This window comes from Rhodoglobus aureus (genome assembly GCF_039527955.1).
GTDB lineage: Bacteria > Actinomycetota > Actinomycetes > Actinomycetales > Microbacteriaceae > Rhodoglobus > Rhodoglobus aureus.
In genome coordinates this window covers 1-108773 of sequence record NZ_BAAAKW010000032.1, presented here as the reverse complement: position 1 = coordinate 108773, position 108773 = coordinate 1, and the positions used below count along the sequence as shown (strand labels likewise).

At 60.4% G+C, this 108773-nt stretch carries 96 protein-coding genes, 4 tRNA genes and 2 pseudogenes; 25 read left to right on the top strand and 77 right to left on the bottom strand.

What is annotated here, in order from left to right; all coding sequences use genetic code 11:
* Positions 1–102: 102 nt before the first annotated feature.
* Together ABD112_RS09780 and ABD112_RS14630 are read right to left on the bottom strand one after the other, a co-directional pair.
* Positions 103–623: pseudogene (locus tag ABD112_RS09780) on the bottom strand (IS3 family transposase); the annotation flags it as partial.
* Between the two features lie 15 nt (positions 624–638).
* Positions 639–821 (bottom strand): annotated as a pseudogene (locus tag ABD112_RS14630) (transposase); the annotation flags it as partial.
* Positions 822–1152: 331 nt separating this feature from the next.
* On the opposite strand from ABD112_RS14630, the gene ABD112_RS09775 reads away from it, so the two are divergent.
* On the top strand, positions 1153–2352 hold the full coding sequence (locus ABD112_RS09775) for an IS110 family RNA-guided transposase (RefSeq protein ID WP_343925407.1): 1200 nt from the start codon (positions 1153–1155) through the stop codon (positions 2350–2352).
* Between the two features lie 58 nt (positions 2353–2410).
* On the top strand, positions 2411–2818 hold the full coding sequence (locus ABD112_RS09770; protein WP_343925405.1) for a hypothetical protein: 408 nt from the start codon (positions 2411–2413) through the stop codon (positions 2816–2818).
* A 127-nt stretch (positions 2819–2945) separates the two neighbouring features.
* Here the strand turns inward: ABD112_RS09770 and iolC are convergent, their stop codons facing one another.
* From iolC to ABD112_RS09725, 8 genes are all read right to left on the bottom strand, one after another.
* The gene (iolC, locus tag ABD112_RS09765) at positions 2946–3926 is read right to left on the bottom strand and encodes a 5-dehydro-2-deoxygluconokinase (protein WP_343925403.1); all 981 of its coding nucleotides are present in this window, start codon (positions 3924–3926) and stop codon (positions 2946–2948) included.
* Positions 3927–4218: 292 nt separating this feature from the next.
* The gene (locus tag ABD112_RS09760; protein WP_343925401.1) at positions 4219–5397 is read right to left on the bottom strand and encodes an MFS transporter; all 1179 of its coding nucleotides are present in this window, start codon (positions 5395–5397) and stop codon (positions 4219–4221) included.
* Positions 5398–5512: 115 nt separating this feature from the next.
* Complete coding sequence (locus ABD112_RS14625; RefSeq protein ID WP_425563820.1) at positions 5513–6586, bottom strand: lactonase family protein; 1074 nt, start codon at positions 6584–6586, stop codon at positions 5513–5515.
* A gap of 9 nt (positions 6587–6595) precedes the next feature.
* Positions 6596–7384 (bottom strand): SDR family NAD(P)-dependent oxidoreductase, encoded by a 789-nt coding sequence (locus ABD112_RS09745; RefSeq protein ID WP_343925396.1) that lies wholly within the window; start codon positions 7382–7384, stop codon positions 6596–6598.
* The gene (locus tag ABD112_RS09740; protein ID WP_343925395.1) at positions 7385–8548 is read right to left on the bottom strand and encodes a Gfo/Idh/MocA family protein; all 1164 of its coding nucleotides are present in this window, start codon (positions 8546–8548) and stop codon (positions 7385–7387) included.
* 48 nt (positions 8549–8596) lie between these two features.
* Entirely contained in the window at positions 8597–9448 is an 852-nt protein-coding gene (locus ABD112_RS09735; protein ID WP_343925416.1) for a sugar phosphate isomerase/epimerase family protein, read from the bottom strand.
* Between the two features lie 32 nt (positions 9449–9480).
* Positions 9481–10527, bottom strand: coding sequence for an alcohol dehydrogenase catalytic domain-containing protein (locus tag ABD112_RS09730; RefSeq protein ID WP_343925394.1), 1047 nt, complete (start codon positions 10525–10527; stop codon positions 9481–9483).
* A 182-nt stretch (positions 10528–10709) separates the two neighbouring features.
* Positions 10710–11537, bottom strand: a complete 828-nt coding sequence (locus tag ABD112_RS09725; RefSeq protein ID WP_343925392.1) for an SDR family NAD(P)-dependent oxidoreductase — start codon at positions 11535–11537, stop codon at positions 10710–10712.
* Between the two features lie 673 nt (positions 11538–12210).
* Between ABD112_RS09725 and ABD112_RS09720 the strand changes: the two genes are divergently transcribed.
* From ABD112_RS09720 to ABD112_RS09710, 3 genes are all read left to right on the top strand, one after another.
* Complete coding sequence (locus ABD112_RS09720; protein WP_343925391.1) at positions 12211–12993, top strand: GntR family transcriptional regulator; 783 nt, start codon at positions 12211–12213, stop codon at positions 12991–12993.
* A gap of 509 nt (positions 12994–13502) precedes the next feature.
* Positions 13503–14636 (top strand): Gfo/Idh/MocA family protein, encoded by a 1134-nt coding sequence (locus ABD112_RS09715; RefSeq protein WP_343925389.1) that lies wholly within the window; start codon positions 13503–13505, stop codon positions 14634–14636.
* Between the two features lie 30 nt (positions 14637–14666).
* Entirely contained in the window at positions 14667–15704 is a 1038-nt protein-coding gene (locus tag ABD112_RS09710) for a Gfo/Idh/MocA family protein (protein WP_343925388.1), read from the top strand.
* 420 nt (positions 15705–16124) lie between these two features.
* On the opposite strand, the gene istB is transcribed toward ABD112_RS09710, so the two are convergent.
* A complete protein-coding gene (gene istB, locus ABD112_RS09705; protein WP_343925386.1) occupies positions 16125–16859 on the bottom strand; it encodes an IS21-like element helper ATPase IstB in 735 nt (244 codons plus the stop codon).
* A 157-nt stretch (positions 16860–17016) separates the two neighbouring features.
* Here istB and ABD112_RS09700 point away from each other — a divergent pair, with 157 nt between their 5' ends.
* Positions 17017–18207 carry an integrase core domain-containing protein gene (locus tag ABD112_RS09700; RefSeq protein WP_343925384.1) on the top strand — a complete coding sequence of 397 codons (1191 nt, stop codon included), beginning with the start codon at positions 17017–17019 and terminating at the stop codon, positions 18205–18207.
* Positions 18208–18263: 56 nt separating this feature from the next.
* On the opposite strand, the gene ABD112_RS09695 is transcribed toward ABD112_RS09700, so the two are convergent.
* Together ABD112_RS09695 and ABD112_RS09690 are read right to left on the bottom strand one after the other, a co-directional pair.
* Positions 18264–18350: transfer RNA gene (locus ABD112_RS09695), tRNA-Ser, on the bottom strand.
* A 36-nt stretch (positions 18351–18386) separates the two neighbouring features.
* Positions 18387–18794 carry a hypothetical protein gene (locus ABD112_RS09690; RefSeq protein WP_343925383.1) on the bottom strand — a complete coding sequence of 136 codons (408 nt, stop codon included), beginning with the start codon at positions 18792–18794 and terminating at the stop codon, positions 18387–18389.
* Between the two features lie 130 nt (positions 18795–18924).
* On the opposite strand from ABD112_RS09690, the gene ABD112_RS09685 reads away from it, so the two are divergent.
* From ABD112_RS09685 to radA, 4 genes are all read left to right on the top strand, one after another.
* The gene (locus tag ABD112_RS09685) at positions 18925–20583 is read left to right on the top strand and encodes an FAD-dependent oxidoreductase (protein ID WP_343925381.1); all 1659 of its coding nucleotides are present in this window, start codon (positions 18925–18927) and stop codon (positions 20581–20583) included.
* Positions 20584–20656: 73 nt separating this feature from the next.
* On the top strand, positions 20657–20959 hold the full coding sequence (locus tag ABD112_RS09680) for a rhodanese-like domain-containing protein (RefSeq protein WP_343925379.1): 303 nt from the start codon (positions 20657–20659) through the stop codon (positions 20957–20959).
* Between the two features lie 2 nt (positions 20960–20961).
* Positions 20962–21270, top strand: coding sequence for a metal-sensitive transcriptional regulator (locus tag ABD112_RS09675; protein ID WP_141990675.1), 309 nt, complete (start codon positions 20962–20964; stop codon positions 21268–21270).
* 54 nt (positions 21271–21324) lie between these two features.
* On the top strand, positions 21325–22680 hold the full coding sequence (radA, locus tag ABD112_RS09670; RefSeq protein WP_343925375.1) for a DNA repair protein RadA: 1356 nt from the start codon (positions 21325–21327) through the stop codon (positions 22678–22680).
* 30 nt (positions 22681–22710) lie between these two features.
* Here radA and ABD112_RS09665 read toward each other — a convergent pair whose 3' ends face one another.
* The 10 genes from ABD112_RS09665 to ABD112_RS09620 all read right to left on the bottom strand — a co-directional run bounded on the left by ABD112_RS09665 (position 22711) and on the right by ABD112_RS09620 (position 35850).
* On the bottom strand, positions 22711–23808 hold the full coding sequence (locus ABD112_RS09665) for a DUF2510 domain-containing protein (RefSeq protein WP_343925373.1): 1098 nt from the start codon (positions 23806–23808) through the stop codon (positions 22711–22713).
* A gap of 205 nt (positions 23809–24013) precedes the next feature.
* Entirely contained in the window at positions 24014–24418 is a 405-nt protein-coding gene (locus ABD112_RS09660; protein WP_343925372.1) for an SseB family protein, read from the bottom strand.
* A gap of 12 nt (positions 24419–24430) precedes the next feature.
* The gene (locus ABD112_RS09655; RefSeq protein WP_343925371.1) at positions 24431–25045 is read right to left on the bottom strand and encodes a hypothetical protein; all 615 of its coding nucleotides are present in this window, start codon (positions 25043–25045) and stop codon (positions 24431–24433) included.
* Between the two features lie 26 nt (positions 25046–25071).
* Positions 25072–25575 (bottom strand): amino-acid N-acetyltransferase, encoded by a 504-nt coding sequence (locus ABD112_RS09650; protein ID WP_343925370.1) that lies wholly within the window; start codon positions 25573–25575, stop codon positions 25072–25074.
* Between the two features lie 95 nt (positions 25576–25670).
* On the bottom strand, positions 25671–28148 hold the full coding sequence (locus ABD112_RS09645) for an ATP-dependent Clp protease ATP-binding subunit (RefSeq protein WP_343925369.1): 2478 nt from the start codon (positions 28146–28148) through the stop codon (positions 25671–25673).
* Positions 28149–28351: 203 nt separating this feature from the next.
* Positions 28352–30643 carry an alpha-galactosidase gene (locus tag ABD112_RS09640; RefSeq protein ID WP_343925368.1) on the bottom strand — a complete coding sequence of 764 codons (2292 nt, stop codon included), beginning with the start codon at positions 30641–30643 and terminating at the stop codon, positions 28352–28354.
* Positions 30627–31958, bottom strand: coding sequence for an ABC transporter substrate-binding protein (locus ABD112_RS09635; protein ID WP_343925367.1), 1332 nt, complete (start codon positions 31956–31958; stop codon positions 30627–30629). Before ABD112_RS09635 ends, ABD112_RS09640 begins: the two co-directional genes overlap by 17 nt.
* Positions 31959–32030: 72 nt before the next feature.
* Positions 32031–32912: a carbohydrate ABC transporter permease gene (locus tag ABD112_RS09630; RefSeq protein ID WP_343925365.1), complete on the bottom strand. Its 882-nt coding sequence runs from the start codon at positions 32910–32912 to the stop codon at positions 32031–32033.
* A complete protein-coding gene (locus ABD112_RS09625) occupies positions 32912–33814 on the bottom strand; it encodes a carbohydrate ABC transporter permease (protein WP_343925364.1) in 903 nt (300 codons plus the stop codon). The genes ABD112_RS09630 and ABD112_RS09625 overlap by 1 nt, the downstream gene beginning before the upstream one ends.
* Entirely contained in the window at positions 33811–35850 is a 2040-nt protein-coding gene (locus ABD112_RS09620) for a beta-galactosidase (RefSeq protein ID WP_343925362.1), read from the bottom strand. Before ABD112_RS09620 ends, ABD112_RS09625 begins: the two co-directional genes overlap by 4 nt.
* A 236-nt stretch (positions 35851–36086) precedes the next feature.
* On the opposite strand from ABD112_RS09620, the gene ABD112_RS09615 reads away from it, so the two are divergent.
* Positions 36087–37109: a LacI family DNA-binding transcriptional regulator gene (locus ABD112_RS09615; RefSeq protein ID WP_343925360.1), complete on the top strand. Its 1023-nt coding sequence runs from the start codon at positions 36087–36089 to the stop codon at positions 37107–37109.
* Here the strand turns inward: ABD112_RS09615 and ABD112_RS09610 are convergent.
* The 16 genes from ABD112_RS09610 to tilS form a co-directional block, all read right to left on the bottom strand.
* Positions 37106–37294 (bottom strand): hypothetical protein, encoded by a 189-nt coding sequence (locus tag ABD112_RS09610; protein ID WP_343925358.1) that lies wholly within the window; start codon positions 37292–37294, stop codon positions 37106–37108. The two genes, ABD112_RS09615 and ABD112_RS09610, sit on opposite strands and share 4 nt — an antisense overlap.
* Before the next feature lie 98 nt (positions 37295–37392).
* Entirely contained in the window at positions 37393–37560 is a 168-nt protein-coding gene (locus tag ABD112_RS09605) for a hypothetical protein (protein WP_343925356.1), read from the bottom strand.
* 5 nt (positions 37561–37565) lie between these two features.
* Positions 37566–39065: a lysine--tRNA ligase gene (gene lysS / locus ABD112_RS09600; protein WP_343925354.1), complete on the bottom strand. Its 1500-nt coding sequence runs from the start codon at positions 39063–39065 to the stop codon at positions 37566–37568.
* A 69-nt stretch (positions 39066–39134) separates the two neighbouring features.
* The gene (gene panC, locus ABD112_RS09595) at positions 39135–39998 is read right to left on the bottom strand and encodes a pantoate--beta-alanine ligase (RefSeq protein WP_343925352.1); all 864 of its coding nucleotides are present in this window, start codon (positions 39996–39998) and stop codon (positions 39135–39137) included.
* A complete protein-coding gene (locus ABD112_RS09590) occupies positions 39995–40759 on the bottom strand; it encodes a DUF2520 domain-containing protein (RefSeq protein ID WP_343925350.1) in 765 nt (254 codons plus the stop codon). Before ABD112_RS09590 ends, panC begins: the two co-directional genes overlap by 4 nt.
* The gene (locus ABD112_RS09585; RefSeq protein WP_343925349.1) at positions 40759–42528 is read right to left on the bottom strand and encodes a PH domain-containing protein; all 1770 of its coding nucleotides are present in this window, start codon (positions 42526–42528) and stop codon (positions 40759–40761) included. The genes ABD112_RS09590 and ABD112_RS09585 overlap by 1 nt, the downstream gene beginning before the upstream one ends.
* The gene (locus tag ABD112_RS09580) at positions 42525–43010 is read right to left on the bottom strand and encodes a PH domain-containing protein (RefSeq protein WP_343925347.1); all 486 of its coding nucleotides are present in this window, start codon (positions 43008–43010) and stop codon (positions 42525–42527) included. Before ABD112_RS09580 ends, ABD112_RS09585 begins: the two co-directional genes overlap by 4 nt.
* Positions 43007–43495, bottom strand: coding sequence for a DUF3180 domain-containing protein (locus ABD112_RS09575; protein WP_343925345.1), 489 nt, complete (start codon positions 43493–43495; stop codon positions 43007–43009). Before ABD112_RS09575 ends, ABD112_RS09580 begins: the two co-directional genes overlap by 4 nt.
* Complete coding sequence (folK, locus tag ABD112_RS09570; RefSeq protein ID WP_343925344.1) at positions 43489–44019, bottom strand: 2-amino-4-hydroxy-6-hydroxymethyldihydropteridine diphosphokinase; 531 nt, start codon at positions 44017–44019, stop codon at positions 43489–43491. Before folK ends, ABD112_RS09575 begins: the two co-directional genes overlap by 7 nt.
* Positions 44016–44435, bottom strand: coding sequence for a dihydroneopterin aldolase (gene folB, locus ABD112_RS09565; RefSeq protein WP_343925342.1), 420 nt, complete (start codon positions 44433–44435; stop codon positions 44016–44018). The genes folK and folB overlap by 4 nt, the downstream gene beginning before the upstream one ends.
* Positions 44432–45223, bottom strand: a complete 792-nt coding sequence (folP, locus tag ABD112_RS09560) for a dihydropteroate synthase (RefSeq protein WP_343925415.1) — start codon at positions 45221–45223, stop codon at positions 44432–44434. Before folP ends, folB begins: the two co-directional genes overlap by 4 nt.
* A gap of 28 nt (positions 45224–45251) precedes the next feature.
* Positions 45252–45839: a GTP cyclohydrolase I FolE gene (gene folE, locus ABD112_RS09555; RefSeq protein ID WP_343925340.1), complete on the bottom strand. Its 588-nt coding sequence runs from the start codon at positions 45837–45839 to the stop codon at positions 45252–45254.
* 6 nt (positions 45840–45845) lie between these two features.
* A complete protein-coding gene (gene ftsH, locus ABD112_RS09550) occupies positions 45846–47846 on the bottom strand; it encodes an ATP-dependent zinc metalloprotease FtsH (RefSeq protein ID WP_343925338.1) in 2001 nt (666 codons plus the stop codon).
* 182 nt (positions 47847–48028) lie between these two features.
* Entirely contained in the window at positions 48029–49462 is a 1434-nt protein-coding gene (locus ABD112_RS09545) for a serine hydrolase domain-containing protein (protein ID WP_343925336.1), read from the bottom strand.
* Between the two features lie 10 nt (positions 49463–49472).
* A complete protein-coding gene (hpt, locus tag ABD112_RS09540; RefSeq protein WP_343925334.1) occupies positions 49473–50024 on the bottom strand; it encodes a hypoxanthine phosphoribosyltransferase in 552 nt (183 codons plus the stop codon).
* Entirely contained in the window at positions 50014–51135 is a 1122-nt protein-coding gene (gene tilS, locus ABD112_RS09535; protein WP_343925332.1) for a tRNA lysidine(34) synthetase TilS, read from the bottom strand. The genes hpt and tilS overlap by 11 nt, the downstream gene beginning before the upstream one ends.
* Positions 51136–51183: 48 nt before the next feature.
* On the opposite strand from tilS, the gene ABD112_RS09530 reads away from it, so the two are divergent.
* Entirely contained in the window at positions 51184–51675 is a 492-nt protein-coding gene (locus ABD112_RS09530; protein ID WP_343925330.1) for an inorganic diphosphatase, read from the top strand.
* 140 nt (positions 51676–51815) lie between these two features.
* Here ABD112_RS09530 and ABD112_RS09525 read toward each other — a convergent pair whose 3' ends face one another.
* Positions 51816–53153 carry a peptidoglycan DD-metalloendopeptidase family protein gene (locus ABD112_RS09525; RefSeq protein ID WP_343925328.1) on the bottom strand — a complete coding sequence of 446 codons (1338 nt, stop codon included), beginning with the start codon at positions 53151–53153 and terminating at the stop codon, positions 51816–51818.
* A gap of 193 nt (positions 53154–53346) precedes the next feature.
* Positions 53347–54633, bottom strand: a complete 1287-nt coding sequence (locus ABD112_RS09520; RefSeq protein WP_343925326.1) for a peptidoglycan DD-metalloendopeptidase family protein — start codon at positions 54631–54633, stop codon at positions 53347–53349.
* Positions 54634–54890: 257 nt separating this feature from the next.
* On the opposite strand from ABD112_RS09520, the gene ABD112_RS09515 reads away from it, so the two are divergent.
* The 3 genes from ABD112_RS09515 (at position 54891) to ABD112_RS09505 (ending at position 55216) form a co-directional block, all read left to right on the top strand.
* Positions 54891–54966: transfer RNA gene (locus ABD112_RS09515), tRNA-Glu, on the top strand.
* A 25-nt stretch (positions 54967–54991) separates the two neighbouring features.
* A tRNA-Asp gene (locus ABD112_RS09510) sits at positions 54992–55065 on the top strand.
* A 78-nt stretch (positions 55066–55143) separates the two neighbouring features.
* Positions 55144–55216: transfer RNA gene (locus ABD112_RS09505), tRNA-Phe, on the top strand.
* A 371-nt stretch (positions 55217–55587) separates the two neighbouring features.
* On the opposite strand, the gene ABD112_RS09500 is transcribed toward ABD112_RS09505, so the two are convergent.
* The 8 genes from ABD112_RS09500 to ypfJ all read right to left on the bottom strand — a co-directional run bounded on the left by ABD112_RS09500 (position 55588) and on the right by ypfJ (position 65173).
* Positions 55588–56055 (bottom strand): methyltransferase family protein, encoded by a 468-nt coding sequence (locus ABD112_RS09500; protein WP_343925324.1) that lies wholly within the window; start codon positions 56053–56055, stop codon positions 55588–55590.
* A gap of 645 nt (positions 56056–56700) precedes the next feature.
* Complete coding sequence (locus tag ABD112_RS09495) at positions 56701–57918, bottom strand: ROK family transcriptional regulator (protein WP_343925322.1); 1218 nt, start codon at positions 57916–57918, stop codon at positions 56701–56703.
* 11 nt (positions 57919–57929) lie between these two features.
* Complete coding sequence (locus ABD112_RS09490) at positions 57930–59486, bottom strand: glycoside hydrolase family 5 protein (RefSeq protein ID WP_343925320.1); 1557 nt, start codon at positions 59484–59486, stop codon at positions 57930–57932.
* Between the two features lie 12 nt (positions 59487–59498).
* A complete protein-coding gene (locus ABD112_RS09485; protein WP_343925318.1) occupies positions 59499–60338 on the bottom strand; it encodes a carbohydrate ABC transporter permease in 840 nt (279 codons plus the stop codon).
* Positions 60328–61206 (bottom strand): carbohydrate ABC transporter permease, encoded by an 879-nt coding sequence (locus ABD112_RS09480; protein WP_343925316.1) that lies wholly within the window; start codon positions 61204–61206, stop codon positions 60328–60330. The genes ABD112_RS09485 and ABD112_RS09480 overlap by 11 nt, the downstream gene beginning before the upstream one ends.
* A 63-nt stretch (positions 61207–61269) precedes the next feature.
* Positions 61270–62511 (bottom strand): extracellular solute-binding protein, encoded by a 1242-nt coding sequence (locus ABD112_RS09475; RefSeq protein ID WP_343925314.1) that lies wholly within the window; start codon positions 62509–62511, stop codon positions 61270–61272.
* Between the two features lie 76 nt (positions 62512–62587).
* Positions 62588–63994, bottom strand: a complete 1407-nt coding sequence (locus tag ABD112_RS09470; protein WP_343925312.1) for a GH1 family beta-glucosidase — start codon at positions 63992–63994, stop codon at positions 62588–62590.
* A 297-nt stretch (positions 63995–64291) separates the two neighbouring features.
* Entirely contained in the window at positions 64292–65173 is an 882-nt protein-coding gene (ypfJ, locus tag ABD112_RS09465; RefSeq protein ID WP_343925310.1) for a KPN_02809 family neutral zinc metallopeptidase, read from the bottom strand.
* Between the two features lie 62 nt (positions 65174–65235).
* Between ypfJ and ABD112_RS09460 the strand changes: the two genes are divergently transcribed.
* Both ABD112_RS09460 and ABD112_RS09455 read left to right on the top strand, forming a co-directional pair.
* Positions 65236–65370, top strand: coding sequence for a hypothetical protein (locus ABD112_RS09460; RefSeq protein WP_343925308.1), 135 nt, complete (start codon positions 65236–65238; stop codon positions 65368–65370).
* A 177-nt stretch (positions 65371–65547) separates the two neighbouring features.
* A complete protein-coding gene (locus ABD112_RS09455; protein WP_343925307.1) occupies positions 65548–66345 on the top strand; it encodes a TspO/MBR family protein in 798 nt (265 codons plus the stop codon).
* Positions 66346–66425: 80 nt separating this feature from the next.
* On the opposite strand, the gene ABD112_RS09450 is transcribed toward ABD112_RS09455, so the two are convergent.
* Positions 66426–68540 carry an acyl-CoA dehydrogenase family protein gene (locus ABD112_RS09450; protein ID WP_343925414.1) on the bottom strand — a complete coding sequence of 705 codons (2115 nt, stop codon included), beginning with the start codon at positions 68538–68540 and terminating at the stop codon, positions 66426–66428.
* Positions 68541–68771: 231 nt separating this feature from the next.
* Between ABD112_RS09450 and trxA the strand changes: the two genes are divergently transcribed.
* Positions 68772–69173 carry a thioredoxin gene (trxA, locus tag ABD112_RS09445; protein ID WP_343925305.1) on the top strand — a complete coding sequence of 134 codons (402 nt, stop codon included), beginning with the start codon at positions 68772–68774 and terminating at the stop codon, positions 69171–69173.
* Between the two features lie 86 nt (positions 69174–69259).
* Here the strand turns inward: trxA and ABD112_RS09440 are convergent, their stop codons facing one another.
* From ABD112_RS09440 to ABD112_RS09415, 6 genes are all read right to left on the bottom strand, one after another.
* Positions 69260–70273 (bottom strand): iron-siderophore ABC transporter substrate-binding protein, encoded by a 1014-nt coding sequence (locus tag ABD112_RS09440; RefSeq protein WP_343925304.1) that lies wholly within the window; start codon positions 70271–70273, stop codon positions 69260–69262.
* A gap of 100 nt (positions 70274–70373) precedes the next feature.
* Positions 70374–71165, bottom strand: a complete 792-nt coding sequence (locus ABD112_RS09435; RefSeq protein ID WP_343925412.1) for an ABC transporter ATP-binding protein — start codon at positions 71163–71165, stop codon at positions 70374–70376.
* 11 nt (positions 71166–71176) lie between these two features.
* Entirely contained in the window at positions 71177–72262 is a 1086-nt protein-coding gene (locus ABD112_RS09430) for a FecCD family ABC transporter permease (RefSeq protein ID WP_343925410.1), read from the bottom strand.
* 5 nt (positions 72263–72267) lie between these two features.
* Positions 72268–73305 (bottom strand): FecCD family ABC transporter permease, encoded by a 1038-nt coding sequence (locus ABD112_RS09425; protein WP_343925303.1) that lies wholly within the window; start codon positions 73303–73305, stop codon positions 72268–72270.
* A gap of 20 nt (positions 73306–73325) precedes the next feature.
* Positions 73326–74279, bottom strand: a complete 954-nt coding sequence (locus ABD112_RS09420; protein ID WP_343925302.1) for a siderophore-interacting protein — start codon at positions 74277–74279, stop codon at positions 73326–73328.
* A gap of 242 nt (positions 74280–74521) precedes the next feature.
* Positions 74522–75097: a hypothetical protein gene (locus tag ABD112_RS09415; RefSeq protein WP_343925301.1), complete on the bottom strand. Its 576-nt coding sequence runs from the start codon at positions 75095–75097 to the stop codon at positions 74522–74524.
* 393 nt (positions 75098–75490) lie between these two features.
* Between ABD112_RS09415 and ABD112_RS09410 the strand changes: the two genes are divergently transcribed.
* From ABD112_RS09410 to ABD112_RS09400, 3 genes are all read left to right on the top strand, one after another.
* Complete coding sequence (locus ABD112_RS09410; protein WP_343925299.1) at positions 75491–75931, top strand: hypothetical protein; 441 nt, start codon at positions 75491–75493, stop codon at positions 75929–75931.
* Positions 75932–76077: 146 nt separating this feature from the next.
* Positions 76078–76692 carry a nucleotidyltransferase domain-containing protein gene (locus ABD112_RS09405; protein WP_343925297.1) on the top strand — a complete coding sequence of 205 codons (615 nt, stop codon included), beginning with the start codon at positions 76078–76080 and terminating at the stop codon, positions 76690–76692.
* Between the two features lie 17 nt (positions 76693–76709).
* Positions 76710–77096, top strand: a complete 387-nt coding sequence (locus ABD112_RS09400; protein ID WP_343925295.1) for a hypothetical protein — start codon at positions 76710–76712, stop codon at positions 77094–77096.
* A gap of 9 nt (positions 77097–77105) precedes the next feature.
* Here the strand turns inward: ABD112_RS09400 and recQ are convergent, their stop codons facing one another.
* The 4 genes from recQ to ABD112_RS09380 all read right to left on the bottom strand — a co-directional run bounded on the left by recQ (position 77106) and on the right by ABD112_RS09380 (position 82819).
* Positions 77106–79160 (bottom strand): DNA helicase RecQ, encoded by a 2055-nt coding sequence (gene recQ, locus ABD112_RS09395; RefSeq protein WP_343925293.1) that lies wholly within the window; start codon positions 79158–79160, stop codon positions 77106–77108.
* A gap of 72 nt (positions 79161–79232) precedes the next feature.
* Positions 79233–80201 carry a carbohydrate ABC transporter permease gene (locus ABD112_RS09390; protein ID WP_343925291.1) on the bottom strand — a complete coding sequence of 323 codons (969 nt, stop codon included), beginning with the start codon at positions 80199–80201 and terminating at the stop codon, positions 79233–79235.
* Entirely contained in the window at positions 80198–81331 is a 1134-nt protein-coding gene (locus ABD112_RS09385; protein ID WP_343925289.1) for a carbohydrate ABC transporter permease, read from the bottom strand. The genes ABD112_RS09390 and ABD112_RS09385 overlap by 4 nt, the downstream gene beginning before the upstream one ends.
* 156 nt (positions 81332–81487) lie before the next feature.
* Entirely contained in the window at positions 81488–82819 is a 1332-nt protein-coding gene (locus tag ABD112_RS09380; RefSeq protein WP_343925287.1) for an ABC transporter substrate-binding protein, read from the bottom strand.
* A 269-nt stretch (positions 82820–83088) separates the two neighbouring features.
* Between ABD112_RS09380 and ABD112_RS09375 the strand changes: the two genes are divergently transcribed.
* On the top strand, positions 83089–83802 hold the full coding sequence (locus tag ABD112_RS09375) for a DUF981 domain-containing protein (RefSeq protein ID WP_343925285.1): 714 nt from the start codon (positions 83089–83091) through the stop codon (positions 83800–83802).
* A 66-nt stretch (positions 83803–83868) separates the two neighbouring features.
* Here the strand turns inward: ABD112_RS09375 and ABD112_RS09370 are convergent, their stop codons facing one another.
* The 14 genes from ABD112_RS09370 to yczR all read right to left on the bottom strand — a co-directional run bounded on the left by ABD112_RS09370 (position 83869) and on the right by yczR (position 105006).
* Positions 83869–84921: an ABC transporter permease gene (locus ABD112_RS09370; RefSeq protein ID WP_343925284.1), complete on the bottom strand. Its 1053-nt coding sequence runs from the start codon at positions 84919–84921 to the stop codon at positions 83869–83871.
* Positions 84918–85904, bottom strand: coding sequence for an ABC transporter ATP-binding protein (locus tag ABD112_RS09365; RefSeq protein ID WP_343925282.1), 987 nt, complete (start codon positions 85902–85904; stop codon positions 84918–84920). Before ABD112_RS09365 ends, ABD112_RS09370 begins: the two co-directional genes overlap by 4 nt.
* A 61-nt stretch (positions 85905–85965) precedes the next feature.
* Positions 85966–86535, bottom strand: coding sequence for a serine O-acetyltransferase (gene cysE / locus ABD112_RS09360; RefSeq protein WP_343925281.1), 570 nt, complete (start codon positions 86533–86535; stop codon positions 85966–85968).
* A 65-nt stretch (positions 86536–86600) separates the two neighbouring features.
* Positions 86601–87539, bottom strand: a complete 939-nt coding sequence (gene cysK / locus ABD112_RS09355) for a cysteine synthase A (protein WP_343925279.1) — start codon at positions 87537–87539, stop codon at positions 86601–86603.
* Between the two features lie 165 nt (positions 87540–87704).
* Positions 87705–91949: an ExeM/NucH family extracellular endonuclease gene (locus ABD112_RS09350; RefSeq protein WP_343925278.1), complete on the bottom strand. Its 4245-nt coding sequence runs from the start codon at positions 91947–91949 to the stop codon at positions 87705–87707.
* Between the two features lie 220 nt (positions 91950–92169).
* Positions 92170–92988 (bottom strand): PaaX family transcriptional regulator, encoded by an 819-nt coding sequence (locus tag ABD112_RS09345; protein ID WP_343925276.1) that lies wholly within the window; start codon positions 92986–92988, stop codon positions 92170–92172.
* A 6-nt stretch (positions 92989–92994) separates the two neighbouring features.
* The gene (locus ABD112_RS09340; protein WP_343925274.1) at positions 92995–94206 is read right to left on the bottom strand and encodes a kynureninase; all 1212 of its coding nucleotides are present in this window, start codon (positions 94204–94206) and stop codon (positions 92995–92997) included.
* Complete coding sequence (locus ABD112_RS09335) at positions 94203–95297, bottom strand: amidohydrolase family protein (RefSeq protein ID WP_343925272.1); 1095 nt, start codon at positions 95295–95297, stop codon at positions 94203–94205. The genes ABD112_RS09340 and ABD112_RS09335 overlap by 4 nt, the downstream gene beginning before the upstream one ends.
* A complete protein-coding gene (gene kynA, locus ABD112_RS09330; protein WP_343925270.1) occupies positions 95294–96151 on the bottom strand; it encodes a tryptophan 2,3-dioxygenase in 858 nt (285 codons plus the stop codon). Before kynA ends, ABD112_RS09335 begins: the two co-directional genes overlap by 4 nt.
* Positions 96152–96329: 178 nt before the next feature.
* The gene (locus tag ABD112_RS09325; RefSeq protein WP_343925268.1) at positions 96330–98534 is read right to left on the bottom strand and encodes a DEAD/DEAH box helicase; all 2205 of its coding nucleotides are present in this window, start codon (positions 98532–98534) and stop codon (positions 96330–96332) included.
* Between the two features lie 341 nt (positions 98535–98875).
* The gene (locus ABD112_RS09320; RefSeq protein WP_343925266.1) at positions 98876–99085 is read right to left on the bottom strand and encodes a hypothetical protein; all 210 of its coding nucleotides are present in this window, start codon (positions 99083–99085) and stop codon (positions 98876–98878) included.
* Positions 99086–99098: 13 nt separating this feature from the next.
* Complete coding sequence (locus tag ABD112_RS09315) at positions 99099–100247, bottom strand: MATE family efflux transporter (RefSeq protein WP_343925264.1); 1149 nt, start codon at positions 100245–100247, stop codon at positions 99099–99101.
* 66 nt (positions 100248–100313) lie between these two features.
* A complete protein-coding gene (locus ABD112_RS09310) occupies positions 100314–103469 on the bottom strand; it encodes an efflux RND transporter permease subunit (RefSeq protein WP_343925409.1) in 3156 nt (1051 codons plus the stop codon).
* 115 nt (positions 103470–103584) lie between these two features.
* On the bottom strand, positions 103585–105006 hold the full coding sequence (gene yczR, locus ABD112_RS09305; RefSeq protein WP_343925262.1) for a MocR-like transcription factor YczR: 1422 nt from the start codon (positions 105004–105006) through the stop codon (positions 103585–103587).
* A gap of 61 nt (positions 105007–105067) precedes the next feature.
* Here yczR and yczE point away from each other — a divergent pair, with 61 nt between their 5' ends.
* Entirely contained in the window at positions 105068–105739 is a 672-nt protein-coding gene (gene yczE / locus ABD112_RS09300) for a membrane protein YczE (RefSeq protein WP_343925260.1), read from the top strand.
* Here yczE and ABD112_RS09295 read toward each other — a convergent pair.
* Positions 105729–106370 carry a hypothetical protein gene (locus tag ABD112_RS09295; protein ID WP_343925258.1) on the bottom strand — a complete coding sequence of 214 codons (642 nt, stop codon included), beginning with the start codon at positions 106368–106370 and terminating at the stop codon, positions 105729–105731. The genes yczE and ABD112_RS09295 overlap by 11 nt on opposite strands.
* 98 nt (positions 106371–106468) lie before the next feature.
* On the opposite strand from ABD112_RS09295, the gene ABD112_RS09290 reads away from it, so the two are divergent.
* Together ABD112_RS09290 and ABD112_RS09285 are read left to right on the top strand one after the other, a co-directional pair.
* Positions 106469–106906 carry a fluoride efflux transporter FluC gene (locus tag ABD112_RS09290; protein ID WP_343925256.1) on the top strand — a complete coding sequence of 146 codons (438 nt, stop codon included), beginning with the start codon at positions 106469–106471 and terminating at the stop codon, positions 106904–106906.
* A complete protein-coding gene (locus tag ABD112_RS09285; protein ID WP_343925254.1) occupies positions 106903–107280 on the top strand; it encodes a fluoride efflux transporter FluC in 378 nt (125 codons plus the stop codon). The genes ABD112_RS09290 and ABD112_RS09285 overlap by 4 nt, the downstream gene beginning before the upstream one ends.
* A gap of 47 nt (positions 107281–107327) precedes the next feature.
* Here the strand turns inward: ABD112_RS09285 and ABD112_RS09280 are convergent, their stop codons facing one another.
* A complete protein-coding gene (locus ABD112_RS09280) occupies positions 107328–107945 on the bottom strand; it encodes a phosphoribosylanthranilate isomerase (RefSeq protein ID WP_343925253.1) in 618 nt (205 codons plus the stop codon).
* A complete protein-coding gene (locus ABD112_RS09275) occupies positions 107942–108709 on the bottom strand; it encodes a carbohydrate kinase family protein (protein ID WP_343925408.1) in 768 nt (255 codons plus the stop codon). The genes ABD112_RS09280 and ABD112_RS09275 overlap by 4 nt, the downstream gene beginning before the upstream one ends.
* Positions 108710–108773 lie beyond the last annotated feature (64 nt).

Below are 108773 nucleotides of genomic sequence, written 5' to 3'. Positions count from 1 at the left end.
GCTCCTTCGCCTTGTACTGCACATTCTCTCTACCCCTCGATCGTCCGACCACAACACACGCCCTCACATTCAGGGTGTTGCAACGATCACTGGAATCCAAGTCGTTTTGTGTTCCGTGATGTCGGTGAGCCACAGCTGATTTGGCCTCGACGCGGTGAAGACCCGCTGCACCCGATCGTCATGCACGGGTGGGCCTGGTTTCCGGTTGCGGCCCTTCTTCTTCGCAAGCACGCTCCATAGTCGCTGCTGGGAACAGAGCCGCCAGACACGCCGTTCGCTGGCGGTGAAGCCCAATTCGGCGAGTTCGTCAGCGATGAACCGATACCCGAACGTCGGGTCATCAGCATGCGCATCGAACGCGGCGTTAATAAGATGAGCATCGTCCCAGTCCCGGTCGGAGATGGGGTTCTTCACCCATTTATAGAACGCTTGCGGGGAGAAGCCCAGCACCCGGCAGGCCACCGTGATGGGAACCCGTATCGGGGCATCCAGCGCGGCAAGGTCACGGACCAGCGGGAACATCATTTTGGGAGCTGCGCCTGAGACAGATACGCCACAGCGCGCCGCATCACCTCGGCTTCCTGCTCGAGCAGGCGGATACGTTTGAGCACCTCCCGCAACGCCACCACATCACCAGCAGCTCCGGCTCCGGTCGATGGCCCGACGAGACCACGCTCCTGCAACTCGGCCGCGCGCATCCACGTCGACAACGCAGACTTCGACACACCGAAGTCCTTCGCGATCTGCCGCTGCGTTGCCGCGCCCTGCTTCGCAACCGCGACGACATCGCGCTTGAACTCATCCGTGTAATTCTTCGGCATGATTACCATCCTCCCGCATCGCAAAACGATGCAGTCCAAGAATCAACCAAACCGACAGCAGTCCCCCGTTACCTTTTTAGTAGGCCCCGCGTTGAGGAAGACTTGGGGTTGCTGGCCTGTCGGGTCCCGGCATGATTAGTGCCCCCAGTCATCAATGATCCGGGGGGTGATGTCACCGGGACCCGAGAGGCGTCAGGGGATCGCTAATAGGGACCGGACCAGCGGCAGTTTTCATCGCGGCAGGTCAGCCGTAACGTGGATGCCGACTCGTGTCGCTGTAGGACAGGCCAGCGCTGTTCGCGCAATATTCGCTGCTACGGGAGGTTGTTGGATGATCAAGGATTACAAATCGGTGGAGGTCTTCATCGGGGTCGATGTCGGCAAAAGCAATCATCACGCGGTAGCGCTCGACAAGACCGGTAAGAAACTCTTGGACAAGGCGCTGCCGCAAGACGAGGCCAAGCTGCGAGAGATCATCGACTCTCTGGCCGGTCACGGCACGCTGCTGCTGGTCGTGGACCAGCCCGCGACCATCGGCGCCCTGCCAGTCGCCGTGGCCCAAGCCGCCGGCGTCATGGTCGGTTACCTGCCCGGCCTGGCCATGCGCCGCATCGCGGACTTGCACCCCGGAGAGGCCAAGACCGATGCTCGGGATGCGGCGATCATCGCCGAAGCAGCGCGCACCATGCCGCACACTCTGCGCTCGATCGACATCGCCGACGAGCAAGCCGCCGAACTGTCCATGCTCTGCGGGTTCGATGACGACCTCACCCAGCAGTCCACCGCGACAAGCAACCGGATCCGCGGCCTGCTCACCCAGGTCCACCCGTCTTTGGAACGGGTCATCGGTGCGCATCTGGACCACCCGGCGATGGCCGAGCTGCTGGCCAAATACCCGACGCCGGACACACTGAAGAAAGCCGGCACCAAACGGGTGGAAGCCCTGCTGAAGAAGTATGCGCCGCGGGCAGGGGCTCGGTGGGCGGCGGAGATCTTCACCGCCCTCGGCGAGCAGACCGTGGTGGTCTCGGGTACCGCCGGAGCTGCCGTGGTGCTCCCGCAGCTGGCCGCCATGCTGGCCAATCTGCGAACGGGCCGTGTCGAGGTCCTGGCCCGAGTCGAGGCCCTCGTGGAGGCCCACCCTCTTCACGTCGTCCTGAGTTCGATTCCGGCGGTCGGGATCAGGACGGAAGCACGCATCATCACCGAAGTCATCGGCAAGGAATTCGTCTCCGCTGGACACCTCGCTTCCTACGCAGGCCTGGCCCCTGTGACTTGGCGGTCCGGGACCTCGATCCGTGGTGACCATCCATCCCGCAAAGGCAACAAGGCCCTGAAACGGGCCTTGTTCCTCTCCGCGTTCGCGGCTCTCAAACACCCGGTCTCCCGAGCCTATTACGACCGCAAACGCGCCGAGGGGAAACGCCACAATCAAGCGTTGATCGCCCTCGCCCGTCGACGCTGCGACATGATCTTCGCCATGCTCCGCGACGGCACCCTCTACGACGAAAAAGTCACGAAAGCGGCTTGACAAAAACATAGGGACACCCCCCCTGATCAGTAACGATCACGGGCTCTCCGACGCTGAGGTGCTGGCCGCCTACCGTTACCAGCCCAACCTCGAACGCCGTCACCACCTCCTCAAATCCGTTCAAGACGCCGCGCCGGTGCTGCTGAAGAACCCGGTCCGGATCGAGGCCCTGTTCTGCTGCCAATTCCTTGCGCTACTGATCAACGCGCTGCTCGAACGCGAGATCCGTACCGGCATGCACGCCGCCACTTTGAACAGCATCCCGCTCTATCCCGAACTCCGCGGTTGCCCCGCGCCCTCGGCCGAACGTGTCCTGGCTATCTTCGCCGGCGTGTCTCGACACGAACTCCACCAGCACGGGCAACACGTGCAAACCTTCGAACCCGAACTCACCGACCAACAAGCCCAAGTCCTGGAACTGCTCGCGATCCCCTCCACCGGTTACACCAAAAGCAGACCTCGGTAATACCAGAGATATCCCTCAGCAGAAGTGCGGAAAGTCAGCATCAACTGCTCAGCCTTTGACCAGCAGACCTATTCAGGGTTCGGCCTCCCGCGACACGCGTTGAGCTTCCGGGGAGCGGCATCATCAATTAGCGATCAACATTATCCAACTTCTTCAAGGTTTGCTCGACCTCGGCAGTTGACGGCATCGCGGTTGAACATTCTCGACGCGACGCCACGATAGCGCCTGCTACGTTGGCAAATGAAAGGGTGCGTCGAAGCGGCCATTCTTTCGACAGCCCATAGCAGAGCGCTCCTCCGAACCCGTCGCCTGCACCAAGACCGTTGACGACCTCCACGGGGTGCGGAGCAACCACCACAGTTTCTGTGCGGGTCTTCGCCAACACTCCTGCGGGACCCTGTTTTACTATGGCGAGTTCGACTCCAAGGTCTAGCAACGCGTCGGCTGCACGATACGGATCTCTTTCGCCGACCGCTATCTCGCACTCTTCCAAATTACCGACTGCGACCGTAACGCAAGCGAGTGCCTCTGCGAGGACTTCCGTCGCGCTGCGCAAGGACGACCAAAATTTCGGGCGAAAGTCCAAGTCGAGAATCGTCATAGGTTTTCTTCCGCGAGCGCGCCACGCAGCAAAGTGAGCTGAGCGGCTCGGTTCTTGAGAGAGACCCGTCCCCGTAGACCAATAGATACGGGCATGAGAAATCGCCGCCAGATCGAGTTCGGCAGCCTCGATCCGAAGATCTGGTGCTTTGGGGGACCGATAGAAATAGAGTGGGAAGTCATCGGGTGGGAAAATTTCACAGAAGGCAACTGGTGTATTTAATCCAGCAATTGTGCGCACGAACTTGTCATTCACGCCTACCCGCTGCAGCTCAGCGTATACGAATAGACCGAATGGGTCATCTCCAACACGAGTGATTACCGCGCTCTCCAGCCCGTGGCGCGCGGCCGCGATGGCCACGTTGGTTGCAGTGCCTCCCAGTGACTTTTCAAATGTACGCACGTTGTCGAGGGTGACACCATCGACCGTCGGGTACAGGTCGATGCCTACGCGCCCCATTGTGATGACATCTAGTGCCGGGCACACGCTCGGCTCCCTACGTTCCATACCTTTTATACCTTTCATTCAGGGTCAATCTCAAACATGCGGCACATCGCACGTCATGAGTCTGACTCTATTATCAGTGTGGTGTGATTATGTTATAACAAATATCCTCAGCGGGTGAAAACACCCTTCGGTTCAAGACAATCCAGGGTTCGAAGCATCGTAAACAGGTGCATATTTTCCCCACGCGCCGTCCGAGCTGGCCCTATTTAGTGCTTAGGGATGTTTCCACACGAAAGCCGAAATAGACAAGGCACGACTTAGTCGAGTTCGAAGCCGTGATGCGTTATTAGCTTCAAATCGCGCCCTCCTCTGCCGCCTCCGCCGCAGCATCACCCGTTGGGCGTGGATGACGCGGCATGGAGTCCGGATCATGAAGAAGACCGGTCAAAATCAATGCCACCAAAGGTAGGGCAATCAGGATCGTCAGAACTGGCTGTAACCCGATCGAGTCGGCGATCCAGCCCAATACTGGTGCGAACAGTCCACCGATCGAGACGGCCAATCCGATAGTCACGCCGCTCGCCGTGCCGATCCGATGAGGCAGATAGTCCTGTCCGAGGATGACGAAGACGGCGAATGGGATGAAGATGCTTATACCGGTTAGCGCAACAAATACCATTGCGTGTGGCCATGTCGGCGACAGAACGATCCCGGCCATCGCAGGAATCGCCAGCGCAAACCCAAGACGGATACTCTTCAACCGTCCCCAGCGGTCTGCGATCCACCCGCCAATGAATGTTCCAAGTGCGCCACAGATCAGAAACAGCGTGAGCGCAAACCCACCCTGCACTGTGCTCGCGCCCAGATCGTGGATAAAGTACAACGCTAAGAACGATGTCAAGCCGAAAAAAATGATGGAACGTACCACGACAACAGCAGTCAACCGCAAGAATGCCGGCCAATTGTCCACCCCTGTGACTGCTTTTACGCGCCGCCGGGCTGCGATTGGACCATCTAGCACTGTCCTAAGTCTGCTCACTAAGATGATCGCCATCACCAATGCGGGTATAACTAGAAACGCGGTTCCCCCAAGACCAGTGGCTAGCAGCAGCGGTGTCGCAATAAGCGCGCCTAGAGCAAAACCAATGTTGCCACCCACGGCAAATATGCTCATCGCGCGATTACTGTCCCCAGCTGCATGTCGTGCGGCTCGGGCCGCCTCGGGGTGAAAGGCAGCAATTCCGAGGCCTGAGAGTGCGATCAGTAACCACGTCGTAGTGTAGTTTAACGAGAGCCCCACAAGTCCAACTCCGAGTGCCGCCGTGAGCATACCAACCGAAATCATCCAACGTCTGGGGCGCCGGTCTCCGAGCCAACCGAATACAGGCTGCCCCACAGACGACAAGACTGTTGCGGCAAGTATCAAGCCTGCGACTGCTGCGTAGCTATATCCGCGCTCCGCGACGAGAAATGGAATGAGTGCTGGCACGACTCCCTGGTAAATATCGTCGACCAAATGGGCAGAAGACATCAGGCTGACGCCTCGACGATTCACCCCCAACGGTTTATTATCATTTCAAATTCTCAATCCAGATACTGCGTTCCCGAGATTTTCCGCCCAAGGACCAACACCCAAGCCATATTGCTCATTCGAAAACCACGCTACTTGGCGTACCGATCTCAAGTCTCTGTCCTGTCCACTTTGGGCTCCTACCTCCGTCGTCTAGCCAAAAACTGACGACTTCATCAGATCCACCGTTAGCTATCAATAAAAACTGTCCACTTGGCGAGATGCTGAAGTGTCGAGGGTTTGAGCCGAGCCCATCGACGGACCGAACGAGACTTAATCGACCGTCCGTATCCACTATCTCAAAAACGGAGAGCGAGTCATCCGCTCTATTCGCCATGTAAACCAGATCGCCTCTGGGATGCATTGCGACCTCCGACGGCCGCGGTCGTGCGCGTCCCAAACCGCGTGCTGGAGAAATCCGAGTAAGCACAAGACTCACTTTGTTGTCTATCTCGCTTCGTCGAATCGCTCCGACGCTTCCACCCTCTTGGTTCGAAACGTAAACTGTTTGCAGTTGCTCCGACCAGGCGAGATGGCGTGGGCCGGTTCCAATCGGAAGCGCTAGTGAGTCGACGAGAGTCAACTTCGCGTCGTTGCCTACCCGATATAGAACAACTGAATGTCTTCCGGTATCGGCAACAACGAGTTCATCATCGCGAATTCGTACCGACGAATGGGGCCGAGCACTTCTATCGCTGCGGTCGAGCCCGCCGACGACCGCTGGCGTGGATATGACATGCGGAGTCGCATGCGAGCTCCCGCCTTCGCTTAGCGCGTGCACCGCGAGACTATGTCCGTGGTAATGGCTCACGAAAGCAAGCTCTTTTGCCACATCGACCTCGACATGACAGGGAGCGTCCGCGCCCGCACTAGTTCGCGCGAGCAACTCGATTTCATTGTCGGTATCCAACGAATACGTCAGCAGCTCTCCTCCGACCTGGGGTTCGGTGGTTGCCCACAGTCGATGGCTGGCACTGTCTATCGCCAGAAATGAAGGGTTAATCTCAGCAACTTCTGATTCGACGAGCATTGCGCCGCTTGCAGAATTGATCTGGGCGACCGATATACCTACGCCATGTCCAACCGGCGACCCCGCCCATGAGGAAGGGATGCTATACGAGCCGATATAGAATCTGTGGGTGTCCTTCATGATTTACGTTCAGTAGAGAACGCTCTTCCCTCCATCAACGATGAGATCTTGTCCAGTAACGAAGTCCATCAACAACATCGACACAATGGCTTGAGCGATGTCTTCGGGGTGAGCAAGCCTTCTGAGCGGCACAACGCCTGCCTCGGCTTCAGCACTCCTTGCAAAAACTTCCGAGTCAACTAACTTTTCGTGCCATCCGCTGAGTACTGTGCCAGCAGATACAGAATTGACCCGTACGTCGGGCGCCATCGTGACGGCTAGTGATCGGGTGAGCTGCAATAATCCAGCCTTAGTCACCCCGTATGGGATGGACGATCCAACCGCGCGATGGCCTGCGATTGACGCCACATTGACAATCGCTCCGCGATTTCTGGCCAGCAAGTCGCCAGCGGCGCTGCAGCAAAAAAACGCACCATATAAATTAGTTGCGGTGAGTTGGTCCCAAATCTTCGGCGTGATGGCGTCTAGATCGCGGAACGGCACCAATCTGGTCGTACCAGCGTTATTAACTAGGTAATCGAGCCTGCCTACCTCCACTTCAACGCGGTGCAACAATTGCTTGACCGACTCCTGATCGGCGATATCAGCCTGCATCGGAATCGCTCGGATGCCGCCTGCAGTGAGGGTTCGTGCAACGGTGTCTGCGTCCGCGGCAGATTCCCGATAATTTACGATGACGGTTCCAACGCCTATGTCTGCCAACGAGAAACATGTGGCTCGACCAATCCCGGTTGCGCCACCAGTCACTAGCGCTACTTTGTTGGCCAGATCGAAACTTTCGTCAGGACGTAGTCTCATTCACTCTCCACCACTCGATACGCGATCTGCCTCTACACGATCAGCGGGTGACATCGGCAACTTGACTGGCATACGGCGTGACTCCGAAAGATACACCGCTTTTACCACTTCAAGTGCGTTATATGCGTCCTCTCCCGTGACGGTTGGCTCGCGATCTTCAAGAACTGCGAGCGCGAAGTCTTGGAGTTGGTTAGAGTGGAAGGCAGGAAAACCCGCATGCCCCGCCTCAACGGCATACCACTCATCCACGGCGTTGGACTCACCGTCAAATGTCCATTGATCTGTGGTCGCTTGCATAAATTCTGGCGACTCCCGCATCCCGACTGTATCGCCGAGACTCCCGTGAACAGCAAGCCTAAACCCGGGCGCAATACGGGCGGTATGGGCATTGGGTGTGGGTGCGCCCCCAATGCGCTTCACCAAACCATTCTCAAATGTCGTTACCGCCTGAAGTGTAGCGAGAGCTCCGCTCTCGAAAGTAATTACCGCAGTTGCAGCGTCTTCGACATCGATGTACTCAGAATGCTTCAATGTAGCCCACCGACCATATACTTCTGTTGGCTTACCTACCATCCAGAGCAGCATGTCGATCATGTGAATTGTCATATTCATCAGTACGCCGCCACCCTCGCCTTTCCAAGTACCGCGCCAATCGTCGTGTTCAAAGTAGGAGCGGTCTCGCCCCAAGTGTGCGATACATTCGGCCGCGATGATTCTGCCTAAACGCCCGTCTTCGATGGCTTGGTGCATGCGTTGCGCGGATGGAAAGAACCGACGTTGGAAGACCCCGCCGAGTTTCACTCCTTTCGCTTTAGCCGCAGCCACAAGTTGATGGGCCTCGTCGAGCGATGTTGTTATCGGTTTTTCCACGATGACGTTCACGCCATGCTCAATCGCGAACATTGACGGAGCAAAATGGTTCTTATGGTCCGTCGCTACAGAGACCGTGTCGAGCTCTACCGCGGCGAACATCGCCTCGACCGAAGAGAAGACATGCTCCACACCATGCGCATCGGCGATAGCTCTCGCCTTTTCTACATCGATATCGCACACCGCCACTAGCTTCACCTCATCGAGCTCAACGAGAGCGTTGGCGTGCGTGCGGCCAATATTGCCGCAACCGATTATTCCGTGACGAATTACATTAGTCATTAGGGTCTCCATTCATCGTGTCCGTCATTCCTTGTTCGTTGCTGATCTGCCGCTCTGGATTTACTTCTCTTTGAGCGAGTGCCGGTCGACCCCAGCCGCCGCGAAAGCCTCGCTTAAAACTGCATACGCAGCTGCGGCAGCTTCTTTCGCGTCGTATAGCTCAATCCGCTGTCGACGTAGGCTGATTTCTACCGCAATACTTCCGTCAAAACCGACCTCTTTCATGCCTTTGACAAATCCTGTGAAGTCAAATTCACCTTCGCCGGGGACTAGAAAGTCAAATTGCGGCGCGACCCCGACCGTATCCTTCACTTCACTTGTTAACGCATGAGGCCCCAGTACCCGCACAATGTCCGCGATCGAATCGCCCTGAACTGCAAAGTGGCTAATATCCAAGTTGATACCCAAAGCGTCATCGTCGATCGCAGCGATCACGTACAACGCGTGTTCAGGCCGGGAAACTACTGTGGAGACGTTCGGCTCCAAAGCTACTCGGACGCCTAATTCGCGGGCAAGCCGCGCGAGTTCGCCAAAACGGTCAACTATAAGAGTGCGGTACTGCGTCCATGCGGATTCAGGTATCGAAGTTGTGGTTTGCCCATACTCTCGCGGCCATGAAGCCCCGAGACTGATCGGCATTCTCTGATTCGGGGATTGCAACTCCGCCGCTAGTGCCAAACATCGACGCAGACGGTCTAGCGACGCAGACCAATCTCCACCGGTAACTATGATTGGCGCGTTTGCGGTCAAGCTCGTTATTACGATCCCTAGGTCGTCAGAGAGGCTGCGCCACTCTCTGGCGGCGCCGGGTAGCAACCGAAGAACATCCGTTGGCCACCCTTCACTGACAGTGACTTCCAAACTGTCGAAACCCAATCCTGCGCACCATCGAGCTGCCTCGTCGAATGCCATCTCGGGCATCGACCAGGTGTTGTACCCAAGTTTCATCGCGGCACCTCATCTTCAGATATCGTGGCGGCTTTACTCGGGACAAGTAGGCTCTTGATCCCATTTCCATGTCTGGCTGCGTCAAACGCCTCCGACCATTGTTCGAGCCTGTACGTTGCACTCACCAGTGGAGATAGTTCGACTTGTCGATCACTAAGAAGCCGCATGGCGCGCCGCCACGAAGATGGCGTGCTCGCGAAACCACCCGAGATCCTTAGCTCTTTAAACGAAACCTGTGCGAACGGAATCAAAACATCCTCCGCCGTCTGGCCTATTTGAATGAAACGTCCCCTCTTCCGGACAATATCCATCCCCGAGCGCATCGCGGATCCGCTTCCCGAGCATTCAATCACGACGTCCACTCCTGATGCCCAAGCACCAGACATGCTTTCTTGTGAAACAGGGGCACTATATGTCTCAAAGCCGAGCTGTTCGGCTATTTTAAGTCTCGTGACGTCAGTCGACGTGCCGACGACTGCAACATGCCCGCCGGCAGCGCGCGCGACCTGCGCAGCTAAGATGCCTACCGCCCCAGGCCCCATGACCGCAACGAGATCGCCTGGGTTGATCAGGCAATCCGGATCAAATAGCGACTGGCACACACACGCAAGCGGTTCACAAAGGGCCGCCGCCGTCACATCGACCCACGACGGAAGGACATGAATGTTCCTCGATGGGACGACCACCGATTCCGCAAAGCCGCCGTCAATCCCAGAACCAATCGATAGTCGAAGTTCACACAGATTTGGGCGTCCCGATCGGCAATATTCGCACTTTTCGCAAGTCGAATAGAAGGTTTCGAGCGCTACATTCTTGCCAACCAACGCGGGATCCGTGTCTGCACCTACCTCAGTGACCGTGCCCGACACCTCGTGACCTAAAACCACGGGTGGTTTTGAGGGATAACTTCCCTCAAGAATGTGAATATCAGTGCCACAAATTCCTGCCGCAGCGACCTTCACGCGAACGAATCCCCTCGCCGGTAGCTCAGGGAGCTTCAGTTCTCGAAGCTCAAGGACGACCGCGCGCCCGCTCGACTTCACTAGTCCTTGCATCCTTGCTCCCATTCAACGTCGCATGTCATTTCGGGTCAAAACTGTTGGATGGCACTCCATAAACGGCTTCAGCAAACGATCTCGACAGGAAGGTTTCGATCACATCAACCGGAGCGACTATGTTTCGATGAATACTGTGACTGGAAGGAACGCGCCCAGTCAGCGACTGCTCATACATCTTGAATGCGTACAACGTCATCGCGCCACCGTGCACGAAACGACTTCCGCATCGTTCCCTCTGGCGTCTGCACCGTCAACCCACCGTCCACCGGCAGAATCACCCCTGTGACGAAGCGCGCTTCGTCTGAGGCGAGAAAGACCGCAGCGTTCGCTACATCCTCCGGCATGCCCCATCTCCCGACCAAATAATTGTCTCTTAGGGACCGCTTTTCTTCGTCGTCCAACGACGCCGCGTCGTTCTCGGTGAGAATAGCTCCGGGAGCGATTACATTGGCGCGAATGCCCTGAAGCCCGTGATCAAGAGCCAAATTACGTGTTAGCCCGTGCAGCGCCGACTTACTCGCTGCGTAGTCAATCATCTTCGGATTAGCAGCTAACCCGTTCACGGAGGAGATATTTACGAAGACACCGCGAGATCGAGAAATCATCCCCGGCAAAAGTGCATGGCAGCTGAAGTAGACCGACTTTAGATTGACTGCCATCGTCGCATCCCATTCCTCTTCAGTTACTTCGAGGATGTTCTTCTTTCGTGCATGAATCGCTGCATTATTCACCACGATATCAGCCCCGCCGAGGCTATTTCCGGCTTCCGCGACGCGAGACCAGGTCTCGCGTATAGCCACGTCACCTCGCACCTTGACCACTCGCCTACCCAGTCGTTCAGCTCCCGACGCAGCCTGATCCAGCACAGGCGATTCGCCGCGGCTTACGAGCACCAAGTCCGCACCTTCGCGTGCAAATGCGTCGGCAATCGCCGACCCAATTCCTGGTCCCACGCCCGAGATAACCGCGGTCTTGCCCTCGAGGCGATTCACCATGTGCCTCCTTCTCGTCTGTCGATTATCATTCATAACTTTCGGTGCCGACGGGCGGCTAAGAGATACTTTGGCAGCTGACGCGCGTCGACTTCCGCGTTCCGCGTGGACATCTTCTCTGCCAATCCAATGACTCTGAACTAGCCTCGACGAGTTCGTCGTCAGTCCTAAGTTATGGGGTTTGGTCAGATGTGTCAATGTACTAGCAAAGTCGATCGACCTTGGTAGTCACCACAATGTGCCACCGGCCTGGAACTTAATGTCAACCGTGTTCCCAACACGGTGACCCGCCGAATTCCTGGGATGCTCCGTCGATTCCGGAACGAGGGCTTCGTTCGCGGTCGCGACGCTGCAACGCGCGATCCGAAGGGAATGATTGTGGGCTTGGATCGTGGGTCCCATGCTTATCCGAAAGCGTCGGTTTGCGCGCTGAGGAACAACACGCTGCCTCGACCCCTGGGTCGCGTCGACGTCCGCGGAGATAACGCGGCCATGGAATTGCTTCACCGCCTTATAACCCCACACCGACCGAATCAACTGACCTCGAAAAGCACCTCACTAGAAGTGGGTACCCGCAAACCTTGCCCTAGGTGCCAGCAGAACCAGAACATTACAATATAGTTGTATTGACACGACACTAAGTTTGGTGGGCTCCCGCCAGATATCATGCCGAAACATGAGGACGAAAGAGCTTATGGCGACTCCAACGGAGCAAATTCTTCCATCAAAATTCTTCATGGATGTCGATCGCTCAAATGCCATTCCTCTTTACTTCCAGATATCTAGCCGGATCGAGTCCGCGATCCAATCGGGCGCACTGCCTCCCGGGACAAGGCTCGAGAACGAGATTGCACTCGGCGAACGCCTCGGGCTCTCACGACCGACCGTTCGCAGAGCTATACAAGAGCTAGTGGACAAGGGTCTTCTTGTTCGTCGGCGCGGCATCGGAACCCAAGTTGTTCAAGGCCGCCTGAGCCGCAAGGTCGAACTAACAAGCCTGCACGATGACCTCACGAGCCTAAAGAAACAGCCGACGACCGAGTTGTTGCTGCATGAGCTCATTCGGCCGGATGCACGCGTTGCCCGTGCTCTTTCCGTAGCGACGAACGACACAGTTCTGCATCTGAAGAGGTTACGCTTCTCCGACGGCGTGCCGTTAGGCGTTTTAGAGAATCACCTCCCACCGGGGTTCGCAAATATAACTCCCGAAGATCTCGAGAGTCACGGTCTTTACCAAATATTGCGAGCCCGCGGCGTCACAATGCGCGTGGCTCACCAGCGGATCGGAGCTCGTGCAGCGAGTGCCGAAGAGAGCAAGCTTCTCGAGATCCCGAATCGTGGAGCGGTGCTCACCATGGACCGTACTGCTTTCAACAATTCCGGACTTCCGATCGAGTTTGGGCGCCACTGCTACCGACCAGACCTCTATTCCTTCGAGACCACCTTGGTTGACAAGTAAGTAGCAGGCAGCTAATTAAAGCTCCTTTCTGAGTTTCGCGTTGGTTCGCTGACTCCGCTGGGAACAAAGTGACGGTACGGTCGGATCATGATCAGTCAACCGTGTTCGTAGCGGCTGGGGACGAGTGTAAAGAACACGTCGGCGGCGTGCCGGTCGAACGAGATGCAGCAGACTTGGTCGACGATGAGCAGGCCTGGGGTCGGAGCGTGATGAGATCAGCGACGATCGAGGTCCTTTCGTGGTGGACAGTGATGGAGTCCAAGATCGAATGCACGTCCGCGACTCGGTCGATCATGACCGGATTCAGGGACGGGTCATTGCTGAGTGCGCGGATGCAGTAGCCCGTCGGAAGCCAGACCTTGTCGCGAAACTTCGTTTCCGACGTGCAGGCGAAAGGAGATCCCACAGAGTCGCCATGAATCCTCGACTTTGAACCCTTGACTTTAACCTTCATAGATGAATAGTATGTTCTTACATTCTAAGGTAGATGTTGAAGGGCGTGGTAAACGATGGTAGACCAAGAATCAGGAACCGGTACGCACCGGCTTCGACTGGGCATCTTGGGTGCCGGAATGATTGCGACGGTCGACTATGGGGTTCTTCCCGGTATGCAACACATCTCCGATAAGGTCGAAGTCGTTGCGATCGCAGATCCGGTGGTTGACCGGGCTCGGAATGCTGCGTCGAAGTTCGGCATCCCCAATTATTATGCGTCGCTGCGTGAAATGCTCGATGATCCACGCGTCGAGGCAGTTGCGAACCTCACACCAATTCCACTCCATGCTGAAACGTCTCTAGAGATTGTAAAGCGTGGAAAGCACTTGGTGTCGGAAAAGCCGCTGGCGACCACCATGCGCGACGCAGATTCGATCATCGCGGCAGCGTCTGCTAGCGGCGTGGTTATAGTGTGCTCGCCCCCCGACCTGTTATTCAGCCAGTACAGCGAGGCGCGACGACTTCTGAAGGAAGATGCGATCGGAAAGGTCGCGTTCGCACGTGTTCAGAGTTCGCACGCTGGGCCGGGTGGTGGGCCGGAAGATCAAGCGTGGCCGACCGACCCGACCTGGTTCTACCAGGAAGGTTCGGGACCGCTCTTCGACATGGGCGTCTATGGGATCCACCAGATTACCGGCCTCCTCGGCGCGGCAAAACGAGTTTCGGCATTTAGCGGAATCACTGAGCCGACGCGGACTGTGCGCGGGGGTCCTTTCAAAGGGACCGAGATGACAGTGACTGCTAACGACAATAATCTATTCATGCTGGACTTTGGACACTCCACATTCGCCGTCGTTGATGGAACTTTCAACGTGCATGCATCGCGTAGTCCGAAGGTCGAAATATTCGCACGAAAAGGGACCATGAGTATCTACAAACAGGGGCCCAAGTTGTTGGAAATCTTTCGAACTGACGCAGCACCAGGGTTAGACGGGTGGATCGAACCTAGCTCATGGCCCCGTGCTAACAATGACCACGCGAATCGGCTCAAGAAGGCAATTATGGAAGAGCATCTTGCTGATTGTGTGCGTTCAGGATCACGCCCGATTCTAAGCGCCGAACACGCGCGCCACGCACTGGAAATCATGCTCGCAGTTTCCACGTCTGCCGTTGAAGGACGCGTCGTCGACCTAGCCACCACTTTCTGAAATAGCTTTGCAAACACAACGAGGAGAAACATGGCCGCCATTACCCGTTTTGGAATAGTAGGGCTGGATCATTGGTACGCAGCCATGCCACTTGCGCAACAACTGGCCGCACGAAGCGACACCGAGCTCGTCGCGATTTCGGACTCCGATGTGTCCCGTGCGTCTGAATTAGCCCAGACGACTGGAATGCCTCGGGTGTCCGAAGACGCGCTTTCCGTTATAGAAGACCCTTCGATTGATGTGATCGCGAGCTTTGCTAGCGTTGACCAGAATCCGGGCAATTGTATAGAAGCTGCAAGAAACGGAAAACACATAATCGCAATAAAGCCACTCGCTTTGACGCTCCAAAGAGCTAGCGAAGTGGTATTGGCCGTTCAAGATGCGGGAGTTGTATTTTTGCCGTCGGAATCACGCGGTCGGGATTCGAAGGTAGGGAAGCTGCTTCGAAGCTGGGTGGATACAGACCGGGTTGGGACGATCCTATCGGCGTCATTTACGGTGAGTGCCGATCTTCCTCAGGCGTGGCCTGGAAACGACAGCCCTGGATGGTGGGCGGACACAAGCCGATCACCGGGTGGGGGCTGGGTTGACCACAGTATCTACGATATTGATCTCTTGCGCTGGCTTTTGCGCGATGAGGTGGCGTCCGTTAAGGGCGACGTTGCGAATCTATTGCATGACAACATTCCTTTTGAGGACTTCGGCCACGCGGTGATCCGGTTTGAAGGCGGGGCCATCGCGACCATAGAGGATTCATGGAACTCGCCCGGGGGATGGCGCAGCACGAGCACAATTACTGGGACAAAAGCTTCGGTTAATGTCGACACTCTGACGGGTAAGATTTCGATTCTGGAAGGGAATAATGCTGTGGGAGGGTGGGCGCATTTAGCAATGCCGGGCGGTGCCCAGAAAAGCGTTCAGATTGACGCGATGCTGTCAGCGATTCGAAGGCCCCAGTCGGCTAGCGCGAGTGTGCACGACGCGTGGAAAAATCTCGCGGTTTGCCTCGCATTTTACGAATCGAGTGCTTCTGGCCTGGTCGTCACACCAGAGAGGCTGGCTGTCTAGGGTCAACTAGGAGTCTTGGATCTCGGTGGAGTGCTGTGTAGCTACCAAGACCGTATGCTGCCGCGTTTCAGGTTCTGATGTTGCGTTGGAGCTAACGTAGAACCCATAGTTGCGCGGATATTCCTCCACGGTGACTGAATCGTTGACAGCCCAGGTAGAACATACGCTAGAGTTGATTGAGCGATACGAGAGAACCTCCACCCACGTCGGAGGACGCACGATCGGTCGTGCTCCATCCGGATCGAATTTGTCCGCATATCCGAACGCACGTAGCTAACGCATTAACCGGTCCACGGTGTGTTTGGGGATTCCCAGAAACCCGTTCCGGGCCTGTTAACGCCGGTCCAAAACAGGGCCAATAGTGCTGTTTGAAAACAGGACCACTATTCGTGTTTTCTACTATGCTGTGTGTGGCGCGGGCTAATGGCCTTTTAGTCGATAGCTGGCACCTTTGAGGCTGAGAACGTCGGCGTGGTGCACGATTCGGTCGATCATCGCTGACGCGACGGTCGGGTCACCGAAGACGTCGCCCCACTGCCCGAACGATAAATTGCTCGTCAAAATTAGCGATGCATGTTCATATCGACTCGCCACGAGTTGGAAGAACAAGTTCGCGGCGTCCTGGTCAAAAGGGATGTATCCCACTTCGTCTACGATTAAGACGCTGTATCGGCGGAGCCGGGTCAGCTCCGCGGCGAGCTTGCCGCGGGAGTGTGCTTCCTGCAGCCGGGCCACCCACCCGGTCGCGGAGTCGAACAGGACGCGGTGGCCGTGTTTGGCGGCCTGAATGCCGATGCCGACCGCCAGGTGTGTTTTGCCGGTGCCCGGTGGGCCGAGCAGGACGACGTTCTTCGCCTCGGTGATGAACACGCTCGTGCCCAAGTGCGCAATCAGGTTGCGGTCAGCGGACGGCTGATGGTCGAAGTTGAAGTCCTCGAGAGTCTTCAGCCCCGGAAACCTTGCCGCTTTCATCCGCAGGGCCGCGCCGGATGCCTCCCGCTCGGACACTTCACGGGACAGGACCGCAGCAAGGTATTCCTCGTGGGACCAGCCCGCGTCCCGCGCCTGGTCACCCAGGCGACGAAACGCGTCACTGATCCGTGGAGCGCGCAACGCCCGCGCAAAGTACTCAATCTGTGAGGCTGTTCCGGTCATGAGAACACCTCCATCCCGGTCAGACTCGGGCCTGTTAGCGGCCATGACAAACTGCCCATAGGCGGCTTGGGTTCAAGTGGTCGTCAGCGGCCAGTGTGATGTCGCAAGACATCGGAATACCCTGTCGCAGGTCATAGGCATACGTTCAGGCTGAGGCATGAGCAAACAGCGCCTCGTGATCACTGCCGTTCTTGCCGGCCAAACACAGTCTGACGTCGCCCGCCGTTACGGTGTCTCGCAAGGGTGGATCTCGAAACTCATGGCCCGCTGGCGGCTCGAGGGCGAGGCCGCTTTCGAGCCACGATCCCGCCGACCTAAGACCAGCCCCACCGCAACACCCGTGGCGACCATCGGCCTCGTCATTGCGCTTCGACACCGGCTAGAGAGGGCTGGTTTGGATGCTGGTGCTGACACCATCAGCTGGCATTTGGTTCACACCCACCAGCTCACCCTGAACCGGGCAACCATCCACCGCATCCTGACCCGCCAGGGACTGATTGAGGCAGAACCGAGGAAACGTCCCAAGAGTTCCTACCTCCACTTCGCCGCCGATCAACCCAACGAGTGCTGGCAGTCAGACTTCACCCACTACCGCCTCAGCACCACCGACGGACACCCGGCAGCAGACACCGAGATCATCACCTGGCTTGATGACCACTCCCGTTACGTGCTGCACCTCTCAGCACACCATCGGATCTCTGCCGTCATCGTGCTGGAGACCTTCACCCGCACCGCCCAGCAGCACGGTTACCCGGCATCAACGCTGACCGATAACGGAATGGTTTACACCGTGCGCCTCGCGGGAGGCAAAAACAGTGGCGGCCGCACGAGCCTAGAAGCCGAACTTTTCCGTCTCGGCATCACCCAGAAGAATGGCTCACCCCATCACCCGCAAACCCAAGGCAAAGTCGAACGCTTCCAACAAACACTCAAGAAATGGCTCAGAGCACAACCACACCAACCCACCACGATCAGCGAGCTGCAACTGCTGCTTGAGGAGTTCGCCCAGGAATACAACCAGCGTCGCCCACACCGCTCACTAGCGCACCAAGCAACACCAGCAACGGCCTACACAACCAGCATCAAAGCCACACCCGCCAGCAGCCCACGCGACGACTCCCACAACCGCGTCCGCCATGACCGCATCGACAAATCTGGCACCGTAACCCTCCGCGTTGCCGGCCACCTGCGCCACATCGGCATCGGCCGAACCCACGCAGGAACCCACGTCACACTGCTCATCCAAGAACTCGACGTCACCGTCATCAACGCCACCACCGGAGAGATCCTGCGAGAGCTCACCATCAACCTCAACCGCGACTACCAACCCACCAGCACAAAAAAATAGTTCGAACCCACAAACCGTAGGTTCGAACTATTCCGATGTCTTGCGACATCACATCGCGGTACCGGTGGGATTTGAACCCACGGTGCGCTTTCACACACACAACTTTTCGAGAGTTGCACCTTCGGCCGCTCGGACACGGTACCGGAAAAGAGTTTAGTACAGATACCGGTGGGGCGGGTTCACTGATTTTTGCGCATCCACGAGACCGTGTGAATTGTTAGTGCGGCGGCGAGACAGAGTGCACCAAGGTTGCTGACACTGGGAGAAACCACCTGCACCGTAGAAATGAACGCATAGTTTTCAAAGGGCACGTTGCCTGTTCCGTAGAGCTGCGAGGATGCCCACAGTTGTGCCGCCAACCCGGCGTACACTGCAGCGACACCCAATGCCCACAGCACGTAGATCCACGGGTTGCGTGCAAGACTTTTTGTTCGCTTGGGCGGCGAGATCTCGGTGGGCGCACCACCGGCGCCCAGGTAGTGCGCCTGGGGCGAGAGGTCTGGCTTATCTTCCGGACCGACCTCTGAGTAGCCGCGCTGAAAAGCGGGATCGAAACGGGGGTCAATGGTTTTGCTGCTTTTTGCCACGAGGCTCCCTTGGTCGTTTTCCATCGTAGGCACTCCACTTCGAAAAGTTGCATATTCTATTTAGTAGGGATGGTTAGTGACGTTGGATCACAACTGGCGTCAACTATACCCCATGGGGTATAGTTGATTTATGTCTGCCCCCACCGCCACTCCTACCCGCCGCCGCATCCTCGTGATCGGCGGAGTCGCCGCCGGCATGTCTTTTGCCACACGGATGCGTCGTCGCGACGAGCACGCCGAAATCATCATCTTTGAGCGCAGCGGTCACGTCTCCTTCGCCAACTGCGGGCTCGCCTACTACCTCGGCGGTGTCATCACCGAACGCAGCGATCTGCTTCTACAAACCCCGGCCAGCCTCGGCAGTCGCTTCGGCCTCGACGTGCGCGTCAACCACAACGTCACCGCCATCCACCCCGACGAGCACACCATCACCGTTCACAACCACCTCGACAACACCACCACCATCGAACCCTACGACGAACTCGTCATCGCTACCGGCGCAAGCGCCATCATCCCCCCGATGCCCGGCAGTGAGCGGATGCTTCAGCTGCGCAACATCGAAGACGTCGATGCGCTCGATGCCGACCTGGGCGCGCTTGACCCCAGCACCGCAAATACCGTCGTTTTGGGGGCCGGGTACATCGGCATCGAGATGGCCGAAAATCTCATCGCGCGGGGCCTCAGCGTCACCCTCGTGCAACTCGGCCCCCACATCCTCCGCACCTTTGATGTCGAAATGATCACCCCGATCGAAGAACACCTGCGCGCGCACGGCGTAGACCTGCGCATCGGCACGGCAGCCATCGCGGTGCACGACACCACCGTTGAGCTCAGTGACGGCAGTGCCGTGGCCGCCGACGTCGTCATTGCCGCCGTGGGGGTGCGACCGCAAAATGCTCTCGCTGTGAATGCTGGGCTCACTGTGGGTGCTGGCGGCGGCATCCGGGTGAATGCCGGCTACGAGACCAGCTCACCCCATATTTATGCCGTCGGAGATGTTGCCGAAAAAATCGGTGCCATCAGCGGTGAGCCAGGACTTGTTGCACTCGCTGGCCCCGCCAATCGGGATGGTCGGTACCTCGCTGACACCATCGCCGGCGATGCGGTGCACTCCCCACCCGCCCTCGGCACCGCAATCGTGGGAGTCTTCGATCTCACCGCCGCGAGCCTCGGCTCAACCGAACGAGCACTGCGGGCAGCCGGCCGCAACATCCGCGTCATCCACACTCACCCGGTTTCACACGCCGGCTACTTCCCCGGCGCCGAATCGCTCTCGATCAAACTCATTGTTGACGCCGATACCGACCTCATCCTGGGTGCCCAAGCCGTCGGCCGAGATGGCGTAGATAAGCGAATGGATGTTCTCGCCACCGCCACCAGCGCCGGCCTCACCGCCAGCGCCCTCGCCGACCTCGAGCTCGCCTATGCCCCGCAATACGGGTCAGCCAAAGACCCCATCAATCACCTCGGCTATGTTGCCCGAAACCTGCGCGACGGCCTCAGCGCCTCAATTCAGTGGCACGAAATTGACGCGGAACTCGCGGCAGGCAGCGTTCTGGTGGATGTTCGGACCGCCGCCGAATTTGAGCGCGGCAGCATCCCGCACGCCATCAACATCCCCCTCGATGACCTGCGCGGCCGACTCAACGAACTCGGCGATCGACGCGTAATTGCCCACTGCCAGGTTGGGCAGCGTGGCCACACTGCCGTGCGCATCCTCAGCCAGAACGGTTTCGACGCCGCCAACCTTGACGGCGGTTACCGCACCTGGATGGCAGCAATGGGCTAAGCCGTCGTCGCCCCGGACCCACCCGCTCACTCCGCTCACTCCCGAACACTAACCGCCGCAAGGAATAGACACCATGAACACCATTGACACCAAAGCCCTCTCTGAACTCACCAACCCCGTCATCATCGACGTGCGCGAACCCGTCGAATACGTGGCGGGGCATGCGCCGACCGCCGCAAGTATTCCGCTCGGTGAACTCATCGCCCGCGTCGAGGAACTCGACCGCGACAACACCGTCTACATGATCTGCGAAAGCGGCGGGCGCAGCGGGCAAGCGGTCGAATGGCTGAACACTCAAGGCTTCGACGCCGTCAATGTTGAGGGCGGAACCTCCGCCTGGCGCAACTCCGGCCTGCAGATCACGAAGGAGAGCTAACTATGACCGCTAGCGCCGCACCCGCTGAGGCCCGCACCGGGCATGATCCCGAAGCAATGCGCAAGGTGATGAATCGGCTCAAACGTGCGGAAGGACAGCTTCGCGCGCTCACCGAATCCATCAACTCCGAATCGAACTGCAAAGACGTCGTAACCCAGCTCGCCGCCGTCAGCAAAGCGCTCGACCGTGCCGGCTACCTGATCATCGCCAACGCCCTCCAATCGTGTGCCATCAATGACGCGGATGGCGAAGGCAGTCACGACGGAATGTCATCAGACGATATCGAGAAACTTTTTCTCAGTCTCGCGTAGCGACGGTGTGGCCGGTTAGCTCGCGCTGTCAGTCGCCGCGCCTAGGGTTGAAGCATGGCCCGAGCTGTAAGTAATTTTCGCTGCACCGAGTGCGGCTGGTCGAGCATCAAATGGGTGGGCCGCTGCGGTGAATGTCAGCAGTGGGGCACCGTGACTGATGCCGCCGAGGCCACCGGAATCTCCAAGCGAGTGGCCACCGTCGCCGTTGCCGGGTCGAGTGCAGCCCAAGCCATCACCGACATTGGCGCCGAATCTGTCGCCCACTGGCCGAGCGGCATCAACGAATTCGACCGTGTGCTCGGCGGAGGTGTTGTTCCCGGGGCCGCCATTCTGTTGAGCGGCGAACCCGGCGTCGGCAAGTCGACGCTGCTGCTCGAAGTCGCATCGCGGGCTGCGGCATCCGGTCAGCGCGTGCTTTACGTCACGGCCGAAGAATCCGTCAGCCAGGTGCGGCTCCGTGCCGAACGCACCAACGCCCTGCACCCCTCACTCTTTCTCGCGGCCGAAACCGATCTCGGCACCATCCTCGGCCAGATCGATCACGTCAAACCGCAACTTGTTATTGTCGACTCCGTGCAGACCGTCGCTTCCGCCGCCACCGAAGGCATCGCCGGCGGGCCATCCCAGGTGCGCGAAGTAGCCTCCACGCTCATCCGCATCAGCAAAGATCAGAACCTTCCCGTGCTGCTCGTCGGTCACGTCACCAAAGATGGCACCATCGCCGGGCCCCGCCTGCTCGAACACCTCGTGGATGTCGTGCTCCAGTTCGAAGGCGACCGCCAGACGGCGCTGCGCTTCGTGCGCGCGCACAAGAACCGTTTCGGCTCCACCGACGAAGTGGGCTGCTTCGAGATGACCGGCGAAGGCATCGCCGAAGTTGCCGACCCCAGCGGCCTCTTCCTCTCCCACGCACGCCGCCCCGTCAGCGGCACCTGCGTCACCATCGCCCTCGAAGGTCGACGAGCCCTCCCGGTTGAGGTGCAGGCCCTCATCGTCAAATCGCAGGCCCCCCAACCGCGTCGCGTCGTCAATGGCGTCGACGCCTCCCGGGTTGCCATGCTGCTGGCGGTGCTCGAGCGGCGAGCGGGAATTCCCCTCTCAGGGTTCGACGTGTATGTCTCTACCGTGGGCGGCATCCGCGTGACAGAGCCGGGGGCTGACCTCGCGATCGCCCTCGCGATTGCCAGTGCTTACAAAGACAAAGCGTTCGCCGCAGCGATGGCTGTGGTCGGCGAGATCAGTCTTGCCGGAGAAATTCGGCCAGCGTCATCAGCAAAACAACGGCTTGCCGAGGCCGCCCGACTCGGATTCGGTACCGTACTCGACTCGGAGGCCGGTCACATTCGCGAGGCTCTGCGACTAGCATTCGCCGGCGCCGTCGACGAACGCGTCGAGATCCCCGAGTTCTGAGCAACAAGACAGAACCAAGCGACCGAGCGGTTAGGCGAACAGGGTCCAGAGGCCCCAGTCTTCTACACGCCAGCTGATCCAACCATTCTCACGCTGCAAGCTCACCAGAATTGAGTCGCGCTGACCGTTGGCGGGCTTGACAGCACGACACGTGAATGTGTCACCGACGAGCAGTGGCGGCGTGGTGGGGCAGTCCAGCTCAATGCCAGCACCCAGGGTTGCCGCCTGCGCCGATACCGACCGCTCAATCTGATCGCTGAAAGTCTGCGGAATCAGCGAGATGATCAGGCCCGGAAGAATAAGCATTCCGATCACCAGCGAAACCACGGCACCAGACCAGGTAGCGATTGGTGCGAGTCCCTTACCGGTTTCACGCATTGTGCGGATGCCGCGAATCACCAAGTAGACCGGTGCGGTCAAGAAAGCCCACACTCCACTGGCGGGACGTTTGTGGCCCCACACCTGCAAGAGCAGATTGTCGTAGGCGGCGAGGCCGAGAACAACAACGTAGGGCGCTATCCACACCACGAGCAGCAGCGGCAAGTTGTCACCAAGGCCCGCGATCGAAATGAGGAACATGCTGGTGAGCAACTGCAGAAGTGGCAGCACCGCAATCAGCCAGACGGCCGGATTGTAGGTGCGGTGTTGGCGAATCTCGCGCTTTGGCGCATCTTCTTCTTCGGCATACGCGCTCAGCGTTGATGCACCCGGCATCGAGTTTGCGTGGCCCGCAGCCGATCGGGGAAGAAGTTGGGGATCATCAGCCTCTTGTGTTGTCTCGATCGGCGCTTCAAGCTCACGAAGCGTCATCGCCAACAGCGGTTGTGCACTCAGTTCGTCGTGGACTGGCGCAGTATCGGGCTCAGGCTCGCTACGGGTTTCAGTAATGAGGTAGTCGCTGGATTCGCTGCGTTCCCGATCACGATCACGCTGATCGCGGCGCGAAGGAAGTTCATCTTCGTCGTCGTCATCGGCAAAAGCCAACTTGGTCGTCGGCTGCACGATAATAGGGGCACGAGCATCTGAGGTGTGCTCGGTCCAAGCTTGGGCATCCCACCAGCGCAACTGGGGCAAGCCCAGTGGGTCTGGGTACCATCCCGCTGGCACACCGAAACTGTTGTCATCCACGCTGAATAGAGTAACCGGCACAGACACGCTATAGAAAGCCCCTATTAACACATTGCTGTTCGGGCTTAGCTGGATGTAACCCGAAAGAGTGCCGAAATGGGTCCAAAATCACCAATTTGGGGGCGTTTGCCCCCTGAACTGGGACGTCTACCCCTGCGGCCCCCGAATGAAAATTTATACGGTTGTGACCGCGGTGGGCGAGCAATCACACCAGCGTGAGGGCATCGACGATGTCATCCGGCGATGCTTGCATACTGTGCGGGCCCGCAACGTCAAACCACACCGACTCTAAAACCCCGCGATTGGTCTCGAGGAAACCCAGCAGGTCTTCCGCCCGATAGGCCACCACCTGATGGTCTGTTTCTTCAGGCAGCATTGCAACGTAGGTGTCAACCGAGGAAAACAGAAGCAGCATGTACTTATCGGCATCCCCGCGCCGGAATACGCGAACCTGAGCTTCGTCATCGACCCCCTCGCTGAGCATGGGCACAATCACTCGGTCGTTTCGAAGCGCTAGGGCCACCAGAACGGGGTCGCCAGTTTCAAGTGCCTCCGCAAGCATGGGCGAGCTGAATTCGGCACTCTGTGCCGATGAGGATGAAGAGTCCATAACCAATCCGGGCTAGTTCAACAGGAACTGTTTGGTGCTCTCTGAGACGATGTCCCCCACCGAGACCTCGAGGTGGTAGCTCGCGCCCTCAGCCGTCACCACGGGGCGGTCCGACTCGCACGTGTCAGATGCCGAACGGGTGCGATCCCACTCGATCGAACTTGACTGAACGGGCACGCCAGGCTGAAGAACAATGGAGCGAGCTTCTCCCGCCGTCTGGCAGTGCTTCGAGTTCCAGATTTCGTCACTACCGCTAGTGACTACGAACTCTTGGATGTCGCTGCCGGCCTCGATCGTGCACGGCTCTGTCATGGTGCTCTTGAGCGAGAATGACAGCTGCGGCTGCTGGCCCGAGTCGTAGGCTGTGGCGTCCGTGATCGCTTCGAGGGCAAGTTTGGCAGGATCGCAGACCGTTGAGACAGTCGAATCGGTGGCGGCAGGAGTGTTCGACTCTGCGGTGGAAGTTTCGGCCGAACCAGAAGCGTCAGGGTTTGACGATGCTTTGGGACCGAAGACGATCAGCAAAATGATCGCGATCACAGCAACAAGCCCTAGCCCGACAATCAGGCGCCGGCGCCAGTAGACGCTGCTTGACTGCGGGCCAACCGGAGTGCGAAAGCTCGACATACCGTAAGGCTAAGCGTCTATTGCCTCTAAAGCCGCTTCAGCATGCGCGTGTTGCCGAGGGTGTTGGGTTTCACACGGGAAAGATTGAGGAATTCGGCCACACCCTCGTCGGGTGACAGAGAAAGCTGTGCAAACACGGCAGGGTCAACGAGTTCTTCGTTGACGGGCTCAAAGCCATGGCGCCTGAAGAATGCTGTCTCGAAGGTGAGGCAGAAGAGGCGCTGAAGACCGAGGGCGTGTGCATCCCGTTCGATGTGTTCGAGCAGCACATGACCAACACCCTTACCCAACCATTCGGATGCCACAGCCAACGTTCGCACTTCGGCAAGATCATGCCACATCACGTGCAGGGCGCCGCATCCGATCACTCGACCATCAGGGGCCACCGCTACCCGAAACTCTTGCACAGCTTCATAGAAGACGACGAGGTCTTTGCCGAGAAGAATACGGTCGTTGACGAGCGGCTCAACGAGGATCTGGATCGTCTGCACGTCGGCTGTTGTGGCGGGGCGCACACGAAATGAGGTCACGAAGTAACGCTAGTGCCCGGCACGCCTGTTAACGACGAAGTGGCTGGGGCGCCCTGTTTGGTGCGTCCCAGCCACTCATCGTTCAACCGTGAGGTTTAGGCTTCGACCTCGGCGGGTTCCTTTTCGGGGAGCCCAGGCTGGCGGCTGGTCGTGAAGATGAACTCGTTGTTGACGAAGTCCACATGCACGTGGTCACCCGCGTTGAGTTCACCGTGCAGAATCTTCTCGCTCAGGCCGTCTTCGACTTCGTGCTGTACTGCGCGGCGAAGCGGTCGTGCACCGAGGGTGGGGTCGAACCCGATATCGATGAGACGCTCCTTGGCAGGAACAGTGAGCTCGACGGTGAGGTCGCGATCCATCATGCGCTCGGAGAGACGCTTGATGAAGAGGTCGACAATCTGCAGCAGTTCTGGCTTGCTGAGCTGCGGGAACACGATGGTCTCATCAACACGGTTAAGGAACTCAGGCTTGAAGTGCTTCTTGAGTTCTTCAACAACCTTGCCGCGCATGCGGTCGTAGCTTGTTGCAGAGTCACCTTCCACTTGGAAGCCCATGGGGCCAGCTGTGATGTCCTTTGTGCCGAGGTTGGTGGTCATGATGATGACGGTGTTCTTGAAGTCCACTACGCGACCCTGGCCATCGGTCAAGCGACCCTCTTCGAGGATCTGCAGGAGCGAGTTGAAGATGTCGGGGTGAGCCTTCTCGATCTCGTCAAACAGCACAACACTGAATGGCTTGCGGCGCACCTTTTCGGTGAGCTGGCCACCCTCTTCGAATCCTACGAATCCGGGAGGGGCACCGAACAATCGAGAAACGGTGTGCTTCTCGCCGTACTCACTCATGTCGAGGGAGATCATGGCCGACTCGTCGTCAAACAAGAACTCGGCGAGCGCCTTAGCAAGTTCAGTCTTACCAACACCGGTCGGACCGGCGAAGATGAACGAACCACTGGGGCGGGCGGGGTCTTTCAGACCGGCACGCGTGCGGCGGATGGTCTTGGAGAGAACCGAGATGGCTTCCTCCTGACCGATGACACGCATGTGGAGTGCCTTCTCCATGAAGATGAGTCGGCTGGACTCTTCTTCGGTGAGCTTGAACACGGGGATGCCGGTGGCAGCCGCCAACACTTCGGCGATGAGGCCTTCGTCTACGATTCCGCTCGAGCCAACGTCGCCCGATTTCCACTGCTTCTCGAGGCGCAGTCGCTCCCCAAGCAGCTTCTTTTCTTCGTCGCGCAGACTCGCAGCCTTTTCAAAGTCTTGGCCTTCGATTGCGCCCTCTTTTTGGCCACGAACTTCGGCGATCTTCTCGTCGAATTCCCGCAGTTCGGGGGGTGCGGAAAGGATGGAGAGGCGTAAACGTGCGCCCGCTTCATCCAAAAGGTCAATTGCTTTGTCTGGCAGGAACCGGTCGGCGACATAGCGGTCGGCGAGGTTCGCGGCAGCAACGATTGCACCGTCGGTGATGGACACCTTGTGGAAGGACTCGTACTTGTCGCGGAGCCCCTTCAAGATGTTGATGGTGTGCGGCAGGTTGGGTTCGTGCACCTGCACCGACTGGAAGCGACGCTCAAGCGCGGCATCTTTTTCGAAGTGCTTGCGGTACTCGTCGAGAGTGGTGGCACCAATCGTCTGGAGCTCCCCCCGGGCCAGCAGTGGTTTGAGGATGGAGGCGGCGTCGATTGCGCCCTCAGCGGCACCGGCACCCACGAGGGTGTGGATTTCGTCGATGAAGACAATGATGTCGCCGCGGGTGCGGATCTCTTTCGTGACTTTCTTGAGGCGCTCTTCGAAGTCTCCGCGGTAGCGGCTTCCGGCGATGAGCGAGCCAAGGTCGAGCGAGTAGAGCTGCTTGTCTTTGAGCGTTTCGGGTACATCACCGTGAATGATAGCGAGCGCGAGTCCTTCAACAACAGCGGTCTTACCCACGCCGGGCTCGCCGATAAGCACGGGGTTGTTCTTGGTGCGACGGGAGAGGATCTGCATAACGCGTTCCATCTCTTTCTCGCGGCCAATTACGGGGTCGAGCTTGCCGTCGCGTGCCGCCTGGGTGAGGTTGCGGCCGAACTGGTCAAGTACCTGCGAGCCCTTGTCGGGCGTCGCGTCGTTTCCGCCAACGGCTACCGCCTCTTTGCCTTGGAAGCTGCCGAGGAGCTGGATGACCTGCTGACGCACCTTGTTGAGGTCGGCGCCGAGCTTGACGAGAACCTGAGCGGCAACGCCTTCACCCTCACGGATGAGGCCGAGCAGAATGTGCTCGGTGCCGATGTAGTTGTGGCCGAGCTGGAGCGCTTCACGCAGGCTCAGCTCAAGAACCTTCTTTGCGCGCGGGGTGAAGGGGATGTGGCCGGTCGGCTGCTGCTGACCCTGGCCAATAATGTCTTGCACCTGCTCGCGCACAGAGTCGAGTGAAATGCCCAGTGACTCGAGTGCCTTCGCGGCGACTCCCTCGCCCTCATGGATGAGGCCAAGCAGAATGTGCTCCGTGCCGATGTAGTTGTGGTTGAGCATCTTGGCCTCTTCTTGGGCCAAAACGACTACCCGACGGGCGCGGTCGGTAAATCTCTCAAACATCTTTTCGCTCCTTTGATACCGCTACGAATTCGGTACCGATATAACGAGAGTAACCAGTGAAATGGTGAAATAGTCCGGTGTTCGCCCTAGGCGTTACTGTCTGCGGCTAGCGCTCAGGGATGCGGACGCCCGAGCCCGCGCCGGGCAGAAGTTGCGCGCCACTTGGGCTGCACTGGCTGGGGCGACGAGATCGTCGCGAAACGCTAGAGCTCCCCGGACAGGCTCGCCGATCCCAGCGCGGTGACCCGCAACACGATTGCTTCGTCGGGACGCAGCGGCGGCACATCGATTCCAACCGAGCTGAGCACGGTGCCCGTCAGTGTGATCTCACCGTCGGCCCACCAACCGGGCGCAGTGCCGGGATAGGTCGCTGCGCGAGCACCAACATCCACCGGGCTGACTCGGTAGCTGCCTTTGGGGTCGAGGCCGGGTAGTCGGCGCGTGGGCCGCACCGAATCGCGTGGGGTTGCAAGGCATGTGATCCAGAACACGGCGTCGGTGGCCTCGCGATCAACCACTCCCGTGACGATGGGATCAGCATAGTCATCGCCACGTACCACTCGTCCTGAGTGGATCAGCCCACGCAGCGAGCGGTACGTTCCCGCCCAGGTGCGCAATGCATCCCTCTCGGCATCGCTCGTGGTGGTGAGATCCCATTCGATACCCGAATGCCCCATGAGCGCAGACGCGAGCCGGAAGCTCAGCGAGAGAGACCGGCCCGAGGTGTGCGCGGGCGATGAACCAACATGCGAGCCCAGGTACTCGAAGGGCACCAGCAAATTGGTCCAGCGCATGATCGAGAACCGGTCGTGCGCATCGTTGGTGTCGGATGGCCAGACGCGCTGAACGCGTTCGAGCATTCCGGCATCCACTCGGGCACCGCCCGAGGCACAGGACTCGATTTCGACGTGTGGGTAGCGCTCACGCAACTCATCCATCAGCCGGTAGGTCGCGGCGACATGACGGTGCACCGAACCACCGAGCAGGTCGCGGTTCATATCCCACTTGAGATAACTGATCGCATAATCGTCAAGCAGCGCGGAGATCGCGTCACGCACATGCTCTCGAGCGGCGGGGTTGTCGAGGTCGAGCACGAACTGGTTGCGCCACGACTTAGGCAGCGGTCGATCGTCGTCTCGCAGAATCCACTCCGGATGCTCGCGCGCAACCTCCGAGTCAAGAGAGACCATCTCGGGCTCCACCCACAGGCCGAACTGCATTCCGCTGGCCGTCACCCGGTCAACGAGCGGAGCGAGGCCGTCGGGCCACGACGTGGCATCCACCGTCCAGTCTCCGAGGGCACGCTTGTCGTCGGTGCGGCCGGTCATCCAGCCGTCGTCGAGCACAAAGCGCTCAACTCCCACGTCGGCTGCCGCATCGGCGAGCGCCGCCAGCTGCTCCCCGTTGTGGTCGAAGTACACCGCTTCCCACGTGTTGAGGGTGAGTGGACGCGGAGTCGAAGGGTGCGCTGGCAGGCCGCGGAACCAGGAATGGAATCGGTCGCTGAGGCCGTCGAGACCGGCATCCGACCACGCTGCGTAAACCCACGGGGTCTCATGACTTTCGCCAGTTGAGAGCCGAAGCTCACCGGGGGCAAAGAGCTCTGCGGCGCCAAGTGTTGTGATGCCGAGTGCAGTGCGATCGATCCAGATGCGAGTGTCGCCGCTGGTGCCGAGGTGCATCGCCCAGACTTCGCCGGCACGGAAACCGAAGTCGGGTGTTCCCGCCACGGTGAGGTAGGAGTCGTCGTGGCCGCCGCGTCCATGGCGCGATTCGCGCAGCCATGTGCCGTAGTCGATAGCGGATCGCTGAGGGGCACGTTCGGCCGCCCAGATTCCGCTGAAGTCGAGTCGCTCGCGCGCAATGGGCGGCAGCGGAAGAGTGGTCGCGAGCGTCGTGAGCTCAAACGGCTGTGTGGCGGTGTTGGTGATACGAGAACGGCTGCGAAGCACAGCACTCGAGGAGAGCTCGAACTCGATGATGAGTCGCAGTGCCGCGGCATCCGGCGAGCCTGCTAGGTCGCATTCCCCGGTAGACGCGCCCGATTCTTGCACTACAGTCGACTCGTTCTCGGAGCGATAATCGACCAGCGTGATCACGACGCGGTCGGGCTGCACATGCTCGATGCTCTCGGTGCGAAGCGCCGGTCGGCGCACTCGCCCACCTCGGTCCCCTCGCCCATCGTGCCCTTCGCACCCGCCGCGCTCATCCCCCACAACGCTGCGATCGTGGCGGCCCTCAAGCCCCGGCAAGCCAGTCCAGCCCTCGGCAAGCAGGGGAACAATGCTCAGCCGGAGGGGTTCGTCGATTGAGCTCGGGCCGACAGCGCGTTCGCGCGAGCGCACAAAGTCGTGCAGTTGCTGTGGCGAGAGTTCTCCGAGATCTGCACCCCAGTGCGTGATCGACGGCACGCCCGCGCCGCGGGTGTCCAGCATGAGGCTGGTACCCGCGGCACGGAGGTGAATAACGTCGTTCGTGTTATTCGTTGACGGCAATCGATGCAGCCTTCATGGCGTCAATTGTCTTCTGTTGACCCGTCTTCAGTGCATCCGTGAGGGTGCCTGAGCCGGAGATTGCGGCGGAGAATCCGTCAGCAACATCCGTGTAGGTCTGCGTCATCGTCGGTCCCCAAGTGAAGTCGGGGTTGACCTGGGCTCCAGCAGCGGCGAACACATCGTAAATGTTCTGCCCACCATAGAAGTCAAGGCCCTCGGAGAATACCGGCAGGTCTCCGCCAGCCTTCGTCGCCGGGTAGATGTTCGCTGTCTTGTTCATGCTTGTCAGCGCTTCTGGATCAGTGTTCAGCCAGAGTGCGAACTGTGCAGCCTCGTAGGGGTGCTTGCTTCCCTTGAGTACCGCGGTGCTCGATCCGCCCCAGTTACCTGCAGCAGAGTCGCCAGCGTTCCACTGCGGCATCGGAGCTACGGCCCAGTTGCCCGCGGTGTCAGGTGCGCCACTCGTGATGGTGTTTGCACCCCATACTGCAGAAACCCAGCTCCAAACTTCACCGGTGTTGTAGCCGTTGTTCCACTCATCGGTCCACGGCGGAAGGGTTGCCACGAGATCGTCATCGAGCAGTCCCTGCCAGTATTCGGCAACCTTGGTCGACTCGGGAGAGTCGAGGGTTACATTCCAGGCCTCTCCATCGTTTTCGAACCACTGGCCGTCGGCCTGCCATACGAGACCAGCGAATGCGTTGATGTCGCTCTGCGAGAAGTTGGTGATGTAGCCGCCCTCTTCGCGAATCTTCTTGGCTGCCGCAGCATATTCGTCCCATGTCGTCGGGATGGCGATGCCAGCCTTTTCGAACAGGTCGGCACGGTAGAACAGAGCCTCGGGGCCGGTGTCTTGCGGGATTGCGTACACTGCGTTGTCTTCGCCAAATGTTACTTGGCTCCACGTCCAGTCAATGAACTGGTCTTGAGCATCCATGACCCCAGCGCAGTCGGCGATGTTAACCACACCGTCTTGGACGCGGAAGTTGGGCAGCGCGTCGTACTCGATCTGGCCGAGATCGGGAGCGTTACCCGCTTCGATCTGGTTGAAGAAGTTCTTGTACGTTCCGCCGTTACCGTTCGGACCGGTCTGAACCTCAACCTGAATGTCGGGGTTCTTCGCGTTCCAGATTGCTGCGGCATCTTCCATGCCGGGCAACCAGCTGGTGAAGTTGAGCGTCACTGGTCCCTCTGACGGAGCACAGGCGGCGGCGTCAGTGCCACCGTCTGTGCTTGCGCCGGACGAACATGCTGAGAGTGCGAGAGCGGAGACGAGCACCAATGCTCCTCCGGCTCGAGCCATGCGATTAGTCATGCGAGTTCCTTCCTAGTGATTCTTCGTGGTGCGGGGTTCCCTCGGGGTAAGCCGAGTGGCTGTGTGGGGCAATCATTTGATTGCGCCCGTTCCCAATCCGCTGCGCCAAAAGCGCTGCAGGCTGAGGAAAGCGATGATGAGCGGGATGATCGACAGCAGTGCGCCAATGATCACTAGCGCCCGAATTTCAGGGATCTGGCTAACTTGGCTGTTCCAGATGTAGAGGCCAAGCGTTACCGGGAAGAGCTCTTCGTCACGGAGCATGATCAGCGGCAAGAAGAAGTTGTTCCAGATCGTCACGAACTGAAAGAGGAAGATCGTGACCATGGCCGGCATCATCAGTCGCGTTGAGACCGTGAAGAAGGTACGGACCTCTCCCGATCCATCGATGCGCGCAGCTTCAACCAACTCATCAGGAACACTCGAAGTCGCATAAATGCGCGCGAGGTAGACCCCGAAGGGGCTGACTAGGCTGGGCAGGAAGACCGACCAGAAGGTGTTGGTGGCCCCGACCTGGCTGAAGACGAGGAACAAGGGCAGTGCGAGCGCAGTGGCCGGAACCAGCACGCCGCCCAGAATGACGTTGAAGATTGTCTCGCGACCGCGGAACGCATACTTCGCGAGTGCGTAACCCGTCATTGTCGCGAAGAGGGTAGCGATCGCGGCACCAGCACCGGCGTAGAGCACGCTGTTGAGCATCCACTGGAAGAAGAGGCCGTCACGGTAGTTCGCGAGGGCGCCGATGTTCTCTATGAGGTTGAAATCAGCGAACCACAGTGGTGCCGAAGAAATGAAGTCGCTGCGGTCTTTCGTTGCCGCAACGAAAAGCCACCAGATCGGCACGAGAAAGTAAAAAGTACAGATGGCCATGACGAGCATGGCACCAGCCCGCGAGAACAGGCTTTCGCGCGGTCCGCGAACTCGCTTTGCCGCTGAAGTCGTTGAGGTACTCATCAGTCAGCCTTTCGTTGGGTGAGCTTGAGCACGGTGAACGAGAGCGCGAACGTGAGCAGCGCGAGCACGACCGAGAATGCGGCAGCGAGGTTCACATTCGGCACCGATGCGGTCGAGTAGATGAGCAGGTTTGGTGTGTACGTGCTGGTGACGGCCGACGTGAAGCTCTTGAACACTTGTGGTTCGGCAAGCAGCTGCAGCGTTCCAATGATGGAGAAGATCGAGGTCAGGGTGATAGCGGGGGCGATCAGCGGGATCTTGATTGACCACGCGATACGGGCCTGCGAAGCACCATCGAGGCGGGCTGCCTCATAGATTTCGCTCGGAATCGCGAGGAGCGCCGAATAGATGATGATCATGTTGTAGCCCACGAACACCCACGTGACGACGTTGGCGATTGACCACAGCACCAAATCGGCACCCAAGAAGTTGATCTCACTCGTAATCGCAGTGAACGGCGACAGGTTGGGCGAGTACAAGAATCCCCACATGACCGCAGCGATAACGCCGGGCACCGCATACGGGGCGAAGAAGGCGAGCCTGAAGAAGCGCTTGCCCTTGACGAGGGGCGAGTCCAACAACAGCGCAAGCAGCAGTGCGACACCGAGCATGATCGGCACCTGAACAACTCCGAAGCCAAGCACGCGAAGAATGGATGCCCAGAACGCGTCATCCTGGAACACTCGTGCGTACTGCATGAAGCCGCCGAACACCTCCGTCGGCTTACCGAAGGTGCCCTCACGCTCGACCGTGAGCAGCGACTGATAGATCGCCACCAAAATGGGGACGATGTAGAACAAGCTGAACAGCACGGCGAAAGGCGCAACAAAAAACAGCACAGCACCACGGTTTTTGGTCACCGCCCGCTTGCGGGTCGGGGGTTTTGCAACGCTCGTGCTCATCGCGTAGCTCCTTCTTCAGCAGTCAGGTGGATGACGCGAACGCCCCCGGCAGGAACAGTCACCAAACCTGTGACCGTAGACTCCGTCAACAATTCTGCGCCGTTGGCAGGGAAAGAAATCTCGCGCGCGCTGTGATTAATCACGAAACGGAACCGGTCAGAATCATTCGACCGGGTCACCACCTCAACGCCCGCAGGAAGATCAAGCTGTTCAACGTCGGCTTCATCGAGTGCGCGACCCATCAGATCGGCAAAACTTGCCTCGTCGAGCGCGGTAGCCACATACCAGGCCGCTCCCGAACCGAAACGGTTGCGGGTGATGGCCGGCCCACCGGGCACCGGGCCGCTCGCGAACTCGGCTACGACATCCGCTGTGGTTGGTCGCACGTGTTCGGCCCAGGTCGTGGCGAGTCCCCCGTCGTTGAGTACGAGCTCGGTCTGGGGCGTGACGGGGAAGAACTGTTCGGTCCAGGCACCCACGAGGCTGTGGAATGCCCCGGGAGGCGTTTCGCCGGTGGGATCGAGCCGGATGCCGTCAGTCTCGTCGACGATGCCCGAGAAGAACGTGACAACTGCTACGCCACCGGCCGCGACAAAATCAGTGATGACGTCGACGCTGTGGTCGTTGACAAGGTAAAGGCTCGGGACCACAACGAGCTTGTAGTCGTCGAGCGGAGCACCGGGCGCAACAACATCAACGGTGACTCCGTTGGCGCGCAACGCTTCGTAGGCGGCGTGCACTTGCTCGAGATACTTCACATCTTCTGACGGCTGCGAGTCACCCTCGGCCGCCCACCAGGCTTCCCAGCTGAAAACTAGAGCGACTGATGCCTCGACCCGAGTGCCCGCGAGAGACTCGAGCGCGTGGAGTTTCGCACCCAGGTCGAGGGTTTCACGCCAAATGGAGGTGTCAGTGCCGGCGTGAGGAAGAAGCGCCGAGTGAAATTTTTCGGCACCGTGTCGTGACGCACGCCACTGGAAGAAGCAGACAGTGTCTGCACCCCGAGCAACGTGGGTCAACGTATTACGCAACATCTCGCCGGGATGTTTGGCGAGGTTGTGGGGCTGCCAGCTCACTGCGCTGCTGGCCTGTTCCATAAGAATCCAGGGCTCACCGTGAGCGAGACCGCGGGTCAGGTCGGCAGCAAAGGAGAGTTCACTGACCGGATGCGGCAATCGGTGATCAAGGTAGTGATCGTTGGCGATCACATCCATGTCGCTCGCCCACTGCCAGTAGTTCTGACTGCGGATATGAGCGGTGACCATGAAGTTCGTCGTGACGGGGATCGAGCTCACCGAACGGAGAAGTGCTGCCTCGCCGCGGAAGTAATCGAGCAGTTCGTCTGAGCTGAACCGGGAGAAGTCGATGCGCTGGGCGGGGTTCGCCGACGAGAGAACTGTGCGCGGAGGCAGAATCTCATTCCAGTCGCTGTAGCGCTGGCTCCAAAATGCGGTGCCCCAGGCTTCGTTGAGCGCATCAATTGTCGAGTAGCGGGCGCGAAGCCAGACGCGGAACGCGGCTGCCGAGGTGTCGCAGTAGCAGTGCGCGTTGTGGCATCCGAGCTCGTTGGAGACGTGCCACATGGCCAGCGCCGGGTGCGAGCTGTAGCGCGCGGCGACCTTCGCGACGAGGCCGAGGGCTGCGGCACGGAATTCGGGCGAACTCGGGCACCAGCCTTGACGGCCACCCTGCCAGCGGCGGGTGCCATCAGCTGCGGTTGGCAGAATGTCGGGGCGCGCGGTGGTGAGCCACGCGGGCGGTGATGAGGTTCCGGTGCCCAGATTGACGCGGATGCCGGCAGAGTGCAGCAGATCCATGATCGCGTCGAGGCGGTCGAAGGAGTACTGTCCTGGCCGCGGCTCAATCTCGGCCCAGCCGAAAATGTTGATCGCTACGAGGGTGACCCCGGCCTCGTTCATGAGGGCGACATCCCGGCGCCACACGTCTTCGGACCACTGCTCAGGGTTGTAGTCACACCCGAGCACTAGGGACTCTGGTGACCAGCTCGCGACGCGATCTGCGCGGGGTGTGGTCACGCGTGCCTCCTTTGGCCTCCAACTCGACTGCTAGTGCATCGAGTCTTTTATTCTGCTGACGTTTTTCTGTGAGCGTGCACAGAACGTGGCCCAAAAGAATCTGTGTGATTTTCTGGGAGCGTGCACAGACTAAGCGAGGATCAATTGAAGTGTCAAGCTTTCGGCGTGTCTGTGAGCGTGAACAGCCCCGCAAAAGCGGGGAAGCCGCGCACTGCTGTGGGCGATAGCATTGGGGCATGGCAACACCACGGGCCCGACCGCGCCGCGCGACAATCTTTGATGTCGCAGCAGAGGCGAATGTCTCCCGCGGCACCGTATCGCGCATGCTCAACGGCGAACCCTACGTCTCCGACTCCGCTCGCGAAGCCATCGAGAAGGCCATCGCTAAGGTCGGTTACGTGCGCAACATGGCCGCTCGTAACCTGGCCACCCAGCGCTCCAAGGCAATCGCGCTCATCGTGCACGAGCCCCACTCTGTCTTTCTCGAAGATCCCAACATCGGTGCGATTCTGTTGGGTACCAACGAGCGACTCTCCGAAGCCGACTACCAACTTGTGTGCCTCATCATCGGCTCCGACCGCGACAGCACCCGCATCGCCGAGTACCTCCGCGGCGGATTCGTCGACGGTGCAGTCATCGTCTCCGCGCGCGAACACGATCCCATCGCCGATGCCATCACCCACATCGGCCTCCCCGCCGTTTTCGTCGGCCACCCCGAGAGCGCCCCAGACATGCCGTACGTCGGCATCGACAACCGAGGTGCCGCCCGCGATATCACCCGCGAACTCCTCGCAACCGGTCGCAAGCGCGTCGGCATGATCGCCGCTGCCCTCGACCGCGACTCTGGTAGCGAACGCCTTGCCGGCTTTCGGGATGCCATGGGTGACGACTTCGACGAACGCCTGGTTGTCGATTTTCCGCTGTACTCTCGCACGAGCGGCGTTGAGGGAATGAAGACCCTTCTCGAACGCGCAGATGACATTGATGGAGTGTTTGCGGCATCCGATGCTGTTGCTGCCGGCGCCATGGATGTGTTGCGAGAGAGCGGCCGCTCGGTGCCCGGTGATGTCGGAATTGTCGGCTTTGACGATAGCGATTGGGCGCTTCGGTGCCAGCCTCAACTATCGACAGTGCGTCAGCCTGCCGACCTATTGGGGCGCGAGGCAGCATCGATGGTGCTCGAGCTGGTGAATGGCGTGACGCCTGAGACTCCGGGGCGCATCTTGCCCACTGAAATTAAGCTGCGCGGTTCAGCCTAAGACTGGATCGTAGTGTCGACGCGAGCGACAGCTTTGGCACGCTCTTCTGCTTCGATCTTGGCGTAGCTGTTTCGCTCGGTGCGATCGGAACGCATGATGGACCACATCACGAGCCAGAAAATGAGCCCGACGGCAATCGTGGGCACGACGGAGAAGATCGCGTTCGACCAGTAATCTTGGGGCACGTGTTCAGCCTAACCGTTCAGCAGGGTGACAATGGCGATGAGTACAACAAGTCCCACGAGAGTCACAGTCATGATGAGGCGCGACGATTTGCGGTCCATTACTGTGCCTTCACCAGTACACCGACGATCCCGGTAACCACCATGAAGATTCCTATTCCGGCCACGATCACCCACAGCGCAATGCGCATGGGAGCGATCGTGGACTTCTTAGGCGTCTCCGGAGTTGCAGGCGACTCGGAATTCTCTGGCATCTCAGGCTCGGTCATGACTGCTACTTCACCAGCGGGAAGAGGATCGTCTCACGGATGCCGAGCCCGGTGATGGCCATCAGCAGGCGGTCGACGCCGACACCGATTCCACCGCTTGGCGGCATGCCGTGCTCGAGGGCGCGAATGAAGTCTTCGTCGAGGCGCATTGCTTCAACGTCGCCCTCGCTAGCCAAGAGTGCTTGCTCAACGAAGCGTTCTCGCTGGATGACCGGGTCGACGAGTTCGGAATAGCCGGTGGCCAACTCGAAACCACGGATGTAGAGATCCCACTTCTCGACAACACCGTCGATGCAACGGTGGTTGCGCACCAACGGGCTTGTGTCGACGGGGAAGTCCATGACGAAGGTGGGGCGGTCAAGGCCGGGCTTGACGTAGTGCTCCCACAATTCTTCGACATACTTTCCGTGCGTGGGCTGCGTGATCTCAATGTCAACGGCATCCGCAAGCTTCTTCAACTCGGCGGCCGGGGTGTGCGGGGTGATGCTGAGCCCTGCTGCCTCGTTGAGGGAGTCGTACATTGAGATTCGTGCCCAGTCGCCGCCGAGGTCGTATTCGGTGCCGTCGGTGAGCGTGACGAGCGTCGAGCCGGCCACCGCGAGCGCAGCGTTCTGCACGAGCTCTTGAGTAAGATCAGCCATCTGGTTGTAGTCGCCATAAGCCTGGTAGGCCTCAACCATGGCGAATTCCGGTGAGTGAGTGGAGTCTGCGCCCTCGTTGCGGAAGTTGCGGTTGATCTCAAAGACCCGCTCAATGCCACCGACTACGGCACGCTTCAAGAACAGTTCAGGCGCGATGCGCAGGTAAAGCTCGGTGTCGAACGCGTTCGAGTTGGTTACGAACGGTCGAGCGGATGCCCCACCATGCATGGTCTGTAGCATCGGAGTTTCGACTTCGAGGTAGTCGTGTCCGGCGAAGGTCGCGCGCAGGCTGGAGTTGACCTTGGCGCGGGCGCGCACCGTGAAGCGGGCCTGCTCGCGAACGATGAGGTCGAGGTAGCGGCTGCGGACGCGCTGTTCGTCGCTCAAGTCTTTGTGAAGGTTGGGCAGGGGGAGCACTGCCTTAGCGGCGATCTTCCACTCCTTGACCATGACCGACAGCTCACCGCGACGGCTCGAAATGATCTCACCGTTGACGAAGAGGTGGTCACCGAGGTCAACGAGTTCTTTCCACAGTGCGAGGGCGTCTTCGCCAACCTCACCGAGCGAGACCATGACCTGGATGCGCTGGCCATCGCCAGCTTGCAACGAAGCGAAGCACAGCTTGCCGGTGTTGCGCAGGTGCACAATGCGGCCAGCAAGACCGACAACGTCACCGGTAGTCGCATCCGCTTCAAGCTCCGGATACTTGGCGCGCACAGCAGGAATGCTTGTGGTGATTGCGACGCCAACCGGGTATGCCTCAGCGCCCAAATCGATGAGTCGCTGACGCTTCTCTAGCCGAACAGCTTTCTGTTCAGAAACTTCGGCTTCGGTAGGGTCTGGAGCGTTTGCGGCGTCATTCACGCCCTCAATCGTAGCCGGGTTGCGGCTACCGCGCCGCGCCGCGAAATCCCTCGAAAAACTCGCCGTCGTCTAGCCGACGTAGAGCGAAGAGTTGTCGATCAGGCGAGTGTCTCCCACGCGTGCAGCGACGATCGCCGTGGCCGGTCCACGGAAGCCATCTGGCACCGGCATGAACGTGTCAGTATCGACAACGGAGAAGTAGTCGAGCTCGGCCCGAGACTCGCCCATGAGTGCACCCTGCGCTGCCGCAATCACTGCATCGAGCCCGCTATCAGCGGCCGAGGTTGCAGCCTTCAGCGCGGTCGACAGAATGGTTGCTGCTTCGCGCTGACTGGCATCCAAGAACTGGTTGCGACTAGAGAGCGCGAGGCCGTCGTCGTCGCGAACTGTTTCGATGATCTCCATGCGCACTGGGATGTTGAGATCGGTGATCATGCGGCGAACCAGAAACAGTTGCTGGGCATCCTTCTGGCCGAAGGTCACGAACTGCGGTGCGGTAATCGTGAGCAGTTTTGCTACGACAGTGAGCACGCCGTCGAAATGGCCGGCGCGCGACTTGCCTTCGAACGTTGTGCCGATTTGGCCGGCCGAAATAGTGGTGGAGGTTGGCCCCTTCGGGTACATCTCCTCGACACTCGGCGCGAACACGTAGGGCACGCCGAGCTCGCCAAGCATGTCGAGATCTTCATCCATGGTGCGCGGATACTTGTCGAGATCTTCGCTGGCACCGAACTGGGTTGGGTTCACGAAAATCGACACGACGCACACATCGGCGAGCTCTGCGGCACGCTCAACATGAGCCACATGCCCGGCGTGCAAAGCACCCAGCGTCGGAACGAGCGCGATGGTGCGGCCGGCGTCACGCTCATGGGCGATCACGTCGCGCATGCCAGCGACGGTCTCGATAACTTGCGGGCGGGGGTGTGAGCTCACGAGGGGTCCTCCTGTGAATGGGGCCTCGAATCGGGGTCGAACGAGGTTAGGTCCGTCGAGGACAGATCGATCGTAGTCGCAGTTGCGCCCGCGAGCGCACTTTCAACGGACGACCGCAACAGCGGGCCGAGCACGCGGGCGGGGTTTTCTACGCCAACATTCTCGAGCAAATCGAGGGCTTGCCCAACGATCGCTGCCGAAAAACTGGTTGCCGTGCTGACCGCTTCGGCCCACGCAGCGCGCTCGCTTTCGGCAATCACAATCGGCTCAGCACCCATCTCAACGACGAGGGCTTGCGCGATCGGCAACACTGGTGTCGGTGCGCTAACCGCACAGTAAGTTTCGCGAAGGCGGGTGAGATCGAGACTCGTTCCCGTGAAGACCATGGCCGGATGCACGGCTAACGGAATCGCGCCAGCAGCCAAGGCCGGAGCAAGCGCGCCATAGCCGAGCCCCGGTGCCGTGTGCAGCACGAGTTGACCTGGTTGCCACACCCCGGCAGCGGCAAGACCACGGGCGAATGACTCAATCTCCGACTCCGGAATCGCAAGAATTACTAGCTCACTGCGCTCAACCAGGGTGGGGATGTCGAGCACGGGAACGTCGGGCAAGATTGCGCTGGCACGTTCCAAGTTTCGCTCGGACGTTGCCGCGATCCCGACGATGGCGTGCCCGGCGCCCGCGAGCGCAGCGCCCAGAATCGGGCCCACTTTTCCCGCTCCAATGATGCCGATACCGAGTCGGCCTGCTGCCTGAGCCACTAGATCTGTTCCGTGGAAGTCGGCGTGAACGGGATGGACGGGGTGGGGGTTTGGGGCATCGATGGTTCTGCGGTCGCGTCCTCTGCGGCAGGATCCTCGGCGGCGGCGACGGGGGTGCGCTCGGCACTCCCGCTGCGCCAGCGATGGCTTGTGTCCACACTGGCCGACTGCACTGCGGTGCGCGAAACTTCGTTGAAGAACTCGATGACGTCGTTGCGATCGAGGGCACCGATCGTCGCCGAAATGGGGCCGGCGACGGTGTGCACGCGCAATTCCGCGAGCCCCATCCGACGCAGCAGCGGACCTTCACTCATACTGACGCTCTGCATGCGCGCTTGGGGAACAAGCACGAGCGAACGCCAGATTGCTCCCTTTCGCAGGGCTACGGCATCCGAGATCATAGTGAAGCCGTTGCGACGCCAGGCGAACCAGCGCAGTGCCCTTGCCCGCTTCGGCGACGTCACAAAAGCGTCATCGTGGGCGCCGACGGCAAGCCCCGCTTCCAGCAATTCACGAGACTTTTCATCGGCGAGACTTGGCAGGATCAGCTGGAGCACGCGGTGCACATCGGCCATGTCACCAACGGGAAGCAGTGTGGTCTTCGCCGCTTCTCCGCTTGAGCTGGACCCCTGCGAGGCGGTGTTGATCTTGATCTCCCACCACCCGGCCGGGCGCCACAGCAGCGGCTGCGACACCTCAACAGCGTGGATGCGCCCCGGGGGCAACGTTTCGTTGGTGGTCGACAGCAGCCCATAGCCCACCCGAATTCCATCGGTGGTTGACGCGATCGAGTACCGCAGTGATTTGGTCAGCCGCGAGACAAGGTAACCGCCAAGACCGAGCACACCAGGCAGGAACGCTAACAGCCAACCGTAGTGACCCGTCACACTGATTGTCACGATGATTCCGATGGCAACCAAAATTGCGATGATCGTCGCTTCGCTCAGCACGACAGAGCCGATTAGTCGAGGCAGGCTGATGCGCACAATCGACTCGGGTGGTGCCGCATGCGGGTCGAGCTCGGGCGCAAGAAACTCGTTCACGCGCTTCTCGACCAACCCAACGTGCTCGCTGTCGCTGGCGCCTTCACCCGCTGCTGTGGCGGCTGCAGCAGCTTCGGCCGCACGTGTTCCCGAGGCAAGCTGCAAGATGGCGAGGCGCAGGTCGTCGGCACCGCGGGAGCTCAGGTAGGCGAGCTCGACATTGGCATCTTGACCAGCAACATTCACTTCCAGCTTTGCCGCGCCAAAGAGACGGGCAAACAGGGGGCGCGAAATATTGATGCCCTGAATGCGGTCGAGCCTGCCACGACGATTGGTGCGGAACAGGATGCCGCTGCGCACCTCAACCAGCTCATCGGTGATGCGGAAGGTGTTCATCCGCCATGAAAAGTAGAACCCGAGAATGCTCAGAACAAGCACGGCGAGGACAATGAGGATTGCCGGAATTAGCAGCCCGGAATTAGCAAGACGACCGAACGGTTCAAACTCGTTCTGGTCGTTGAAGAGCACGCCGATAAAGAAATCGCGCGCGTTCACGATGATCACACCGATGATGGCGATGAGCGCGATGCCTCCGCGCAGCAGTGGGGTCGCCGGGTGCAGCCGGTGCCATTCGCCGTCGGCTAGGCGTTGCACCTCAGCCGGCAGCGCGGCGATGTTTTCGGCAGGGGAAGCAAGCCCGGGAGTCTCCCCCGGGGCAGTCCAGGCCGACGTTTCGGGTGAGGGCCCCTGACCCGGCTCCGACTGATCGCCGTTGAGCTCGCTCACAGCCCTGCCCGACGGCTCTCTGCCAGGGCGACGAGCGTATCTCTCAACTCCTCGGCGTCCTGCTCAGGCAAGCCAGGAATGACGACACCGGTGGATGCCGCAGCAGTCACAAATTTGAGTTCGCTCAAGCCAACAGCACGATCGAGGGGTCCGCGGTTGATGTCAACGAGTTGCATACGGCCATAGGGCACAGCAACCACGCGGCGGAACATCAGCCCGCGTCGAAACACGAGGTCATCGGCGCGCAGCATGTAGCCGATTGCACGCACGCGTCGCGGGGTGAGCAGGATGTTGATGAGGAAGATGACGCCAAGCGAGATGGGGATCGCGGCGAACCACTGAATGCCCGTCAGGAACGCAGGAATCGAGGTTACTGCGGCCACAATCAGGCCAAAGATGATGAGGCCAACAACCTCAACCACAATGTACTTGCGCGAAACTCCGCGCCACTCGGTGTCGGGTAGGTCCAGTCGCTCGGTCACGCTGCTCCTTGGGGATCCATCGGATTCTTCGATGACGAGTCTTCATCATCGGGCGGAATTGTGCACAAATGTTCGGCAACGAGTCCCGCGACCAGCAACCCTACCGCGCCGCCAGAAACGACAAAACTTGCCGTAATCGACCCTGCGCCTGGCGAGACCGTACGGCTTAGCAGGTAGAAGGCGATCGCCAACGCGCCACCTCCGAGCAGGGCTCCGGAGAAGCTTGAGGCCTTGGCTAGAACCACCACACGCAGTGCAAAAAAGGGGTTGACCCGTTGGCGACGCAAGCCCCGCGACGAGCGGTAGATGGGCACGGCAAGCACCACCACAACGACGGCGATGAGCGCCAAGGACACGGCCAGAGAAATCGACGGGATCACAATCGGGCGACCCGATGCCGTCAACAACACTTCGAGCAGCCATCCCACCCCAGCGCCGACAGCCGCCAGCAGGATCAGGTGCAGTGGCGAGGTGCGGCTCACCACAGTGGCTCCGCCTCAAACTCGGTGGCGTCATTCTCAATGCCGGCAAGGAGGTCAGCCGCACGGCCGATTCCCGGCAGCATGGCACCAGGGTCGAGTTGCAGCCACGGCACAAGAACAAAGGCACGCTCGGCGGCCCGCGGGTGCGGAATCGACAGCAGTTCGTCATCCACCAGCACGTGCGCGAACGTCACAATGTCGATGTCGAGCGTGCGGTCACCCCAACGCTCTTCGCGCACCCGACCATGGTCGGCCTCGATGCGCTGCAGGTGCTCAAGCAGGGCGTGGGGCTCCAGCGCGCTGCGAGCTAACACCACCGCATTGAGGTACGCGGGCGCCGAGTGGTCGACGCCGGCGAGCTTCAGGGCAGGGGTTTGAACAAGGCTGGATGCGGCATCCACTGATACGCCGTCGACGGCGTTGATGGCACGCACGGCATCGCGCAGGGTCGACTCGCGATCGCCCAGATTGCTGCCGAGGGCAAGCACGAGCGGCAACTCGACCCGAAGTCGTTGCTGCCGGATCACGAGAGGCGTTGTGGATCTGCGCTAAAGCCGGCGGTGTGAGCGGGGGCTGTGCGGTGACGCGTGATGGTGACAGAGACGTCATCGAAGGGCACTGTGATCGGCGCCGACGGCTTGTGGATGGTGATCTTGGTACTCACCGCTGCATCGTGGGAAAGCACAATTGTCGCTACGCGCTCGGCGACAGTTTCGATGAGATCAACCGGGTTAGTTTCGACAGCCGAGACGATCTGCTCGGCCAGCTCACCGTAGTGGATGGTCTTGCCCAGCTCGTCGGTGCGTGCTGCGGTCGACAGGTCGAGGTAGACCGTCGCATCCACAATAAAGACTTGGCCGGTGCGACGCTCGTGGTCGAAGACGCCGTGGAAGGCGGTGGCACGCAGCCCGGTGAGAGTGATTTCGTCCAGTGCTGGCTTCATCGTTTCTTGCCCTTCTGCATCGCCGTGTACACGGAAAGTGCGACCTCTGTTGACGGTACATCGTGCACCCGTACACCCCAAGCGTTGGCCTGCGCGGCAATGTTGCTGATCACTGCTGTGGCAAGGTCGCGGTCGGTGGTGGTCGCATCCGCCGGAAGAAGTTTGCCGAGAAAGCGTTTGCGTGATGCACCGATGAGGAGGGGGTAGCCGAGCGATGACAGCTCATCGAGTCTGGCCAACAGCGCCCAATTGTGGCGAGCGGTTTTCGCAAAACCTAGGCCGGGATCGAGAACCACACGCTCGGGTTTGACACCCCACACCATCATCTCGGCGAGGCGATCTTTTAGCTCGGTGCGCACATCGGTGACGACGTCGTCGTAGTGGGCTAAATTGGCCATCTCAGTGCTGTGCCCCCGCCAGTGCATGGCAATGTAGATCAGATCGGTTGCGGCAACCGTGCGGTACATCTCAGGGTCGGCAAGGCCGCCAGAGACGTCGTTGATGATGGATGCTCCGGCCTTCGCCGCGGCCAGTGCAGTCTCGGCATTCATCGTGTCGATGCTCACCGTCACGCCCTCAGCCGCGAGCGCCTCGATCACGGGGATCACTCGCGCCTGCTCGTGAGCTGGCGGCACCCGTTCGGCACCGGGGCGCGTTGACTCTCCGCCGACATCCACCACATCTGCACCCTGGTCGCGAAGCTCGAGGCCGTGGGCGATAGCCCGATCAACGCGCTCGAACTGGCCGCCATCGCTAAAAGAGTCGGGGGTCACATTGAGAATGCCCATCACCCGAGGAACAGGCACAGGTGGCCTTCTACGCATTGCCGCCTCGGCCACCGATGAGCGCGATCACTTCGGCGCGTTCGACGGGGTCGCTCAGCACTCCTCGCGAGGCGAGAGTGACTGTTGAGCTGGAGGTTTGGCGTGATCCGCGAGCCGAGACACAACCGTGCACAGCATCGATCACAACGAGCACGCCGCGTGGCGAAAGCCCTTCGTCGATGGCGCCAGCGATTTCCTCGGTGAGACGCTCTTGCAGTTGAGCGCGCGCCGAAATCGTCTCCACTACTCTGGCGAGACTGCCAAGGCCGATGATCCGCTCATCCGGCACATACGCCACATGGGCTACGCCAAGAAACGGCAGCAGGTGGTGCTCGCACATGGACCGAAACTCGATGTCACGCAGCACCACGAGCTCGCCCGTTTGGTCGGAATTGGCGGTGAACTCGATGCTGTCGGCCAAATGGTCGAGCGGGTCAACATGGTTGCCTGCGAAGAACTCGGAGTACGCCTCAGCGACCCGGCGCGGGGTGGCAGTGAGGCCGGCCCGCGCTGGGTCTTCGCCAACGGCATCCAGAATTTCGGCTACCGCAGCTTCGATGCGTGCGACGTCGATCGACATTGTGCCCTACGCCGTCGCGACGCCTGGCGACTTGCGTGGCCGAGGCTTGCGTGCCGGCTTTGACGGTGTGGTGTTGTCGCTCTCTGCTGCTTCAGTCGCTTCGGCGCGCTTCTTGGGCACCTTCACGGGAGGCAATTGAGAGACGGGGCGTGCGTCACTCGAAAGCCACTGAGGGCGCTCGGGCAACTTGGCAATTCCCTTGAAGATTTTCTCGAGCTCATTGTGATCGAGGGTCTCTTTTTCGAGCAGTTCGCGAGCGAGCTTGTCGAGTACCGTGCGGTTCTCGTTGAGCATCTGCCAGGCCTCGTCGTGGGCTTGGTCGATCAGTACGCGAACTTCTTCGTCGATGATCTTGGCCAGCTCGTCAGAGTATTCACGTGTTGCGCCCATGTCGCGGCCCATGAATGGTTCGGCCGATCCGGTGCCCAGCTTTACAGAACCGATTCTGGCGCTCATGCCGTATTCGGTAACCATGCGGCGGGCAATCGAGGTTGCCTTTTCGATGTCGTTGGATGCCCCGGTGGTCGGGTCGTGGAACACGATTTCTTCGGCAACACGGCCACCCATCGCGTAGGCAAGCTGATCGAGCAACTCGTTGCGCGTGACGGAGTATTTGTCTTCTAGTGGCATCACCATCGTGTAGCCGAGGGCACGACCGCGAGGAAGGATCGTGATCTTGGTGACGGGGTCGGTGTTGCGCATCGACGCTGCCGCGACCGCGTGGCCACCCTCGTGGTACGCGGTGATGAGCTTCTCTTTGTCATTCATGAGTCGCGAACGACGTTGCGGGCCGGCCATCACACGGTCAACGGCCTCGTCGAGAGCACGGTTGTCGATAAGTTGCGCGTTGGAGCGCGCCGTCAGGAGTGCTGCTTCGTTGAGCACGTTCGCGAGATCTGCACCGGTGAAACCAGGAGTCTTGCGAGCGAGAACCTCAAGGTCAACACCTTCGGCCATGGGCTTGCCCTGGCCGTGCACCTCAAGAATTTGCTTGCGGCCCAGCATGTCGGGGGCATCCACACCAATCTGACGGTCAAAGCGACCGGGGCGAAGAAGTGCGGGGTCGAGAACGTCTGGGCGGTTTGTTGCCGCGATCAGGATGACGTTGGTCTTCACGTCGAAGCCGTCCATCTCAACCAAGAGCTGGTTGAGGGTCTGCTCGCGCTCATCGTTTCCGCCACCAATTCCGGCACCACGGTGACGACCGACAGCATCGATCTCGTCGATGAAGATGATCGCTGGTGAGTTTTGCTTGGCCTGTTCGAAGAGGTCGCGAACACGGCTCGCACCGACACCCACGAACATCTCGACAAAGTCAGAACCGGAAATTGTGTAGAACGGCACGCCAGCTTCACCCGCGGTCGCCTTAGCGAGCAGGGTTTTACCGGTTCCGGGAGGGCCGTACAGCAGTACGCCCTTGGGGATGCGTGCGCCAACAGCCAAGAACTTGGCCGGCTCTTTCAAAAAGTCTTTGATCTCTTCAAGCTCTTCGATGGCTTCGTCAGCACCAGCGACATCCGCAAATGTGGTCTGCGGGGTGTCTTTGCCGACCAGCTTGGCCTTCGACTTGCCGAACTGCATGACCTTGCCGCCGCCACCCTGCATGCGGCTGAAGATGAAGAAGAAGATGATGCCGATGATGAGGAACGGCAGCATGATCGACAAGAACGACATGAAGAAGTTCTCTTGCGGAACCTGGTCATTGAATTTCTTGACGTCTGCGCCATTGACCGCCGAAACGATCTCGGTTCCACGCGGCTGCACGTAGTAGAACTGCACCTTGGTGCCGCTGTCGCCGGCCGCCTTCGAGAGTTCGAGATCAACGCGCTGCTCGCCGTCGATGATCGTGGCTGACGTTACCGTCGAGCCTTGGAGCAGGCTGAGGCCCTGTTGCGTAGTGACCTCTTTGTAGCCCTCGCCAAGCAGCAGGCTCGCTGCGATAGAGACTGCGGCGATGCCGATGATGATGTACGGAACCGGGCCGCGAAAGATGCGCTTAAAATCCATGATGTTCCGGGCCGTGTGACCCAGTACCTCTCTCTGAAGAAACGTGCTGCAAGGTTACCGTTACTGCGCTGCAAGACGACTGCGTGTTTTCCCTCGGCGTAATGCGCTGCGCGATCGATGCACGGTCATTGGTGGCCGAAACTGACGACCTGTGGATGCCGCGAGCGCCGCCCGTGCGAACCTTAGTGGTTTTCGGTGGTCACTGTGAACGTCTGCACGCGCGGTGGCAGCTCGGGGCTCATCAGGATGTGGCACCTGATTCGGCCGCGTTCGCCAGCGATTGTCCAGTTGGTGACCGCGGGGGTGTCGCGGAGTTCGCGAGGCAGTTCGGTGAGTGCTGCGTCGGTGAGCGGTCCCACCTCGCCGATCGCTTTCGCGATGCCCGCGATGCGTTCCTCATAGGGAACGTCGAGGGCCAGGTTCACTGAGGCAACAGCTTCGGCGCTTGGGGTATCCCAGTTGCGGATGAGGCCGTCGAAAACATCGCGCGCAGCAAGCGTCTCTGGCCAGGCCGGTGCCGGCACAGTCAATTCGCCATAGCTGTTTAGCGCGGCCTGCAGCGCCTGAGTCGCCGGGATCGAGGATGCCGCAAAAGTGCCGTTCTCGAACGCGACGATGCCGAGCCCGGTGGGGGCATGCCAGCGCATGTGGGCGCTGAAGCCGGGGTAACCACCCGAGTGCGACACGATCTTCGTCGTCCCCTCATCGACGAACAGACCGTAGCCGTAGCCGTGGGCGGTGGGCTCCGAGAACTCGGCGACCTTTGACGTGCCCTCCGGTACAACCCGCTGAATCTGCTGCAGCTCGCGACGGCTTGCCGCAGACAATGGTCCAGCGGAGGTGTCCTCTGGTTCGAGGGCGCCAGCGAGCCACAGCGACCAGCGCACGAGGTCAGTCGCGGTGGAAAACAAGCCACCCATGGCCGAAAATACTCCGGGCAGAGTGAATGGCTGAACCTGCCACGCGCCATTCGCGAGCCGGTAGCCGAGGGCGACGTCGGCATCCGGGTCTTCATCGAACCGGGTGGAGCTAAGACCGAGCGGTTCGAGAATCTCGGTAGTCATAGCCTCGAGGTAGCTGCGGCCAGTGATCTCAGTGATTACTTCGTTGAGCAGCGCATACCCGAGGTTCGAGTACTCAAAGCGGGTACCCGGCGTGCTCGAATAGCGGATGCCCGTCGAGACGAATTCGTCGAGCTCCGCCCGGGTCATTTCCTCCATGCGGTCGCCCCAGGGGTTATCGGTCGGGAAACCGGCCGACATCGTCATGAGCATTCGCACGCTCGGCGTGACCGGAGCAGCCTCGGGCGCAAGAGCGCGGAACGCAGGCACAAAGTCGGTGATGGTCGCATCAAGGTTGAGCTGCCCACGATCGCGCAGCATCAGCAGCATCGTGCAGGTGAAACTCTTCGTACACGACGCGATGCGGAACACTGTGTCGTGATCGGGCGCGGTCTCGTTGCCGAGCACGGTCTCGCCGAAACCGCGCTCGAGCACGATCCCGTCGGGCCCGAAGACCGCGAAAAACGACCCGGGGGTCTTCTGATCAGCTACCCGATTCTCAAAGAGACCAACGATGTCGTCGGTCGCCTGATCGATTGCTGCCTTCGCCCTCATTCAGCCGGCCCTACGCGTAGACGTGAGGCGCGAGCACTGCGACACCGCGCAGGTTGCGGTACTTCTCGGCATAGTCGAGTCCGTAGCCCACCACGAACGCGTTGGGGATGTCGAAGCCGACGTAGCGAACATCCACCTCGACCTTGGCGGCATCCGGTTTACGCAGCAGGGTGCAGATCTCCACGGATTCAGCACCGCGGCTGCGCAGGTTGCCCAGCAACCACGACAGGGTGAGGCCCGAGTCGATAATGTCTTCAACGATGAGCACCTTGCGGCCCTGAAGGTCGCTGTCGAGGTCTTTGAGGATACGAACGACACCCGAGGACTGCGTGCCTGCGCCGTACGAGGAGACGGCCATCCAGTCCATCTCCAGCGGCAACGTCAGTTCACGAGCGAGGTCGGCCATCACCATGACTGCACCGCGCAGCACACCAACCAGCAGGAGCTTTTCGCCCGCATAGTCAGTCTCGATCTGGCGCGCCATGACGGCGATCTTCTCGTGAATCTCTTCCTGGGTCAGAAGGACCTCGCTGAGGTCTCCTTCGACATCACTAAACTGCATCGCGTTCCTCACTGTGGGCGGAAAAGTGGAGAAGATTCTCTCGACGTTCAACCCTAACGCCGGGAACGTGGATCGGTCCCTGTCCCCGCCAGTCGGTGACGAGGCGTGCGATCTCCAGTGTGTGGGTGCGGCTGAGCGACACATGGAACTCGCTGAAGACCGCTAGCCGAATTAAACGCTGGCGGAGAGCGGCCGGGTTTGCGGCGAGTGCACGCACCGGCAGAGAGATTCCGGCCTCCGAAATATCGGCCAAATCTTCGGCCATTTCTTCGGCAAAGTGGTCGAGTGCTTCGGCATCTTCGCGGGCCTGATCGGCGGTTCGAGCCAGTGCTTCGCGGATGCCGGGGCCAAGTTCACTTTCCAGCAACGGCAAAATGGTCTGCCGAACCCGCACTCGCGTGTACGAAGTGTCGAGGTTGTGCGGGTCATTCCACGCCACGATCTCGGAGTCTGCGCAGAACTGAACGGTCATGCTTCGCGGCACTGCCAATAGCGGCCGCAGGTATTCGCCGGTGTCGGCCGCCATGCCCTTGAGACTGCCGGCGCCACTGCCGCGGGCGAGCCCGAGCAGCACCGACTCGGCCTGATCATCGAGGGTGTGGCCCAGCAAGACACGGGTAGCGCCATGCTCAGCGGCGGCAGCGGCAAGCGCCGTGTAGCGTGCGTCACGGGCGGCAGACTCTCGGCCTCCGGCGTCACCAACGAGCACTGAGCGGATGTCGACGGGGTCGAGCCCTAAGTCGCGTGCCTGCTGGGCGGCAGTGGCTGCGACAGCCGCTGACCCCTCTTGAAGGTTGTGATTGACGATCACGGCGCCAGCTCGCACGCCAGCCTTACGCGCCTCGAAGGCGGTCGCTGCCGCAAGCGCGAGAGAATCGGGGCCACCGCTGAGGGCGACCAGCACGAGAGGTTCGGTGCTGGTGCTGGTGCTGGTGCTGGTGCTGGTGCTGGTGCTGGTGCTGGTGCTGGTGCTGGTGCTGGTGTCAGATGCTGCGCCAGAAACCGTGACGGGAATGCCACCGCCAACTGTCAACGAAGCAAGCGCTGTGCGAACGGCGCGACGTACGTCGGCGATCGCAGGGGTAAGACGGGGGCGCCGTTCGGAGTGCATCCAGTAACGTTATTGCAGCAACCCCACATTTTTCTTAGGAGCACCTACATGGCCGCATACGACGTTGTCGTTGAGATTCCGCGCGGAAGCCGGAACAAGTACGAAGTTGACCACATCACCGGTCGCGTTTTTCTTGACCGCTACCTCTTCACGACCTTCGCCTACCCCACCGACTACGGCTTCTTTGAGAACACTCTCGGCCTCGACGGTGACCCCGTCGACGCTCTGATCTTGCTCGACGCCCCCACCTTCCCCGGTGTTGGCATCTCGGTGCGCCCGGTTGCTGTGCTCAACATGAGCGACGACGGCGGAATCGACTCGAAGGTCATCTGCGTTCAGGCCAAGGACCCGCGCTGGTCGCACATTCAGGACCTGAATGATGTTCCCGAGTTCACTCGCAAAGAGATCGAACACTTTTTCGAGCACTACAAAGACCTCGAGCCCGGCAAGTGGGTCAAGATCGACGGTTGGGGCGACGCCGCAGAAGCTGAAGCGATCGTTGTCGCCGGCTTCGAGAAGCTCAAGGCTGAAAGCCACTAAGGCTTCGCCGCTTCGGCGGCATCGGGCGTGTGGCTTTCGTCGCCGCATACTCCACACAACGAACAATGGCGGATGCTCGAGAGCATCCGCCATTGGCGTTTAAGGATTAGTGCGACCGCGGACGGCCGACCTCGGAGGGATTAGCCGAGGCGGACGCCTTGGTTTGCCATGAACGAGACCGGGTCAGTGGTGTTCCAGCCGCCGGGGCGAACCTCGAAGTGGAGGTGGCATCCAGAGGAGTTTCCGGTGTTGCCCACCTTGGCGATGTTGGTGCCAGCGGCAACACTCTGTCCGTAGGAGACGCGGATTCCACCAGCAAGGATATGTCCGTAGGCGGTGCGCAGTCCGTTGGCGTGCTCGAGGATGATGTAGTTTCCGTAGCCACCATTCCAGCCGTAGGCGGCATAAACAACGGTCCCGCTTGTCGCGGCATAGATGTTGGTGCCACAGTTCGCACCCAGGTCGACCCCCTTATGGAAGCGGGAGCCGTATTGCGAGCTGTAACCGTAGGTTGACGTGATATAGCCACCAGCGGGGCGAGTCCAACCAGACGAGCTGGGACCAGCAGGCGTGCTGCTACCAGGGTTCTGGGCGGCGGCCTCAGCTGCTGCCTTCTCGGCGGCGATTTGAGCAGCCCTGGCTTCGGCTGCGACCTTTGCTGCAGCGGCAGCGCGCGCTGCTTCGCGCACGCGAACTCCCGCAAGGTAGTCAGCCTCGGTGGTTTGACGTTCTGCAGTGAGAGCAGCGAGCTGCGCGTCGAACTCGATCTTGCGCTCTTGCTGCTCGGCAACTGCCACTTCGGCTGCTTGTGCGGCTGCCTGTGCCTCAGCGAACGCCTTTTCGGCGGCAACCTTGAGTACTTCTAGTTCTGCACGAGCAACCTCGGCCGCGTCGCTCAGCGACTGGGCCGTGTTGCGGGCTTGAACTGCACGATCAAAAAGTGCGGATGTCTGCTGCGAGATCTTCGACGACATACCCAAGTTGTAGAGCAGGGCGTCGGCGTCTTGCGAGTTGGTGAGGAGGTTCGTGGTGACATCGCCGCCACCGGCACGCACGAGCCGCGCGGCAAGCTCGCCGATTCGCTTCTCAGCTTCATCGGCTTCGATGCTGGCGGAATCCGCCTGCTCCTGCAAAGTTTCGGTCTGAGCAGACTTGGCCTGGAAATTAGTGTCGGCCTCTTGCCAGAGGTTTCCCTTTTCTTCGGAATCTTTCTGGGCGGCCACGGCCTGCGACTCAAGCTGAACAAGAGCAGCCCTAATACGCGAAACGACCGCTTCCGTAGCAGCTTCGTTGTTGCGTGCCTCCGCGACGTCGCTCCACGTGGGGTAGTCCGTGGCGGCTACGGCTTGGCCACTTCCGCTATAAAGCGTGCCTCCGACAACGAGGCTGAGCACGGCAGTGAAGCCGACAACTCGAAAAATTAGTGAGCGAAGCGTGAGCTTCGCTGCGGTCCCCCGACGCGCCTGCGTGACGTTCATTGTTCCCCTCAACATGTTGAGTGCCGACTAGTACCCCCCTAGTCACAGCAATAACATTGACCACACTACCAACAGGTGGCCCAAAAGTCTCAACCTTTCCCTGAACCTAGTTTTTGGCACGCCACCACTGTCGCGCACCCTACCGGCGGGTCAAGTTCGATGGTTGGGGCGGTTAAGACCGACTTCGATGGTCTTAGCCGAGGCGGATGCCCTGGTTTGCCATGAACGGGATCGGATCAGTGGTGTTCCACCCACCGGGGCGAACCTCGAAGTGGAGGTGGCATCCGGTGGAGTTTCCCGTTGAACCCACCTTGGCAATGTTGGTGCCAACGGCAACGTTCTGGCCGTACGAAACTCGGATGCCGCCGGGGGCGATGTGACCGTAAGCGGTGCGCAGGCCGTTGGCGTGTTCGATGATGATGTAGTTGCCGTAGCCACCGTTCCAGCCGTAGCCGGCGTAAACGACGGTTCCGCTGGAGGCAGAGTAGATGTTTGAGTTGCAGCCAGCGGCCAAGTCAATACCCTTGTGGAAGCTGGAACCGTAGTTCGAGCTGTAGCCGTAGGTGGAACTGATGTAGCCACCGGCGGGGCGAGCCCAGCCGCTGAGGCTGATCTCACCGGCGTCGATATTGGGAACCTGTGCCGCCGCCGCTGCCGCCGCTGCCGCTGCCGCCCGTGCAGCTTCGCGAACACGAACTCCCGCAAGGTAGTCAGCTTCAGTGGTTTTACGCGCTGCAGTGAGGGCAGCCAGCTGAGCGTCGAATTCAATCTTGCGCTCTTCCTGCTCCGCCAACGCAGCCGCTGCGGCCTGGGAGGCTTCCTGGGCCTCGGCGAATGCCTTCTCTGCGGCGATCTTGAGTACTTCAAGTTCTGCACGAGCAACCTCGGCTGCGTCGCTCAGCGACTGGGCCGTGTTGCGGGCTTGAACTGCACTATCAAAAAGTGCGGATGTCTGCTGCGAGATCTTCGACGACATACCCAAGTTGTAGAGCAGGGCATCTGCATCTTGCGAGTTGGTGAGGAGGTTCGTGGTGACATCGCCGCCACCATCACGCACGAGCCGCGCAGCAAGCTCGCCGATTCGCTTCTCAGCTTCGTCAGCTTCAGCGCTAGCGACATCCGCCTGCTCCTGCAAAGTTTCGGTCTGAGCAGACTTGGCCTGGTACTTAGTGTCGGCCTCTTGCCAGAGGTTGCCCTTTTCTTCGGCATTCTTCTGGGCGGCAGCAGCTTGAGTCTCGAGCTGAATGAGAGCGGCTTTAATGCGGGCGACTACAGCCTTAGTGGCGGCCTCATCGTTACGGGCCTCAGTAACATCACTCCATGTGGGGTAGTCCGTGGCAGCCACGGCCTGACCGGTGCCACCAAACAGCGTGCCTCCGACAACGAGGCTGAGCACGGCTGTGAAGCCGACTACACGAAAAATTAGTGAGCGAAGAGTGAGCTTTGCCGCGGTCCCCCGACTCGCCTGCGTGACGTTCATTATTCCCCTCAAGATGTTGAGCGCTGGCTAATGGACACTAGTCACAGCAGTAACACTGACCACGCTAACAACACGTGGCCCAAAAGTCTCAACCTTTCCATGAACGTAGTATCTGATCGCCTCAGAGTCGAGTACATTTGAGCCTGTTGGAAAACATGGTTTTTGCGAGATACCAGATAGCTTGCTTCTCAGTTTGGTAAATCACGAAAGTCACCGTATGCTTTTCCCTCGGTAGCTAAGAAGTTCTGTGACTTCGAGGCCCCATCGTTTAGTGGCCTAGGACACCGCCCTTTCACGGCGGCAGCACGGGTTCGAATCCCGTTGGGGTCACCAGACAAAACACAGAATTAAATAGCTAGGCCCTGTAGCGCAGTTGGTTAGCGCGCCGCCCTGTCACGGCGGAGGTCGCCGGTTCAAGTCCGGTCAGGGTCGCAAACAGAACGCCTCTTCGAAAGGAGGGGCTTTTTGTGTAGTAGGGGGAAACCCTTGCGAGTAAGAGGCAACTCTTACGGCTCTGTAGCTCAGTTGGTAGAGCGCACGACTGAAAATTGTGAGGTCACGGGATCGACGCCCGTCGGAGCCACTTGACCCTTTCCCGGGCTTCTACTGGGCGAGGGTCATTTTTTTGTCCTCGCGCCCTGCTTCTTGCGACCTACGGCGCGCGACCGGCCAGCCGTCTCAGCGCCGGGAGCCCTTCTTCCTCAGCTTGACACTGGTCGCCCGTCCTTTTGGAAACTCAGGAGATCCGACCGTACCTACACCACAACGCGCTTGTTAACAGGGATCACATTGCCACTCGGCGAGAGTTTCCTGAGTTTCCGAAGGCTGCAGGGGCTGGACGGGGCGTCAGACCAAGCCAGAACGTGGAAACGAGGGGCACTCGTGCGGAACCTCTCCGCAGGCCTAGCCACGCTCAGAAGCCGCGCTTGGTTGTAGCGCGGGTGAGGCAGTCGTTCAGCCGATGCGCCCGACGCCGGGGATAAAGCGGCCGACGCGGAGTGCATAGTCGGGATAGTCCTCGTAGCGCTCCGCGAGCATCCGCTCCTCCCAGCGCGCCTTGGCCATGAGCAGCACCACGAGCGCCAGCCACACGCCCAGATGCCACCAGGTGGCGCCAGCCAGCGCGACACCGAGTGCGCCAAGCATGAGCCCGCTATATATCGGATGGCGCACCAGCCCGTACAGGCCGTCGGTCACCAGTTCTGAGCTGTCGAGCGGCACCGGGCTGGCGGTAAGGGAACGACCAAGCCCGCGCACGCCGAGCACCGCGATGACCGCGCCAGTGAGTGCGAGCAACCCCGCAAGGACATAGACGAGAGCGTCGCGGTGCCACAGCGGATCGTTCCACGGCAGAAGAACAACCGCGGCGAGCAGCACAAGCTGCACGGCGACGAGTGCAATCCCGATCGCGCGTCTGCTCATGATCTGCTCCTCTTCGACAATCTGTTTGGGGTGTCTTCATCACCGGCGATTGCCCGCTGGCTTCGAGGTCACAGTGATGCAGGTGCACTTCCTTGCTAGGTCCTGACTAGAGGCTACGACTTGTCGCCGGGAACGTCGAGGAAGCAGCAACGTGGCGTACGAACGCCGCCCTACACCGCCTAACCGGGCAGCTGACTTTCGCTTTGGCTTGTCTAGTGACTAGACAAGCCAGGGAACCCCGCGTTTCCTCCCCTTGAACCGACAACCTCTTCGCCTGAAGAAGGCTGTACTGCGGAATCCCAAGAGACCTCGTCCTAGCCATCTTTCGGGCTGACTTCGGCCGCGGTGAAGACACCCGCGGAGGTCCAAGAGCTGGAATCGAAGTAACGAGCAAACCAGTTGGCTGCAACATCCGTCACCGCAAAGGTGCAGGCGTGTTGGGGTCGGCGGACTTCTCGCTGCGATGGTTCGAGCTCGAGCCGTGCGGCGCACGAACCCCTCCTGGATTGCGTGGGGTGCAGAGTCGCGATTGAAACTATGAGAATCGTCTAAGGACTAGCTGAATGTGCGGCCGCAGCTCTGGCCGAGTGCGATCGGCCCTCGAGGTACGAAATCTTAGCTAGCGGACTCTCCCGCAGAAGCCCGCTACGGCATCGGCGGTTGACTACCCCGCGGCGCAGCAAGCAACGCTTCGAGGGGCATAATTGCCGCACCCAGTGCGACAGTGTCACCACCGAAGCTGCAGGCGTGCAGCGAAAACTGCCCGCCCGGTCGCACGAGTGCCTCTGCACACGTCGCTTCCTCAACGCGGGAGGCGAGCGACTCCATAAGTCGGAGCCCAACCCAGCCGCCGATAATAACTCGCTCGGGGTTGGTGAGGTTAACGAGGCCGCCTAGCGCTGAACCGAGGGTCTCAATGAGTTCATCGACGACACCAACAGCAACCGGGTCGCGCAACTCAAGCAGTTGCCCAACGGCGCCCCAGCCGGAACCATCAAATACTCCACCGGCTTCGCGCCACAATTCGAGAATGGCATCCGCACCAAGGTAAGCCTCGACACATCCGTGTCCACCGCAGCGACAGAGACGCCCGTTGCGCACAATCTTGACGTGACCCCACTCCCCGGCACTGCTGTTGAGACCGCGAGCAAGTTCGCCATTCGACACAATCGCGAGGCCGACGCCGCGACCGAGCAGCACCACGAGGGCTTCGTTCACACCACGTGCCGCGCCATCCCACAGCTCGGCCATCGCCTGGGTCTTAGCGCCGTTCTCAGCAAAAACTGGCATGTCGTGCGAAACGAGATCGGCGACAGGGATGGGCGACCAACCGAGGCTCTGGGCGTACAGAACTTGGCGGCCCTCAGCATCCGACTCGACGATTCCGGGCAGTCCCAGCCCGATGCCGACCATACGGTCCCATGCTGCTGGATTCCGCGCCCGCAAAGCGTTAAGCGCCTCATCAAGATCGGCAGCGATCGCTTCAATGGGCTCACCCTCGCGGCCACCGCGAAACTCCCGATCGATGCGCGTCATCGACAGGTCAAACAGCTCAACCGCAACACCACGCTCGCCCACATCCGCGCCCAGAAAATAGGCACCGACAGGGTTGGGGGCAAGCAGGGTCACCGGTCGTCCACCACTCGAAGCCACCGAGCCGGCCTCCATGACGAGCCCCTCCGAGATGAGCTCGGAAACCAGATTCGTGACCGACGCGACCGACAGGCCCGACTCGCGTGCGATAGCCGCGCGCGTCGTTTCGCCTGTGAGAATCACACTGCGCAGCGCCTGCGAGCGGTTGCGCTGACGCACATCGCTCACCGTTGCCGGCGCGGAAGTAGTGAGTGCGATGCGCCCGATCATAAATCCAGACCCTACCAAGTCTTGTCGCCTCCCGACGGGTAGATCCTTGAGACAGTTGTTTCGCCGGTGGCGATGACCCGGATGCCGCGGGCCGTCTGCTCGACGCGCACCGCAGCATCCCGGCCCTCGCCGTCCACCACGTGCGCCGCAGCGGCACCCGTGAACTCGTACTCGAGCCAGTCGCCCTCGGAGAGGTCCACGACCAGTTCCTCGGCGATATCGTAGACACGGCCATCCATCTGCTCGAACGGATTTGCGGGGTTGTCGCCATCGCTAGCCCACCGCAACGGCACTGTGTCACCGGCGCGGATCGCCTCAACACCGCCTGTGGCAGCAATCGAATAGGACTCACCAGCACCGCGATAGCCGTACCCCCACACGGGCAGGACCGCCGGATGAGAAGCAAGAAGAGCCGCAATAACCTCAGGCTGCCAACGACAGTTCTCGATCCTCATTGCGTCAAGCAGATCCTCAAAGACAGGTTTCGCTTCGGCGGGAGTGATCGCTGAAGGGTCGCTAATGCTGGCAATGACACGGTCCCATCCTTCTGGCGCAATAATCGACGCAGCCGACGTGCGAGTGTCAATCTTCTTCCACGGCCAAAAGTTCCAACCGATCCCGTGCGACTCATACAGACGGAACGCCGCATACAACCACTCGAGTGTGTTCTCGCCACCCTCACCCATGTAGATGGGCAGTCCAAGACGATCCCGAACCTCAAGGAACGCCGAAATCGACTCGGTGTCGGGCGATGACCAGTACTTGTGGAACTGCAGCAGCGAGTTGTCATCCCACACCTCGGTGAAGATGTCCCAGTTCGTGGCCCAGTGCGCACCCTCATAAACGATGAGGTGGTCGGGATCGACCGCGCGAATCTCCCGCGTCAGGTCGCGGTAGAGCTCAGTGAGAGAATCCGCGTAGGTGTGCTGCCATTCGTTCGGCAGCGGCTCATTGAGGAGGTCGTATCCCAGCACGACCGTCTCATCGCGATAGCGCGTTGCAAGATCCTGCCACAACCGCACGGTGAGCTCGCGGTAGCGCGGCTCCATGAACAACTCCGGCAGATTGTGCGGCGAATCATCAATGTTGGTGCCCGTCTGACCGCCCGGTGCCCCATGAAGATCGAGCATCACCCACAGCTTGTGTTCACGACACCACTCGATGAGCCGATCGATCATGGCGTAACCAGCCTCAATCGGATCGCCGTTCTCATCCTGAATAACGCGCGAATTGATCGGCAACCGCACATGGTCGAAACCGGATGCCGCGATAAGAGCAATGTCCGCTTCAGCAATAAAGTTCGTCCGGAAGCCCTCCCAGAATCGCTCCGCTTCCGCAGCCCCCAGGAGTCGCTCCGTGAGCCGCTCGATTTCCCGAGGAGACTCCGCTCCTGGGCCGAACTTCCACATGTATCCCTCGGGCAGCATCCAGTTGCCCAGCCCCACCCCGCGGAGGAGCAACTCGCGGCCTGAGCCATCGACGAGGCGAGCATCCTGTGCATGCACAAAGCCGTCAAAGGATGCGGGACGTGGTTCGAACGCTGGTGTGGCGATCATGAGATCAGTCATGGGTTGCTTTCGTTACTTAAGACCGGAGAGGGCGAAGCCCTGAATGACATAGCGCTGGAAGACGATGAACACGATGAGGATCGGAATGACCATCACAGAAGCCGCCGCCATCTGCAGCGAGGGGTTCACTGCGAGCTGTTGGTTGAGCAGAGCGAGCCCAACGGAGAGTGTGTAGAGCTTCTGGTCGCTCGCAATGATGAGCGGCCACAGGAAGCTGTTCCAACCGGAGATGAATGTCAGAACGATTTGCACCGCAAGGATCGGCTTAGACATCGGCAGCACGATCTGCCAGAACGTACGGAATTCTCCGGCTCCGTCGAGGCGCGCGGCCTCAAGCATCTCCGTGGGGATGGTGGTCATGAATTGACGGAAGAGGAAGATGGCGAATCCGCTCACCAACGTCGGGAGAGCGATGCCGACCAGGGTGTTGGTGAGCTTCATGCCGTTGAGGATCAGATAGGTCGGAATCATAGTGACCTGAATCGGGATCATCATTGTCGCGAGAACGAGGAAGAACATCCACCGGCGCCCACGGAAATCGAATTTCGCGAACGCGTACCCTGCCATCGCCATAAACATCAAGCCGATGAATCCAATAAGTACGACAAGGATTGTATTGACGAGGTAACGTCCGAAGTCCATCTCAGTGAAGAGAATTTGGAACCACTGAAGTGTCGGCGCCTCAGGCAGGATCGTGGGAGGGAAAGTCACCGACTCCCGCTGCGGCTTGAACGCGGTCGTGAGCATCCACAGAAACGGGAACGCCGTAATCAGGGCGCCGATCCCCAGCGCGATTCCGATCGTTACGGTGAGCGCGCGTCTCCGCTTGGCGTGAGTGCGATCAGTAGTCATCGTCTGCCCGTCTCACTCGCAATTGGATGAGGGTGATCACGGCGATGATCGCGAATAGCACGATCGAACCGGCGCTGGCATACCCGAACTGGTTGAGCCTGAAGCCCTCTTTGTAGAGGAAGATCGAGGCCGAGGTGGTGGCACCGAGCGGCCCACCGTCGGTGAGCACGAAAGGCTCGTCGAAAAACTGGAGCCACGCAATCGTGGTGGTGACGCTCACAAAGAAAATCGCGAAACGCATGAGGGGTATCACAATCGAGAACGTCTTCTTCCATTCCCCTGCCCCATCGAGGGATGCCGCTTCCAGGTACTCCTTCGGAACACCCTGAAGTGCGGCAAGGAAGATGATGATGTTGAGCCCTGTTCCGCGCCAGACAGCGACAAGTGCCACGGAGAACTTCGCCAGTAGCGGGTCTGACAGCCACTGCACCTGGGGCACTCCCACGAGCGAGAACAGATAGTTGAGCAGTCCGAACTGGGTGTTGTAGAGGTAGCCCCACACGAGTGAGATGGCCACAATGGCGGTGATGGCTGGGATGAAATAGAACGCTCGAAGCGAGCGGAAGAACCTGCTCTGGCTATGGTTCAGCAGCAGCGCGACCCCGAGCGACAGGACCACAATGGCCGGCACCCCAAACACCGCAAACAGACCAGTGTTGCCGATGGCCTGCCAGAAGTCGGGGTCTGCAAAAAGTTTTGTGTAGTTGTCGATGCCGATGAACTTGACGTTGTTCCAGTCGGCGAAGGCGGAGATGTTCATGTTTGTCGTGCTGATGACAGCGGCGACAAGGATCGGGAAAATCCCGAAGGTGATGAGCAGAAGCATGGCGGGCGACACGAACAGGTAGGGAGTAAGGCGATTGCGCACCGTGCTGTCCTTCCTGTTCGTGTCGCGTCGCGACGCTGGATTACTTCTGAGAGGTGGTTGTTGCTAGTTAATCGTGAGGCCCGCGGTTGTGGAGTAAAGGCCGTCAAGTGACGACTTCGCATCCGCTCCCGTGAGCGTTATCGCGTTGAGAGCATTGAGCAACTCGGTTCCGACAGCACCATCCCAGTTGGAGACGAGCGGAAGAACCCTGGCTGTCTTGAGCTGGTCGGTGTAGACCTTCACATTGGGGTCGCTGTTTAGTTCCCCATCTTCAAGGGCGGCAGTCACCGTCGGCAGCTCGCCGGTCATGGCGTACCACTCAAGCTGCTGCTCGGACTGCGAAATGTACTCAAGCAGCTCAAGTGAGGCATTCTTCTGGTCGGTGTTGGCCCACACTCCAAGGTTCGAACCAGCGAACAGCGAGATAGACCCACCATCACCAGCGGGCAGCGGGCTTGCCTGCCACTTGCCGTCAAGCTCTGGGGCCGAGTCTGCGATACCTCTGCCCAGGTAAGGGCCGCTCACGAGCATCGGTGCGACACCGGAGATGAACCCCTGGGTCTGATCGAAGTCGCCATTGACGGGCACGCTCTTGTCTGCGTAAAGCCCGGTGTAGATATCGACTGCTTTCTGGAACTCGGGAGTATCGAAATTGACGTTGCCGTCAGCATCGATGACCTCACCACCCATGCTCCACGTCATCTCGATTGGCAGCGGTGCATCCCACTGAGGAATGTAGTAGCCGTACTGGCCTTCGCCGCGTGCCGCGAGAGTTTTAGCGTCAGCACGCAGTTCGTCCCACGTGGCCGGGGGTGCGTCAATGCCGGCTTCCGAAAGGATGTCGGTGCGAGTGAAAAGCACCCGCGTGTCGCTTGTCCACGGAACGCTCACGATCTCTCCACCAACCGAAGTCGCGGTGCCGGAAACCCCTGAAGGGAAGTTCGCGGGGTCGAGACCGGGGTAGTTGGCAATTTCATCGTCGAGGGGCAGGAGTGCACCGGCATCCGCAAACGTGCGGAGCTTGGATAGACCGATCTGGAGGATGTCAGGCCCAGACCCGGACGCGACAGCAGTAGTGAGCTTCTCGTCGATCGAATCCCACGGGATCGCGACGACCTCAACTTCGATGCCACTGTCAGCCACGAGATTCTCGAAGTTCGTACCCGAGTCGCCCATGACCCAGACGGTTAGTGGACCTTCAGCGTCGACGCTGCCGGTCGCGGCTGTTGTCGAGCACGCGCTCATGCCTATGGTGAGCCCCACTGCCGCAACGGCGGCGACAACGGAGGTTGCTGTTCTCTTCATTGAGATTCCTTTTCTCGTTTTTTCCTGTGCATTGCAGTGGTGCATGGGCGAGTCATCCAGACTCGCACCATTCGGGTCAGGCTGTTGTGTACGCCACGACTTCCTGATGCTCGGTGATGAGGCGCTGATACCAGTGCGCACTCAATTTCGGGATCCGCTCCTGAGTGCGGTAGTCGACCCATACGAGGCCGAAACGTTTGCTGTAGCCTTCCGCCCACTCGAAGTTGTCGAGGAACGACCACGCGTAATAGCCGCGAAGATCAACGCCTGCTGCGATCGCATCGGCGGCCGCGCCGAGGTAGCCGCGCAGGTAGGCGATCCGCTCGGTATCGACAACATCGCCATTGGGGTCGACGTAGTCGTCGTAGCTCGCCCCGTTTTCGGTGACGTAGAGCGGCACACTGGTGAACTCGCGCGAGACTCTGGTCAGTACCGCAGTCAGAGCTGCCGGGATGACCGACCAGCCAAAGGATGTTGTAGCCGGCTCAGCAGGCTTTTCGGCAACCCCAAAAGGTGCTGTCGCGTCGTGCGAGGCGATGACACGTTGGTAGTGATTGACGCCAGCGAAGTCGGTGGGCGCCGAGATGATCTCGAGGTCACCGTGCTGCACCACGTCGCTAAGTCCTCGGGGGCCAAGGGTGTCCCACACGGCGTCCGAGTATGCGCCCAGGTAGACGGGGTCGAGGAAGACGCGGTTGCTCGACGCGTCGAGGCGCACTGCTGCTGCCGCGTCATCCGGCGAGTCGGTTGCGGGCACGATGTCGGTCACAATATTTGTGATGCCGACGGATGCGCTGGGCATTACTTCACGGATCCCCGCGACGGCCAGCCCATGGCCCAGATTGAGGTGGTGCGCGGCATGAATCGCTGCGCGGTAATCCTTGCGGCCGGGAGCGTGCGCTCCGTTTCCGTAGCCGAGGAATGCGCTGCACCATGGCTCGTTGAGTGTCAACCAGTCGGTAGCGAGGTCGCCGAGCGCCGTTACGGTTCTCGTAGCGAACTCTGCGAAGCGGTACGCCGTGTTCCGCACTGGCCAACCGCCGGCATCTTCGAGAGGCTGCGGCAGGTCCCAGTGGTAAAGCGTTACGAGTGCTCGGATGCCACGTGCCGCAAGTCCTGCGAGAACGTCGCGGTAGAAGGCGACGGCGATCTCGTTCAACTCGCCGTGTCCGCTGGGCTGCAGCCGTGACCACGACACGGAGAGCCGGTAATCGGTAACTCCGAGATTCTTCAGCAGGTCGAGGTCTGCTTGCCAACGGTGGTAGTGGTCGCAGGCGATGTCACCCGTATCCCCGTGCAGGCTGAGGCCCGGCGTATGCGAGAAAGTGTCCCAGATGCTCGGTCCACGACCACCCTCGAAGGCGGCACCCTCGACCTGGTAAGCCGCAGTGGCGAGACCCCAGCGGAAGTCCGAGGGGAAAGTGCCGAGGGCCTCAAGCGAAGGCTCAGTCTTGAGCCGGGCGGAGGGAGAAGTCTCGGTCATCGTTGATCGCATTCGGGTTGAAGGTGCTGTGGTTATGACTTATTTCAATACTTACTATAACCAGTGTCAAAACGATGTCAAGGGTCTTTTATGAGAAATGTGACGGTTGCGTCACCACCAGAACAGCCGAGGCCCCGCTTCGCGGCTCGGCACCCGCCAACCTCCCCGCCAGCCGCAGCTTCGAACCGCGCGGGTACTGGCTCGTCCACAAAGTCGGGCGCAACGGAGAGTAGTGCCCCGACTTGTTTAGAGCTAACTATTGCGCCGAGCAGCCCACCCGCTACCCCAGCGTCCCAGTTACGGAGTCGCGACCTCGAAGGTATTGCAGGCGCCTGGGCCGCCGTTTAGGCCGGTCATGAACCATTGCTGGCGCTTCTCGCTCGAGCCGTGCGTCCAAGACTCAGGAGTGACCTGGCCTTGCGTGGACTGCTGGATGCGGTCGTCGCCAACCGCCGACGCTGCACTCAACGCATCCGCAATCTGGGCCTCCGTCACGGGGTCGAGAAAGACAACTCCGTCGTCGTTCTTGATGGTGGATGCCGCCCCCACCCATGCTCCGGCGAAGCAATCTGCTTGCAGCTCAAGGCGCACCGAATCTGACGACGGCCCAGTCGTCTGCCGATCGAGACCCTCCATTATTCCTGTCGAATTCTGGATGTGGTGACCCCACTCGTGCGCGATGACATACATCTCCGCCAGTGGTCCGCCGCTCGAACCGAAGCGGCTGCGCAGGTCATCGTAGAAGGCGGTGTCGACGTAGATGCGCTCATCGGCTGGGCAGTAGAACGGCCCCGTAGCGCTAGTGGCGCCGCCACATCCGGTGTTCGTCTGGCCCGAGAAGAGCACGACGTTGGTGGTGCGGTAGGTCTGGCCGAGCGTGGGTAGTTCGCTCTCCCAATAGGTGTCGAGCGAATCTGCGGCAGCGGCGATCCTGCAATTGATGCTGTTATTCGCGGCCTCGCCCGTTGTGCATTCGGAGAGCGGTTGGCCCTGCTCCTGCCCGCCGCCGCCAGTTGTTCCGCCGCCAACGAGCCCTGTCAGGTCGACGCCGAGGACTTGGGACGCGATGATCAGTCCGATGACGAGCAAACTGCCACCGCCGCCTACGGCAATACCGGTGTTTCGGCCACGCCGAGAGACCTTGCCGGGGTTGATTCGTGCGTTGTCATTGAACGTCATAGAGAAAATTTACTACTCGTTGCCACGTCCCACCAGCGCAACCACTCCGATATCCTTGAGCTATGAAGACCATCACCGTTGTCACCGTTCTTGGCAAGCTTGCCCTCGTTGCGATGGGTGCGGTCGTTGCGCTCACTGGCATCATTCTGCTGGTCAACTTGGCTGTGCCGAGCCTGCTCGCTGGCTTCACGCACTAGCAGCCTCGCGTCCGGTGCCGCGCATCGAGAGTCGAGGCCCGCGCCGGCAGAGGCAGCTCTGTCTAGCGAGCTCAGCCTTCAGCCTGTGAGTAGCCCTGAGCGCCACATATCTTTCAGCATTCTTCGGTGAACTGACCTTCAGGAGTTCTAGGCTAAGACCCAACCGAGGAGAACCTAATGCGTGAATCCAAAGATGTGGTCAGGCAGATAACCGTCGCCGCGAGCGCAACATTCGCCCTCATAGGGGCATTCGTTGGCTCTGGGGCTGCAGGCGGCACCCCGATCCAGGATGCTGCGGGCGGTGCGCTCGACGCCGATGCCACCGTCGTCGCCCCCGCAGGTTCAGCCTTCGGCATCTGGAGCATCATCTACCTCGGCCTCGTGGCCTACGCTGTCTGGCAAATGCTGCCCAAACAGTCCAGCACCGAACTGCACCGCCGCGTCGGCTACTGGGTTGCCGCATCCCTCGTGCTCAATGCAGCTTGGATTCTCTCCATCCAGTTCAACCTGCTCGCCCTCAGCGTTCCCGTGATTATCATCCTGTTGGCCGTGCTCATTCAGGCGTACCTGATCACCGTCAGGGTGCCGGCCGCTGGTGCCATTGATGCGATCGTCACCGATGGCACCATCGGTCTCTACCTCGGATGGGTGTGTGTTGCGACCGCAGCAAACATCACCGCCTGGCTTGCCGCTATTGGCTTCACGGGCTTCGGTATTTCCGAAGACGTGTGGGGCGTCGCCATCATCATCGTTGCCGGAGCTGTGGGCATCGCCATCGCCGCTCGCGGCCGCACACACTTCTCGCCAGCGCTCTCCCTCAGCTGGGGCCTCGCCTGGGTTGCTGTCGGACGCCTCAGTGGAGACCTGATCTCTCAGCCCACTGCCGTCGCTGCGATCGTCGCGGTCGTCGCCGTTCTCGCGAGTGCGACAGTTTTCGCAGTTGAACGGCTGCGCGCCGAACAGACCGCGAACTGAACGAAGCTTTCACGAACGCGTGGTTAAGGCTGCCGACCGCACCTCTTGTGCTTGAGTCGGCAGCCCTCAGTTGAGCGCTGTTAGCGACGCTTCTTCTGCTTCAGGTCCTTCTCGTGCACTGGCTCCTCGCCAGACGCCCGACGGTCGGCAAAGTAGTCGCGAGCCTCGTTCTGGCGAACAGCCTCGGCACCGGATGCGATCGGTGCTCGCACCAGCTCGTCGGTGAGACCAAACGCAGCCACCAGATCCAGCGCTTGGGGACGCAAACGCGGCAGCAGACGGTCGTCAATGTAGTCGGTGATGGCCTGTGCGCGGTTCGTGGAGATGCGACCGTGCATGAGATACCAGGCCAGGTTCTTCTCGATCAGCGAGAAGCCGAAGAGGTCTCGCAACCAGGTCATGACCTTGGCAGTGTCCTTGTCTTCGATCTTCTCGAGCGCGCGAGTGAACGCCTCCCACTGCAGCAGCTCGGCATGCGCGTACGCGGTCATGATGAGCTGATTCTGGTGACTGTTGAAGAGAGCGGCAGCCTCGGCCTGCGGAAGCTTGGTGGCTGCACGCAACTTACCGGCGACATCCGCCACCATCGTCTCAACCCGGTCGGTAAGCAACTGGCGCTGCGAGTCTGTGTCACGCACGTAACCGATCGAACGCGCCGTGGATCCGAAGTCGACAACGTTCTGGGCAAAGCGGCGAAGACCCGTGCGGTTGACTGCCGCCTCACTGACTTGGTCCGCAACGTACTGAGCGAGGGCACCGGCATCCGCCCCAGCAAACTTGCGCGAGTAGTCGGTGAGCAAACGCTTAGCAACGAGCTGGAGCAGTACGTTGTTGTCGCCCTCAAACGTCGCATAGACGTCAAGATCGGCGCGCATCTGGGTGAGTCGGTTCTCGGCCATGAAGCCAGCACCGCCGCACGCCTCGCGTGCTTCCTGCAGAGTGTCAAGTGCCGCCCACGTGCTCAGGGGCTTGAGTGCTGCCGCGATCGTCTCGAGGTCTTGACGGTCAGCATCGGTATCGGTGCGACCCGAGAACACACCATCGAACTTGTCGAGGAACTCCTCGTGCGCAAACGACATTGCGTAGGTCTGAGCCAGACGCGGTAGCAGTCGGCGCTGGTGACGCTGGTAGTCCAGAATCACTTCTTCATTCGTGTTGCTGGATGCCGTGAACTGTCGGCGCTCCGAGCCGTACTTGATCGCAATCGTGAGGGCCAGTTTGCTCGCGAGCACTGCGGCACCATCGAGCGAAACACGGCCCTGAACGAGCGTGCCGAGCATCGTGAAGAAGCGACGACCAGGGCTGTCGATGTCGGAGGTGTATTCACCGTTCTCGTCAACATTGCCGTAGCGGTTGAGCAGGTTGATGCGGGGCACGCGCACGTGGTCAAAGTGGAGTCGGCCGTTGTCGATACCGTTCAGTCCGCCCTTGAGACCGTCATCTTCACCCGAAAGGCCGGGGAGGAAACCGTTGTCGTCGCGCAGCGGAACATAGAACGCATGAACGCCGTGGTTGACGTCGTTCGTGATGAGCTGAGCGAACACTGTCGCAGCCTTGCCGTGCAGCGCCGCGTTCCCGAGGTAGTCCTTCCAGGCAGCACGGAACGGGGTGTTGATGACGAACTCGTCAGTGTCGGGGTCGTAGGTCGCCGTAGTAGCGATGCTGGCAACATCCGATCCGTGACCGATTTCGGTCATCGCGAATGCGCCAGGAGTCGTCAAGTTCATGATGTCTGGCAGCCACTTGTCGTGGTGCTCCTTGGTGCCCAAGTGCAGCACGGCAGCACCGAAGAGGCCCCACTGAACGCCAGACTTGATCTGCAGCGACGGGTCAGCAAGCACTACTTCTTCGAAGGCCGCAATGTTTCCGCCGTGATCGTCATGGCCACCCAGCGCGGTGGGGAAGGCGCGCTGAATCGCATCGTTATCGACGAGGATCGACATCTGGTTCAGCACACGCTCGCGGTGATCAGCCATCGAGAGCCCGGCGACCTGGTGAAGGTCGGGGTTCGCCATGAGCGCGCGCGACTCTTTGCGGGCCTTGGCCCACTTGCCCAGAAGGTATTCACCCAGCCACTCGACGTTGATGGCTGGGGTCTCGGGGGAGGTCTCAGCGGAAGTTGTGTTGGCGGCATCGACGGCGGAGGTAGGTGCTTCGGTCGCCGTCTCGGTTGCCGTGTCGTGAACCTGTGTCATGGCTATCTCGATTCGTGAAAGTTCGGTAATCACACGGTACGAGCGTTGCGTGCGGGTGCAAAGTGTCTCGTTCACGGTCAACCAAGTGGATGCCGCACCCGCCGCATCCCTTTGTGCAAAACCGCAAAACAGCCGCCGTAGCGTTGTGGGATGTATTGCCCTGCGGGCGCGATTGCCCAGTGGGAATCTTTGTTCAGGAGACGTTGTTGGCCTCCGTGAAAGGATGTAACTATGTCGACTATCACTCTCACCTCAGAAGACTTTGGCCAGACGGTCACCAAAGAAGGAATTACACTCGTAGATTTTTGGGCTGAATGGTGCGGCCCCTGTAAGCAGTTCGGGCCCATCTTTGAGACCGCAAGCGAAACCCACGCCGACATCACGTTCGGCAAGGTAGATACCGAAGCACAGCAAGAACTTGCTGGCGCTGCAGGCATCACCTCCATCCCCACCCTCATGGCATTTCGTGACGGCGTGCTCGTGTTCTCACAGCCCGGCGCACTCCCCGCCCCCGCCCTCGAGCAGGTCATTGAGGGCGTCAAGAACCTCGACATGACCGAGGTCCACAAGCAGGTTGCTGAGCAGCAGGCTGCAGCAGAAGCAGGCGAAGCACCTGCTACTCCCGCCGGCTAACTAGCCAACGAGAAACTCCCGCAGACCACAAAGGGCCCGTCGACGTTCACCGTCGACGGGCTCTTTTTTGTGCGGCTAGGCGATGGCTACTTCAGTGCTGCTGCGATGGCATCCACATAACTGTCGAGACCCCAGGGCAACGAGAGTGCCGTGGGCGGTGAGACCGATGCGACGAGCGAGGCACCGTTGACTGCGATGAGTCCGCCATCAGCAATGGCCGGGATGCTCTGCGCGTAGGGCTGGGCTGCGAACGTGTCGCCGACTTCCTTGGTCTCGGCGTAGGCGATCAGCAGGTCGCTGTCGAGCTCATCCAGCTTCTCGTAGCTGAGCGTGTAGTAGAACGTGGCGTCACCGTTAGCGAGAGTGTCTACGGCGGGTGAACTTACGAGACCGAGATCGACGAGGAACGCTACGCGAGGATCGGCCGGCTTGTAGACGTAGAAAGTTCCGCCAACATCGAAGGTCGCGGCAACAGTCTTGCCCTCAAACTCGGGGTGTGCAGCTGCCTGCTCGGCGACGAGCGCGTCAATGTCGGTGAGCACGGCATCCGCTTCAACAGACTTGCCGAGGGCAGTACCGGTGATGCTGATGACGTCGCGCCACGGGGTGGTCCACGGTGCGTCCGGGTAGGCAACGACCGGTGCGATCTCGCTGAGCAGATCGTACTGCTCCTCGGTGATTCCCGAGTAGGTCGCGAGGATGAGGTCGGGGGCGGCTTCGGCGATCTGCTCGTAGGCGGGGGCATCCGTGGTGGCAGGGAAGATCAGCGGGGTCTCTGTGCCCAACTCGGTGAGAGCATCCGCAGCCCATGGCAGTACGCCATTGTCGTCGCCGCCGTAGTTCTGGGCTTCCATGCCGACCGGCACAATGCCCAAGGCTAGCACTGCGTCTCCGCTGCCCCAACCCAGGGTGAGAACGCGCTGCGGTTCGGCCTCGATGACGGTGTTACCAAAGGCGTGCTCGATTGTGACGGGGAAAGCATCGGATGCTTCTGAGGCGCCCGCGTCACCTTTGGAGGTGGCGGTGGCGGCGCAACCACTGAGTGCGATTAGGGCTGCGGTGGCTGCAGCTAAGGCTGCGAGGCGAGGTCGGCGTGACATTGATCTCCTAGATCGAAGCATGATTTCGCAATTGTGCGGTGCAAAGTAAGGATAGGCTTACCTAAGCTAGGTGCGCAAGTTCCGCCGGGTCGCGACCGTGCTAGGCCCGCCCCACAGGGATCACCATAGGCGAGTGCGAAACCGGATCGGCAATAATCTGCGACTCAAGGCCGAATGCTTCCCGCATCCGGTCGGCCGTGACGACCTCGGTCGGCGTACCCTCGGCGAGAATCTGCCCCTCGCGCATCAGCACCATGTGGTCGGCATAGCGGGCGGCAAGGTTGAGCTCGTGCAGCACCATCACGATCGTCGTGCCGCGCTCGCTGTTGAGGTCAGCCAGCACATCGAGCGCGTCGAGCTGGTGGCGCACATCGAGAAACGTTGTCGGCTCGTCGAGGAGCAGGATGTCGGGATCCTGGCTGAGCGCCATCGCGATCCACACCCGCTGGCGCTGCCCGCCCGAGAGCTCCTCGAGGCGACGCGATGCCAACTCGGCCGTGTCGGTCGTGTGCAGCGCACGTTCGACTGCCACGTCATCCGCCGACGACCACTGCTGAAACCAGCCCTGATGTGGGTACCGTCCACGAGCAACAAGGTCGCGAACCGTGATGCCTTCCGGTGCAATCGGCGACTGCGGCAGGATGCCCACGACTTGCGCAACCTCCTTCGACGGCAGCGGGTGGATGTCGCGCCCGTCGAGCATCACGTGCCCAGACGCCGGTCGCAGCAGCCGTGACAATCCGCGCAGCAGTGTCGACTTGCCGCACGCATTGGCGCCTACAATCACGGTGATCTTGCCATCCGGAATCGCGAAGCTCACGTTCGACACAATGTCGCGCCCACCATAGTTGAGCGTCACATTGTCGGCTCGCAGCTCATGCGCTGGCCGCATCTGGGCCTGGGTCACGATGTATGTCCTTCACGATTAGTGGTCGAGATAAGCCACAGCAAGTAAGGCGCGCCAATGAGGCCGGTGACGATGCCGGCGGGCACTTGGGTTCCCGTGGCAATCAGGTGTTGGGCTACGAAGTCGGCGCCGAGCACGAGCACGATCGCTACAAGTGCGCTCGGCAGCAAGGCAAGTCTGCCGCCGGCAACCATGCGGCGGGCGATCGGCGCGGAGACGAAGGCGACGAAGGCGAGCGGGCCCACAAGTGCGGTTGCGATCGCCACGAGGGCGACGGCAACCATTATGAGGGCAAGCCGGGAGCGCTGCACCGCCACACCGAGACCGGCAGCAAGGTCGTCGCCTAGCTGCAGCATCCGGAGCTTTGCGGCAAGGAGGGCGACAGCCGGCAGAAGAATCACAAGACTGACAGCCATGATCAGGATGTCGCCCCAACTGGCTCCACCAAGCCCGCCGACCATCCACACAAGCGCCTGCTGCGCGTCGCGCACGTCACCGCGAGTGATGAGGTAGCCCAGCACCGCTTGCGCCATGAAGGCGATGCCCACGCCGATCAGCACGAAGCGCATCCCGTTCATGCCCGAACGCCACGAGAGCAGGTAGATCGCGAATGCGACGACGAGCGCTCCCACGAGTGCCGACAGTGAAACGGCAAGACCGGTTGCGCCGAAAATGAGCAGGCTCAACACCGCAGCAACACTGGCGCCGCCGCTAATGCCGATGATGTCGGGGCTTGCCAGCGCGTTGCGCAAGAGGCTCTGGAACAGCGCGCCGGCGAGTCCGAAGGCGACACCCACGAGAATCGCCAGCAGCACGCGCGGCAGTCGCAGCGTGAGGACGATGAAGCGATCAGAAGAGGTTCCGCGACCGAAAAGTGTGGCAAGCAGATCGGGCAACGAGAGTGTATATGCCCCTACGGCAATACTGACCAGCGCGAGCACAACCGCCGCCACGGCGAGGCCAATGATGATGCGCGGCGTACGGGGTGACATCTGGCTTCTGGATGCTGCGGTAGCACTCTGCACGTCGCCGCTCACGTCACCAGCACGACCTGCACCGCCCGCGACGCCGCGCTTCAGCATGCCGCTCACAGCCCGACCAACTTCACTCGACGTACGAGCGCGATCATCACGGGCGCACCGATCACGGCGACAACGAGCCCGGCCTCGAGTTCGGACGGCGAAACGATGAGTCGGCCAACAATGTCGGCGATGAGCAGCAGACTGGGGCCGATAACTGCCGAGACCGCGATGATCCAGCGGTAGTCAGGGCCGGTGAACGGGCGCACAATGTGGGGCACGACAAGGCCGACAAAAACTATCGGACCGGCGAGCGCCGTCGCCGAGCCGCACAGCAAGACAACGGCTCCGGCCGAGACCGCGCGCGAGACGTAGATGCGTTGGCCAAGGCCGCGAGCGAGGTCATCTCCGAGGGCGACAAGGTTGAGCATCCGCCCGGAAATCGCAGCAAGGATGAGGCCGCCGACCACGAACGCGATGACGATGCGCACCGCTTCGAGGTCGCGGCTAGCGAGCGACCCGACCGACCAGAATCGGAAAGTGTTGAGGGTGTCGGTGTCGGAGATGAGGATCAGGGAGATCACCGAGGTGATGCCGGCGGTGACGGCGGTGCCGGCGAGCACGAGTTTCACCGGGGTCGCACCCTCACGCCCGAGCGAACCGATTGCGTACACGACGCTCGCGGCGGCTGCGGCGCCCGCGAAGGCGAACCAGATGTAGCCGGTGGGGTTGACAATCGAGAGCACACTGATCGCGAAGACGACCGCAAGTGAGGCTCCTGCGTTGACACCCAGCAGCCCGGGGTCGGCGAGCGGGTTGCGCGTGACACCCTGCATGACCGAGCCGGCAACGCCGAGCGCGAGGCCGGCGAGCAACCCTACGATCGTGCGCGGAAGTCGAAGTTCGCGAATCACGAGGTGGTCGTTGTTGCCAGCCTCGGGAGAAAAAAGGGCCGGCCATACTTGAGATAACTCGATGCCCCGAGCGCCGAGAGCAAGGCTTAACACAAGGGCGACCGCGAGCAGCACTAGCGCGGCACCGAGCGCGACCCAGCGACGGGTGCGCAGGCTCACAGCGGTGTGCGGAGCTAGAGCGGTACGAGACATGTCAGGTAGGGAGGTGCGGGCTACTGCGCTTCGGACTTGCCGTCGCGCCAGTACCCCATGAAAGCAACCAGTTTGCGGTCGACGCCGGTGTCGCTCACGAGAAAGCGGCGCAGCAGTTTGATGACACTGGCTTCAGCGGCAAGCCACGCGTAGAAATGTCGGCCGGATGCTTCACCCGGCGAATCCCACAACAGTTCGAGGTCGACGTCGATGTCTCCGAGCGGCTGCGGCACCGTGGCCAGTGCAGGAAGCACTAGCGCGGAATTGGCGCACGTCCACGCCCGGACGGCGGGGTCGAGCCCCGCACCGGCCGGTTGCGTGCCCCGCGGCAGCCACGTAACGACGCAGTTGCTGCCGACATTCAAATGAAGCTGGTCTGCGGCATCCGGGATCTCAATAAAGGCGTAGGCGCGCACGCTGGGGTCGAGCCGTTCGAGGATGCTGCAGATTGCGGGCGCGGATGTCTCGTCACCGGCGAGCAGCACGGTGCGCGCGGGGCCGGGGTGCCAGTCGATCCCGATACCTGAGTGGATGCTCGCGGCGTCGGGGCCCACGATGATGACTTCGTCACCGACCACTGCCTCGGCGAGCCAGCGCCCGGCGGGGCCATTGGCTCCGTGGAAGACCATGTCGACGTCGATCTCGCGCAGCTCGGGACGAACGGCACGGATTGTGTAGCTGCGGAACGGGTTGCGTGCTTCGTCGGGCAGTGCACGCCAGCGGGCGTACCAGGTGCCGTCGGCAATAGTTTGGGGATCGTTGGCGCCGATGTCGCTCAGGCCGCGGCCGGGCAGTGGCAAGACGATCTTGATGCGCTGATCGAAGCCGTCGGTACCGAAGGTAGTGAACTCGGGGCCGGCAAAGGTGACGCGCCTAAAATGGGGCGACAGGGTGCGGATGCGTTCCACGCGCGCAGCGAATGGTCGATAGCCCGGTCGGGCATCCTGTGCAGTCTCGTGCTGTAAGGTAAGCATTGCCTAAGTATGGCATACCTAACCTGAAGCGAAAAGGTCAGAATTCGGGGAGCACGGCCCGCGTCAGCGCGCTTCTACATCCGGGGGCTTGACTCTCAGTGCACTAGTTGACGCATCTCTCACGGATCCTGTTCCCGTGACCTGTCCCGCAATAGGGACGGTGACGAGTCGGCATTTCATGCCGTCATGAGACTGGGTGGAGACCGTATTCCCTCGTGAATCAGGTGCCCACAGGGGAACGCTCAGCGAAGAACATCTGGCAGCAGCTTCGCGACCGATGTGCCGCTGGTACGAGACCAGGCAATGACCGCGCTGGCCAGAGCGAGTGCAGAACCAGCAAGCAATTGATGGCTGCCCTGCCCGACGATCAACGATCCTACTGACTGGAACGCACGGCCCTTCCTCGCCAACGCGAGGACATTGACCCCGGCTCGTTCCCCGAACCAGTGGCCAGCTGGCAGACGAACACCGCCAGCTAGGTTCTTCGGTACGTCTGGATCCCGACCGCTGAGCCACTCGTCGAGAAGCCCCAGGGCGACTCCCATGCAACTGGACACCTCAGGCATCGAATTATCTGACGACTTGGGCTGCGCCTTGTCCAGCAAAGCTCCGGCGCGATCGGTCCGACCATCAGCGATCGCGGCCACGATCAGCATCAGGAGGGCGACCGCTTGGTCTCGGCGAGCTCCAACGGGGGTGAACAGTTCCATATTGCGCCGCTCGGTCGCTTTCTGGATCGCGCGGTTGAGGGTGTCGATGTCGCTGACGTCATTGATGTCGACGCCATCCTCTGCCAACAGCGGGGCGAGCTCACGCATTGTCTCATCCGCTAGCCCGGGCCTCCGTCGAACCTTCCAAGGACCGAGAGGCGGTTCGGGGCCGTTACGTCGCAAATCTCCCATGCGCCCATCATCCCAGTAAAACCGACCGGGAGTCGCATCAGAGTGGCATCACCTGGAAGACGATCCGCAATGATGCCGGTGTGCCCTTCACGCCAGCACGGTGCGTCGCCGTCGACGGCCGCCAACCGCCAGGCGCAGCAACGATCTGCGGGACTGGTACCGTTGCCTCGCGGGAGGGGTCGGATGCAGGCCGGACGAATACTGGGCCCGGACGAGTTCTGGGATCAGATAACAACTATGGATGTCCAGTTGCGTAGATCTTTCGCGCAACGACCCTGCTTTGGGCTCGATGGTTGGACTGGGCGACGCATGATCGCCGAATGGGCTCTGGGCGATAGTACCTTCCGCAGCGTTCAGTGCGACCGGGACGGTGATTCGACGCAAGTGGTGGTGGCGACCTCCGACGACGATGTTGAAGATCCGCTGCAGCACATTATTGGGAACCTACCCTCGGAAGAACCATTCAACGAGCGCCTCGGCCGGTTGCCGACCAGTCAGATCCCCTTCGTGTTCGAGCGAATCGAAGTACCAGTCTCGGGACAGCACGTCTCCTTTGATGTCCGCAGCGTGGACGATTACCTCGTCGCTGATGCCACCGTGGAGGGATGGCACATCGTGCTTCGCACCCGCGGCATCGTTTTAGAAGAGTTGCGTATCGCACGCATCGAAGACATCGAGCCCTACCTCGAAGGTCGCAACGTACTGATCAGAAAAGTGCGCACCGAACACGGAATCGTCGACCCGGAATAGACAGCCCGCGGACATCTGGACAACGCCAGAGCCCGATCAGGCGGCCGTACGGGTATGAGGAGGTTGTATCCAAATACAATACAGGCGTATCTTTAAAAGATGCAGATGAATTGTATTGCAATACGAACAAGCGAAGGGGGTTATCCGTGGACTTATCTGCCCCGCTGGCCTCACTGATGAATGGCCTAGACGCCGTGGCCTTGCGCGTCGTCGCCAGAGCCGGTGCAGAACTCAGTGGTCGACAGGTCGCCCGGCTCGCCGGGACTGGAACACCAGCAAACATCCGATTGTCTCTTCTCCGGCTCGTCAACATCGGCCTGGTCACTTCTGTCCCGGCGCCGCACGCGACTATGTTTTCTGCCAACAGGTCGCACATTCTCTGGCCGGCTGTTGAGGTCGCCATGAATGCACGTCAGGAATTGAATCGGCGTATTGCATCATTTGCAGAAGCGAGCACGCCTGCGGGTGTGACCGTCGCCCTCTACGGTTCGGTAGCACGCGGCGACTCCACTAACACAAGCGACGTTGATCTGCTTGTGGTTTTTCCGGACGCCACTGACCTCGACGTCAGAGACGATTTCGTCACCGGGCTCAGAGACAGCGTGCAGTTGTGGACCGGCAATGACGCTCAAGTGTACGACCTGACAACATCGGCGCTGGCTAAGCAACGTGAAGAAGGTGACCCGATGATAAAAAGCTGGACAGCAGATGGCGTCGTTGTCTTCGGGAAGAGCATCTTGGGCATACGAAGGGCGCCGTGAACGCAAGGATCAAACAGATGACGGCGGGGGAAGTGCGGGTGCGAGCAGAACATGCCCGTGATTCCCTCCTGACCGCGCAGCTCCGGTTTGAGCCCGGCGGACCAATGGCATCGAACAATACAACTGGGCTGAACGCCGTGCATGCCGGCATCGCAGCAGCCGACGCTATCTGCGGCTCCAAGCTCGGATATCGCTCGAACGGCCAAGATCACAAACAGGCCATCGGGATTCTCACCCAGGCGATCCCCGAAAGGAAAACCGCAGCGAGAGACCTTGGCCGACTGCTGGAAACAAAAACTCTTACTTCCTACGGGACCAGTCACATCACAGAGGCAAAGGCAAGCGAGCTCCTCAAGTACGCGACCCGGCTGGTTGAAGAAATGGAGTCAGTTCTCGCCTCGTGACAGGCGCCCCTAGAACTCAGGCGGCCCGTCATACGGAGCGTCGCCATCGGAGTAAAACGGGATGTCGTTTTCGTCGCCGGGCACGGGTGCCGAAACTGGGGCCGAGCCGCGTCGTGCGGCCGGACGCGCGGCAGGAGCCGAGGCACGAGACTGACGTGTAGCCGTCGCCGGAGCAGACGTAGCTGCAGGTGAAGCCGCGAACGTGGGAGCTGCCGCATCCGCTGCAGCCCCACTCGCCGCTTCAACCGACTCCCCTGCCACAACAGCGAGCACCGCTGCGCCATACGTGTCGAGCTTCTTCTCGCCGATCCCGCTGATCTCGGCGAGTTCAGCCAGCGACTCAGGCTTAGTGACGGCGATGCCGCGCAGAGTGGCATCCGCGAACACCACGTAGGCGGGCACACCGTTATCGCGTGCCATACCGGCACGCCAGGACCGCAGGTTCTCAAACAGGTCGGTCGCCGACTCCGGCAGATCAACGGCAACCTTGCGCTTTGCAGCGCCACCGCCGGCACCAGAACCGCGGGCCTTGCGGGGCGCCTCACGACGCAGCTTCACGATGCGGTCACCGCTCAACACCGCCGCACTTTCGGGAGTGATGGCCAGCGTTCCGTACTCGCCCTGCACCGCCAGCAACGATTGCGCCAGCAGCTGCCGAACAACCGAACGCCAGTCCTGTTCCGAGACATCCGAACCGATTCCGAACGTGGCCAGATCGTCGTGGCGTTGCTGCGTGACGCGCGTCGTGGTCTTGCCAATCAAGATGTCGACCAGGTGCCCGGCACCAAACTTTTGATTGCGCTCACGATCCAAGCGCACAATTGTCGACATCATCTTCTGAGCCGCAACAGTGCCATCCCACGACTCCGGCGGCGACAGGCACGTGTCGCAATTGCCGCAGGCGGTTGATTCCTGACCAAAGTAGCCAAGCAACTGCACGCGACGACACTCAACGGTCTCGCAGAGCGCAAGCATTGCGTCGAGGTGCGCGCTCAGGTTGCGACGGTGAGCCAGATCGCCGCCCGACTGGTCGATCATGCGACGCTGCTGCATGACATCCTGCAGGCCGTAAGCGAGCCACGCCGTTGCGGGGAGGCCATCACGGCCAGCACGACCCGTCTCTTGGTAGTAACCCTCAACACTCTTGGGCAGATCGAGGTGGGCGACGAAGCGCACATCGGGCTTATCAATGCCCATACCGAACGCGATCGTCGCAACCATCACCATGCCGTCTTCCCGCAAGAATCGACTCTGGTTGCTCGCACGAACCTTGGAGTCGAGACCCGCGTGATACGGCAACGCCGCGATACCGTTGTCGACCAAAAACTGCGCCGTCTTCTCGACCGAGGCCCGCGACAAGCAGTACACAATTCCGGCATCGCCGGGGTGCTCGGTGTTCAACAGCGCAAGAAGTTGCTGCAGCGGCTGAGCTTTCGCCTCAATGCGGTACTGGATGTTGGGCCGGTCAAAACTAGAAACAAATTGGGTAGCGTCGGTGAGCTTCAGTCGCTGGGCGATCTCTGTGCGAGTGGCTTCAGTCGCGGTCGCGGTCAGCGCAATTCGCGGAACGTCGGGCCAACGGTCATGCAACACATCGAGCTGCAGGTAGTCGGGCCTAAAGTCGTGCCCCCACTGCGAAACACAGTGCGCCTCATCGATCGCGAACAGACCGATCTGACCCTGTTCGAGGAGTGAAACGGTGGAGGAGACCCGCAGCCGCTCGGGCGCGAGGTAGAGCAGATCCAGCTCGCCGGCCCGATACGCGTTTTCGACGCGAGTGCGTTCTTCGGCGGACTGGGTGGAGTTGAGAAACTCGGCCCGAGCACCAACGGCGGCCAGGGCATCCACCTGATCTTGCATGAGCGCAATCAGTGGGGAAATGACCACGCCGGTGCCGTCGCGAACGAGAGCGGGGATTTGATAGCAGAGCGATTTGCCGCCACCGGTGGGCATGAGCACGAGGGCGTCGCCGCCGCCCACGATCGTGTTGATGATTTCGCCCTGCTGCCCCCGAAACGAGTCGTAACCGAACGTGGACTCAAGAACAGACTGGGCAGACACCATGCCGAGAAGTCTAGGCGCAGCCACCACCATTCGACCGAGAGCGCTGGCCCCCTGTGGAACAAACCAACCGCCCTACCCCTTCGTGGAACCGGCGAGCAGCCCGCGCACAAAGTAGCGCTGCAGCGCGAAGAAGACAATGAGCGGCACGAGGATTGAGATGAAAGCACCAGCCGTGAGTAGGTTCCAGTCTTGACCGCGACTGCCGGTGATCTCTGCCAGCAGTTTCGTCATCGGCGCGACCCGTCCGTCAGCGAACACTAGCGCGACGAGGAGGTCGTTCCACACCCACAGGAACTGGAAGATCGCGAAGGAAGCGATCGCGGGCATGGTGAGGGGCAGCACGATTCGGAAGAAGATCTGGCCGTGGCCAGCCCCATCCACCCTGGCGGCTTCAATGAGCTCTCCGGGGATCTGCGAAACGAAGTTGTGCAGCAAGAAGATCGCCAGCGGCAACGCAAAGATCGTGTGCGCGATCCACACTTGCGAGTAAGCGTTGGAGGCGTTCAGGCTGGCGAAGACCTCGACGTTACCGATCGATAGTCCGCGGGAGAATAGGCTCAACAGGGGCACGAGTGCCATCTGCAGCGGAACGATCTGTAGCGCGAAGACTCCGATGAACATCCAGTTTCGGCCGGGGAATGGTATCCACGCGAAAGCGTAGGCCGCGAGGCTCGCGATGACGAGCGGGAAGATCGTGGCCGGCAGCGTGATCACGATCGAGTTAATGAACGCGCCAGCGAGGTTGAGCGTGCTGTTTCCGGCCGCAAGTACCTCGGTGTAGTTGTTGAGGGTGAACCCGGGGTTCTGGAAGATCGTCCACCAGCCGTTACGCAGGATCTCCTCGGGGGGACGAATTGACGAGATGAACAGCCCGAAGGTAGGCGTAGTCCAGAGCACCGCGATAATCAGCGCCGCGATCGTTGCGCCACGACTCGTGAGGCGCTTCTTAGTGCGCTTGGCGGCACCCAGCTTCTCACCGCGAACCAGCTGCTTCTTGGTCTTTTTGTCGAGCGGAAGTCGCGCGGGAACTGTCGCAGTCATCGGATCTCCCTCTGCTTCTTGATCTGTCTCGCGTTGTAAACAACAATCGGTAGCACCATCACGAACAGCACGACCGCGAACGCAGCAGACCTGCCGACTTCGAATCCTTGCCACTGTGAGTACATTTCGTTGGCTATCACACTGGTCTCATTCGCACCGGCGGTCATGGTGCGCACAATGTCGAAGACTTTCAGCGAAGCAATCGAAATCGTGGTGAGGACAACGACAAGTGAGCTGCGGATGCCGGGCACGGTGACGTTGATGAAGCTCTGCCAGGGGTTGGTTCCGTCGAGTTCCGCAGCCTCCAGCTGCTCAGCGGGAACACCCTTGATCGCCGCCGACAGGATCACCATGGCGAAACCGGTTTGAATCCAGATCAGCACGACGATGAGAAAGAAAGTGTTCCACGGGGAGTTCGAGAGCCAGGAAACTGGTTCGCCACCCATCCAGACCACGACCTGGTTGAGTAGTCCGATCTGTTCTTGGCCTGCAGGGCGGACGGCGTAGACGAAGCGCCAGATGATGCTCGCGCCAACGAATGAAATGGCCATTGGCATGAAGACGAGCACCTTGAAGACTTTCTCGCCGCGCGACTTGTCAATGAATACGGCATAGGCGAGCCCGAAAATGGTCGAGACCGCGGGAACGATCAGTACCCAGACGAAGGTGTTGAGTACGGTGCGGATGCCGGTGTCTTGCGTGAAGATCCAGATGAAGTTTTCGAGGCCAACGAAGCGGGTTCCGCGGCTGTTCATGAAGGCTTGGATTGTCGTTTGGATCGTGGGGTAGATGAGTCCGATGCCGAGCAAGAAGATCGCTGGGCTCAAGAATCCGACCAGCTGAAAAAGATAGCCAGCACCTTGCTTTGAGCGGTAGTCAAGGTAGAAGAAAAGTGCGCCAAAGAGTGTTGCTGCGACGGCAGCCCAGAGCACTGAGCCGAGCGCCAAGAACACAAGCCCGGGAATGAGCACGCAGGCCGCGGCGCGGATGATGGTGAATTTGCGGCCGCTGCGCGGCGCGATTTCTAAGAAGAAGATCAACAGTGCGATCACTGCGAAGAAAGCGAGAAGCACCAGCGGTATTTGTGCGAGTGCGGGAAGGGTGGAGATCCACGCTAAGAAAGCTGACATGTCGAACCTTTCGAGTGCATCGCTGAACTCTCTCTACTCCTGTGACTCTACGACAACTGCGCACTCGAGCGGTGGATATGAGTGCGGGCCGGGAAGAACTTCCCGGCCCGCACATCACACCGCTATCGCCCTACGGTGTTACGCGACCGTGGCGGATTATTCAGACGGCCATGAGGCGTCGATAGTCGAGAGCACGTCTTCGGTTGACTTGCCGTTGACCCAGTCGACCATTCCTGTCCAGAACGCTCCGGCACCAACAACACCCGGCATAAGGTCGGAGGCGTCAAAGCGGAAGGTCGTGTCTGGATCCTGCAGGATGGTGATGGCTTCCTGCAGGATGGGACTGCTTGCGCTTGCGGGGTCGAGGCCATTGTTAGCGCTGATGACACCGCCCAACTTCACGCGAGAGTTTGCCCACTCTGGGCTCGACAGGTATTCCTGAACCTTGATGGTTTCTTCGTCGTTCGAGAACGCACCGACGATTTCGCCACCGCCGGTGACGGCGTTGCCGCCGGCCTCAACTGATGGAGTAACGAAGGCCCAGATGTCAGCATCCGGCCCGACCGTAGCGTTGCCGTTCTTGGGGTCTTGGATGAACCCATCGAAGAATGATGCCTGGTGGTGGAGGGCACAGGTGCCGTCGCCGAGTGCGCGAGCTGGATCACCGAACGGTGTGCTGTTGATCGACTTGACGTCGCCGAAGCCTGCATTGACGTACTCAGGGTTCAAGAGGATGTCACCAACCGAATCGAAGGCCGACACGATGGCGGGGTCACTGAATGGAATCTCGTGCGACACCCACTTGTCGTAGGTCTCTGGTCCGGCTTCGCGAAGCACGAGGTCTTCAACCCAGTCCGTTCCCGGCCAACCCGTTGCGGCATCCGAACCAAATCCTGCACACCACGGTGCGGTGCCAGTCTTGTCGGCAATTGTCTGGGTGAGCGTAAGCAGCTCGTCCCACGTCTCGGGAATTTCTACGCCCCACTCAGCGAACTGGGCTGGCGAGTACCAAACGAAGCCCTTGACGCTGGCCATGAGCGGTGCACCGTAGAGGGTATCTCCGGTGGTCGCATAGGCGGCCCAGTCTGCAGACCAGTACTGCTCAACGTTGGCCTGAACGCTCGTGGGCGCTGGCTGAATGAAGTCGCGCGATGCGAGGTCCGCGAGAAGACCCGGCTGCGGGAAGATTGCGATGTCAGGTGCGTTGCCGCCCTGCGCCCGAATGCTGATCTGAGCTTCGAACTCTTTGCTGGCTTCGTACTGAATGTCAATGCCATTCTGGTCTTCCCAGTCAGCCCAAGACTCTTCGAGAAGTTCAGCTTCAGTGTCAGCAATGGTTCCGTAGATGGTGACGACGCCGTCGGCATCGCCTGAATCGCCGGGGCCACCTGTGCCGCTAGATCCGGATGCGCAACCGGTGAGGACCATGCTTGCGATGCCGAGAGTGGCGATCGGAAGTAAGGCTCGTCGATAGTGGTGGGAAATCATACAAATCCTCCTCGTCGAGGTTTGCCCACAGGCCGAGCAGCATGCGGGGGAACAACTGCAGCTCTGAACTCGCCCGCTTGAGTGGTCAAGACCCCGGAGAGCGCGTTCATGACTCACGCTAGGTCACTCCTACAGATTCATGCAAGCGCTTGCGGGGACTCTCTCGTCTACCGCAACCGGAATGAGACCTAACGCGGGGAGATCTCCTGCACTTTTGAGGCAATTGGTCAAGTTTGTATAGCACACTACTGCCGGTGTTCACTGGAGTTATGGACCAAGGATTAGTCATCGACTGGACTCAAATGCCCACCTACAACACGATCATGGCGGTGGCGGCCGGAGCCGGTCTACTCAGCCTCGTGCTGTTTGCCCGAAAGCTTATGGCTGGTGCTGAAGTCGACTTCCGCGGCTACTCCGCCAACTTTGGTGTGCTGGGCCTCATCCTCACCATCACGGGCGCCCACATGACGCTGACGTGGCCGTTTGCTGCGTACTTCCCGTTCGACAACATCATCTTCGGAGAGCCAAGCCTCGCGTTTGGTGTTTTGCTTCTCGCCGCGAGCTTCGTACTCTGGCGCCGCGCCGCAGTGCTCGAAGAGTCCGCGGATGCCGCGCGCACTGTTGCCCGCACCGCTGAGCCGCTTGGCGTACTCATCTTTGGTCTCGGCCTCGCCCTCGTCGGCATCGCTGCAGCAGGAGTTGCTTTCCAGCTCTTCGTCGCACCACCTGAGGAGCCCATCTCTGGCTACTTCTCGCAGTGGCCATGGGTTGAAATTACGTTCATGTCAGGCCTCTTCGCACTGGTCGGGCTTGGCGCGCTGCTCTTCCCGTTCGCCACGCGCACCTTTGCTGTGCGCAGCACCCCCACCAAAGTTCAGTGGGTTGCCGGTGTTTCGCTCGCCCTCGGCGGCATCGCATTCCTGCTCTTCGGCGCTCTCAACTTCTTTACCCACATCGGCCTCATCGTCAACACGATGGGCTAACTCGTCCTAATCCAGTACGCGTACTGCGCGGCAACCTAGCCGCGCAGTACCCAGGTCGCGTCGCACCTAAGCGATGCGGCTGCCGCGACTGAGTTTCGCCGCCGGAGTCGTGGTGCGAGCGTGCGCACCAATCAGCAGTCCACCCGCCAGCACCAGCTGGATGACGAGGCCAACTGCCCAACCCGGTGTCGTGCTCTCGATCGTCTCTCGTGCGGTGGGGCGGTCCTCATAGAGGCCGCTCCCCGGCGCGCACTCGTCGTAGACGGTGACCGTTTCCGGTGCCTGTTGTGCCGACCGCACGCTGAGTTTGATGAAGCCGAATAGATCGGTCGGCTGGTCGTACTGGTCGTAGGTTGTCGGCACCGCATCGGCGAGGATCACGTACGGGTTTGCGACTAGAGCGCCCCAAAATAGGTCGAAGCGTGGCACCGGATATTCGTTAGTTGTGGAAGAGGTGCAGCTAGTGGCAACCCCGTTGGAGTTGTATTCCTGGCCGTAGCTTGAGGTGCTCGTGACGGTTGTCTGCACCGCAAGACCGCCAAGGCCGAAGGCGATCAAAGTGCCGACGCTGAGACCTGCCACTATGAGATAGCTCGCGACAATCGAGAATAGCGGTCGAGACATGAGGCCCGAGAGGCCTACACCGACGGCGGCAACAATGCCGAGTTCACCCGCCAGCACGAGGATCGATACCAGAATCGTACCGAAACCGAGACTGCCGACAATTGTGGCGTAGATCAGAAATGGCACCGCCGCGGCAAGGAATGCGAGCGCCGTAACCCAGGCCGCAAGGAACTTTCCGAGGATCAGTTGCCACGTGGTGATGAGCGTCACCTGGGTGGCGGCCAGAGTTCCGGCATCCCGATCGCCATTGATGGCGTTGCCGCTCAAGGCGGGGGCGACGAGGGTGCCAAGCAAGAGCACGAAGTAGATAATCGTGGAGTAAATGCCCCCACCACCGTCTTCGCCAAACCCCAAAAAGGCGATCGACAGCAGTACGGTGACCATCAGGATGAGGCCAACGAACACGGCGAGCAAGATGTACCAGCTAAGACTGCGCACCCGTTGGCGCAGTTCAAGCGAAAAAATTACTCCGACACCGGAGAAGAATGCGCTCACTTGGTTTCCCCCGAACTCAGGTCGATAAAGGCATGTTCGAGGTCACCAACGGCGGGAGCAAAGGTGCTGATCGCAACCCCCGCTGCAACCAAGTGAGCAAGCAGGGCGGATGCCGCGGCTTCCCCCTCGAGAGCAACAATCAGTTCCGTGCGATCGGTCGCAATCGCCGCCTCTTCGATCCCGTCGGCGACGAGTGCCGCACGCAGGGCCACAACATCGCTTGAGCGGATGCGCCACGGTCGAGCACTGGCGCGACTGCGCGCAAGTGCCTCGGCCGACGCCGTCACCCCCTGGGAGATATAGACGGCACCATCGGCCATTTCGTCGAGTTCAGAAAGCACATGGCTCGACACCAACAGGGTCTTTCCTTCTGAGGCAAGGCGACGCACGAGGTTCCGCAGAGAGGCACGGGCCACCGGATCGAGGCCCGAAGCAGGCTCGTCGAGCAGCAGCACATCAGGCTCATGAACGAGCGCGCGGGCCAAGCTGAGTCTCTGCTTCTGGCCACGCGAGAGCACACGGGTTGGACTATCGGCGAGCTCCGGTAGGTCAACCAGGGTGATGAGTTCTTGGGCACGCGTTGCCGCAGCGGCCTTGTCTATCGCGTACATTTGCGCCGTGTAGATGAGGGTGTCGCGAACACTGAGGCTCGACCACGAGCCGAGCACGTCGGGCATCCACCCGAGCCGCGAACGCACCGCAGCTGTCTCGGTTACAGGATCACAACCAGAGATGCGGATGCTGCCGGAATCCGGCTTCAAGAGTGACGCCAGCATGAGCATGAGTGTGGTCTTGCCCGAACCGTTGGGGCCGATCAGGCCGGTGACAGTACCGGGCTGAGCGATAAAGCTTGCGTCGCGCACGGCATGCACCTGGCCGAACGATCGACCGACATGGTCAACGACTATGCCTGTCGGCGCTAGATCGCCCTGCACAGGGTCATTGTGCGCTGGGTCACTGTGCGCTGCCTCAACTGACGTCATGAGGTTGAGCATAACTTACAAAAGTGACGTTCAGTCAGCCCCGATGGGGAATGGACCGAGCCTAAATATAGATCGCTGGATCCGTGTAGTTGAAGCAGTCTTTCGGGGCCTTCGTGCCGCGTTTGGGTCGTGCTACGGCTGGCACCCCGACGAGCAGCGAGCCCTCGGGCGCATCCTCTACGACTACTGCGCCTGCCCCGACTACGGAGCCCGAGCCAACCGTGATGTTGCCGAGGATCGCTGCTCCGGCGCCGACCACGACATCGCTGCCGAGTGTTGGATGGCGCTTGCCACCCTCGGCGCTCGTGCCGCCCAGCGTGACCCCGTGATAAATGAGCACGTCATCGCCAACAATTGCGGTCTCACCGATAACAACGCCGGAACCGTGATCGATGATTACGCGGCGCCCGAGCTCTGCTGCCGGATGAATCTCCACGCCGGTCAAGAACCGAACGTACTGGGAGACCACGCGGGCGAGAAAGAACGCCCGCGCAGTCCACAACCAATGACTAAAGCGGTAACCCCAGACGGCGTGCATGCCCGAATAGGTCAGCCAAATCTCGAAAGCTCCGCGTGCTGCGGGGTCGCGCAAACGCACAGCAGCGATATCTTCACGGGTTCGAGGAAACAATTGGGCTATCCGTCAGTCGGGGTTGGCAGTGGTGCAGTCGTTGCGATCAGTAGCGCGGGGCGCTATTAATCGACGAGGTCTTCGTAGAGCAGCGTCGAGAGGTAACGCTCGCCGAAGCTAGCGATGATCACGACGATGGTCTTGCCCGCGTTCTCGGGGCGCTTGGCCAACTCGAGGGCCGCGTGAACGGTCGCGCCCGAGGAGATACCGGCGAGGATGCCCTCTTCTGTGGCAAGGCGACGGGCCATCGTTACTGACTGGGTGATGTTGACGTCGAAAACCTCGTCGTAGACATCGCGGTCCAGGATCTCGGGCACGAAGTTTGCGCCGAGTCCCTGAATCTTGTGGGGGCCAGGTGCGCCGCCGTTGAGGATGGCCGATTCTTCGGGCTCAACTGCAACTACCTTGATCTCGGGGTTCTGCTCCTTGAGGAAGCCGCCAGCACCGGTGATTGTTCCGCCGGTTCCGATTCCAGCGACGAAAATGTCGACGGTTCCGTCAGTGTCGTTCCACACTTCGGGGCCCGTGGTTGCACGGTGAATGGCGGGGTTCGCTGCGTTTGCGAACTGCTGCGCCGCAACTGCACCCTCGGTATTGGCAACAATCTCGGCTGCCTTCTCGACTGCGCCGCGCATGCCTTCGCCTGCGGGAGTCAAGACGAGTTCTGCACCAAAGGCGCGCAACAGCATCCGGCGTTCCTTGCTCATGCTCTCCGGCATCGTGAGAACTACGCGGTAACCACGTGCGGCACCGACCATTGCGAGCGCGATACCGGTGTTGCCACTGGTGCCCTCAACGATGGTTCCGCCGGGCTTGAGCGCGCCAGCCTTCTCGGCTGCATCGATGATGGCAACGCCGATGCGGTCCTTCACACTGGCGGAAGGGTTCTGGAACTCGAGCTTGGCCAACACCGTTGCGCCCACTCCCTCTGTTACAGAGTTAAGTTGAACCAGCGGGGTATTACCGACGAGTTCGGTGATGTTTTTGTAGATGCGACTAGCCATGATTCAGGGGTTCCTTAGCAGGTAGGAGATCGATGGGAGCTTGCTCACCATAGTTACTAGCAATCTGTGCGCCAAATTTATTTCATAAAACTGGGGAACAGACGAAAAGAGGGCCCCGCAGTGCGGGACCCTCTTCGCGCTATTCAGCTAACCGCCGGGTGTCATCTAGAAGACGAATACCGGTCGTGGCCAGCTTGAACTCGACTCCACAGTGTCGTTACCGGAGTATTCGACCCAGATGAAGTGGATGCCGGGGCTGAGCTTCGGCAACGTCACCGACGTCTTGCCCTTGTTGCCCACCTCGGATGTCGCCACAGCGGTGCTACCGTCATACACGGTCACCTCACCTGCCGTAGTTCCGTCCTTGCCGACCTTGACTTTCGAGTCGACCGTGACCGAGCGGTTGCCCCACACGAACCGGTTGGAGAGGCTCGAGCTGACTCGCGACGAGATCTTCTCAACCGATTGTGCTTCGGATACAGCCACACCATCCGTGAACCCGTCCTTGCTGGCCGTGACCTGCACGCTCAGCTCGGTTCCGATGTCTTCGGTGGTGATGCGGTAGCGACGGTCGGTTGCATCAGCTATCGGTGCACCATCCCGCAGCCACTGGTAGCTGAACTGAGCCGAACGCTCACTCCAGCGCCCTGGAATCGCCTTGACAGTCTTACCGACCTCCACCTTGCCGCGGATGCCCGGGGCGCTAGTGTTCTCGATTGCCTCAGCCGTCGTGACAACTTCAATCGGCACGACGATCGAGGTATTCGTTCCCGGAATCATCACGGTCAGCGCGAGCGTTCCCGAAGGCGCGCCGGCCGGAATCGTGACGGTCACCGTTGCGCGACCCTGCTCATCCGTCGTGTCGACGATGGTGCGGTCGATCGTTGCCGATCCGAGCACGATGCCATCGACCGAAACTTCGACCGTGGTGGCGTTTGATCCGCCACGACTGAAGGTGAGCGACGACAGATCAAGCGTGACGTCATCTCCGGGGTTATAACCGTCAGCGTCCGGAGCCGAAACAACAGCACCAATAGCGCGCTGTTCGAACGGCGGCGAAGCAACCGGGGTGGCCTCGAAGTAGTCGACCATGGCCTGCAGGTCAACTCGTCCGCTATCGGTGGGGTTCGAACCCGCCGCGAGGGTGGTGAAGTTGTCGCCACCAGCCGCGAGGAAGGAGTTAGCAACCACTTTGAAACTGGCTGCGGCATCCACTCGAACACCATTGAGGTACATCGCGGTCACGCGCTCACCCTGAGCTGCGGTGGGATCGTAGGCGTACGTGAAGCCCTCCGAAACACCGAGCTTAAGGAACGGACGCTGCGCACCCGCTGGCTGCCACTGCTCTTCAAGAACCATCTTGAGCTGGGCACCCGTTAGCGACATCGTCGTGAGGGTATTGGCAAATGGCTGCACGTTCGCGGCCTCGCGGTAGGTCACATCACCGTCAGCATCGCCCGCACCTGAGGACTCGTAGACGAGGTCAGTGCGCAAACCACCAGGGTTCATGAACGCGATCTGAGCACCCAAGCCCGAAGCGACGCCGAGCTGAACGTCAGCAACAAAGTTGCCGAGCGTCGACTCTCCACCACGATTCTCGGGGAACGCTGACTTGTCAGTCGGGTTTCCCACCGCACGGTACATGCTGTCAGTGATTTCGCCCACCTTGACCGCACCAAGCACGTCAGCGATGGCGGTTGCCTCGTCGACGATAGCCTGCACGGCAGCGTCCGGAACGAAGCCGGCAATCGGCAACACCTCGGCGTTGAAGTTGATAATCTCCTTCGTCGCCGGGTCAACAGTCAGATCAAAGTGAGCGTAGTTAGTTCCGTACTGTCCAGCCGAAACCACCAAACGCGGCCGGTCCATTCCTGGCACCGCAACCTCGTGGTCGTACGCCAGGTGGGTGTGACCCGAAACGATCGCTTCAACCTTCGGGCTCAGTCCCATGACGATCTGGCCAAACGCCGAATTGTCGGTCGATGCTGCGATGCCAGTCTTTGCCGCACCCTCGTGCACGAGAAGCACGAGCACATCGGCTTCGCCATTGGCGTCGTCTCCGTCAGTTAGATAGTCGGCTACCCGGTCAACCTCGCTAACGATTCCACGAATCTCCAGCGACGCGATTCCCGAGGGCCTGACCAGCTCGTTAAGGCCCTCAGTAACGGCACCGATAAATCCGACGGTCACACCATCGAACTCTTGCAGGAAGTACTCGTCATAGGCCGGAGCGTTTGTGGCCCGATCATAGAGATTCGCTGCGAGGTAGGGCCAGTTGGCGGCTTCCAGAATGCGGTCGTCGACATCGGCACGACCCTGATCGAATTCGTGGTTACCGAAGGAGCTCGTGGCGAGTCCGATTTCGTTGAGCACGTCAATCGTGGGCTGGTCGTTCTGAATGAACGACGTGAATGTGGATGCACCAATGAAGTCACCGGCACCAACAAACGTGGTGTTCGGGTTCTGTGCCTCCCAGAAGTTCACCATTCCACCGAGCTGCGCTGCACCGGGAATACCGCGATCAACCTCGATACGACCGTGGAAGTCGTTCGTCGTCAGAATCTCGATCTCGACCGGGACCGCCTCAGTGCTGAGGCCGACGCTGATCGGGTCGTGATCGCTTGAGCGGAATACGGTGCCAGCTTCTGTTGCTCCGAAGGCGTAACCGCGATCTGACCACTCTGGAGAGTTGATGTTCCAGACCGCAGCATCGGTCACCTTGTCGGCAAGCGACGGCGAAACGATGATGTGATCGAGCGATCCCAGTTCACCATCAAAGGTGTAGGTGTACTTGTCGTCAGTGGTTGCCGCAAGGGTGTCAACGTAACCAGCCGAAGTGAACACCTGAACCGGGTCTTCTTCAGAGTAGGAGTTGAAGTCACCAACAAGAACAACCTGGTCGCTCTTGGCAGGGTCAGCAGAAATGCTGTCAACGAGAGCCTTTACCGCGGTGGCCTGCTCAACACGTTCAGTGTTGAAACGACCCTGTCCGTCGGCAGGTTCAGCACCCGATCCACCCTTCGACTTGAAGTGGTTAGCGATCACCGTGATCATTTCGCCATTCGACTCAAAGGTTTGAGCGATCGGCTCACGCGCGATGTCCCAGACCGTCTCGTCAACCGCAGTGAAGCTGTCGCCAACCGGAGTCGCCGATGCCGGCTTGAAGATAATTGCGTTGGTGATGAAGTCGGTGATGGCTGCATCGTTCAGCGCTGCGGGGGTGCGAACGTAATCCCACGTTCCCGCGCCAGCTGCCGCGTTGAGAGCACCCACGAGATCCATGAGCGCTTCGTCAAGACCGCCACCCAACTTAATGGAGTTCTCGATCTCTTGGAGACCAACAACATCCGCATCGAGCGAATTGATTGCAGCAACAATCTTCGACTGCTGAATCGCAAACTGCGCAGCGGTGGAAGCACCACGCGCATCCGGATCTTCACTCTTCAGTGTCGTGAAGTAGTTGAAGACGTTGAATGCTGAGACCGCGAAGTCTCCTCCAACTACCGGAGCCGACGCTTCGCGTGGGTTCGTCGAGGCGAAAGTGGGGAGATACTCTGCCGCACTCGAATCGTTGATCGCGATGGTCGGCTGCAAACGCCAGTCGCCAAAGCCGTAGCTCAGAACGTAGGGGTTCGCCGGGAACTCAACGGTGTCACCGTTGCGCACAACAGTGCCAGCCGAGAAGTACGGCTGGTCGCCGGGGTGAGACCCGTTAGAGATTTGGATGCTGTAGCCATCATCGAGGAAGATGCGGCTCGCACGGTTTGCTGCTGCGATCGCGTTGGCAGCATCACCGGCATCCGTGGTTTCGGTGCTCTTGACGGCAAGTTCACCTGGGCTGAGCCAGAGGGTGCCGAAGTTGTAGAGCTGGTGGCTTGAGCTGACCAGGTAGTCCCCAGTGGGGGTAACCAGCATCGACTCGAATGGTTCGCGATCGTTGCCGACAACACTGGCATCAAGCGCCGTTGCTTGCACCATGTCTTCGGCCGCGAGCTGCGCCGCCTCAATAACGAGCTCAACAGTGGCGGGAGTTGCCCCTGCACCAAGCTGGGTTTGACCGAAGCGTTCATCAACCGGGCCGGTCGCGGTGACCTTGTCGCCGATCGATACTGCTGGGTTCAGATTGTTGAGGTAGAGGAAGATTCCGTCGGAGGCACCGGGCGTCGCGTCACTCGCACCACCCGAACCGGGAGTCTGGATCACAATGCCGCGGTAGCCAGAGGCTCCACGGTAATCAGCAGTGACGACACCTTCTACAGTGACGGTCGAACCCACCATTGGGCTCGCTGCTGTTGTGCCTTGAACATCGGCAATAGTCGCCGTTGCGTCAACGGCCAGTACGGCCGGAGCGATAATTGTGGTCAACGCGATCGCGCACGAAGTGGCAAGTGCCCCTATCGTGAGTCGCATTGGCCGGCTGCTTCGATAATGCATAGCGGGCAATCCCCTCGAGAATTATGAAATCTGCGGTCTACCCCCATTGGGGGCATGAGTGACCATATCGTCGCTCACAGCTCATTCCAAGGGTTAAATCGAATTGCTCATGTGCGCGTAACCCACTGTTAGCGTGCACATTTTCTGGCAACCCCGCCAACGCTCGCGGCAGCATCGGCCCAGATCCGGCATCCGCTCAGTGGGCAGCTGATCGCGCAAAAGCGTGCGCTCGAGCCGCCAACGAGCGTGAGATGCGGCCAAAGAGTTCGAGGCTCGCCTGTCCTGGCCACTCCGTCGGCAGCGCTGAGTTCGGCAATCCGGGATCAAGATAGGGGATCACGCGCCACTGATCCAGAGCATGGATATAGCGGGCGAATGCTTCAGCATCGGTCGCGGCCGGGCCCACCTGGCTCGAGTGCTGAGCGAGAAAGCGTTCATGAAGTTCACGCAGGCGTTCCAAATCCCACCACTGGGCTGCGGCATCTTCCAGCGAGCGGTTCGCCTCGGGTCGACCCGTGATGAACAGGGTTGCGCACTCTCGCAGGTCGAGGTCGTCGAGAATCTCTTGCACCTCATCCTTGAGCGCTGCGGGGCAAATCCACAGCCCCGTCGCGACAGTTCCGCAGCCGATCCAGCCGAGTCGGCGACGCAACTGGTGGCGGGCATCCCGCCGCGACTCAGGAATCGAGAACGAGATCAAACACCAGTGGTCGTCTTCGCGCTGCTGCCGAAAACTGAAAATGCGGCGGTCGCCACTCTCCAACATCGGCACCGCGTCGGCATTGACCCGGTACCCCTGTTGCCCGTTCACTACCTCGGAAAACAGCAGACCTTTTGATTTCACTCGAGTGATCGCACTGCGAGCGCCATTGGCTGGCACTCCCAACGCCTCCATGATGCGTACGAGCTGCGCCGACGAGATCCAGCCACCAAGCTGACGCAGCTGCGAGCCAACAAACGTGCGCAGCAGTGACGTGGCACTTCCAGGGCGGGAGTCGAAGTCATCCAGAATCACGGCTGGCTACTTGACCATCTGCGCGTGAATTGCTTCAACGCCAAGCTGCACTTCGGCAAAGGTGGTGCTGAGCGGTGACAGCCCTAAGCGGATACTGTGGGGCCGCCGGAAGTCAGGAATGATCCCCTGTTTCCATAGCTCTGCATTCACATTCGCGAAGCTCTCGTGATCGATCGTGACATGGCTGCCACGCTCGGCGGCATCGCGTGGTGAGCTCACGGTAACGCCGAGAGGCACGAGCAGTTCGTCGACGAGCACGAGCGCATATTCGGTGAGCGCGACAGACTTCGCGCGGATCGCCGAAATCCCCGCTTCCTCGATAAGCCCGAGCATGTCTTGCATCGCGAGCGATCCGACGATCGAAGGCGTACCACTGATGAAGCGCCGGATGCCGTGGTGCGGCGCATAGCCTGGCCCCATTTCGAATGGGCTGCTGCTGCCCATCCACCCCTGTATCGGCTGTGTCATGGTCTCGATGTGTTCTGCGCGGACGTAGCCGAGCGCCGGGGAGCCTGGCCCGCCATTGAGGTATTTATAGGTGCAGCCGGCGGCGAGGTCGACGCCCCAGTCATCGAGTTGGGTTTCGACGACTCCCGCGGAGTGACAAAGGTCCCAGAGCACGAGCGCCCCCGCGTCGTGGGTGAGGGCGGTGATGCCGGGCATGTCTGCGAGGTAGCCGGAGCGATAGGCGACATGGCTGATCACGACAAGCGCCGTGTTCTCGCTGAGCGCGGCTCGTACGTGGTCGGCGGTCACTCCCCCGTCGATAGGCGGGTCGATCCAGCGCAACGTCTTGCCAAGTTCGTCGGCGATGCCCTCAACGAGGTAGCGGTCGGTAGGAAAGTTGCCGGTGTCGATGACAATTTCGCTGCGATCGGGGCGTGCGGTCAGCGCGGCTCGGATGAGTTTGTAGAGCACAACGGTGGTCGAGTCTCCGATGAAGGTTTGACCGGGGGCAGCGCCCAGGGTGGCAGCACCAAGACGATCGCCGAGCGTCAGCGGAAGCTCGTACCAGGCTTCATCCCAGCCGCGGATGAGGCGTCCGCCCCACTGCTCACTAACGAATGACGCTAACTGTTCGGCGCTCGCGGTCGTTGGCCGTCCAAGCGAATTGCCGTCGAGGTAGGCGCGCACTTCTGGCGACCGCACGAACTTCGCAGGAAAGGCGGCAAGCGGGTCGACTGCATCCAGAGTCACAGCGTCGGGTGTGGTTGTCATTGGGTCCTCATCAGTTCTCGGGCGGTCACTACGGTTGCGGTCATCAGCCATTCGGCAAGATCGGTGTCGACGTCGGGGACTGTCGGAAGGTGGCTCACTGTGCTGCCGAAGCCCGGCAGACAGAGGGCGCGCAGTAGGGCATCGTTGCGCACGCCGGCATCCTGTAGTGCCGTTAGTTCGCGTTGGTTGAGTCCGGGGGGAAGGTCGCCGTTGCCCATATCGGTGCCATAGTGCACGATTCCCCCGGCGTGATGGAACCTTCGCAGGTTGTCGCTCGCGGTCTCGAACTCTGAGCCACGCTGGCCATAACCGTGGATGTCGAGGGTGCTGATCCATGAGTGGCGACCACCCAAGAAACGCGGGTTTGGCTTTACCATCTGCTCGATCAGGGAGTCATCGAGGCGCTCAGACCAGGGGCTATGAGCGAGGCGATCGACACCCGCAGTGAATGCTCGCAGCGCCTGACCTTTGCCCTGAACGTGGGCGACCACTTCGCAGCCTCGGCTGTGGGCGTACTCCACAATCGCGGTCAACGTAGCGTCAGAAATGACGGGTCCATCGTCGGTGTTGAGTGTGACCTTCACCAGGGTTGCCCCAGCAGCCACCTGCTCCGCTACGACCGTGATTGCCTGCTCGGGTGTCGCGACTTCGCACACGGAAAGCGTTGCAGCCCAGGCCCGAGTGGAGGGGTAGCCGCCGGGAGCCGTAATGAATGCCCCGGCATAGCGCAGCGCGGAAACCTCATCGTCGTCAGCCCACTGGATCAGCCGAGCGGGGTCACCACCCAAGTCATCAACGGCAGCAAGTCCGCCAGCAATGAGGGTGCGCGGCTCGATCAAACCAAGGTGCACGTGTGAGTCACGAAAACCCGGAAGCAGCACACCCGGAAGGTGCCGGGTGGCGGCGGTTGGGGCATCGGTGGTACGGGCATCCGCAGTCGGGGCATCCACAGTTGGGTTATCCGCAGTTGCGGTATCCGAGAGTACGGTGATTGATTCTGGCGTGACCCGCACTGTTGCGGGCCCGTGCCATTCGCGCATCCAATACCCGTCGATTCTGTAGTCGATCGCCGGTGCTGCGGGTTCGCTCACGAGCGCCCGATCTCGGTTCGCACGGCGAAGAGCTCAGGGAAGAAGGTGAGGTTGAGGGCTTTTTGCAAGAAGCTGACGCCGCTTGATCCGCCGGTGCCGCGTTTCATCCCGATGATGCGCATGACTGTTTTCATGTGGCGGAAGCGCCAGAGTTGGAAGTTGTCTTCGAGGTCAACGAACTCTTCGCACGCTTCGTAGGCGAGCCAGTGTTCGCTTTCGTTGTCATAGATGTGGCGGAACGTTTCGATGAGGTCATCGTTTTGCTCGTAACCGCGGGTGACATCGCGGTTGAGTACGGCATCCGGGATGTCGTAACCATGACGAGCGAGGTAGCGCAAAAACTCATCGTAGACGCTGGGTTCGGCCAGCAGTTTGCTGAGCAGAGCGTGGGCTTCGGGATGCGATTCGAAGACCTTGAGCATGCCAGCGTTCTTGTTGCCGAGCAAGAACTCCACTGCACGATATTGGTACGACTGGAATCCGGATGAGTTTCCCAAGTAGTCGCGAAATTGCGAATATTCGCTGGGCGTGAGGGTCGCGAGCACCGACCACTGCTCGGTCAGGGTGCGCTGGATGTGTTTCACGCGCGCAATGCGCTTGAGCGCAATAGAGAGGTTGTCGTTGGCGATGAGATCGCGGGCCGAGGTCAGCTCGTGAATCACGAGCTTCAGCCATAGTTCAGTAGTCTGATGCTGGATGATGAACAGCATCTCGTCGTGATGCTCGGGCTTGCTCTGCGGAGTTTGCGCGCTCAGCAGCTGGTCGAGTTCTAGGTAGGAGCCGTACGACATCCGCTCGCTAAAGTCGGTAACAATCTCGTCTTCGATGGCACGTTCGTTATGGGTATCCGACATGTCGTCACCCTATTGCGCTTTCGGGACGATCGCCACACTTGTGTTCGCGTGTTTACGCACTGCCGCTGTGCGAGCACGTGCAGCGGGCGCCAACCCCCACAATCGGAAAGCCCCGGATGCCGACCACGCGAGTGGGGCATCCGGGGCTTTCCTGTGCTGGGTAAAGCTAGCTTCGTGGTTAGAGCGCAGCCAACTTGTCGATGACGGCGTCTCCGGCAGCTACGTCGATCGACTCTGCATCGATCTCGGCGCGGCCGAGCAGTTCGTCCATCTTGCGACGACGGTTGCGGTTGATCAGCGTGACAACGGTGCCGACCTTGCCTGCGCGACCGGTGCGACCTGAACGGTGCAGGTACGTCTTGTACTCCTCGGGAGCATCAGCCTGAATAACGAGGCTGATGTCATCCACGTGGATGCCGCGGGCTGCAACGTCTGTCGCGACGAGCACGTTAACCTTGCCGCTCGTGAGCATCTGCAGGTTGCGGGTACGACGCGACTGGTTGAGGTCACCGTGGAGGCTGGTTGCCGGAGTTCCACCCATGCTCAAGAATTCGGCCATCTCTTCAGCAAACGCACGCGTGCGAGTGAAGACAAGAGTCTTGCCCGCACCAGCAGCAAGCTGCTTGATGATCGCGCGCTTTTCGCGCTGTTCAATGAGCAGAACCTTGTGGTCGATCGTGGAAGAAGCCTGGTCTTCGCCAGCAACCTCGTGCACTGCCGGGTCAACAAGGAACTCCTTGACGAGAGTGGCAACACCCTTGTCGAGGGTCGCCGAGAAGAGCAACTTCTGGCCGCCTTCGCTGGTCTCACGCAGGATGCGCTGAACGGGCTCAAGGAACCCGAGGTCGCACATGTGGTCTGCTTCGTCGAGAACAGTAACCTTCACCTGGCTGAGGTCGAGTCGACCCTGCTCGATGAGGTCTTCAACGCGACCAGGGGTAGCGATGATGACATCGACACCACGCGTGAGGGCTGCAACCTGCTTGTACTGAGGAACGCCACCAACGATGGTTGTGGTGAACAGGCCAACGCTGCGTGCGATGGGCTGAATGGTGCGGTCGATCTGCTGAGCAAGCTCACGGGTCGGAGCGAGGATGAGGGCGCGAGGCTTGCGACCCATCTGACGGTCCTTGCCACCATTGTTTTCCATGAGGCGCTCAACGAGGGGCGCACCGAAAGCGATGGTCTTGCCCGATCCGGTCTTTCCGCGGCCAAGAACATCCTTGCCGGCGAGAACGTCGGGGATGGTTGCTGCCTGGATGGGGAACGGCGATTCTGCGCCCATGGATGCGAGCTGACGCGAGATATTCGAACCGATACCGAGGTCGATGAAGGACTTGCCTTCTACCTCGCTCGCGGTAACTACCTTGGCTACGAGACGCTCAAGAACAACATCTTCTTGCTGTGAGTGCGACGACTTGCCATCGCGGGCGGGGTAGTACGCGCTTTCGCGCGGCTCCGAACGCTGAGCGCGGTCGTTGTAGGACGGGCGCTCTGAACGGCCACCGGCATTGCGGTCATTGTATGAGGGGCGTTCGGTGCGCTGAGCGCGATCGTTGTACGCGGGGCGTTCGGTGCGCTGAGCGCGATCGTTGTACGCGGGGCGTTCGGTGCGCTGCGGGCGGTCATTGTAGGCCGGACGCTCCGTGCGCTGGGCACGATCGTTGTACGACGGGCGCTCAGTACGACCAGCGGATGCACCACGGTCGTTGTACGCGGGACGCTCTGAACGACCACCGGAGTTGCGGTCGTTGTAGGAGGGACGCTCGGTACGGCCACTCGAGTTGCGATCGTTATACGACGGGCGCTCGGTGCGACCAGAGTTGTTGCGGTCATTGTATGAGGGACGCTCTGAACGACCAGCGGACGCTCCGCGGTCGGGACGGTCACCATACGACGGGCGCTCTGAGCGGCCGGCGTAACCGCCACGCTCGAGGCGCGAGTCGCGCTGCGGGCGGTCGCCGTAGCCACCGCGGTCGGGACGTGAATCGCGCTGGGGGCGCTCGTTGCGGTCACCCGATGTCGGGCGGCCTCCACGCTCGGGGCGGTCGCCGTAGGAGGGAAGTTCGCTGCTGCGCTGCGGGCGGTCACCGTAGGAGGGACGATCGTTGCGGTCGCCATTTTCGGGGCGTCCGCCACGGGCAGGCTTTTCGCGAGGAGTCCAGTCGGGGCGGCTATCGCCACGGCCACCACGAGAAGAACCGGTGTTGCGGTCTCCAGTGCGTGCGGCACGGTCATCGGCACTCCAGCGACGCTTGGGAGCTTCGCCCTGGTCTGGGCGGAATCCGCGGTGACCTTCGCTGCGTGCTCCGCTGCCACCCTTAGGGGCAGACTTGAAGTTTTTTCCGCTACGGCCAGTGGCGGGTTTATTGAAATTAGGCATAGTTCTTTCCGGGTTATTCGTAGATGAAACACATCTAGTGCGTGGAGCACGCGCGCACGCTAACGCTCACCATTTAATTAGCTAGAGACCGACTGGCTAGATACCGATTGGTTATCTTCTAATTAGCTTGAGCATTCGTGCGCTGCACTTCTGAACCCGGGCAGTCTTTGACCGAGGCCGTCACATACATTCGTGTGATTGTCACCAGCTGGATTGGCTGGCAAACCGGCCCGCAAGACTTACAAACCCATACGCGAAATTTCGCGCTGTCTTGAGCCGACTTAACTACGTTACTCCATTGCGCGTCCGATAGCGAGGATCGGGATGCCGCAGCCCCGTCTTTAGACGTTGTGGTCGTACGGAAGATTGCGATCCGGCCCCGGCTCGGGAGGAAGCGTCTTTTCAGTACGACGCTCTAACCACTTGTGGTGGTCGCGCAACCCTGCGGCTACAGCAGCCCGAATGAGCCAGTAGGCGAGGTAGGCGCCGACCGCGATCGCCACCAAAGGCAGCCCGATCGATATGAGAAGGAACGAGGTATTGCCGAGCATGAGCTCTCCGTTTCTATTTGAGGCGCGAGTTCACTGCGAACTGCAGTGCGAAGGTGTCGATCTGCTCTCCAACCGGTGCCAGCCACTCGCCGACTTCCCGGAGCAGCTCTTCGGGGGTCACCAATCGCACCGTGTTCTGGGGATCCGTGACGATCGTGAGCGGTGCATCCGCAAGTCGGTGCACGACAGCCCACGAACGAATCGTTAGCTGTGGGCGATCGGCGGCGTGACGTTGAGCGGCAATCGCGGTGGTGACGTTGATGAGTTCATCAATCTTGCCGTCGCGCACAACGCGGCCCCACGCATCCAACACATACTCACCTGGCGCCCAGAGCAGTGAGTCGATGAACGCGATCTGGTTTCCGGCAACGACGGCGTGCCCGACGTGTGCGGTACGCGAACCAGGAATTGAGAGGCCGTGAACGATAGTGACACCGGGCATCCGCAGAAGCTGTTCCAGCAGGGGCGCGCTGAGGCGTTCAGCAACGGCAAGTCTCCGCTCCAACTCACCAGAGTTCTCATCGATCACAAGGGGCTCGCCGGTGAACTGACGTTCACGCTGGCCACCAGGAAACACTGTCTTGCGCGCTGTGACGACGTTGCCGCGCCAGTGCGCAAAGCTACGCACTTGAGTGGTCAATTTCACCCAGACCACAATCGCGAGACCCAGAAAAACCACGCCGGCGATGAGCAGCGGTAGGTTCGCGAACTGCGGGATGGTCGTGAATTCGGATGCCACATCCTGATTCTGAACAACAGCCAGTCCCGCAGAAACCACACCGAGAGTCGCTGTCACGGCGAAGAACAGGAACATCAACCGGGCAACAGGCACGGCAATGCTTAATCGCGCGAGAGTAACCGCGATCAGCACAATGACAAGGTCGGCCGTTATCGCGCCGAGTAGAAGCTGTCGACCGGCATCGGCCGCGGGGGCAGCGAGGTACTCGAGAAGGTAGAGCGCTATGCCACCGACTGCAACGACCAGCAACAGCACAAACACCACGTGAGTGGCAGCAGTGAGGGGCGCGAACTTGGGTGGCGATTGTGGCCAAACCGTCGGCTGCTCGGCCCAGAGCTTCTGAGCCCAACCGAACTGATCGGCACGAACGATCGGCACCGGAATCGAGCGCCCGATCGTGCTATTTTCCCCAATAGAATTCATGACAGAATCTCCATTTCCCCCGGATCAGCCTAGGGCATCCGAGGGAAATGGACGAGTCAGAAATCGTTAGCTTGTGGCGCCTACCGCGCTCGAGTCGACACCAGCCTTCTTGGCAGCGCGACGACTCTTGCGGTCAGTGCCAGCAGCCTTGCGGTCTTCGCGACGTTCCTTGGCACCCTCAACGAGGTAGTAGAGAACGGGCAATACCACGAGTGTCAGCAGGGTCGAAGAAACGAGGCCACCAATAACGATGATTGCGAGCGGTTGCGAAATGAATCCGCCCTCGCCCGTGAGGCCAATACCGAGTGGAAGCAGCGCGAAGATTGTCGCCGCTGCCGTCATGAGAATCGGGCGAAGTCGACGCGAAGAGCCCTCGATGATGGCTTCGCGAGCACGCATGCCCTTCACCCGGTACTGGTTGATGAGGTCAACGAGCACGATTGCGTTCGTGACGACGATACCGATCAGCATGAGCACGCCGATCAGCGAAGCAACACCGAGCGGGATGCCCGAGATCACCTGAAGTGCGATTGCACCGGTTGCCGCGAACGGCACCGACACGAGCAAGAGCAGCGGCTGGCGCAGGCTCTTGAACGTCGCAACCATCACGACATAAACGATCAGAATCGCGACCAAGAGCGCAAGGCCAAGCTGCTGGAACGCATCCGTCTGCTCGGTAGCAACGCCACCCAGCGAAGCCGAAGCGCCCGCCGGCAGCTCTGCCTCATCGACGGCGGCAGCAACCAGAGCTGATGCCGAACCCACGTCGTCACTGCTCGGAGTGACGCTGACAGTCGCGCTGCGCACGCCCTTCACAGACGTGATGCTCGCCGGACCGTCGTCGACGCTCACGGTTGCCACATCGGTGAGAGGAACGAGCCCGGCAGCACTCGGAATGTCAAAGTCACGCAGCTCCTGAATCGTGACCGGTGCGGACTCGTTAAGGATATAGATCGACAGCGTCGCTTCGTCAATCACCGCGCTGCCAACAGCACTCGGGTTCATCGCGCCGGTCACAATTCCACCAACAGCAATCTCGCTGAGGCCAAGTTTTGCGGCCTTGTCGCGGTCGACCGTGATTGAAATGAACGGCTGCTGCTCCGAAAGGTTGCTTGTTGCTTCAGCAACCACATCGAGGTCGCGCACCTTCTTGAGCAGGGCATCCGATGCTTCGCGCAGTTCGGAATCACTGGTCGCGGTGATGTTGATCTCGATGTCGCTCGAAGCGAATCCACTGGACGCCGCTGCGAGAGTGACCTCGCCGGCATCATCAATGCCAGCGACGGCATCACGCACGTTCGCTTGCAGCTCGACCTGGTCGACCGCGGGGTCGGTGGTGAGCGAGAAGGTGCTCGCGCCACTGCCGGAGAATGCTGCGCGCAATGATCCGCCGCTTGAGCCAATCGACAGCTGTACCGTCTCTACGCCGTCGAGATCGATGAGCACATCTTCGACCTTCTTCGCCGCTTCGTCACGTGCTTCAAGGCTCGTACCGAGAGGCAATGTCTGGCTCACGGTGAGCGTGTTCTGTCCGCTGTCGCCGATGAAGTTGGTCTTCATGAAGGGGAGAAGGGCGACGGTTCCGCCCAGCAGAAGGGCTGCAACCAGGAGCGTGGCAACTGGGCGCTTGAGTGTCCACTTGATCACGGGGAGGTAGCCACGTTGCAGCGCGGTCGTCTTCTCCGCCTGAGGAAGGCCAGCAGCGTGCGCGTGCTCGACGGCTTCCTCGGTGTGACGCGGTGCAACCTTGTTTCCGAGGAACCAGTAGGCCAACACGGGAACGATCGTGAGCGAGACAAAGAGTGAAGCTGCGAGCGCGATCGCGGTCGTGAGCGCGAACGGTCGAAACAACTCACCAGTGATGTCGCCAACGAGCGCGAGCGGCAGGAACACCGCAATGGTCGTCACTGTGGATGCCGTAATAGCTCCCGCAACCTCCTTCACCGCTGTCTGGATGGCCTGCAGTTTCTGCTCCCCCATCGACACGTGGCGCTTGATGTTCTCAATGACCACAATCGAGTCATCCACTACTCGACCGATGGAAATGGTGAGCGCCCCGAGGGTGATGATGTTGAGGGTGTAGCCCGACACCTGCATCCCGATGAAGGTGATGAGCACGGATGCCGGGATTGAGATTGCGGTAACCAGCGTCGAGCGGATCGACAGCAAGAACACCAGAATCACGATGACGGCGAAGACGAGGCCGAGCAATCCCTCAGTAGTCAGGCTGTTGATCGATTCTTCGATAAACGGTGCCTGGTCGAACACGACAGTGAACTGGGTGTTGTTGCCGAGCGCGCTTTCGAGCTCGGGAATGAGGTCGTTCACCGCTTGCGATACGGCAACAGTGTTGTCCGCAGGGCTTTTGGTGATGGCAATCGTCAGCGCGTCTTGGCCGTCGACTCGCGAGATTCCTGTCTCAGGGTCATCGATCACTTCTACGGTCGAGACGTCGTCGAGGGTCACAACCTCGGTGTTCGTACCGCCAAGCAGCGGAAGCGCTGCGATCGCATCCGTCGTCGTGATGCGGTTGCCAGCCTGAACTGTGAGCGTCTGGCCGTCTTCAGTGATCTCCCCCGCGGGCAGCAGCACACCGTTGTCATCGAGCGCCGAGCGGATGTCGGCGTTACTCAAACCATTCACAAAGAGTTTCTCGGGATCGGGAGTGATAACCACACGCTGGGTTGACGTGCCGAGCAGGCTTGCGTCACTGACGCCATCCAACTTCTTGATATCAACGAGGGTGGATGCTTCGAGCTTGCGAGAGAGCTCTCTGGCATCGAGATCACTAGACACCGCGATCTGCACCACGGGCAGATCGGTGAAGTTGAAGGTGAAGACCTGAGTGTCTGCAGAGTCGGGCAACTGGCCCGAGATGCGGTTGATGGCGAGCTGAATCTTCTGCTCGGCGGTGGCGATGTTGGTGCCGTATTCGAACGAGGCTGAGATGTTCGAGAAGTTGGAGTTTGAGGTTGCCGTGGTCGACTCGAGACCGGGCACCCCCTGAATGGCAGCTTCAATCGGCGCGGACAGGTCTTTATCAACAACCGCGGGTGACGCCCCAGGGTAGGTCGAGACGATGAAGATCTGCGGCAGCGACAGCGACGGGATGAGCTCTTGCTTGAGCGACGTCAGCGCCAGCCCACCAAAGATTCCGATGACGATTGTGACGAGCGCGATGAGGGCTCGGTTGCGCAAAGAGAAAACGGAGAGCAGGTGCACGAGGTAACTTTCGTTGCTGTTAAACGAGGGCACGGTGGCGTGAACCACTACTTGGTTGAAGCAATTCTCTCAGCACACGAATCAATCCGCGTACTCTCGCGAGATTACTTGTGCACTAAACGACGTTTGCCAATTCGCTGCTTGCCGGTGAGAACGGATGCCGCATCACCGTCGACCAGGCGGCGGCCAGTGCCGAAACACCCTGTTCCAATTCCGCAGCGTTTCCGCTGAAGGGAATGCGGAGGAATCGCTCAAACGCCCCATCCATACCGAAGCGCGGACCGGCAGCAATCACAAGACCTTCGTTGCGCGCAGCCAAAACGAGTTGTGAGCTGACTGGCTGACCGAGTCCGACCCACGCGGTCATCCCGCCGGGGGTGTGGGGCACCTGCCAGCTGGGGAGGTGTTCGGCGAGGAGGGTGGAGAGGTGCTCGCGGCCCGCACGCAGTGACGTGCGCCGATCATCCAGAATCGAGGGGAAGTCTTTGAGCACATTGGTGACGACCAGCTGTTCGAGCAGCGGGGTTCCGAGGTCACCGGCTGATCGGGCGCGGACTAGCTGACGGATGGTGGCGTGATCGGCGCGGATCCAGCCAGTGCGCAAACCACCCCACACTGTCTTACCAACTGAGCCAACTGAGATCGCGTTGCCATGGGAGGCAAAGGGCAGCCGGTTACCGGTGCCATCGAGGTTGAGCTCCGCCATCGTCTCGTCGGCAATTACCGCAGTGCCATGGCGTGCAGCAAGCTCAAGCAGCTTTCCGCGAAGTTCATCGGGCATCGACTGCCCAGTGGGGTTGTGAAAGTCGGGCATGAGATAGGCCAGCGAAGGGCTCGTGCGTTGGATGGCCTGCTCTACGGCGAGCGCATCCCACCCCGTCTCAGTCGAAACCCCAACCGGCACGAGTCGTGCGCCGGCAGCACGAAGCGCATCGAGGGCGTGCGGGTAGCTCGGGTTCTCCATGAGGGCGCGATCACCGCGCGACATGAGAGTGCGCGAAATGAGGGCGATGGCATGTTGGGCGCCGAGGGTGACCATGATCTGGTCGGGGCTGGTGGGCAGCCCGCGGTCGGCGTACCGCTGGGCGATAGCCTCACGCAGCACCGGAATGCCGACGGGGTCGAAGCCCGACTCGCCCAGATAGGCAGGAAGCTGTTCGGCCGCGAGCCGGGACGCGGCAATCACTTCAGGCGCGGCAGACATTGCCGATTTACTAAAGTCGAGCATCTGCGGTGCTGCAGTGTCGGGAATCAGCGACGACCGATGTGGCAGCTGCGCCACACTTCCTGAGCCACGAGTGCTCTCCACGTAGCCACCCTCGCGCAGCGACGAGTACGCCGCCGTCACCGTGGTGCGGCTCACGCCGAGAGCGAGGGCCAGTTCCCGCTCGGCCGGCAGGCGCGTCGAGGTCAGAATGCGGCCATCCATGACCAGCAGGCGAATGCGGTCGGACACAGCCACGTACGCCGAAGCGGATGCTGCGGACCGCCATTCGCCCATCATTACGACCAATGCGCGTGCAGAAAGGCTATTCATGAGGCCAGAATACCCGAATTGGCCTCTTGTTTAGAGTCCAATTGCATAATTGGATATCTTTATGACTCCTCGTCTCATCATGGCTCGCCGTGTAGCCCAGCTCGCCTTTGGGCTTTTCTTCTACGGCTTCGCCATTGCGCTCATGATTCGCGCAGAAATCGGGGTCGCCCCGTGGGACGTACTCGGGCAGGGTGTCTCGCTCACTACCGGCCTTCCCTTTGGGCTTGTCACTAACATCGTTGGCCTGATCGTGCTGCTGCTATGGATCCCGATCCGCCAGAAGCCCGGTATCGGCACTGTCTTCAACGTTGCGCTCGTTGGGCCCAGTGCTCAGCTTGGTTTGTGGATGCTGCCTGAAATCGAAGGGCTATTCGTGCGCATCCTGCTTTTCGTAGCCGGCCTCGTCTTGCTCGGTATCGCCACAGGCCTCTACCTGGGCGCGCGATTCGGGCCGGGCCCACGCGATGGCCTAATGACGGGCATCCATCGCAAATTTGGGGGAAAGATTTGGATCGTTCGCAGCGGTATCGAGATTGTCGTGCTCACCATCGGCGCGATTCTCGGCGGAAACCTGGGGTGGGGCACCCTCGCGTTCGCGCTACTGATCGGCCCCATCGTGCACTTCACGATTCCGTGGCTGATGGTACCGGCGGCAATCACCCCTGCGGCTGACGCGACGACTGCCGAAACGGGTGCCGTGGAGTCAGGCAAGCCTGAGACGGTTACTCGCTGAACTGCACCGGCACATAAACATCCTGCACTCGGTCGTTAAGCGCAGTGTGGTCGTTGCGGGTATAGATGCCGCAGGCGTTCGCGAGGCAATCGGCATCTTCGCCCTGCGGGTCGCCCAACTCTAGGTAGGCAGTGAAGGTGCCTTCCGAGCTGTCGTCATAGCTGCGAGCGCCGAAGAGCCGCCACGCCCAGTCAGCGTTGATCCAATTGCTCGGAGCCCACTGCACCGTGCCTGCCGCTACGTCTTCTTGCCGCTGGCTTGGCACACCACCGATGCAGGGGCCCGGCTTGTCTGCGGCGGTCGCGGGGATCACGCAGACAGCAACGTAGACACCCTGCGATCCGTCAAATCCAGTGCCGCTCACGACGACTCGTTCGCTGCGAACGAGAGCCTTGGTCTCGATCGGCTCGCCGTTCTCGCCAGCAACGCTGAGCGTGCGCGTTCGTCCGTCATCACCAGTCGCTGTTACCGAGAGAGGCCACCGCTCATCGGTCTGCTGCTGGTTCGACTGCCCGGCGCTCTCATGGGTGAGAATCGGCACCGCAATGATGGCAACTGGCACGAGCAGCACGGCGACAACCGCCAATACGATCCACGGCCACAGACGACGGCGTGAAGCGGAGCGGGGCATGGGGCAAGTCTAGGGCCGCAACAGGCCACGGCAGGGTGCCCGTTTGTCATAAGGTGACAGTGCGGGCCAACCGCCACGGACCACCGAAAGGGCACGCAATGATTCGGGACCTTGCTGCTGTTGCCGTTGGCGGCGCGCTCGGTACCGGACTGCGTTTTTCCCTCGATCTCGCCTTCGCGACCACCGATGACCTGTTTCCGGTCTCAACGCTCATCGCAAACATTGTTGGCAGCTTCGTACTCGCCCTCCTCGTCGCCAAGTTGTGGGGTCCATCACCCACGTGGGCGCGCGCCGGACTCGGTGCAGGCTTGCTCGGCTCGTTCACCACATTCTCTGCGCTTGCTGTCGCCGTTGTGAACCTCATTGGTGTTGACCAGTGGATGCTCGCCATCATCTACTTGGCCGCGACGATGGTGCTCGGGCTCGCCGCCGCAGCCTTCGGGTTGTGGCTCGGTTCGCGTCGCGCCCTCCGTTCCGGCAGCGACGATGCTGAGCTCGACAGCGACACCGTGCACGCGGAAATGTTGACCGAATGACCGGCGGGGTAGTTGCAGCGATCCTCGTTGCGGGGGCGGGCGGCTCAATCTTGCGGTACCTGACGGCTCGCGCGTTCGCATCCAACGAGCGATTCCCGTGGGCGGTTCTGATCGTCAATGCCGTTGGGTCTGCGCTCGGCGGCATGCTTGCTGGGCTCGCGCACATCGGCACGATCGACCCCAATCTCGAAGTCGTGCTGCTCACCGGACTGTGCGGCGGACTCACCACCTTCAGCACCCTCAGCGTCGAGACGATTCAGTTCGTAACGCTCAAACGGGTTCGAACGGCGCTCGTCAGCGTGGCAACCAACCTTGTCGTGGGCATTGGCGCTGCGGCAGCAATTTACTTCTGGCTGATTGCCCTGGCGGCCTAGTTTCAGCGCCTTCGGTAGTTGTGATTAATGCGGTGCGGGTGCAGCAATCAGGCAGAGCGGGCTTCGTCGACGAAAGCGTGGATGAGACCGGGGTCTTTCACTCCGCGGCTGACCTCGACGCCACTTGACACATCAACGCCGCGTGGTTTTCCGGCTCGAACAAGCTCGGCAACGTTCTGCGGAGTCAGGCCACCGGCCAAGATCCAGAAACCGGTTGGGGCCGCGTCAGCGAGCAGTGACGGGTCAAACGCGGTCCCGCCGCCCGGGGTCACGGCGTCGATCAGTAACCGGTCGTCAGGGCGCAATTGCCCGGCGAAACTGAGTCGACGGTAGTCGTCGATCGAGATCGCACGGATGGTGCCGAACCCCTCTGCTCGGAGTTGATCGAATTCAACATCGCCCTCGTCGCCGTGCAGCTGCACTGTCGTGACGCCGGCACTGCGCGCGGTGCTGAGTACCGTGTCAATGGGCTGATTGCGGAAGACACCGACGGTTTCGATGGATGACGGCAACTCGGTCATGAGCGACCGCGCCTGTTCGGCCGTGACCTGGCGAGGGCTTCCGGGCGCAAAGACGAACCCGATCGCGTCGGCGCCGCTGTCGGCGCCGGCCGCCACGGCATCCCTAGTGGAGATTCCGCAGATCTTCACGAAAAGTCGGGTCATCCGACGGATGCTCCGGGGGAGGCTAGAACCAAGGCGGCTGCAGCATGGCCGCCGACGCACGCGTTCTGCAGGTCATGGGTTGAGAGGAAGGCACTCAGGAATCCTGCCGCAAACGCGTCACCGGCTCCGGTAAGGTCACGTATCTCCTGCACGATCGGCACCGGAACCACAATTCGTTCGTCGCTCGGCCGGTGCACGATGGTCGGGTCTGCGCCTGCTTTGGTCACCACAATCGTGCTGGGAAGCCGCGTTGCTCGGGAGCCAGGCTGCCCATCAACGACCAGCTCGAGAAATTCCGTTTCGCTCTTGTTGCCGATGATGAAATCGGGGCGAAGGTCGGCCATCAGGTCGAGGAAGCGCTCCACCCCATACTGGGCGAGCATCCCGGTAGAGGCGACGTCAATGGAGATCAGAATTCCCTTCTGCCGAGCGCGACGAATCACATCGATCGTCGTCTTTCCGACGGGGTCGCCGTTGAAGGAATACGCCGACACATGGAGAAGTTCGAGCCCATCCAGCCACTCATCGGGAACGTCATCGAGCAATGTCGCCGCTCCCCGATTGGGCAGCATGCTGCGTTCACCATCCTGATCGATCAGGATGACGATGGTTCCGGTGGCCTGCTTGCGCTGAACGCGCACGTCGACGCCCTCCGCCTCCAGATCCTGAACCAACGAGTCACCGAGGTTGTCGGTGCCGACGCAGCCGATGAACCGCGTAGGGCCTAGATGAGTGAGTCCTAATGGTCGTAGGCGATGAGGGATCGTTTGTGTGATGCTCCGATGAGCCAGTTGTGCCAGATTCCTGTGGCGAGGGCGAGTAGGCGGG

Excerpts from the sequence above, each read along its gene's own strand:
- ABD112_RS09775 (WP_343925407.1), top strand. The coding sequence starts at position 1,153 with ATGATCAAGGATTACAAATCGGTGGAGGTCTTCATCGGGGTCGATGTC.
- iolC (WP_343925403.1), bottom strand. The coding sequence starts at position 3,926 with ATGGAACGTAGGGAGCCGAGCGTGTGCCCGGCACTAGATGTCATCACA.
- ABD112_RS09760 (WP_343925401.1), bottom strand. The coding sequence starts at position 5,397 with ATGTCTTCTGCCCATTTGGTCGACGATATTTACCAGGGAGTCGTGCCA.
- ABD112_RS14625 (WP_425563820.1), bottom strand. The coding sequence starts at position 6,586 with ATGAAGGACACCCACAGATTCTATATCGGCTCGTATAGCATCCCTTCC.
- ABD112_RS09745 (WP_343925396.1), bottom strand. The coding sequence starts at position 7,384 with ATGAGACTACGTCCTGACGAAAGTTTCGATCTGGCCAACAAAGTAGCG.
- ABD112_RS09740 (WP_343925395.1), bottom strand. The coding sequence starts at position 8,548 with ATGGAGACCCTAATGACTAATGTAATTCGTCACGGAATAATCGGTTGC.
- ABD112_RS09735 (WP_343925416.1), bottom strand. The coding sequence starts at position 9,448 with ATGGCATTCGACGAGGCAGCTCGATGGTGCGCAGGATTGGGTTTCGAC.
- ABD112_RS09725 (WP_343925392.1), bottom strand. The coding sequence starts at position 11,537 with ATGGTGAATCGCCTCGAGGGCAAGACCGCGGTTATCTCGGGCGTGGGA.
- ABD112_RS09720 (WP_343925391.1), top strand. The coding sequence starts at position 12,211 with ATGAGGACGAAAGAGCTTATGGCGACTCCAACGGAGCAAATTCTTCCA.
- ABD112_RS09715 (WP_343925389.1), top strand. The coding sequence starts at position 13,503 with ATGGTAGACCAAGAATCAGGAACCGGTACGCACCGGCTTCGACTGGGC.
- ABD112_RS09710 (WP_343925388.1), top strand. The coding sequence starts at position 14,667 with ATGGCCGCCATTACCCGTTTTGGAATAGTAGGGCTGGATCATTGGTAC.
- istB (WP_343925386.1), bottom strand. The coding sequence starts at position 16,859 with ATGACCGGAACAGCCTCACAGATTGAGTACTTTGCGCGGGCGTTGCGC.
- ABD112_RS09700 (WP_343925384.1), top strand. The coding sequence starts at position 17,017 with ATGAGCAAACAGCGCCTCGTGATCACTGCCGTTCTTGCCGGCCAAACA.
- ABD112_RS09685 (WP_343925381.1), top strand. The coding sequence starts at position 18,925 with ATGTCTGCCCCCACCGCCACTCCTACCCGCCGCCGCATCCTCGTGATC.
- ABD112_RS09680 (WP_343925379.1), top strand. The coding sequence starts at position 20,657 with ATGAACACCATTGACACCAAAGCCCTCTCTGAACTCACCAACCCCGTC.
- ABD112_RS09675 (WP_141990675.1), top strand. The coding sequence starts at position 20,962 with ATGACCGCTAGCGCCGCACCCGCTGAGGCCCGCACCGGGCATGATCCC.
- radA (WP_343925375.1), top strand. The coding sequence starts at position 21,325 with ATGGCCCGAGCTGTAAGTAATTTTCGCTGCACCGAGTGCGGCTGGTCG.
- ABD112_RS09660 (WP_343925372.1), bottom strand. The coding sequence starts at position 24,418 with ATGGACTCTTCATCCTCATCGGCACAGAGTGCCGAATTCAGCTCGCCC.
- ABD112_RS09655 (WP_343925371.1), bottom strand. The coding sequence starts at position 25,045 with ATGTCGAGCTTTCGCACTCCGGTTGGCCCGCAGTCAAGCAGCGTCTAC.
- ABD112_RS09645 (WP_343925369.1), bottom strand. The coding sequence starts at position 28,148 with ATGTTTGAGAGATTTACCGACCGCGCCCGTCGGGTAGTCGTTTTGGCC.
- ABD112_RS09635 (WP_343925367.1), bottom strand. The coding sequence starts at position 31,958 with ATGACTAATCGCATGGCTCGAGCCGGAGGAGCATTGGTGCTCGTCTCC.
- ABD112_RS09630 (WP_343925365.1), bottom strand. The coding sequence starts at position 32,912 with ATGAGTACCTCAACGACTTCAGCGGCAAAGCGAGTTCGCGGACCGCGC.
- ABD112_RS09625 (WP_343925364.1), bottom strand. The coding sequence starts at position 33,814 with ATGAGCACGAGCGTTGCAAAACCCCCGACCCGCAAGCGGGCGGTGACC.
- ABD112_RS09615 (WP_343925360.1), top strand. The coding sequence starts at position 36,087 with ATGGCAACACCACGGGCCCGACCGCGCCGCGCGACAATCTTTGATGTC.
- ABD112_RS09605 (WP_343925356.1), bottom strand. The coding sequence starts at position 37,560 with ATGACCGAGCCTGAGATGCCAGAGAATTCCGAGTCGCCTGCAACTCCG.
- folB (WP_343925342.1), bottom strand. The coding sequence starts at position 44,435 with ATGAAGCCAGCACTGGACGAAATCACTCTCACCGGGCTGCGTGCCACC.
- folP (WP_343925415.1), bottom strand. The coding sequence starts at position 45,223 with ATGGGCATTCTCAATGTGACCCCCGACTCTTTTAGCGATGGCGGCCAG.
- folE (WP_343925340.1), bottom strand. The coding sequence starts at position 45,839 with ATGTCGATCGACGTCGCACGCATCGAAGCTGCGGTAGCCGAAATTCTG.
- ftsH (WP_343925338.1), bottom strand. The coding sequence starts at position 47,846 with ATGGATTTTAAGCGCATCTTTCGCGGCCCGGTTCCGTACATCATCATC.
- ABD112_RS09545 (WP_343925336.1), bottom strand. The coding sequence starts at position 49,462 with ATGAGGGCGAAGGCAGCAATCGATCAGGCGACCGACGACATCGTTGGT.
- hpt (WP_343925334.1), bottom strand. The coding sequence starts at position 50,024 with ATGCAGTTTAGTGATGTCGAAGGAGACCTCAGCGAGGTCCTTCTGACC.
- tilS (WP_343925332.1), bottom strand. The coding sequence starts at position 51,135 with ATGCACTCCGAACGGCGCCCCCGTCTTACCCCTGCGATCGCCGACGTA.
- ABD112_RS09530 (WP_343925330.1), top strand. The coding sequence starts at position 51,184 with ATGGCCGCATACGACGTTGTCGTTGAGATTCCGCGCGGAAGCCGGAAC.
- ABD112_RS09525 (WP_343925328.1), bottom strand. The coding sequence starts at position 53,153 with ATGAACGTCACGCAGGCGCGTCGGGGGACCGCAGCGAAGCTCACGCTT.
- ABD112_RS09520 (WP_343925326.1), bottom strand. The coding sequence starts at position 54,633 with ATGAACGTCACGCAGGCGAGTCGGGGGACCGCGGCAAAGCTCACTCTT.
- ABD112_RS09500 (WP_343925324.1), bottom strand. The coding sequence starts at position 56,055 with ATGAGCAGACGCGCGATCGGGATTGCACTCGTCGCCGTGCAGCTTGTG.
- ABD112_RS09495 (WP_343925322.1), bottom strand. The coding sequence starts at position 57,918 with ATGATCGGGCGCATCGCACTCACTACTTCCGCGCCGGCAACGGTGAGC.
- ABD112_RS09490 (WP_343925320.1), bottom strand. The coding sequence starts at position 59,486 with ATGACTGATCTCATGATCGCCACACCAGCGTTCGAACCACGTCCCGCA.
- ABD112_RS09485 (WP_343925318.1), bottom strand. The coding sequence starts at position 60,338 with ATGACTACTGATCGCACTCACGCCAAGCGGAGACGCGCGCTCACCGTA.
- ABD112_RS09475 (WP_343925314.1), bottom strand. The coding sequence starts at position 62,511 with ATGAAGAGAACAGCAACCTCCGTTGTCGCCGCCGTTGCGGCAGTGGGG.
- ABD112_RS09470 (WP_343925312.1), bottom strand. The coding sequence starts at position 63,994 with ATGACCGAGACTTCTCCCTCCGCCCGGCTCAAGACTGAGCCTTCGCTT.
- ypfJ (WP_343925310.1), bottom strand. The coding sequence starts at position 65,173 with ATGACGTTCAATGACAACGCACGAATCAACCCCGGCAAGGTCTCTCGG.
- ABD112_RS09460 (WP_343925308.1), top strand. The coding sequence starts at position 65,236 with ATGAAGACCATCACCGTTGTCACCGTTCTTGGCAAGCTTGCCCTCGTT.
- ABD112_RS09455 (WP_343925307.1), top strand. The coding sequence starts at position 65,548 with ATGCGTGAATCCAAAGATGTGGTCAGGCAGATAACCGTCGCCGCGAGC.
- ABD112_RS09450 (WP_343925414.1), bottom strand. The coding sequence starts at position 68,540 with ATGACACAGGTTCACGACACGGCAACCGAGACGGCGACCGAAGCACCT.
- trxA (WP_343925305.1), top strand. The coding sequence starts at position 68,772 with ATGTCGACTATCACTCTCACCTCAGAAGACTTTGGCCAGACGGTCACC.
- ABD112_RS09440 (WP_343925304.1), bottom strand. The coding sequence starts at position 70,273 with ATGTCACGCCGACCTCGCCTCGCAGCCTTAGCTGCAGCCACCGCAGCC.
- ABD112_RS09435 (WP_343925412.1), bottom strand. The coding sequence starts at position 71,165 with ATGCGGCCAGCGCATGAGCTGCGAGCCGACAATGTGACGCTCAACTAT.
- ABD112_RS09430 (WP_343925410.1), bottom strand. The coding sequence starts at position 72,262 with ATGCTGAAGCGCGGCGTCGCGGGCGGTGCAGGTCGTGCTGGTGACGTG.
- ABD112_RS09425 (WP_343925303.1), bottom strand. The coding sequence starts at position 73,305 with ATGTCTCGTACCGCTCTAGCTCCGCACACCGCTGTGAGCCTGCGCACC.
- ABD112_RS09420 (WP_343925302.1), bottom strand. The coding sequence starts at position 74,279 with ATGCTTACCTTACAGCACGAGACTGCACAGGATGCCCGACCGGGCTAT.
- ABD112_RS09415 (WP_343925301.1), bottom strand. The coding sequence starts at position 75,097 with ATGCGTGAGCTCGCCCCGCTGTTGGCAGAGGATGGCGTCGACATCAAT.
- ABD112_RS09410 (WP_343925299.1), top strand. The coding sequence starts at position 75,491 with ATGATCGCCGAATGGGCTCTGGGCGATAGTACCTTCCGCAGCGTTCAG.
- ABD112_RS09400 (WP_343925295.1), top strand. The coding sequence starts at position 76,710 with ATGACGGCGGGGGAAGTGCGGGTGCGAGCAGAACATGCCCGTGATTCC.
- recQ (WP_343925293.1), bottom strand. The coding sequence starts at position 79,160 with ATGGTGTCTGCCCAGTCTGTTCTTGAGTCCACGTTCGGTTACGACTCG.
- ABD112_RS09390 (WP_343925291.1), bottom strand. The coding sequence starts at position 80,201 with ATGACTGCGACAGTTCCCGCGCGACTTCCGCTCGACAAAAAGACCAAG.
- ABD112_RS09385 (WP_343925289.1), bottom strand. The coding sequence starts at position 81,331 with ATGTCAGCTTTCTTAGCGTGGATCTCCACCCTTCCCGCACTCGCACAA.
- ABD112_RS09380 (WP_343925287.1), bottom strand. The coding sequence starts at position 82,819 with ATGATTTCCCACCACTATCGACGAGCCTTACTTCCGATCGCCACTCTC.
- ABD112_RS09375 (WP_343925285.1), top strand. The coding sequence starts at position 83,089 with ATGGACCAAGGATTAGTCATCGACTGGACTCAAATGCCCACCTACAAC.
- ABD112_RS09365 (WP_343925282.1), bottom strand. The coding sequence starts at position 85,904 with ATGACGTCAGTTGAGGCAGCGCACAGTGACCCAGCGCACAATGACCCT.
- cysK (WP_343925279.1), bottom strand. The coding sequence starts at position 87,539 with ATGGCTAGTCGCATCTACAAAAACATCACCGAACTCGTCGGTAATACC.
- ABD112_RS09350 (WP_343925278.1), bottom strand. The coding sequence starts at position 91,949 with ATGCGACTCACGATAGGGGCACTTGCCACTTCGTGCGCGATCGCGTTG.
- ABD112_RS09340 (WP_343925274.1), bottom strand. The coding sequence starts at position 94,206 with ATGACAACCACACCCGACGCTGTGACTCTGGATGCAGTCGACCCGCTT.
- kynA (WP_343925270.1), bottom strand. The coding sequence starts at position 96,151 with ATGTCGGATACCCATAACGAACGTGCCATCGAAGACGAGATTGTTACC.
- ABD112_RS09325 (WP_343925268.1), bottom strand. The coding sequence starts at position 98,534 with ATGCCTAATTTCAATAAACCCGCCACTGGCCGTAGCGGAAAAAACTTC.
- ABD112_RS09320 (WP_343925266.1), bottom strand. The coding sequence starts at position 99,085 with ATGCTCGGCAATACCTCGTTCCTTCTCATATCGATCGGGCTGCCTTTG.
- ABD112_RS09315 (WP_343925264.1), bottom strand. The coding sequence starts at position 100,247 with ATGAATTCTATTGGGGAAAATAGCACGATCGGGCGCTCGATTCCGGTG.
- yczR (WP_343925262.1), bottom strand. The coding sequence starts at position 105,006 with ATGAATAGCCTTTCTGCACGCGCATTGGTCGTAATGATGGGCGAATGG.
- yczE (WP_343925260.1), top strand. The coding sequence starts at position 105,068 with ATGACTCCTCGTCTCATCATGGCTCGCCGTGTAGCCCAGCTCGCCTTT.
- ABD112_RS09295 (WP_343925258.1), bottom strand. The coding sequence starts at position 106,370 with ATGCCCCGCTCCGCTTCACGCCGTCGTCTGTGGCCGTGGATCGTATTG.
- ABD112_RS09290 (WP_343925256.1), top strand. The coding sequence starts at position 106,469 with ATGATTCGGGACCTTGCTGCTGTTGCCGTTGGCGGCGCGCTCGGTACC.
- ABD112_RS09285 (WP_343925254.1), top strand. The coding sequence starts at position 106,903 with ATGACCGGCGGGGTAGTTGCAGCGATCCTCGTTGCGGGGGCGGGCGGC.
- ABD112_RS09280 (WP_343925253.1), bottom strand. The coding sequence starts at position 107,945 with ATGACCCGACTTTTCGTGAAGATCTGCGGAATCTCCACTAGGGATGCC.